The organism is Bifidobacterium sp. LH_426 (genome assembly GCF_056356875.1).
The window spans coordinates 1-115343 of record NZ_JBKEVB010000005.1 but is presented as its reverse complement, the minus strand read 5'-3'; the positions used below and the strand labels follow the sequence as shown (position 1 = coordinate 115343).

Here is a 115343-nt window from a genome sequence, read left to right as displayed (position 1 = left end):
GCTTCTTGGCGCGTTCGCGGGCGATGGTCTCGATCTGGTCGACGAACTCGCAGCCGCCGTAGTAGCGGCGTCCCGGGTAGCCCTCGGCGTACTTGTTGGTGAGCACGGAGCCCTGGCACTGCAGCACGGCGCGCGGCACGAAGTTCTCGGAAGCGATCATCTCGAGGCCGCCCTGCTGGCGGCGGAGTTCGGAGTCAAGCAGCTCGGCGATCTCCGGATCGGCGGCGCTGATGGGCGCGTTGAATGCGTCGGTGGCCTTCTGTGCGAGGGGTGAAGCGGTCATGTGTGCTCCTTAAACGGTGTGGGTAACGACTGGTTTGCCGTTCGGGCGACGAGTGTACGGTCCGTTTGTGGCGAACCTGTTTCCGCCGTATGACGAATCTCACACCGTGGAACGCCTCCCCGCGACCCCCACCCCCGCCCGTCATGCCCATGGTGCGGCAAACCCCTCATGGTGCGGTCGCCCGAAACGGCGTGATTCCGCCGTTGTGTGGATTATGTGTGACCGCACCATGGGAGATTCGCCGCACCATGGGAGGGTCGCCGGTAGACTTGTGGATGGTTTATCGTCCCCGTTTCGCGTATGAAGGATCCGCCGTGGCCACCACATTCCATTCCACCCGTTCCACCACCGATTCGCTGACCGCCAAGCAGGCGATCCGCAAGGGCATCGCCGACGACGGCGGCCTGTTCGTCTCCGACCAGCTGGGTTCCGTGAAGGTCGAGATCGGCGATCTGGCCGGCAAGTCCTATCAGGAGATCGCGCGCCGCGTGCTGGGCGCGCTGCTGCCCGACTTCACGGCCGAGGAGCTGGGCGCGTGCATCGACGCCGCCTACGGCGACCAGTGGTCGGACGACCGCATCACGCCGTTGAAGCCGCTCGGCGACGACTTCATCCTCGAACTGTTCAACGGCCCGACCTCCGCGTTCAAGGACGTGGCCCTGCAGATCCTGCCCCGCTTCATGGCGCGCACCACGCCGGCCGGCGGCGACGCGGACGAGAGGATCATGATCCTCACCGCCACCTCCGGCGACACGGGCAAGGCGGCGCTGGCCGGCTTCGCCGACGCCCCGGGCACCGCAATCACCGTCTTCTATCCGGAGGGCAAGGTGAGCCAGGTGCAGGAGCTGCAGATGACCACGCAGACCGGCTCGAACGTGAACGTGGCCGCCGTGGAGGGCAACTTCGACGACGCGCAGTCCGCGGTCAAGCGCATCTTCGGCGACAAGGAGCTCGCCGCGAGGCTCGCCGGCGACTCGCACGTGGTGCTCTCCTCCGCGAACTCAATCAACGTGGGCCGTCTCGTGCCGCAGGTCGTCTACTACTTCTCCGCGTACGCGCAACTGCTCGAACAGCAGGTCATCAACGTGGGCGACGAGGTCGAGTTCGTCGTGCCGACCGGCAACTTCGGCGACATCCTCGCCGGCTACTACGCGAAGCTGCTCGGCCTGCCCGTCAAGCATCTCGTGGTCGCCTCCGACAAGAACAACGTGCTGTTCGACTTCCTCACCACCGGCACGTACAACCGTCAGCGCCCGTTCTTCCAGACGATCAGCCCGTCGATGGACATCCTCATCTCCTCGAACCTGGAGCGCATGCTCTACTACCTGTCCGACGGCGACACGCGCCTCATCGCCATGCTGATGAACGACCTCAAGAACTGGGGCACGTACGAGATCCCGGAGCCGCTGCTCGCCAAGATCCGCCAGCTGTTCGGCTGCGGCTGGGCGGACGAGGACCAGGTGCGCGAGATGATCGCCGACTGCTGGGAGAAGAACCGCTACGTCATCGACCCGCACACCGCGTGCGCGTACTTCGTCGCGCAGCAGATGCCGCGCGATCCGCTGACCCCGCGCGTGATCCTCGCGACCGCGAGCCCGTACAAGTTCCCGCGCGTCGTGAACGAGTCCCTCGGTTTCGACGCGACCGGCACCGATTTCGAGTGCATGGACGTGCTCGCGCATGAGACCGGCACGACCGCCCCGGCCGCGCTGCGTGGCCTTGAGACCGCCGATGTCCGCTTCGATACGGTCGTCCCGATCGACGGCATGGAGTCCTTCGTCGAGCAGGCCGCCAAGGCGCTGTGATCGCGTTTCGCAATCCCCCTCGGTAAGGAAATCCCCTTCAGCCCGTACCGGCGGCTGAGGGGGATTCTCTTACAGCAGGGCGAACACGACCGGCATGCCGATGATGACGACAAGCAGCGCGGCGATTCCCGCCCACGCTCCCGGACGCGCGAAGTTGCAGGTCCAGCCGATGCCGAAGCGTTTCGGCACGATCACGGCCGGATCGTCGCGGTTCCAGTAGATCACGCCGCCGATCCAGTATCGGTCGTCATCGCGGGGCATCGTCCCGCCGCCATCGCCGTCCCCGGCCGCATCACCGTCGTCCTCATCGAACACGCGCGCGCCGTTCTGTCCGTAGCGCACGCCCATGCCGATGGCGCCGACGACCGCGGCCACGGCGACGAGCGCCAGCAGCACGCCGACCGTTCCCGCGCCGACCACTCCGATGAGCGAGAGCTGGAAGCCAAGTCCCATCGCCGCGGCGACGAGCAGGCCGACGACGACCAGATACACGCTCCACGCCCGCGCGTACACACCGTAGGCATAGGCGCTGGATGCGGGCCGTTCCGGGTCCACCGGCCGCCGGGAACGCAACAGCACCGCATGGCAGACGACCATCACCGTGGCCATGACCAATTGCACAAGCACCGGATACCAGATCACGGCCGGCGACTTCACCGCCCATGAATCCACATGTCCGGCGAAATCCATGTGCATGGGCACGCGATCGGGCATGCGGTCGTAGCCGAGCACACCGACGAGGGTCGTGACGGCGAGCGCCACGGCCTGCAACGACTCCCAGCCGAATCCGAGAGGTTCGGGCGCGGCGGTTTCGGCAACGGCTGCCGCACGCCGGTCGCCGTCCGCCACCCATCCGCGTTCCCGTTTGACCGTCATGACCTTGCGGCGGCACGCCTGCTGCGCGACGACGGCGAGGACGGCGACGAGTACGGTCGCCATGCCGGCGGCCCACAATGCACCGGTCGCGCCGGCGAGAAGCCAGACCGCGAGCGAGACAGCGACGCATGCCGCGCCGGCCCCGACGACGGCACGCAGATATCCGGTCTTCAGCGTGCGGATGCGCGGGTCGCGGTGCGCGACGGGAGGCACGGTCACGCCGAAGACCTCACGCCGATCGGTCAGCCACGGCGTGAGCGCCATGGGGACGGCGACGAGCGACGGGAGGATGAGGACCGTCAGCAGCAGGGCAACGGTCGCGATGGTCGCGTTCATGGTGATTCTCCTTCATCCCGTCATTCGCCGTATACGCGGGCGAGTTGCGTGTGCACGAGGCCAAGGAACGACGCCGCGTCTCCCCCGCCCGCCTTGTGTTCGAGTATGAGCCGGTGGAGTTCGCCTTCGATGCGCGCGTCGCCGGGCGCGTCCGCGGCTCCGGCGCCTCGTTCGGCGACGACGGCGCCGGAGCCGCGTCGCATCGTGATATAGCCGTCGTCGCGCAGGAGCGCGTACGCCTTGTTGACCGTGTGCAGGTTGATGCCGAGGTCGACGGCGAGCGCGCGCACGGACGGCAGACGGTCGCCGGGCGCGAGTTCGTCGTTCGCGATGCCGGCGATGACGCCGCGTCGCAGCTGTTCGTAGATCGGCACGTCGCTGCGGGCGTCGATGTCGATGATCATCGGCATGCCCCCTTCCCTAAATCGTTCTGCCTGTTCCATATCAACTATAACACTTTTTGTGATCGCGGCGTTGCGCGTATGAACCACGGCGAAACGTCGACCGTCGGCACGGACCGCGACGCAACATAGCAAACATAGCAATCGACATGTTATGATGGTTGTTATGTAGAAACGTCAAAGGAGGCATGATGTGGTCGGAGGAAGAGATCGACGCGCTGCTCGAACCGCTGCGTCATGCCGACAGCGACGATCAGAGCGTCGAGGTCAAGGAGGCCGTCGGAGGATTGCCGACTTCGTTGCCCGAAACCGTCTCGGCGTTCTCCAATGGAAACGGCGGCACCATCATCCTCGGCGTTTCCGAACGCCATGGGTTCTCCTCCATCGATGGATTCGACGCCAGATCGATCGCGGACGCGATGGCGCAGATGTGCCGAGAGAAGCTGATGCCACCGGTCCGCCCGGTCATAGAAATCGCGGCATATCGCGGCTCGAAGGTGGTCGTCGCCGCCATCGACGAAATCGACCCACTGGACAAGCCTTGCTATGTACGTAACAGGGGCCGCTACAGCGGCTCGTTCATTCGTATATGGGATGGAGACAGGAAGCTCAGCCAATACGAGATCGACCGTCTGCTGGAGAACCGTGCACAGCCCACATACGACAAGGAGGTCGTCGACGAGGCCGCCGTCGACGACCTGATTCCGGATGCGCTTCAGGGCATTCTGGATTTATGCCGCAGGCAACGGCCGCGCATTTTCGGGAGAATCTCGGACGATGAGGCCTTGTGCATGCTGGGCGTCACGGGAACCGGCGCCGACGGCGGCATCCATCCCACGCTTGCGGGACTGCTCGTCGCGGGCGGCTACCCGCAGCAGTTCTTTCCGCGTCTGAACATCACGTTCACCCGGTATCAGGGGTACAGCAAGGTGTTCGCCGGTGGGGTGAAGTACATCGACAACCGGACCTTCGACGGCCCGATTCCCGAAATCCTCGAGGAGACGTTGCTCGCCGCGCGCAGGAACATGCGCATCGGCGGCGTGTTGGACGGTCCCCTGCGCAAGGACACCTTCGAGTATCCCGAAGAGGCCATACGCGAAGCGGTGGTCAACGCCGTCATGCACCGCGATTATTCGCCGATGGCCCGTGGCGGCCAGATCCAGGTCAACATGTATGCGGACCGGTTGGAGATACTCAGCCCCGGCGGACTGTACGGCGCCGTGACCACGGACACCATCGGCATGCCCGGCGCCACGTCCACCAGAAACCAGACGTTGGCCAAGCTGCTGGAGCTCACGCCGTTCCGCGGCGGGACCGTCGCGGAGAACCGGGGCACGGGATTCGAACTCATCACGGCCACCCTCACGGAGAACGGCAACGGCGCGCCCGAGATCGCCGACACCTTGACGGCGTTCCGCATGACCTTCCGATCGGCCGACACCGCCAGGCTGCCGGACAGCCGCAGGGATCGACGCTACGCCGCGCAGGGCGAACAGGCAGACGTCGACTACAGCGCCTCCGTGGGATTGGACCATGGCAAGGTGCCGAAACCCACGCATCCGAAGATCGTGCCGTTCCCCCATGGCGGCATCGACGTGCAGGACATCACCGACCGGGAGCTGTACGACCAGACCATCAAGGGCACGCCATGGCTGGAGGAACCATATGCCCGATACATGGGCATCGAACGGGATTCCCGGTCGGATGAAGGGACCGTGCCGGCCGAAGACACCGTGCCTGCGGCATCTTCAGCTATCAGCGCCGTCACGCCCATCGGCGACGACTCCGCGGCTCCACCTCACGAGGATGCCGGATACTCGCCGTTGGAGGAGGCGCTGCTGACGCTCATCGGCGAACACGGCACCATGGCGACACCGCAACTGGTGGAGGCGACCGGCGCCCCGCGTTCGACCGTCACATACCAACTGCGCAAACTGCTGCGCTCGGGGGCCATCGAACGCACCCAACCGGCCCGCAGCCCCAAACAGGAGTACCGTCTCAAGGCCGCCTAGGCAAGCGGCACGACGACCCATGTGAATTACCGGTTAACTCCGTCGCGCCGCCGCACGCATCATGCCTACAATGGCGAGACGAAGGGAGCAATCATGCCTGACAACAACGCTGTTACGCTGCGCAAGACCGAACCGTCCGATTATCCGCTGTTCGCACGGTGGTGGAACAACCCGTCCGTCGCCGACGGCTGCCGGAAGACCCTGGACGAGACAACCGACGACGAGGCGGAACGCCTGTTTCACGAATGGAGCGACGTCGATGACGACACCCGTTTCGGGCGGACGGTGCTCGACCCGTTCGGCAACCCCATCGGATTCGTCTCCGCCTGGGACGGCGGGGAACCGGACCGTGATCCCACGATGTCGGTGCTCATCGGCCCGTACTATCAGGATCGCGGCTTCGGCAACCAGGCCATGAAGCTCGGCATCACGCTGGCCTCCGAACAGCTCAAGGCGAAGAAGATCACCGTCAAGGTGTGGTCGTTCAACCTGCGCGCCCGCCACATGGTCGAATCCCTCGGGTTCGTCGAGGTCGACCGTCACGAAGGCGTCGTGGAGCGCGGCGGGCGCACGTTCGGCGAAGTGGTCTACCAGGCGCCGATCGCGCGCCTCACCGGCCGCATCACCGCCGAGGCCGCCGAGCGTGAGGAGGGCGAGAAGCTCGAGGCGCAGCGTTTCGCCGCCGAACGCCCCTCCGACCTCATGCCGGTGCGCTGAAGCCGAACCGGAACGAGTCCTTTAGCGGCGACGGGATTTGACCGGCGTCAGTCGCCGGCGTGAGTGGGAGTCACGGCCACCACGCACCGACTCCCGCTCACGCCGCGCTTGGGCGGCGGCACGAGACTTGGCGGCGCTCTCCTCCTCGAGGGAGGGCAGACCGGCGGCGGCACGACGGCCGTTCTCGCGTCGGTGGCCCCGCTCGTCCTTGCGTTCCGCGGCGATGGAGCCGGGAGCGGGGAACCAATGCAGCTGGACCAGCGTCTGGGCGAGGTTCCACAGATTGTTCGTCATCCAATAGAGCAGCACGCCGAACGGCAACGCCACGCCCGAGACCACGTAGATGGCCGGGAAGACGAACACCGTCATCCTCTGCATGCGGAACTGCGGAGAATTCATCGTATCCTTCGGCGTATTGCGGTGGATGAGCATCCATTGCATCGCGAACAACGACACACACATGACCGCGACGACCATGCCGATGACGGCGCGAGGCCCCACGGATTCGGCCGTACCGAATGTTTCGGACAGACGCACGCCGAACACCGATGACGATTCGACGCTGCCGGCAAGCACACGATCCATGGCACCGAGTGGCTCGGCCTTGCCCGACGCGATGGAGGGCAGCGACTGCAGCACGTAGTACAGGGAGCATAGGATCGGCGCCTGGATCATCGCGGGCATGCATGAGCCGAGCGGTTCGGCGCCATGCTCACGCTGCAACGCCATGAGCTCGCGTTGCAATGCCTCACGGGAACGTTGATCCCTACGTGCCGCGTATCTGCGCCTGATGCGCTGCATTTGCGGCTGGATGGCCTGCATCGCCCGCATGCCGCGCAGCTGACGGACGAACAGCGGGATCAGACATACGCGGATGACGACGACCAGGCACATGACGGACAGGCACCATGCGGGATCGGGACCGTCCGGCAGTCCGGCGGCGACGAACACGGCATGGATGAGGGTGAGTAGTTGGGCGATGACCCATTCGATGGGTCGGAACAGGGGCATGAGGGCATTCATGATGCTAAACGCTTTCCGGATAACGGTCCGGGTCCTGCATGGACCGGGACCGGCACGATGACGAATCTGAATATGAGAGGAACCGGCCGTGACCATGTCACGGCGTACATGAGCAAACAGAAGAGGAAAATTCAGATTCGCGGTTCGGGAAGCGTGTAACGGGCCCAACGCGGCACCCATTGCGGGCGCGCCCACGAGCGCACCTTGTCGCACAACACCGCATCGAAGCGGAAATCACGCGGCAACGGCTTGCGGCCGGCGCAGGACGCGCAGAGGGCGAGCGCATGTACGGCGACGCCTACGACCGTCGCAATCACGATGACGGCGCAGGATGCGGCCAACGCGACGACGGCGAGCGCCGTACCGGACGTGTCGGACGCGAACCCGCCGGCCATGCCGATGGACAGCGTCACGACGGTCAATGTAAGCAGGACGGCGAACGACGCCGGTCGGACGACGAGACCTCCACGTGAGAACAATGCAAGCCGTGTCGCGGCGACATGCCGCGTGACCTCCTGCACCAGCACGGCGGGAATGACGACGGGCGCGAGCATCACGAGGAGCATGGCATATCCCAGCCATGTGCCCAATCTGATGCCATCCATGCCGTCGCCAACCCCCGACCGTATATCACGTATATCGTTCGTCGTATGTTGCGGCCAGTATACGCCCTACAGGTCGCGGGGCGCGTCGTGGAAGTCGAAGAGGACGCCATCGGCCTCGTCGCAGATCGTGGCCCAGTCCGCGTCGGACGAGTCGTCGTGCATGGCCCAGACGCGCATGCCCGCGGATCTCGCGGAACGCACGGCGACGAGCAGGTCCTCGAACACCGTGCAGTCGCACGGTTCCACGCCGAGACGGGCGGCGGCGAGCAGGTAGACGTCCGGACGGTCCTTGCCCACGTCGTTCGCGTCGTCGACGGAGACGATGGCGTCGAACAGGTCGAACATGCCCACGTGCCGCAACGCCGGTTCCCTGAGGTGCGGCGGCAGGGATGTGGCGACGGCGAGCCGCACGCCGCGCGCCTTCAGGTCACGCAGATAGTCGAGCGCGCCCGGTTTCGCCTCGACGGTGGTCGCGTAGGCGACGCGCGCCATCTCGTCCCATTCGTCCATCAGCGCCTCGGGCGTGTCCTTGAGACCGAACCGCGCGATCGTGTATTCGGCGATCTGTCTGAACTGCATCGGCGCGACCTTGGCCATGTAGTCGTCGGGCACGGCGATGCCCCGCTTGGCGAGGAAGTCGATGTCGACCTGGTCCCACACGCCCATCGAGTCGAGGAGCGTGCCGTCGAGGTCGAAGATGGCGGCCTTGCGTGATGTCATGTCTGTCTCTCCCTCAGTCAGCTTACGGTTGCCGACTCCCCCGTCTCAGGGAGCCGGCACGGCTTCCACCCTCAGTCGGTTTCACCGACAGCTCCCGCCAGCGGGAGCCTGGATGAGGCGAGCAGTTCGCGGGCGTGGTCGAGGGAGGCCTCCGACTCGCTGCCGGAGAGCATGCGCGCGACCTCGTGGACGCGCGCCGCGTCCTTCACCTCGGCCACGGTGGTGACGACGCCGAGATCGTCGTCGTCCGCGTCCGGCGGCTCCTTGGTGACGACGAACTGCGAGTCGGCCCAGCTGGCCACCTGCGCCAGGTGCGTGACGACGATGACCTGCGAGCTGCGGGCGAGACGCGCGAGACGCCTGCCGAGTTCGACCGCCGCCTTGCCGCCGACGCCCGCGTCGACCTCGTCGAAGATGAACGTCATGTCGGACGGCGCGGCACCATGCTCCCCCACTGCCGCTTCCCCCGCGTGCATGTCCGCGGCGGACAGTTCGAGGGCGAGCATGAGGCGGCTCAGTTCGCCGCCGGACGCGCTTTTGCCCATCGGCAGCTGCGGCGAGCCCTCATAGGGGGTGAACAGGAACGCGATGTCGTCGCCGCCGTTCGCGTCGAGCGCGTCGGCTCCTTCACGCGGCGCGACGCGGATCTCCAGCGAGGCGCCGTCCATGGCGAGCGAGGAGAGCTCCTCGGTGACGCGCGCGGCGAGCCGGCCGGCCGCCGCAGCGCGCGCCTCGTGCAGACGCGCGGCGGCCTTCGCGGCGGTCTCGTGCAGCCGGTCGCGTTCGGCCTCCAGCTCGGCGAGCTTCTCGGGTGATGCGTCCAGATCCTCGATGTCGAACGCGGCCTTGTCGCGCCATGCGATCACGTCCTCGATGCCCGGCCCCCAGCGGCGCGTCAATTCGTCCAAGTCGTGGATGCGCGCGTTCAGCGTGTCGAGGTCGGCCTCGCCGACGTCCTCGCCGAGATGCCCGGACAGGGTGAAGACGATGTCCGCGAGGTCGGCGTTCACCGATTCGAGCCGGTCGGCGAGCTCGTCGAACCCGCCGTCCGACACGTGGATGGCGCGCAGCGCCTGCGCCGCCTCGAGAATCCGGTCGGAGGCGCCGGCCGCCTCGGCCGGCGAGTCGGCGAGTTCCAGCTGCGACGGGTCGAGCGCGGCGAGCGCGTGGGACACGCCTTCGGCGATGTCCGCCGCGTTTTCGATGCGGTCGCGTTTCGCCTTCAGCTCCTCCAGTTCGCCCGGATGCGGGTCGACCGCGTTGATGCGGTCCACCGATTCGCGCAGGTAGTCGGCTTGCGCGCGTGCGGAGGACTCCTGCGAGCGCAGGCGTTCGAGACGGGCGTCCATGTCGGCCAGTTCGCGCCATGCCGCATGGTAGGCGGCGAGTTCGCGCCCGTCGTCGGCGGCGTGGTCGAGGAAGTCGCGTTGGCGGGCGGCGGATGCGATCCGCAGCTGTTCGGCCTGCCCGTGGATGGTGACGAGTTCGCCGGCCACGGCGGCGAGCACGGAACGCGGCACGGTCTTGCCTCCGAGCACGGCGCGCGAGCGTCCGGTGGCGCGCACGGTGCGTGCGAGGAACAGTTCGCCGTCCTCGGGTTCGACGCCGGCGCGGCGTGCGATGGCGAGCACGCCGCCGGCGAGCGCCTCGTCGTCGTCCGCGTCGTCGCCGACCGTCTCGTCCGCCGCGTCGGCGGCGTGGGTCTCGTCATCCGTCCCGTCGACGGCAAAGATGCCCTGCGCCCAGGCTTCGGACGCGCCGACGGAGATGCGTTTCGCGTTGGCGGGTCCGCCGGAGATGAGCGACAGGGCGCTCAGCAGCATCGATTTGCCGGCACCGGTCTCGCCGGTGATGGCGGTCATGCCGCAGGCGGGGGTGATGACGGCGGACCTGATCGGGCCTAGGTCGCGCAGGGAAAGTTCCTCGAGCATCAGCGGCGCGCCTCCCCGTCGCCGTCATGGCGGTAGTCGGAGTGGTCCGCATACGTGGAACGGAAGTCGGCGGCGACGCCGTGCTGTCCGTGGTTCGCGCCGCCGGCGCCGCCGTGCGCGGCCTGTTCGCGCCATCCGACGACGGGCAGGTCGAATTTGGTGACGAGACGCTCGGTGAACGGCGCGCCGGAGAGGCGCGCGAGACGCAGCGTGCCGTGCGAGGCGCGCACGTCGACGCGCGTGCCCTTCGGTAGGGCGCGCTGGCGGCGGCCGTCGCAGCAGATCCATCCGCCGGACATCGAATCGTCGAGTATGGTGATCGTGAACGTGGAGTCGGCGCCGATGACGAGCGGACGCGCGAACAGGGCGTGCGCGGCGAGCGGCACCAGCTGGAGCGCCTTCACGTTCGGCCACATGATCGGGCCGCCCGCGGAGAACGCGTAGGCGGTGGACCCGGTGGGCGTGGACACGATGACGCCGTCCGCGCCGAACGAGCTCATCTCCACATCGTCGACGCTGATGGACAGTTCGACCATCTTGCCACGGTCGGCGCGTTCCAGCGTGATGTCGTTCAACGCCCAGTTCTCGATGGGCGTCGACGCGCCCGGCAGCCACACGTCCACGTGGGCGATCATGCGCTCGTCGATCGAATAGTCGCGGGTGGCGATGCGTCGGATCGCCTCGTCCATCTGGAAGCTTTCGAATTCGGCGAGAAACCCGACGTGCCCCATGTTCACGCCGAGGATCGGCGTGCTCGTGCAGCGGACGAGTTCGGCGGCGCGCAGGATCGTGCCGTCGCCGCCGAGCACGACGACGATCTCCGTGTCGTCGCCGACGACGGGCGGCTGCACGTCGAATGCGGGAGGTTCGAGATTGTCGATGATGGAGACGTCGAATCCGGCGTCGTGCAGCCTGCCCACCACGTCGGACACGACGGTGCCGCTCTGCCTGAGCCGCGTGTGGGTCACCACCACCGCATGACGAACACCGGTCATCGACTCCCCCTTGGATGGACGGAACAGTACAACTGCCACCCATCCTAACCGAATCGAACGGATGTTGGAAACCCCGTTCCCGAACCCCGGCGCGTGCGGTTTCTCGACATGCACGCCTACAATGGCCTCACATACGCCGGCGCACGCCGGGAGCACCATGAGAAAGACAGCACGGACGGACAAGGAGGGGCGAGGGTACATGGCGGATCCCGTCTTCGACCAATCCTCCTCCAACCGGGAGGCCTCCCGCGGCTACGCGTGGTGGTTCTCCGGCAACACGTTCGCGCAGGCGGCGGACGGGGACGGGCGCCCGCCGCGTCAGCGCACAATCATCCAGCACTTGGTCTCGCACCCCGGACGCCTGACCATCATGTACTTCATCGTGCTGGTCATCGCGGCGACGACCATGCTGCTCATCCCGCCGTCCACGCCGAAGGGCGAGAAGACCACGTTCTCGACGGCGATGTTCACCGCCGTCTCCGCGCTGTCCACATGCGGCATCTCGATCGTCAACTCGACCACGCATTGGACGACGTTCGGACAGGCCGTGCTGCTCGTCTCCGTGCAGTTGGGCGGCATCGGCGTGATGACGTTCGCCTCGCTGATCACGCTCGCCATCAACCATCACATGAAGTCGACGCAGCGCCTGCTCACGGCGAGCGAGCTGGGCACGTCGAAGCTCAGCGAGATCCGCGGCGTCCTCACCGTCGTCATCGGCACGACGATGTTCATCGAGACCGTGACGTTCATCGCCCTGTTCCCCGGCCTGCTCAAGGTCAACGAGGGCGACTGGCGCAAATCCCTGTGGGAGTCGCTGTTCTTCGCGGTCATGTCGTACAACAACGCGGGCTTCACGCCGGACACGGCCGGCCTGCACGTCAACAGCTGGGGCGTGGGCCTGCCGATCATGCTCTCCGCTTTCCTCGGCACGCTCGGCTTCCCCGTGATCCTCAACCTGCTCAAATGCGCGCGCGGGCACGTGCCGCCGAAACGCTGGAGCCTGCACACGAAGATCACGCTCTCCGTCACGTTCATCATCGTCGTCATGTCGCTCACCTGGTTCCTGCTCGTCGAATGGGGCAACCCGTTCCTGTTCAGGGACGCGGACTTCAACACGCGCATGCGCTACGCGATGGTCGCCGCCGTCATGCCGCGCAGCTCCGGTTTCGACCTGTCGTGGGTGCCACAGGTGAGCGAACCGACGAAGGTGTTCATGAGCGTGATCATGTTCATCGGCGGCGGCAGCACCTCGACGGCCGGCGGCATCCGCGTGACCACGTTCGCGGTGATCCTGCTCATCTGCAAGGCCTCGTTCACCGGCCACAAGGACATCAACACGTTCCACCACCGCATCCACACGAACGTGGCGATGACGGCGGTGAGCATCACCAGCACCTGCCTGCTGCTCGTGCTCGTCTCCTCCCTGTCGCTCATGCTCGTCTCCGGCGCGTCGCTGACGAACGCGCTGTTCGACTCCTGCTCGGCGTTCGGCCTCGGCGGCTACACGGTGGGCGTGGCGCGCGAGGACAATCCGGCCGCGCTGGCGATTCTCGCGGCGACGATGGTCGTGGGCCGTCTCGGACCAATGACCATCGCGTATTCGATCAGCCGCCCCCGTTCGCTGGAGGCGGTGCGCTACCCGACCGAGCCGATCGTGGTCGGCTGAACCCCGCAACGTTTCACGACATTTCACGACATACGGAAAGGACTGCAAGGCAATGGCGAAATCAGGCAAGAGCGTGCTGGTCGTGGGATTGGGCCGTTTCGGCAGCGCCGTGGCCATGACCCTCGACGCGATGGGCCAGGACGTGCTCGCCGTCGACAGGGATCCGGATCTGGTGGCCCGCTGGTCCGCGCACGTGCCGGTCGTCCAGGCGGACATGACCGACGTGCTCGCCATCGAGCAGATCGACGCCTCCCAGTTCGATACGGCGGTCGTCGCCATCGGCGACAGCGTCGAGGCGTCGGTCATCACGACCGGCAACCTGCTGGACGCGGGCGTGACCGACCTGTGGGCGAAGTCGGTGTCCGTGCAGCATGCGCGCATCCTGCAGCGCATCGGCGCGCGTCACATCATCAACGCGGAGACGGACGCGGGCAAGCGCGTAGGACATCTGGTGAGCGGCAACTATCTGGACTACATCGAGATCGAGGGCGCGCACACGGTCGTGAAGATCCACACGCCCTCGCACGCGGTGGGCCATTCCATCGAGGACGCGCAGGTGCATGAGCGTTACGGCATCACCGTGGTCGGCATCAAATCGCCGGGCAAGGAGTTCCAGTATGGTTCGAAGGAGCTCATCATGCACCGCAACGACGAGCTGGTCATCATGGGCAAGGAGGACCAGATCGACCGCTTCATCCACGCCGGCAACCGCTGATCGTTCTCTTTGCGCCCTTCCTCAGGCGCGCGCGTAGAGGAGGTATTCGGCGTTGCCGTGGGTGCCTTCGATGGGGCTCGGGGCGGTGGCGACGACCTTCAGGCCGTGTTCGCGCGCGCATGCGGTCACGTCGTCCAACGCCTTGACGCGTAATGATTCGTCGATGACGACGCCGTGGCGGTCGAGTCCCGCCCGCCCCACTTCGAACTGGGGTTTGACGAGCAGCACGATGTGCGCTCCGGGCGCGGCGATGCGCGCGATCACGGGGATCACGTAGGTCAGGGAGATGAAGGAGACGTCGGAGACGATCATCGCCGGAGCGTACGGCAAGCTGTCGGCCGTGACGTCGCGGACGTTGACGCCGCTCATCTCGATGACGTGTTCGTCTCCGGCGACGCGCGGGTCGAGCTGGCCGTGGCCGACGTCGAGCGCGATGACCCGGCGTGCGCCGCGGCGCAGCAGCACCTGCGTGAACCCGCCGGTGGACGCGCCGATGTCGAGGCAGTCGAAGCCCACCGGTTCGGGCAGTCCGTGCGCGGCGAACGCGTCGAACGCACCGACGAGCTTGTAGGCGCCGCGCGAGACGTAGTCGTCGCCCTTGTCGACGACGATGCGCGTGTGCGCGGCATCGCCGATCGCATACGCGGGTTTGGTCACGACCTTCCCGTTGACGGTGACATGCCCGCCTTTGATGAGCCGCTGCGCCTTGGAACGCGAGTCGACCCCTCCCCCGGCGACGAGCCACAGGTCGAGACGGTCGGGCATGTCGATCGGCTCGTCATCGGCCTCGTATGAGGCGATGCCGTCGTTCGTCATTCTCGTTCCCTCCTTCTCATGACTGGTGCGCCGGTATCGTGGATCAGTCGCCGATCGCGTCGAGTTCGCGCTTCAGCTCGTCGAGCAGGCCGCGCAGCGCGGCGATGCGCCCGTCGTCGTCCATCTGGTCGAAGCCGGGCAGCACGTCGGCGATGTCGCCGGTGGGCGGCGTGGCCGTGGCGTCGTGCGTGATGCCGTTCATAGTGCCGTTCACGGTGCGGTCGTCGCTCACAGCGTGAACTCCGGCAGCGTGATCGCGGTCATGTCGACGCCGGCATCGGCGGCCTGCCATGCGGCGCAGATCGCGGCGCGCAGCGCGTCCACGCTCGTCGCGTCGGAGACGACGAACGTGCCGGCGGCCGCGTCCAGCACGGCCTCGGCGCCGCCGCACGTCCAGCGTCCGTCGCCGTGGTCGCGCGGTTCGGGCATGGTCTCGCCGAGCGCGCGCAGGTCCGGCGCCACATAGGTGGGACGCAGGTGCGCGGGCGCGAGCATCAGCTCATGCGGGTTCGTGACGCCGGTCAGTACGGCGAGTGAGTCGTAGCCGCCCCGGTTGCCCGCCTCGATGTCAGTGTCGAGTCGGTCGCCGATGGCGATGGACTCGTCCTTCGGGACGAGCGACTGGCCGCCGGACGCGTTGAGTTCGCGCGCCTCGTCGTACATGTACGATTCGGGCTTGCCCGCGGAGGCGACCGGTTCGACGCCGGTGGCGGCGATGACCGCGCGGATCATCGAGCCGCAGCCGGGCGCGATGCCGAGTTCGCGCGGGATGGTCAGGTCGCGGTTGGTCACGAAGTACGTGGCGCCGGCCTCGACGGCGAACGCGGCGTTCGCCATCATCTGCCAGGTCATCTCCGGGAACCAGCCCTGGATGACGGCCGCGGGTTTGACGGTCGGATCGTCGGTGACGACGAGTCCGGCGCGCGTGACCTCCTCGCGCAGATGCTCCGCGCCGACGACGAGCACGGTGGAACCGGCGGGCACGGCCTTGGCGACCATGCGGGCGGCCACCACCGAGGAGGTGATGACCTGCCAGGGTTCGACGTCGAGGTCGAAGCCCTTCAGCTGGTCGGCGACGACGTGCTGGAAACGCGACGAGTTGTTCGTCGTGTATTCGATGGTCATGCCGGCGGCCTCGGCGGCGCGGATGGACGCCGCGGCGTGCTCCACCGGGTTCTTGCCCCGGTAGACCACGCCGTCGAGGTCGAGCAGCGCGAGCTTGTAGGCTTCGGCGATCGGGGCCGTGGTGCCTTTGAGGAATCGCGTCATGCGTCCGCTCACGCCTCGGTCGTCTCGGATTCGTCGGAGGCGGATTCATCGGAAACCTGTTCCGGCTCGTCGTCGGATTCGGCGCCTTCGACGGCCTCTTCGGCCGGGGCCTGCGTCTCGTCGGTGTCGGCGGTTTCGCCGTCGACGGACTCCTCGGAATCCTCCTGGGTCTCCTCCTCGGCGTGGGCTTCGGACTCGGACTCGCCTTCGGCGGTCTCGGCCCCGTCCTCGGATTCGGCTTCGGACTCCTCGTCGCTCTCCTCGGTCTCGTCCTCGGGCGCGTACTGGGCGTCGTCCTCGGAGATGCCGAGCTCGGCGAGCACGTCCGGATCGTCGAGGTGCTCGAGATCGTGGTCGATGATCACGTCATCGCTCTCCTCGTCCTCGTCGAAGTCGGCGTACTGGTTCTCCAGCTTCTCGATGACCTGGTCGAGCGCGATGGCTTCGTCGGAACGGCCGGCCTCCTCGAGGAACAGCTGCTCGGCCTGCAGGGCGCGCATGCGGTAGCTGCCGGCCAGACCCTTGGAACGGCCGAGCGTGTGCACGATCTCGATGGCCTTGTCCCAATGCTCCAAATCACCGAGCGCGCCGGCGTACACGAGGAACATCTCGGCCTTGGACTCGCCCTTCAGGTACTTGGCGTCGTCGGAGACGGCCATCTCGATGGCCTTCTTCGGGTTGCCGAGACCACGCTCGCAGTCGGCCATGAACGGCAGGTAGTCGAGGTAGCCGTTCATGCGGTACGCGGTGCGGAACTCCTTGAGCGCGAGCTTGTAGTCGCCCTTGCGGTAGGCGACGAACGCGAGCGTCTCACGCGCGAAGTCGATGCGGGAGGCCTGCTTGGCGACCCACTGGGCGTGCTCGAGCGCGGCCTGCGGATCGTCGTCGAGCAGCGTGTACGCGGCGAGGATGTGCAGGCCGATGTTCTCGGCGTGCTCCTTGGACAGGCCGCGCAGACGCTCCTTCTCGTCCTTGGAGAGCATGCCCCACACCATGCCCTTCGGCATGCGGGGCTCGTTCGGACGACGATCGGTGTACGGGTTCTGCGAGGGGAAGCTCACCGCGCCTTCGCCGTTGCGGCGAGGGCCGTTCTCACGACGATCGTCGAAGCGACGGGAGTCGTCGCGCTGGTAGCGCGGGTTGCCGCCGCGATCGCCGCGATCGTCACGACGCTCGTCACGACGGAAATCGCGATCGCCGTCACGACGGAAACCGCGGCGGTCATCGCGGCGATCGTCACGATGGAAGTCGCGACGGTCGTCCCTGTGGAAGTCCTTGCGGAAGCCCTGACGCTCGCCGTCACGACGGTCGTCACGACGGAAGTCGCGATCGCCGTCACGACGGAAATCACGATCGCCGTCACGATGGAAGTCCTTGCGGAAACCACCCTTGCCGCCGCGACGGTCGTCACGGTGGAAGTCACGGCGGTCATCGCGACGGAAGCCGCCGTTGCCGCGACGCTCGCCGTCACGGCGGAAGTCGCGGTCACCGCCCTGACGCGGGCCCTTGTGGAAATCACGACGCTCGCCGTCGCCGTCACGACGGAAATCACGATCGCCGTCACGATGGAAGTCCTTGCGGAAACCACCGCGACGGTCGTCGTCACGGCGGAACCCGCCGCGCTCGCCGTCCTTGCGGAAACCGCCCTTATGGAAACCGCCGGACTTGCCGTAGCCGCGACGCTCGCCGTCACGACGGAAATCACGGTCGCCGCCCTGACGCGGACCCTTGCGGAAGCCGCCGCGCTCGCCGTCACCGTCACGGCGGAAATCGCGATCGCCGTCACGATGGAAGTCCTTACGGAAACCGTCCTTGTGGAAGTCCTTGCGGTAGCCGCCGCGGCGCTCGCCGTCACGGCCCTCGCCGTCGCGGCGGAACCCGCCGCGCTCGCCGTCCTTGCGGAAACCGCCCTTATGGAAACCGCCCTTGCCGCGCGGCTTGAAGCCGTTGCCGCCGCGGGAGCCGGGACGACCGGAACCGTGGCCGTAGCCGCCCTTGCGGCCGCCGAACGACTTGCCGGAACGCTCGTTGCCTTCTGCCATGTTGTGTATGCCTTTCTCTACTACGAAAGTCTTGTCTTATGCGCGTATGCGCGACCGGATGCGCCGGTTCAGCGCTTCTCGACGGCGCCGAGCGCCTTCTTGCCGCGGCGGATCAGCGCGAAACGACCCTGGAGGAAGTCGTCTTCGCCGAGCGTCGCCTCGTCGCTCTCCACGCGCGCGTTGTTGAGGTACACGCCACCGGACTTGATGGCGCGACGTGCCTCGGAAACGGTCTTGAACAGGCCGGCGGCCTGTGCGGCGTCGATCACGCGCACGCCCGCTTCGACGGACGGGAACACGTGCTCGCCGTTCTCGTCGACGACCTTGAAACCGTCGAGCACCGATTCGAGCGTCGCCTCGTCGATGTCGGCCAGATCGCCGCCGCGACCGAACAGGGCGGCGGAGGCGTCGATCGCGGCCTGCGTGGCGGCCTCGCCGTGCACGAAGCTGGTGACCTCCCAGGCGAGCGCCTTCTGCGCCTCGCGACGGCCCGGATTGGTCTTCGACTCCTCGACGAGGCGTTCGATCTCCGCCTTCGGCAGGAACGTGAACGCCTTCAGGAGGCTCTCCATCTCCACGTCCGGACGGTTGATCCAGAACTGGTAGAACTTGTACGGCGAGAGCATCGTCGGGTCGAGCCAGACGGCGTTGCCCTCGGACTTGCCGAACTTCTTGCCGTTGGCGTCGGTGATGATCGGGCTGGTGAACACGTTGACGTCCACGCCGCGCACCTTGTGGATGAGGTCGAGGCCGGAGGTGAGGTTGCCCCACTGGTCGGAGCCGCCGAGCTCGAGCGTGCAGTGGTATTCGTCGTACAGATGGAGGAAGTCGTTGCCCTGCAGCACCTGGTAGCTGAACTCGGTGAAGGAGATGCCCTCCTCCGAGTTGAGGCGGCGGGCGACCGTGTCCTTGGCGAGCATCGTGCCGAGACGGAAGTTCTTGCCGACGTCGCGCAGGAAGTCGATGACGCTCATCTGCGCGGTCCAGTCGTAGTTGGAGACGAAGCGCACCGGATTGTCGCCGTCGGTGACGAGGATGCCGCCAATCTGCTTCTTCAGACGCTCGGCCCAGCCGGCCACTACATCCTTCGGGTTGAGCGTGCGCTCGCCCGACTGGCGCGGATCGCCGATCAGGCCCGTGGCGCCGCCGACGAGGGCGATCGGGTGATGGCCCGCCGCCTGGAGGTGGCGCATGTTGATGAGCTGGACGAGGTTGCCGATGTGCAGGGAGGCGGCGGTCGGGTCGAAGCCGCAATAATAGGCGATCGGCTCCCCGTTCAACGCTTCTGCGAGTCGATCGCGGTCCGTGGACTGCGAGATCAACCCGCGCCATTCCAGCTCATCGAGCAGGGTGTCGAACCCCGCTTCTTTGAAGTCGATGACGTGAGCCATAACTGGTCGCTCTCCCTATCGAATTGTGGGTATTGTCTTGGATGCGCCCGGATTCCGAGCGCCTACCAGTCTCGCATGCCGCGGCGACAGTGCCGCGCGGCACGCGTGCGCTTCCGTCACCGGCCGCTGCGGCGCAGCTTCTCGAACGCCTCGCGCAGCTGCTGGAGGGATTCGTCGTTGCGCGTCGCCTTGAGGCGCGGGAAGGAGACGATCATACGGCGCTGCTGACGGTTGAACGCGCTCGCGGCGGCTTCACGGATGCGCAACATCAGCTCGGTGGACATCTCCCTGCCGGAATGCCAGGTTCCGCCGACCTTCTCGCCGATCGTCTCGCCCACCTTGCCGGGCACGCCGCCAAGACGCTCGTTCGCGCCGGCCGCGACGCCCGCGGCAAGTTCGGCGGCGCGGCCGGTCGCCTCGCCCATCGCGTCGCCGACCTTCTCGCGCATCTCGCCGAACGCGTCGCCGTACTTGGCGACGGCCGTCTGGAACTGTTCGAGGCTCTTCTCGAAGTCGACGATGCCGACCACGGTGACCACCGCGTCGACGGTGATGGCAACGAGGAACACGGCGCACATCACGTGAATCAGGACCAGCGGGATCATCGCCGTGACGCGCGCCACCTGCGGCTGAATGACGTCGACGATGGCGACGCCGCCGATGCCGAACACGATCGCGCCGAGCAGGCAGATGCGGCCGTTCAGGTTGAAGCGGAAATGCGAATAATCCCACCAACGGGCGTGGAACAGCTCCTCCATCGCCCAGGAGGTGAAGTATTCGAGGATGCACGCGCCCACCGAGGAGACGAGGAACACGACCGCCGGATTGCGTTCCCCGCCGAACACGACGACGGCGAGGACCGCGCCGGTGCCGTAGATCGGGCATAGCGGGCCGTTGAGGAAGCCGCGGTTGACAAAACGCCGCTGCTGCACGGAGACGAGGACGGACTCGTACACCCAGCCGCAGAAGCTGTAGAACAGGTACCACAGGAACAGGTATTCGAGGAAGAGCATCGTCATCGCGCGCGCTCCTCGTCCTTGACGTTCCTGTCGCCTTTACCGCCCTTGCCTTTGTTGAACCGGTCGAGCGAGAACGTCTCGCGTGTGGCGGACAGTTTGTCGGCGGCGGTGACGAGCCATCCTTCCACGTAGCTGGGCGCGGTGGGCGTCATCGGGAACATGTGGCAGGAGATCGAATCGCGTTCGATCGCGTTGAGGCGGAAGTCGCGCATCGCGTTGAGCAGCGCGGCGTTGCCGTGCGTGAACCCGTGCAGCCGGTGCGTGCCGCCGTCCCAGTCATGCCAGTCGTAGAGGAAGTAATCGTGCAGGAGCGCGGCGCGCACGAGCGACTTCAGGTCGACGCGGTTCCACAGGTGCGCGCGGTCGGCGAGCCAGACGGCGAGGCACGCCACGCGGATGGAGTGCGCGAACGTCGACACGTTGCCGTGCTGGTAGTTCGCGCGTTCGCGCTGCATGTTCGGGTGCGCGAGCACTTCGCGCCCGTTTTCGGCGACGATCCGCCGTATCTGCGTTCGGGTGAGCAGACGTCCCACGATGTCGATCCCCTATCGGTCGGTTTCCATTCGGTGCCGATTGTACGAAGGGGATGTGTCGGGCACGCTCGTCCGCGGGGATGATTCACAAGGCGATTGCAGACGGGCGGGTCCGGCGTTCCGGCGGACCGCCGGTTTTGGTCATTACTCGGTCATTCCCCCCTGCGTCTGTCGGTCCAGATATTCGCGGTAGGCGCGGAACCCGCCTTCGAGGCTCGCCACGTCGTAGCCGCGGTCGGCGAGGATCTCGGCGACCTCCTCGCTCCACCAGCCTTCCGCGCAGAAGACGACGACGGTGCGTCCCACCGGTACGGTCTTCAGAACCTGCGCGAGCGGGTCGAGCGGCGCGTTGATTGCGCCTTCGATCGGATGCGCGGCCACGTCGGCCGGCTCGCGCAGGTCGAGCAGCGTGACGTTCCGCTTGTCGAGTGCGGCGAATTCGGCCGGCGTGATGCGGCGGATCGCGGATTCAGCGGTGTCGGACGCGGTCATGACCGCGTCGGCGGCGTCGCTATCGGCATGCCATGCGATGGGCATTGGTTCCCTTCTCTCTGTCAGATGGCGCAGGCGGGCTGGATGTAGCGGTCCAGGTCGAGCGCGGTGATGGTCGGGTTCTCGCCGCACACCGGGCAGTCGGGCACGCGTTTGGGCAGCGGCACGCGGCGGATGTTCATCGTGAGCGCGTCGACGGTGAGCATGCGCGCGACGAGAGGCTCGCCCACGCCGGCGATCAGTTTGACCGCCTCCGTCGCCTCGAGGCTGCCGATCACGCCGACGACCGCGCCGAGCACGCCCGCCTCTCGGCAGGTGGGGATCTCGCCGGCCGCGGGCATGTCGCGGAAGATGCAGCGGTAGCAGGGGCCCGCGCCCGGCACGACGTCCATCACCTGTCCGGCGAATCCGACGACGCCGGCGTGGACGAACGGTTTGCCGGCGAGCACGCACGCGTCGTTGACGAGGAACTTCGCGGAGAAGTTGTCGGTCGCGTCGATGACCAGATCGTATGGGGCGATGAGGTCCGCGACGTTGCCGGCGTCGACGAGCGTGTGGTGCGTCTCGACGGTGACGTCCGGGTTGAGCGCGCGGATCGCCCTGGCCGCGGATTCGACCTTCGGCTCGCCGACGGACGCGGTGGTGTGGATGATCTGGCGTTGCAGGTTGCTCAGGTCGACCACGTCGCCGTCGACGAGGCCGATGCGGCCCACGCCGGCGGCGGCGAGGTAGAGGGCGGCCGGCGAGCCGAGCCCGCCCGCGCCGACGATGAGCACGCTGGACTCCAGCAGCCGCTTCTGCCCCTTGACACCCAACCCCTTGAGGATCAGATGCCGCGAATACCGTTCAAGCTGTTCATCCGAAAACGCCATTACTCTCCTTCATTCTCGGCTCCCCTTGTCTGCGAGCCACCCGTCCGATGGGCCCTCACTCCGGCTCCCCTTGTCAGGGAAGCTGTCCGCGTAGCGGACTGAGGGGTAGTCTCAGTGCAGGTACCCCGTGGTCGGGCTGGACGGCACGGCCTGTCCCTCCGTCACCTTGCCGAGTCCGGCGAGGTAGGCGGCGCGGCCGGCGTCGATGGCGTGCTTGAACGCCTCGGCCATGAGCGGGATGTTGCCGGCGGAGGCGACGGCCGTGTACGCCATGACCGCGTCCGCGCCCATCTCCATCGTGTCGGCGGCCTGGCTGGGCCGGCCGATGCCCGCGTCGATGATGACCGGCACGTTCGCGTTGGCGATGATGATCTTGATGAAGTCGCGCATCCTCAGGCCCATGTTGGAGCCGATGAGCGAGCCGAGCGGCATGACGGCCGCGGCGCCCGCCTCCTCGAGCTGGCGTGCGGCGATCGGGTCGGGGAACATGTACGGCATGACGACGAAGCCCTCCTTGGCCAGCATCTCGGTGGCGCGGATGGTCTCGGCGTTGTCCGGCAGGAGGTACTTGGTCTCGTGCTCGATCTCCACCTTGACGAAGTCGGTGTGGCACACCTCACGCGCGAGGCGGGCGATGCGCACCGCCTCCTCGGCGTTGCGCGCGCCGGACGTGTTCGGCAGCAGCGTGATGCCTTCGGGGATGTAGTCGAGCACGCTGTTCTCGGTGGTGGTGGCGCGGCGCAGCGCCATCGTGACGATCTCGGTGCCCGCATGTTCGACGGTCGCCTTGATGAGGTTGAGGTCGTAGCGGCCGGAGCCGAGGATGAAGCGCGAGTGGAACTCGTGCCCACCGAGGTTGAGCGGCTTGTCTTCGACGGGCAGGATCGGCGCGGCGGTGCCGACCGGGTTGACGACCGAAGGCTGCGGCGGCAGCGGCGTCGCCTCGACGGACGCTTCGGTGACCGGATTGATGTTGCTCATGATATTCCCCTTCCTTGGGTTGATGTCTATTGCGCTCCCGCTGCCGGGAACAGGATCGAAGCTCTTCCCCGCTCCCGCTGGCGGGGAACAGGACCGAGGTTCCTTCTCCGCTCCCGCTGGCGGGAGCTGTCCGCAAAGCGGACTGAGGGTGGTCAGGCGGACCAGCCCCCTCAAGCCTCAGCCGCCCTGGACGAACTGGACGATCTCCATGACGCTCTGGTCGTCGAGCATCGCCTCGCCGCGCTTGTCGCGCGGGATGATCTCGCCGTTGAGCTCGATGGCGACGCGTTCGGCCCTGAAGCCGTGCGCTTCGAGATAATCGGCGACGCTGACGGGCGCGTCGAGCGTGACCTGCTCTCCGTTGACCTGCATAAGTCCTCGTTCTCCCTTCCGGATTCTCGGTCCGGATATCAAAAAAGGGTGCACGAAAGGAACCGTACCCTAAGTGGTGCGCCCATTCATGAACCCGGTCATGCGACCATGCGGCGCGGATGCCCGGCCACACGGCTTGGTTATCTGGTGCGAACGAGGGCGTTGGGACGTTCGAGGCTCCCGAGGCCTTGGCGAAAGAAGACGATTCCTTACGGCGGCATGACCCGCGTCAAGTTCCCCGGTCGAAGCTGGCGCTTCCTCTCAGCCTTGCGGCTCCCGTTCGTGCTGCCCCCAGTGTAGATGTCGACGATGACATCCCTACCCCGCTCCCACTGACAGCAATCGGCCGAAGCACTTCCTACCCCGCTCCCGCTGGCGGGAATCGACGGAAACACTTCCTTCCCCGCTCCCGCTGGCGGGAGCTGTCGTCGAAGACGACTGAGGGTGGTCAGGAGCCCAGCCCCAAACCACCCTCAGTCCCGCTACGCGGTCCAGCTCCCGCCAGCGGGAGCGAAAAACACACCCCCGTATAGCACGGCGGACCTCACGCCGCGCTATCGGCTCCCGCCGGCGGGAGCGACGACGTACTTTAGAACGTGCCGGGGGCCTTGTACGACGGGCCGTCGGACGTGGAGTCGGCGAAGACCTTGAGCTCCTCGACCTCGCGCTTGGCGTCGACGATCTGCTCGCGCACGCGGCCGTAGGCGGTGCCGCCCTTGCCGTTGCGGGAGTCGACGGAGCCGTGGCTGGAAAGCACCTCACGCACGCCCGGGGCCTTCTCGGCCGGCAGGAACGCGGCGAACGTGGAGATGAAGTCCTCGTCCGTGAGGTCCCACAGCTCCTGGCCGCGGCCTTCGGCGATCTTCACGCACGCGCCGGAAAGCTCGTGGGCGTGGCGGAACGGTACGCCGTTCTTGACGAGCCATTCGGCGATGTCGGTGGCGAGCGCGAAGCCGGTGGGGGCTTCGGCTTCGAGGCGTTCCGCGTCGAAGCGCATGGTCCGGATCATGCCGGTGAACGCGGGCAGCAGCACTTCGAGCGTGTCGACCTGGTCGAACACGGCTTCCTTGTCCTCCTGCAGGTCGCGCGCGTAGGCGGTGGGCAGGCCCTTGAGCGTGGCGAGCAGGCCGGTCAGGTCGCCGATGAGGCGGCCGGACTTGCCGCGCGCCAGCTCGGCGATATCCGGGTTCTTCTTCTGCGGCATGATCGAGGAACCGGTGGAGTAGGCGTCGTCGAGCTTGACGAACGCGAACTCCTGCGTGTTCCAGATGATGATCTCCTCGGAAAGGCGCGAGATGTCGACGCCGGTCATGGCCGCGACGAACGCGAATTCGGCGACGAGGTCACGCGCGGCGGTGCCGTCGATCGAATTGTCGGTCACGCGGGAGAAGCCGAGTTCGCGGGCGACGGCCTCCGGGTCGAGTCCGAGCGTGTTGCCGGCGAGCGCGCCGGAGCCGTACGGGGAGGCGTTGATGCGCTTGTCCCAGTCGATGAGGCGTTCGATGTCGCGCAGCAGCGGCCAGGCGTGGGCCATGAGCTGGTGGGCGAGCAGCACGGGCTGGGCGTGCTGCATGTGGGTGCGGCCGGGCATGACGGTGCGGCCGGCCTTCTCGCTCTGGGCGATGAGCGCGTTCACGAGTTCGATGAGGAGCTTGGCGATGACGCGTGCGTGGCGGCGCAGCCACATGCGGATGAGGCAGGCGATCTGGTCGTTGCGGGAGCGGCCGGCCCTGAGCTTGCCGCCGAGCTCGTCGCCGGCGATGTCGATGAGGCCGCGTTCCAACGCGGTGGCCTCGTCCTCGTCGTCTTCGATGGGCGCGAAGGTGCCGTCGTCCACGTGGCGCTGGAGCGTGTCGAGCGCGTCCTCCATGCGCTTCAACTCGTCGTCGGTGAGGAGTCCGGCGCGGCCGAGGGCGCGCGCGTGGGCGCGGGAGCCGGCGATGTCGTCGTCGGCGAGTCGCCAGTCGAACTGGGTGGACTTGGACAGGCGGGCGAGCGCGGCGGACGGTCCGGAGGTGAAGCGGCCGCCCCACAGGGCGAGGTGTTCGGTGTTTTCGGCCATGCAGGTCTCCTTCAAGGGGTTCATGGATGCTGCTCGGATGATTGCGGATCCACGCACACGCGCGTTCCGCGGCTGTCCGCCAGCCTATCAGCGTCGGACTACATCGCCGGAGCCGGCGGACGACACCACCACGCCCGGCGGCATTCTCGTGTTCAATATCTTCGCCGCACTGGCCCAGTCCGAACGTAATCTTATACGGGAGCGTACCAATGCCGGGCTCAAGGCCGCACGTACGCGGGGACGAATCATCTATTCAATGGATATAGCTTGATGTCCCTAGAAGCCATTCCGGTATTTCGTATTTCGAAGTCCTCGGAAAACCGAGACAACCGGAATGAAAACTACATCATATTTTTTCAACTTGTCCGCCAACGTTGTGCTTGCGCCCACTACTGCGTGGACTACGACAGCAATGGGCGCAAGCACTGAATGATCAGGAAGCTGCTGCGAACCGTTCTCCGATCAATGACCTGAACTCAGCGATTTTTTCGGCGATCCGCTGCTGCTCGGCAAGCGGCGGAATAGGAATTAGTAGATTACGGATGGCTGATACGTTGATGTGTTTCACACCGGTACCTTGATTCATAGCACGATACAGGTCCCACGCATATGGGGATGTCAATAGCAGTTGCAGATATACAGAGCAAAGCCTATTCCCACCTCGGATGAGCATGACTCGCTGCCCGAGACAATGGTTTGCATCCTGTAGAATTACAGCCCTTCCTATGGATGCCTCACGAGAGAGGACCAAATCACCGGGTTCAGGAATCAGCGCCGACGTTCTTGTTTCGTATGAAGCTCTATCTAGGTTGCGGGAGGCTGTCTGGTTCCAGCTATAGTCCATGCAATTCGTGTCGATTGCGTAATAGCCGGTGTCTTCTGTGAGGTATTTCGGTGTGGAATGGGGACAATCCACGACAGCTTGACAAGCGTGAGCCAGTCGCGCCCATGTCCAGCTGTCGGGAATATCGAAGGGGATTTCGTCGTCGATGCAAACAGCCGCGTTCTTGCCGCGTGTCTCGAACCAGTGTCCGGCAGAATCACGATGGATGACGCTTTCGCCGCCTTTAATCGGTTTGATCTTCTTCTCGGCGACGAGTCGGCGACGCTTCTCGCGGATACGTTCCACGAGTTCGGAGCCGGTTCCTTCAGCAGAGTCTTGGGGCACGAGCTTGCCTTGGACGGCCTGCTGAAGGACGGCACGGGGCAGATCCCGCCAAAACGCGGAATCTACAGCATCGCTCTCTCTCTCTAGAATTTCGAGCTTGTCCAACATAGGCATCAGAGAGTTAATGCGCTCTGATATTCGACGTTGTTCTTCAAGCGGTGGAATTGGGGCAAATGCCTCCAAAATATCAGCCCGCTCAATACCGGGAATTACGCCTTTCGCATTATTCTGAATCTGTCCAACCTTAGCTCGTAATACGAGTTCAATATAAGGCAACATACTTGTACCCGATGCACGCACCGCCATGATTTGACGCGCAATATGCGCCTCTGGGAACGGGTTGTATGCCATTGCACCAACCGTACCTTTGCACGTGAATAGCAAATCGTTTTGCAACGAGATACGCTTCGCGTTCTCCGTCCAGCGGTTCTCTATTATTGCCCCAGATTCAAAGTTAGATGCTCCGGTTATATACGGTATGCCTTTATGCGAATCGTTGTACTGCTCTTTGCTGAGATCAATGCCGGAGATAAGGTCTATGACGCTGCTTAAACGTGTCCATACCCAGTTTGCCGGGATATCGAATGGGATCTCGTCGTCGATGCAGACCGCCTCGCTTTTGCCGCGGCGTTCCCACCATGAGCCGTTGCCGTCCTTCCAGATGACGCTTTCGCCGCCCTTGGGGGCCTTGGCCCTCTTCTGCTTGATAAGCTCAGCTCGTTCCCCACGGATGCGTTCGACTAGCTTGCTGGCAGGCTCGTCGTTTGGATCTTGCGGCACGAGTTTGCCTTCGATGGCTTGCTGGAGGATGGATGCACGCAGTTTCGCCGCGATGGGCGCGGTCTTCAGGTCCCTCATATGTTTTCCTCCGTATCGTTGCCGATAAGGTCCATGATCTGCATGAGCAGCGCGTCGATCTCGGTCTCGATGCGCTGCTTGTCGGACTTGTATTTGCCGATGAGCTGGTCGGGCGACGGAACTTCCTCGTCCTCGTGCGGATAGCCACACTTGTCGAGACGGTAGTTGCCCTCGACGAGCTCGTCCACCGTGTACTTCTTCGCTTTCCAAGCGCCTTCCACGTCCGGGTCCGGGATCTCTACGCGGGCGTCCCACCACTCATCGACCGGCTTGAAATGCTGCGGCAGGAGCGGCTTGGTCTTGGAGAAATGCTTGTAGCCATCAGGCTTGTCGAACCGGTAGAACCATGTCTCCTGCGTAGAACCGGTTTTATTGAAGAACAAAAGATTTGTGTCAATAGGCGTGTACGGGGCGAACACGCTTTCCGGCAGACGAATCACGGTATGCAGGTTGCATTGCTTGAACAGGAGTTTCTTGATGGCAATGCGCGTGTTGTCCTCGCCTTCAAGGAACCCGTTGGGAAGGACCACGGCCGCACGGCCGTTGATACGCAGTCGGGTGATGATGTACGACATGAACAGGTCGGCGGTCTCCGAGCTGCGCAGGTCGGCGGGGAACGCGGCCTTGTCGGCTTCGGTGGCGATGCCGCCGTAGGGCGGGTTCATGACGATGCAGTCCACGCAGTCCTCATCCTCGTAGTCGAGCAGACGCTTGCGGTCGAGCGAGTCGCCGTAGGTGATGTTGGGCAGGGCGATGTCGTGGAGCATGAGGTTGGTGATGCCCAGCATGTACGGCAGCGGCTTGAACTCCTGGCCAACCAAGCTGTTCTGCAACGACTCCATCGCCTTCGTATCACCCGGCTGCACCTGCCGTTCCAAATGGCGCAATGCATCGACGAGAAAGCCCGCAGTGCCGCACGCGAAATCGCCCACGGTCTCGCCGATGCGGGGATCCACGTGCTTGACGGCGAACGAGGTCACGGCGCGCGGCGTGTAGAACTCGCCCGCCTTGCCGGCCGACTGGAGGGACTTCAGCAGGGTCTCGTACACATCGTTGAACTCGTGGGTCTCATCGGCGTCGGAGAAGTCCACCTCGTTGAACAGGTTGAGCACCATGCGCAGCTGGATGCCGTTGGCCGCGTAGTTATGGCTGCGGTTCATGAACTCCTTGACCAGCAGGGCGCGCGGCGTGGAGCTGGGAAACGGGATGATGCGCGCACCGTTCCCGTTCTCCACGGCCTCGCCGCGCAGCGCGGGGAACAACTGGTTGTTCACGAAGTCGATGAGTTCGTCGCCGGTGCGCTGGTCCTTCAGCGATTCGCCGGTCGCCCAATCGCGCCACCGGTAGCCTTCCGGAATGACCGGCCGGTAGTCGTCATCGAGTTCGGCTTCCTCCTCCTTGTAGTCGAAGACCTTGAGGAACAGGATCCATACGATCTGGGAGAGGCGCTGCGCGGTGCCGTCGATGCCGGGGTCAGAACGCATGATGTCCTCAAGGCGTTTGATCAGGGGTGCAAGACTCACGTATTATTCCTCCTCGTACAGGGCGTTCTCCAGTTCGCCCAACAGCTCGTAGTACTTGTTCTTCCCGCCCAACGTCTTGACGGCCTTGAGCTTGGTGTAGCCGGCCTCCTTGAACTGTGGCAGCGTGAAGATGTCCAGATCGCGCAGCGACTCGAACCCGGAAGCCGCGTAGGCGTCCACGAGCAGACGCAGCAACTCGCGTTGACCGTCGTTGAACCGGTCCCGGTCGATGAACCGCTGCACGCAGGCCAGACGGGCACGGTGCTCGCGGCTCATGGGCGGATCGACCTCGTAGGCGATGCACAGGATGATGTCAAACGGGTCAACCTCATAGCCGTAACGGATACGGAAGCTCTCCGCCCAATCCGTCTCCAGCAGGAGGTTCTGCGCGAACGTGGCCTTCGCGTGATTATCGAGCCACGCCCGGCGGAACACGTCCACGGTCGGATACTGTCCGAGGATGTTGTTGCGCACGCACGAGTTCAGATTCTGCTCGACGAGATTGCCGTCGGCGTCCAAGTATTTGACCATCTCGCCGACGATCTCCACGTCCACGCCCGAGACGCGCGCCACCCTGCGGTTCTCCGGCGGTGTGGGCGGCATGTCTGGCGCGGTGGGCTTGATCGGCGGCTTCGGGATCGGCGCGTTCGGCGGGACGGTGAGCACGTCCACCGGGTCGCCGTCGAACGCCGGATCCTTGAACTTCAGGTAGTTGCTGCGGAAGTCGAGGATCGTGAAGTACATCTTGCTGCGGTCCTCGCCGTCCATCGTGTAGTAATCGACCACGCGGGTGCCACGTCCGATGATCTGCTTGAACTCGGTCATCGACCCGACAGTGCGGTCCAAGACGATCAGCTCGCAGGTCTTCGAGTTCACGCCGGTGGACATGAGCTGGCTGGTCACGGCGATGACCGGATAGCGGCATTTGTTCGTCGTGAACTCGTCCAACCGGGCCTCGTTGTCCGGCTCGCCGGAGACGATGCACGTCACGTACCGGGAATCCTCGGCCACGAGATCCGTGTTCTCGTTCTCCAACAGCCGCTGCATGGCGTGCGCGTGCTCGATGGTCTCGCAGAACACGATCGTCTTCGAGTAGCGCATGTCGTTGGTCTTCAGATATTCGCTGATACGTTTGGCGACCAGCTCACGACGTTCCTGAACGATGATATTGCGATCGAACTCCCGCTGCTCGTAGCGGCGTATCTCAATCGGGTTGCCGTCCACGTCCGTGGTACCCGCCGGCGGCTGGTATCCGTCCCGGTCGATGTCCAGCTCGGGGACGACGACCTTGTATGGGGCCAGGAACCCGTCCTCGATACCCTGCTTGAGCGAATACGTGTAGATGGGCTTGCCGAAATAGGCGATATTGCTCTTATTCGGGTCCGAATCATCCTTCGGCGTGGCGGTCAAACCGATCTGCGTGGCCGAATCGAAGTAATCAAGAATGTCATGCCAGTTCGAGGTCCGGTCCGCCGAACTGCGATGGCACTCGTCCACGACAATCAGGTCGAAGAAATCACGCGGGAACTTCCGGTAATGCCGGTTGATCTGGCCATCTTTCGCGGTGATGAACTGCTGATATATACCGAGGTAGATCGAGTGCGCGTAATCCGGCTTCGAGTTCTCGAACTTGACCATGTTGTCCTCGAACGGGGCGAAATCGCCATGCATGGTCTGATTGACGAGGTTGTTGCGATCCGCGAGGAACAGGACGCGTTTCTTCAACCCGCTCTTCCAGAACCTCCAGATCAGCTGGAACGCCATATAGGTCTTGCCCGTGCCGGTCGCACAGACGATCAGGACCTTCCTCTGCCCCTTAAGCACCGCCTGCGTGGTCTTATTGATGATGATGCGCTGATAATAGCGGGGCGTGATATTGCTGCTCGGCGACGTGTAGTAGGGGTACGTGTACTCGTCCACCATCTCCTGCGTCATGCCGCTTTCCGACACGAACCGCTGCCACAGCTCATCCGGGCCGGGGAAGTCCCTCATCTTCAGCTCGCGGTTCAGGCCGGAGACCATATCGCGTTCGATCAGATCGTCGCCGTTAGTCGCGTACGCGAACGGCACCGACAGTAGATTCGCGTAATCCACCGCCTGCTGATACCCCTCATCGGCCATATGGTCACGTCCCTTGGCCTCCACGAGCGCCAGCGGAATGTTCTGATGGAACAGCAGAAGATAGTCAAGCTTCTTCGGCTTACCTCGATGCGCGATGCCGTACTCGTCCACGGTGATACGCCCGTCGTTGACGTAATACTCCATTACGATACGGTCCTGACCGGGCCACCGCTGTTCGAGGACCGGCGTGATGAACGCCTTCTTCGTATTCTCCTCGTTGCGGAGCTGTTCGGCGATGTCGTCCGCGCTCAACGGCTTGATACCCGTGGTCTTGTGGAAGATGTCCTCCAGCGGCGAGTCAGTCATCTTCGCCTCCGCAGAATCGTTCGATCCACTCGTGAACCACGCCGGCGACCGTGGTCTCCCTATCCGCGGCGTACTTCTTCAACAGCTTCTTGTCCTCGACCGTCAACGACAGGCTCAACGTCGTTCTGACCTCGCTGTCCGACATGGGCACCCCTATTCAAATAAGTATTTACGTATTTACGTAAATATACAGCAGCGAGCAAGAACCTTCTACTACGCCGGCCAGTAGATGTGGGTCAGCGGCAGCAGGGTACGAGTCTGGGTGTCCGCGTTTTCGTAGTTATCCACGAGGACTCGGGTGAATTGGTCAAGGTCGAGCAGGGTCACCGGTATGCGCGCCCGTTCGGCCTCGTACAGGGCCTCCTTGGTGAAGCCGCCGGTGCTGACGTACAAGCCGCGGTCTGCGTCACGTAGTCCGGCGATGAACGAACGCAGCGCCGGAGCTCCCATGCTTTCCTTCCGGTGCTTCACCTCGACGACGATACGTGGGGATGACAATCCAAGACCGTCGGGCGAGGCGATGATGTCGCGCCCTTGATCGCCGCCGCTGCCGGTCATCATGGTTCGATAGCCCATCGCTCGTAGCATGCCCGCCACGAGGCGTTCCATGTCGTCCCAATCAAGGGCATGGATGCGATCTTTGATTTTCTCCAGCGCCTCCTCTTCGGTGACCATACGGATTTCCTCATCGTCGGTCATGTCGTCGGCGGAAGAAGCGGCATCGGATTCGATAATGACGTCGGGGGAACGCTCCTCCTTAAGGCTGTGGGCAAGATCGGCGTATGCATCCTCGTTGATGAGGCTGAGCGTGGCAATCGTGCCCAACGAGTTGCGGGACGTGTCGGACAATGCGTCCCGAGGGACGATGTGCTCCCACCTGACCTCGCGCGTATAGCAGGCATCGGCATCGGCCCGAACCGTCATGCAGTCGCCCGTCAGGATACCGATATGGTACTGGCGTCGTGCGGGATCATAGGTTACGACGGTATCGCCACATGACATGACCGAACCGAATCGGTATGTCTGCCCGACGATCATCGCACGCGCCTGAGGGGACTTGTCCGCGTAGAGACGGTCCACGCATTCCTTGACCTGTTCCCTCGATGCGTGGCCGAGGTCGAGGCCATCCAAGAGCCAGTAGATTGCCACGTATCCATGAGCGAACCAATCAGCCGCATACCGCGCTCCTCGTCCAGCGCGAATCAGCCATGCAGACAATCGATCGCCTCCCTGTCGCTCATGATTTCCGATGCCAGTCACGCCGGAATCGTTTGCCGGTATGTCCCGTCGTTCCGCGGGGACATACCGGCAAAGAGTTGTCGTGCCTGTAGTCAATCAATCATACGTCGGCAAGCGCTTTGTCAAGCAGGGCCCTCACGGCCGCGCTGCGGCTCATGTGATGGTCGCGCATGTAGCGTTCCAGTTTGGCGTCACGTTCGTCATCCAGACGTACGCGAATCACGTTGGTCGCGGGTGTCGTGCCGACTTCGAGCGGACGACCGGGAGCCCGTCGCATGGCCTCCTCGAGCTGCTCATCCGTGTACCCGCGTTCGGCTTCCTCGGCATCTGCTTTGAGCATTGCCGCTTCGTCGGCCGGCAGATCATCGTATGAGAGCATGGTGTAGTCATAGGTCATATCCATCGCCTGCCTCCTTCCATCAGTTTCACGTACTTGGTTCGCATGCGCATCGCGTGGATCAGTGCAGGACCCCTTGACGTTTCCACCACGACGACTTCCAAAGGAATACCATCCGGCGATATGCCGAGGTACAGCACCTTGAGCGGATCCTCGCGCAGCGTCAGCTCCCGTATCGCATGGGTCGCGACATACATGGCATCGTCAGGCTCGATGCCATGCTTGAGAGCTGAAGGGAATATGTTCATACCGAATATTGTACCACAAAACCTCCGCTACGGCAATGCCGCACCTGCTCATATCCACGATTCCAGTAGTCCGCCTAGCAAATATCTCCCAAAATCCTCGGAAACCGTCGTCCATCATGAAGCCGAGGAATCGTATTCTTACCGAGAACGCCCATTCGGGTTGTTCGGAATATGTAGGTGCGTACATATCCGGCACGGAACCGTTCACGTGCAGTTCCTCGTAGGCGATGCGCAGGGCTTCCGCAACATGGTCCCACCGGTATCGTGCCAGTCTTTTCCGTTCGGGCTTGACCAAATGAAGTGGGCGACATCAGGCATTACCTAGCACCTTATGTTCAGACTCATCGGAGTCCGCATCCGCGAAACAACCGACAAGACCGTTGTATGTGCGACTCCTCCCATCCTGGATTCTTCCCCAACATGCAACTTCATAAATGGTTTATGAAGTTCCGCCCCTAACTTCATAAATGGTTTATGAAGTTCCCGGACCGTATCGCACGGCGGATTGCGTGACGAGACCAACCAAGATATCATTTGTATAGATTTTCGATATACAAATGGAGGCTATGATGACATCGTCCATGGTGAACGTCCGGCTTGACGAAAGCACGAAGAAGGGCATGGCCGAGGTCTGCGGCGAACTCGGCATCAGCATGAGCGCCGCCTTCAACATCTTCGCCAAGACGGTCGTGCGCGAACGCCGCATCCCGTTCGAAGTGACCGCGGACCCGTTCTACTCGGCCGAGAACATGGCTCGTGTCCGCAGAGCGGCCGCGAAACTCGACGCGGGCCAAGGCACCGTCCACGGACTGATCGAGGAATGACGTGCTGCTTATCTGGACGGACGAGGCCTGGGACGACTACCTCTATTGGCAGTCGCAGGACAAGAAGACGCTTAAACGCATCAATAAAATCATCAAAGACATCCAACGCAACGGCGCGGCGAACGGCATCGGCACGCCGGAACCGTTACGCGGAAACCTATCCGGCTACTGGTCTCGTCGCATAGACGACAAGAACCGCATCGTCTACCGCGTCGCCGGCGGAGAATCAGGCAATCTCGAAATCGCCGTCTGCCTCACCCATTACGGCGACCACTGATACGACGATTCTCAGATCAGCCCCAGCTTCCGGAACGCGTTGGCGATGCCGTCGTCGTGGATGTCGGTGGTCTGGAGGTTGCAGCATTGCTCGATGCCGTGAATGGCGTTGCCCATCGCAACGGACGTGCCGGCGGCCTTGAGCATCACCATGGCGCAGGCCCCCGTTTCCGCAAAACGCCAGCCGAAAACCAATCAACCCTGCAAACGACCGCATATGACGCGACTCGTTTGCCGGAAGACACGATTATTTATAGAATCATAATTTAGTAAATTACGATTCTATAAATTGCATCTCACGTGCGGAAAGGCCGGCATCATGTTCGTGGGAAGGACCAGGGAACTCGCCACGTTGGAACGACGATGGAACTCGTCGCGATTCGAGTGCGTCATCGTGTACGGACGGCGACGCGTGGGCAAGACCACACTCATCAACCGATTCCTCGACGGACGTCCGGCCATCTTCTTCCCGGCCATCGAATCCAATGCCGCCCGGAACCTCGAAAACCTCAGCCGCGGCATCGCCCTGTACCGCGCCGCCTCCGGAGACGACGACTTCACCGGCACGGAGGATGCCGCACCGGTCTACCGGGACTTCGCCACGGCGCTGGAAGCGGTGTTCTCGATCGCCCGCCGCAAACGCCTCGCACTCGTCATCGACGAATATCCCTATCTCGCGAAAGCCGACCGGTCCATCAGCTCCGTCCTGCAACACGCCATCGACCGGCACAAGGACGACAGCCGGCTCATGATCATCCTCTGCGGCTCATCGATGTCGTTCATGGAACGACAGGTGCTCGGATATTCCAGCCCGTTGTACGGACGCCGCACCGCGCAGATCAAGGTGGAACCCTTCGGATACACCGACACACGAACGTTCCTGCCCCGATACGGAGCCGAGGACGCAGCCATCGCATACGGCCTGACGGGCGGCATCCCGCAGTATCTCAGACAAATCGACGATACGGCGAGCATCCCGGACAACATCCTTTGGAACATCATCGACCCGGACTGCTATCTGTTCGAGGAGCCCGGCAACCTGCTCAAACAGGAACTGCGCTCGCCGTCCGAATACAACGCCGTCATTCAAGCCATCGCCTCCGGCTCCTCCCGAGCGAACGCCATCGCCACGGCATGCCACATGGAGACCGCGTCATGCTCCACATACCTGCGCAATCTCATCGATCTGGGCATCCTCTACAAGGAGACCCCGTTCGGCGAACATTCGCCCCGCAAGACGATCTACCGCATCAAGGACTCGTTCTTCCGGTTTTGGTACCGCTATGTGCCGACGAATCTGCCGTTGATCCAGTCCGGCAACGCCGCCATCGCCGCCGAACGCATCATGCGGTCGATCAACGACTTCATGGGCCCGGTATTCGAGGACATCTGCACGCAATGGCTTTGGGCGCACGACACGACAGGAGATCTGCCGTTCCTCGTGCTCGACTCCGGACGCTGGTGGGGAGCCGATCCCAGGAGCCGCAGCCAGGAGGAGATCGACATCGTCGCCACCGGCAGAGCAAAACGGCGTGACCGAGCAACTGAAAGCTGAAAACCAAATGGAATGGGTGCGGCAGATGAACGCTTGCAAGGCACAGGCAGAGGAAGTTGTGAAAGCGGAATTGATTTATGATTGAGTGAGAAAGTCCGGGCAGAAAACTGTTCAGACTTTTCTTATATATTCCAAAATGACGGTAGAATTGTTCACGAGTTTTATGGTATAATTTGAATACGAAAATTAAGCAACAAATCGGAATTGACAGAGGTAATGAAATGTTTGAAGAATTAGGAATTAGTTTTGGCACAGCACTATAATCGTCTTACTTGCATTATATTTTATAATTAAGTGGGCGGTCAAAAATGGAATAAAAGAAGCCTATAGGGATATTACAGGGAAAGTCACTACCGAGGATATTGAGGCAGAACAAATATGTAACGAAGAGGAAAAATAGTTAATAAAGAGAGGTGCATATGCTATGCCAGGTATACTTGTGGTTGAAGATGATGAAAATTTAAATCGTGGAATTACATTTTCACTGAAAAAATCCGGATATGAGGTTTTTTCAGCAGAATCAGTGAAAAAAGCGAAAAGAATTGCAAGTGATAATAATGTGGATGTTGCCATTTGTGATGTGAATCTTCCGGATGGAAACGGATTAGAGCTTGTCGGATGGATGCGGAATTGTCAAAATGTATATATTATCTGTCTTACCGCGTTGGATCAGGAGACAGATCAGGTCATGGGATATGAAGCCGGTGCGGACGATTATATGACGAAACCGTTCAGCCTTTCCGTACTTCTTCTGAAAATCGGGGCTCATTTCCGCCGCAGAAAGAATGAACCTGGAACTCCAAAAATTCATTCAAAGGATATCGTGTTTATCCCCGGAGAGATGAGGGCGTTCGTAAAGGAAAGAGAAATAAGCCTTACGAAGAATGAACTGAAAATGCTGTCCTTTTTTCTTCAAAACCCGAAACAGATTCTTTCAAAAACACAGCTGTTAGAAAACGTGTTTGATCTGGATGGTGATTTTATGGATGAAAACACGGTAGCTGTGAACATCAGAAGGCTTCGGAAGAAAATCGAAGAGGATCCGGCGGCTCCGGTCTATATTAAAAACATCCGCGGGCTTGGGTATATATGGAATCAGGAGGTAAGTCAGTGACGAAACGACATCGTAAAAAGTGGGTTGATGCCTTGTCACTGGTGCTGCCGGTTCTACTCTTTTTTGCAGTATTGAACTGCTTTACCACCTATTTATATTATCAGGATTATCAATGTAAAATGGATATCCTGACAGAAGTTGCGGCGGGCGCAGAGACCACCGGCATGGATGTTGCCGCAGGATGGCTGAAAGGAAACGACCATCAAGCCAATGAACAAGGTAAGCAATTATTAGAGCAATACGGGTACTGGGAAAACAAAGGGACTTCGTTTTATGTGCGCTTCCGGCAGAATATCATGATAACCGGCTGTACAAGCGCAGTGCTATGTCTGTCTTTGCTAACGTTCCTGTTTTACCGGAAGAAAGCTGAGGCGAAAGAAAGTCGGAAACGATTGGAGCAGCTAGAGCAAATCCTGATTGCATTTCGGGAAAATCACTTTGAGGTAGTGCCGGACACAGAAGATCATGTCTGGCAGGAAAGACTGAAATTTCAGCTTGAAGCAATCGGACATCATATCCAGCTGCTGCAAGAGGAAGCCAGAGCGGAGAAGGAAAGCACAAAGGAAATGGTATCCGACATTTCCCATCAGCTGAAAACCCCGGTTGCAGCCTTGGATACCTGCTTTAGCATATTGCTGCGGAACAATCTGAGTGAGACGGAGCAACAGGAATTTCGCATCCGCTGCCGGAGTGCATTGGACGGATTGGAAACATTGTTGCAGTCTCTGCTGGAAATATCCAAACTGGAGACAGGTTTGATTCAGCTTGATCAGAAAACACTTCCCATTATGGATACGATCATCTCCGCAGTAAACCGAACGTATCCAAAGGCAGCGGAGAAAGGGATAGAACTTATTTTCGACTGCAACGAATCACTGGAGCATTGTGCACTCATGCAGGATAAACGTTGGCTTGGAGAAGCAATCATTAACGTTTTGGACAATGCCATCAAATACAGCCCAGAACATTCAAAAATCACGATCCGTCTACAAAAAAGAACCGGCTTTGTGAGAATTGAGATCGAGGATCAGGGAATCGGAATCCCGCAGAGTGAATACCATAAAATATTCCAGCGGTTTTACAGAGGGACTGCGCCGGAAGTCCGCGAAAAGAGCGGAACTGGCATCGGTCTGTATCTGTCCAGACAGATTATTGAGCAGCATGGTGGGACAATCACGGTAGCCTCCGGCAAAGTCAGAAAAGGAAGTACCTTTTTGATTCAGCTGCCGGAGAATGGACTTTCGTAGAGATGATGAGCAGAAGTCTTTCAAATCTGTAAGACTTCTGCTCTCTTTTTGAAAGTGAAATGAAAGGTTCCTTTGATACAATGCTGGTAAATAAGAAAAGGAGGCCATTGGAGTGGGCGTGATATTAGAAACCAAGCAGCTTTGCAAATTTTATGGGACGGGGGAAAATCAGGTCAAAGCCGTCAATCATGTGAATATCCAGATTCAACAGGGAGAATTTGTCGCCATTGTCGGAAAATCCGGCTCCGGAAAAAGTACCCTGCTGCATATGCTGGGCGGGCTGGATACACCAACCAGCGGCAGCGTGATCTTGTCTGACAAGGACCTGTATTCCATGAAGGAGGATCAGCTTGCCGTTTTCCGGAGAAGAAAGATCGGATTTGTATTTCAGGCATTCAATCTGGTATCCTCCATCAATGTGTGGGAAAATATCGTTCTTCCGTTGGGGCTTGACGGAAAAAAAGTGGATAAAGCTTATGTCAATGATATTATCACCACACTGGGTCTTGAACACCGGATTCATAATCTTCCGAATACCCTCTCCGGAGGACAGCAGCAGCGCGTTGCGATTGCAAGAGCCTTGGTAAACAGACCGGAGATTTTGTTTGCGGACGAGCCAACCGGAAATCTTGATTCCAAGACAAGTGACGAGGTGATCGCGCTGCTGAAAATGAGCGCAAAAAAATATGGACAGACGATTGTAATGATTACCCATGATGATGAGATCGCGCAGGTTGCTGACCGTATTTTAGTCATCGAGGATGGACAGGTGGTGGATTTCAATTGAGGACGATCAGCAAAATTGCATTCAGCAACGACAAAAGAAATCGGACAAGAAGTGTCCTCATTATGACGGCGATTTGCCTGACTACCATGCTTCTGGTCATTATCAGTACAATTGGAAATGGACTGATCCTCTTACAGAAGGATCAGGCTGCAAGCTCATACGGAAGCAACTACGGCCTGTTTATCGCCGCAGATGGTACGCAATTAAAAGAAGTGGAACGCAGAGCTGAGATATCTGATATCGGCATCATGTGTACGGAGGGCATCCTGAAAGGAAATGAGAATGGCGGCTTTGTCAGTGCGGATGAAACGGTCAGGAAAATGCTTCCCTATAATCAGGAATATGTGTTGAAGGAAGGTACCTATCCGGAAAAGGCGCAGGAAATTGCCGCAGGACGCGCTTTCTTTGATGCAGTGGGATACCATGATGTAAAGGTCGGAGACACCGTAACATTGGAGTACCGTTCCGGCATGCAGTCGGAATACGCACCGATGGAATTTACTGTCAGCGGGCTTTTATATGACCGGGATGAATATACCATCGAGGCTTCCTATGTTGTATTCGGTTCGCAGGATTTTTATAATGAGCGTGTTGCGGAGGGTGACAGGCAATATAATATCTATTTTACCTTGAGCGATTCTGCAAATGTATCTATGAATAATGTTGCGCCTGTTATAAAAGAAATCGCGGATTCCTGCGGCATTGACCAGAAAAACGTGATCATCAATGACCTCTACCTGCAGTGGGTATTGCAGCCGAGCTATGAAATGATTGTGGTTTGTGGAACCCTGATCCTCGGAATCGTGCTGTTTTCCGTTGTGGTCATTTATAATATCTTCCAGGTCGGGATCGCCCAGAAGGTTCAGGAGTACGGAAAAATCAAGGCGCTGGGTGCAACCAGAAAGCAGATGAAGCAGTTGATCTTTCGTGAGGGCATTCTTCTGGCGGTTCCTTCGATACCGCTGGGGCTGCTGTTTGGTTTCCTGATTGCAAACGTCAGCTTCAACTGGCTGGTGGAGCAGGGAAATCTGGTATCGTCCGGAATCAAGAACCATCAGGTGCCTCTGTTTTCACTGACAATTATGCTCATCTGCATTTTTGTATCGTTTCTTACGGTCGTTTTGGCTCTGCGCAAACCCATGAAAATTGTTTCCCGGATTTCACCCATCGAAGCGACACGGTATCTTGACGGCTCCAAAACGCAAAAACAGGGCAGACGAAAAGGCAGAAAAGATGTCACCGTTTTCTCCATGGCAATGGCAAATGTGACAGGCAATCCGAAAAGAACCATTGCTACGATTCTTACCATGGGGCTTTCCTGTGTATTGTTTGTAATTATCTCTAATTATGTTGGGAATATTGACACGGAGCACGAGGCGCGGATTGCAATCAACCATGGACAATTTGAGTTGCAGCTGGATTATTCCCAGAATTATGATGAAGCCTATTCGGAGAATAATCTGGACACAATCCTACAGAACAACCCACTGAATGATTCTTTGATTAAAGAAATCAAATCCATCCCCGATGTAACGGATGTACTGACGAGAGAAATCGTCTCTGCAGATCTGAACGGAACAAAATTTCCGGTTGCAATCGTAAATCAAGAGGATTTTGAAATGATGCGCGGGGATGGCGATATCGGTTCCATGGACTATGCACAGGCTGTCAAAAACGGGGATGTTTTCTTTGGCTGGTCCAAGTGGATGGAAGCTGACGGGTATTCTGCGGGTGCACCGATTACATTCAACTTTGACAACGGAAGTGAAACCTATACCTATCAGGGAAAGATTGCAGGATCCTTTGTAAGCGCGGACACTTATCTTGTCATTCCGGAAGGTGTATACCGTTCCATGAATCCGAGGGGAACAGCCTATGGATATCTGTGGGTGGACTGTGATAAAAAAGATGTGGCATCTGTAGAGCAAAGCCTGAATGACCTGCTCTCCGATACTTCTCATATCAAGCTGAACACCTATCACGCAGAATTGCAAACCGCAGAATACGCAAGCCGTATGATGAAGCTTGGCTGCTATCTGTTCATGGCAATTGTCGGTCTCATTGGGTTTATGAATCTGGCAAACACCATGATCATCAATATCATCACGAAGAAGCAGGAATACGGTGTGCTGCAAGCGGTAGGCATGACCAATAAGCAGTTGAATCTGAGCTTACAAATACAGGGCTTGATTTTTACGGTTGGCACCATCTGCGTCGCACTTGCTGCCGGTCTGCCCCTTGGCTATGCACTGTTTTCCTATGCGAAGCATAATGGGATTTTTGGAATGAACGTTTATCACGTTCCTCTTATCCCGATTCTTGTTATGATTCTTCTGGTTGGTATTCTACAAATTGTGCTTTCCTGTGTTTTAAGCAGTAATCTGAAAAAGGAAACGCTGGTAGAAAGAATAAGGTATCAGGGATAGCAAGTAATATGTAATGAACTAGGTCTTAACGAAGAGGAGAAATAGATAACTTCCGATTTGTCGAACTGATAAAATCCCTTTAGGAACTAAAGGGCGCACTTCTATACTCCCCTGTCGGAAGTATCGTGCGTCCTGCGGAGCTTCATTCCCGGTCGGCAGAAGAAAACTGCATGACCGAGAATGTTGCGTCACTTCGTTCCGTCAAGGTGGCTACACCCCCTTGCGCCGCTAATGCGGCTATCCCCTGTGGACTTGCCGTCCGCAAACAGCATAAAATGCTGTTCGCCGCCAGCAAGTTTGGAAAAACAAATACCGAAAATCAGACCGTTGACTGGTCGCACTATGCGAAAAGTCGGCGGTCTTTTTTTATCCCCAAAATCAAAAAAGGAGGTCAAGCACAATGACAAAACCGAAAACCCTTGAACAGCTCCGAGCCGAAAAGGAACGAGCCGAGACGCAGCTTGCGCAGGAACAGCACAAGCTGGAGCGTCTGGAGAATCGAAAGAAGTATCTGGAGAAAGGCGAACGCACCAAGCGCACCCACCGCCTTTGCAATCTGGGCGGCACGATTGAGAGCCTTGCCCCGGAGGTCAAAGATCTCACACGCACCGAAATGACAGAGCTGATGGAGTACATCTTTTCTCTGGCAGAAGTCCAGCGAGCCGTCCACCATATGGCGATTACCCACATCAGCCAAGCAAACAGAGAAAAGGAGTTGAAAGTCGATGGCACTATTTCATCTGAGCGTCACGCAGACTAAACGAAGCGCAGGACAGTCCGCTATTGCTTCTGCCGCCTACCGAGCCGGGGAGCGATTGTATAGCGAGTATTACGGCGAATACAGCGACTACACACGCAAGGGCGGCGTGATCTGCTCTGACATTCTCCTGCCGTCCCATGCACCGCCCGAATACGCAGACCGCCAGACGCTATGGAACGCCGTGGAAAAAGCCGAGCGTGGAAAGAACGCCCAGCTTGCATACAGCTTTGACATTGCCTTGCAGAATGAATTTTCCCTTGAGGAAAACATCGCTCTTGCAAGGCAATTTTTGTTGGAGAACTTTGTGAGCCGGGGCATGGTGGTTGACTTCGCCGTACACCAGCCAGACCGGGAGGACGGCGGCATACCAAATCCGCATTTTCATGTGCTTTGCCCCATCCGCCCCATCGAGCAGAACGGCAAATGGGGGCTAAAGCAACGCCGGGTGTACGAGCTGGACGAGGACGGCAACCGTATCCGGGACGCAGACGGAAAGTTTGTGTTCAACGCCGTTCCCACTACCGACTGGGGCAGTCCCGAAACGCTGGAATACTGGCGGCAGACATGGGCGGAGCTATGCAACGCCAAGTTTGCGGAAAAGGGGCTTGACGTTCGTATCGACCACCGAAGCTATGAGCGTCAGGGCGTGGAGCTTCTTCCCACCGTCCATGATGGCGCAACCGTCCGGGCAATGGAGAAGAAAGGCATACGCACCGAGAAAGGCGAGTTCAACCGCTGGATCAGAGCCACCAACGCCGTTATCCGGGACATCAAGAAGAAAATCGCTCTCCTGTTTGATTGGATTGCCGAAGCAAAAGCGGAGCTTGCCAAGCCGCAGGCACCCGACCTTGTTTCTCTGCTGAACGCCTATTACACCCAGCGCAGAGCCGGGGCGTATTCGCAGAAAGGCAAGGTCAGCAATCTAAAGGAGATGAACGAGACTTTCAATTATCTCCGGGCAAACGACATTTACTCCCTTGAAGATTTGGAACACCGTGTCAGCGAACACAGTGCTGCCACAGAGAGCTTGAAGAAAACGCTGGACGAACAGACCGCCCGAATGAAAGCAATTAAGCAGCTCTATGACAGCTCCGCTGCTTTCCAGAGCTTGAAGCCTATCTATGACGGCTTGCAGAAAATCAAGTTTGAGAAGCCCAGAGCCAAGTACAAGGCAGAGCATGAAGCGGAACTGAAACAGTTCTACGCCGCCAGACGAAAGCTGACCGGAGAGTTCCCGGACGGTAAGGTGGATATGAAAAAGCTGTCCGCAGAGTATGACGCTCTGGAACAGGCGCATGAAACCACCTACGGCGAGTTTAAGACCGTCAGAGACGATTTACACCGCCTTTGGAAGGTCAAGTCATGCGTAGATACTGCCGCCCGATTTAACGAGCGTACAGAGGAACAAAAGCTCCAAAATCGACCCCAAACACGACACAAAAAGGAGGATATATCCCGATGAAAAAATACGACTGGAAGAACGAATACAACCCCATCCGCAGAACGGCAAAACGCCTTTTGAGCGGAGAGCCTTTGACCGATGGCAGACCGCTTTCCAATCTAATTGAGCTGGACGAACACACCCGGAAATGCCTTGCCTTTGAAGCCACCCTCACCGACCGTCAGATTGATATGTTGCAGGATTTGGGCTATCTGCCCGTTACCACAAGACAGTACGGTGAGGAATGTGCAAACTGCCCCTATACGCTGGACGAGCGTGAGCATGGCGTTTGCAGACGATGCGCTGTTTTCAAGAAGTAAGGAGGACGCTCATGCAGTACACCCAAGCACAGATTGACCGGGCAAACGCCGTCAGTCTGGAAGATTTTCTCCGCACACAGGGAGAAACGCTTATCAAAAGCGGACGGGAATACCGCTGGAAAGAGCATGACAGTCTGACCGTCCGAGGAAACAAATGGTTTCGCCACAGCCAGAGTAAGGGCGGCTATCCCATTGATTTTGTCATGGAGTTTTACGGAAAGTCCTTTCCCGAAGCCGTCCAGCTCCTGATCGGCGAAAGCGGCGAGGGACAGAGCGAAGCCAGCACAGCACCGCCCACAGCGTTTCACTTGCCCTTGCACAACAGAACAGCCGACAGAGCAATTCAATATCTTTGCGAAAGCCGAGGTCTCAACAAAATGCTTGTTGAGGCTTTTCTTCTTTCCGGGGATATTTACGAAGACGCAAAGCGGCAAAATGAAGCGTTGGTACACCACTACCTGCTTGAAAGCGACTCAAATCCAATTTTTCATATAGATAGAAGATGAACCGGGGATTGTTGCCGTAGAAGTGAGTAACCCACAAAGCCGTGTTATGTGGCCAAAATGCTGACTCGATATAATGCAGGTTCCCGATAGTTCCAGAGCGTCCAGTTACAACTCCGGGACCTCCGACTTTGTATGCATCGTGATATGCGCCAATACCATTGGACATTACAACAGGATACTTACCGGGAACAATTTCTCCAGAAGGCAGGTCAAACCCCCTTTGAAGCGGGGCAATCTGAAGAACCTTACGCTGTTCCCAAGCGGATGAACTGCCATCTGCATGCTGCCTCGGGATAAGACCGATGGATCGGCGGAACTTTCCGCAACCCCATAGACCATGTGTGAATTTCCCAGACCATGACTCATGGCAGATTGCACGACGAAATCAACTAAGATAGTATTTGTATAGATTTCTGATATACAAATGGAGGCTATGATGACATCGTCCATGGTGAACATCCGGCTTGACGAAAACACGAAGAAGGGGATGGCCGAGATTTGCGGCGAACTCGGCATCAGCATGAGCGCCGCCTTCAACATCTTCGCCAAGACGGTCGTGCGCGAACGCCGCATCCCGTTCGAAGTGACCGCGGACCCGTTCTACTCGGCCGAGAACATGGCTCGTGTCCGCAGAGCGGCCGCGAAACTCGACGCGGGCCAAGGCACCGTCCACGGACTGATCGAGGAATGACGTGCTGCTTATCTGGACTGACGAAGCATGGGATGACTACCTCTACTGGCAGTCGCAGGACAAGAAGACACTCAAACGCATCAACAAGATCATCCAGGACATCCAACGCAACGGCGCGGCGAACGGCATCGGCATGCCGGAACCGTTACGCGGAAACCTATCTGGCTATTGGTCTCGTCGCATAGACGACAAGAACCGCATCGTGTACCGCGTCACCGGCGGAGAATCGGACAATCTCGAAATCGCCGTCTGCCGCACCCATTACGGCGACCACTGATACGACGATTCTCAGATCAGCCCCAGCTTCCGGAACGCGTTGGCGATGCCGTCGGCGTGGATGTCGGTGGTCTGGATGTCGCACCATTGCTCGATGCCGTGGATGGCGTTGCCCATGGCGACGGACGTGCCGGCGGCCTTGAGCATGGCCGTGTCGTTGTCGGAGTCGCCCACGGCGATCGTGTCGGCGACATCGATGCCGAGCCGGGCGGCGACCTCGCGCACCGCGGTGCCCTTGTCGACGCCGTTGATGAGCAGTTCGCCATTGTTCGGCGAGATTTTGTCGTACGAGCCGTGCACGAGCGTGAACCACGGCGAGAGGTCGCGTTTCGTCTCCTCGAACGTCACGTCCGGGTCGGGGGCGGTGAAGTACGAGCCCTTGGACACGTGGATCGTCCGTCCCAGCGTGGAGCCTTCCGGCACGTCGACCTCGTCGATCCGATGCCAGAACCGCGCGAACTCGCCGCGGTCGAACGCCTTGCCCTTGGACTTCAAGTGCTTCGCATAGCCTTCCGAAATGTACATGCCGTCCGCACCCTGCCACTGGTAGGCCTCGATGCCGTGCGCCTTGAAATACGCGTCGGCCGCGTCCACCGCCTCGGGGTCGACGAACCGCTGGAACAGGATCTCATCGCCCATGTTCGCCTGCGCGCCGGCCACGGAGACCACGCCGTCGAACCCCAGGTCGAGGATGCTTTTCTCGATCTTCGGCAGGGAGCGTCCGGTGCAGATGAACAGCAGATGCCCGTTCTCCTGAGCCTTGCGGCACGCCTCCTTCGCGGAGTCGGGCACCACGTGCCTTTCGTCCGCCAACGTGCCGTCGATGTCGAGGAACACCAGTTTCTTCGCGCCCATACCGTCTCTCCTTATCCGCGAGTCGTCATAATCCGCCACCATCATACGTTGCGCGCATGGCGGTGCCGGGCCGGTTCCGCGCCCGGCCCGGCACACGCTTCCCCGTCACGCTTCGGCGAGCTGCGTCGTCGCGGCGGCGACCGGCGCGGGGCGGGAGCGGCGGACGCGGCCGACGGCGAGTCCGAGCGCGACGAACGCGACGGCGAACAGCGCGACGATGCCGGTGCCCGTCGCCCAGCCGCCCGCGTCAACGCCGCTGGTGGACGCCGTGCCGATGCCGAGCGCGTCGTCGATCGCCGTGCAATACCACCAGCCGGGCAGCATCCGTCCGACCGCGCGCATCGACTCGGGAATCATGTCCACGGGCAGGGACACGCCCGAGGTGAACAGGAGCAGCAGACCGAACACGTTGGCGAAGCCGTTGGCCATCGTGTCGCTGAACCCCGCCTCGCCGAACAGGAAACCACAGGCGACGGTCATCAGCGCGTACACGCAGGCCGACAGGATCGTCATCGCCGCGCCGGCGGGTGCGAGAGTCGCAGGGTCGAGTCCGGCGGCGAGCATCAGCGCGACCGTGGCAAGCAGGTAGGCGGCGACCACGACGAGCGCGAATCCACACAGGGTGGCCATGCGCTGCATGCCCATCGTCGAGGAGCGTTGCGGTGAGGCGAACAGCCGCCGCCGCGTCTCCCCCGCGTTGAACACGCCGGATACGAGCGCCGTGCACACGGTCATCGCGAGGAACAGCGGGTAGAGGGCGACCTTGATCGTGGAGCCGAAGCCCGCCGCCGTGCGTTCCGCCGCGGACGCGGCATCCGCATCGGCGGCCGCGTCGGTGTGGTCGACCGCAATTGCGTGGTTCGCGTTCTTGTCGCGGGCGAGCGCACGCACCCGTTTCGTCGCGGCGGTGAGATCGTCGAGAGTGGGACGCGCGACGGCACCAGCCGCGCCGGACGCGTCACCCGTACCGCCCACGTTCGCGCCGATCAGTTCGGTGCGCGTGAGCGAGAGGAATCCACCGGTGGCCATCGATGCCATCGACCCGACGCCGGACGTGTAGCTGGTGACGGTCTCGACGGCCGGCACCTTCCCGGATTCCGTGGCGGAGTCGAGCAGCTTGTCCGCGTAGCCGTCCGGGACGATGACGATGAGGTCCACCCAGTTCGAGGCGACCGCCTGCTGCATCGCATGGGAGTCGTCGGCGAGGTCGATCACGTCGTTGTCCGCGGCGAGGTAGGTGCGCAGCGAGGAGGCGACGCCGCCTCGGTCGGAATCCCGGTCGATGACGGCGACGGTGGCGCGACCGGGCTCGTACGCGTCGGCCGTGTCGTCCTTGCCGCCCAGCAGTGCGGATCCGCTGATGGCGAGCATCATCACGCCGATCAACACCAGATAGATGATGATGTACAGCTTGTGCGCGGCGAGCACGCGCAGTGTGGCCTTACAGGTGTTCATAGCGTTGCTCCTTGAGCATGACGACGCCGGCGGCCAGGAACACGGCGCTCATCGCGATGAGCACGCTGCAGGTCGTGGCGAACGGACGGTAGTCGTCGTAGTAGAGGATGTCGTAGAACAGGTTCGTCACCTGTTGGGCGGGATTGATGAGCGCGAGGACGGGCGCATGGCGGGTGATCCAGTCGCTCAGTTCCATCGCGAAGCCGCCGTACAGGCCGGAGAACAGGGACAGCGTGCACGGGATCGCGCTCGTCAGACCGACCTTCACGCTGTTCCGGAGTCCCGGAATCGCGCCGATCATCGTGCCGAACGCGCACGCCATGAACGAGGCGACCGCGACGGCGGCCACGGCGGCCGGCTCACGTCCGCCCAACGGCACGTCGCACACGTAGCGGATATAGGCGAGCGCGATGGTGAGGCTCACGTCGGAGCACAGCCAGCTGGCGAGGAATCCGGCCATGAGCTGCCGGCCGCGGCCGAGCGGCGACACCGTGCGCCGGATGCCCAATGCGGACAGGTTCGCCTGCGCGCTGGTGACCGCGGTGATCGAATACCCCATGGCCATGAGGCAGGCCATACCGAGCAGCGCGTAGAAGTAGCGTGCGGTCACGTTCGGCGTGGAGTTCGTGAGCGTGGTCTCGCGCGTCGTATCCGCGATATTGCCGATGGACGACCAGAACGCGCGTGCCTGCATCGCCTCCGGGTGGCGTTCCAGCAGGTCGCGGGTCGCCGCATCGGTCCGGTTGTACAGGTCGATCACGCTGGAGAGCGCGGCCACGGTGACGGCGCCGTTCGAATCGGTGGCGGACGCGCCCTTCATCGCCTCGGCCGCCCGTGACGACAGGGTCAGTCGGATGCGTCCGTCGCCGTCGACGCGCAGATAGCCCTTCACCGTGCCGTCGGCGAGCTTGTCGCGCGCGTCGCCGACCGTGCCGACCGTTGTGGCGTCGAGCAGTTTGGTGACGGTCGTGCCGGTTACGCTCTTGCCTGTGACGTCGCTCTTGCCGGACAGTCCGTTGATGAACGTCGTCGCGCCGGGCGACTTCGTCCAGTTCGCGTCCTCGACGACCGCCATCGGCATGGCTTCGAGCTCATAGCCTTCCGCCAGATTGCCGAGCAGTCCGTTGAACAGGGTGGCGAGCGCGATCGGGAACACGATGAGCCAGAACAGCGACTGCCTGTTGCGCAGGTTCGTCTTCAACGTCATGACGAATGTGGTCCACATGGGTGCCTCCTTTCCGTGGGGCGTGCGGCGTGTACCGGTCAGTCTCGCAGCGCCTTGCCGGTGAGTTCGAGGAACACGTCGTTCAGGGTGGGCGGCCGGCTGGTGAGGTGGCCGACGTTCACGTTCGCGGCGCGCAGCACGCCGAGCAGGTCGACGAGGTTGTGGTCGCCGCGGCGGCAGCGCACGTCGAGTTCGCGGCCGTTCCAGTTCGCTTCGATGACGAAGCCGAGGGCGCGCACGTGGGCGAGCGTCGTCTCGTCGAGGTCGAGCGTTTCGACGGTGATGCGTTCGCCCGTGTCGATCATGGATTTGAGTTCGTCGGCGGTGCCGAGCGCCAGATGACGGCCGTGGTCCATGATGAGGATGCGGTCGCAGATCTGTTCGACCTCCTCCATGTAGTGGCTCGTGTAGACGACGGTCGCGCCGGCCGCGTTGAGCCGTTCGATGCCTTCGAGGATCGCGTTGCGGCTTTGCGGGTCGACGGCCACGGTCGGCTCGTCGAAGAAGATGAGGTCGGGTTTGTGCGCGACGCCGCACGCGATGTTGAGGCGCCGCAGCAGGCCGCCGGAGAGTTTGCCGGGGCGGAACCGGCGGAATTCGCCGAGTCCGGCGAAGTCGATCGCCTCTTCGACGAGCGGCGCGCGGTCGGCTTTCTTCGGCACGTACAGCGAGCAGAAGTAATCGATGTTCTCTTCGACGGTCAGCTCGTTGAACACGGCGACGTTCTGCGGGACGAGGCCGATGCGCCGTTTGAGCGCGTAGCTGGTCGGGGTCATCGGCTCGCCGAACACGCGGATCGTGCCCGCGTCGTAGGAGAGCAGCGCGAGGATGCAGCTGATGGCCGTGGTCTTGCCGGAGCCGTTGGGGCCGAGCAGGCCGAAGATTTCGCCCTGCCGGATGTCGAGGTCGAAGTGGTCGAGCGCCACCATGTCGCCGTAGCGTTTGACGAGCTTCGACACGCTGATGGCCGGCGTCGCGGCGGTGTCCGGCGTGTCGGCGGTCCGTGTCGCGGTCGTCGTCGGCGTCACGGCGGTCGGCGTCACGGTTGTCGGCGTCGAATTCGCGGTGGTCGTGTGGTCGTACGTCATGTCCGCTCCCTTCCGTGGGTGGTTGTCTCCATCGTCCCACCCGCGCGTGCGCCCCGCCACCTGCAAACGTCACCGATCCGCATGGAGCGGGTGACATTCGTCACCACATGTCCGGAAGGGAGCGGGATGCGGAACGGATCGCAGGGATGTGTCGCGGGAACGGACGGGCGGACGCGGGGCGGTCCGGGATGCGACCGCGGCGAAGCGGGTAGGCTGGATGGTGACGGTTCGGTGCGGACGACGGAGGATCTCATGCGGGCGATGATCGGGAAGGGGCTGTTGCTCGCGCTATGCCTCACGTTCGCGCCGGTCGTGCGCGCGTCCGTGGACGCGGCGCTGGTCACGGCGATGCTTATGGCCGTAATCGTCTCCGGCCTGTCCGAATGGTTGTCCGGAAGACGCAGGGCATTCCTGCCGGCGATGATGTTCTGCCTGATCGCCGTGGTCGTCTCGGATTGTCGTTTGTTCCTGCCGCTCGTCGCCTTCGACATGGCGCGGCTTCCGATGGTCCCGAATCATACGGTCACGAATCATACGAACCATCCGAATCGTCTCGTCACGCTGATGCCGGCCATCGTGCGTTGGCTGTGGGTGGTTCCGCTGGTTCCGGCGGCGGCCGAAGCACGTTTCGGCGGCGGCATCGCCCCGGCGGCGGCGCTGGTCACGGCGACGTGCGTGGGTTTCCTGATGGGCGCGGATTCGCGCGACGTCCCGGTGCTGCGCAAGGCGTTGCGCCGCACCGAGGACCGATTGCGGGAATCGTCGCGTTCGTCCCGGCTCAGAATCGCCGATCTGGACGAGGAACGCGCGCAGTCGGTGCGCATGGCGACGCTCGGCGAGCGCACGCGCATCGCCCGCGACATCCACGACAACGTCGGTCATCTGCTGACGCGCGCGATTATGCAGGCGCAGGCGGGGCGCGCGGTGGCCGACGCCACCGGCGACGCCGTCGCCGCGCGGGGGTTCGGCGCGTTGGGCACGACGTTGGACGATGCGATGACGATGGTGCGCCGATCCGTGCACGATCTGGAGGACGACGGTACCGATGTCGCCGCGCAGATCGAGGATGCGGCCCGGTCGTTCGCCGCATCCGCCGGCACGGGAGCGGGTACCGGCGCGGGAGTCTCCACCAGCACGGGACGGGGTCTGGAAGTGCGTCTAGAGAACGACGTCGATGCGGCTCCCGCGCCGGTCTCGCGGTGTCTTGCGACGGTGATCCGCGAATCGTTGGCGAACGTGGCGCATCACAGCATGGCACGCGAGGCGCGGGTGACGCTGCGCGATTTCCCCGCGTTCTGGCAGCTGGTCGTGTCCGACCCCGGTCCAGCGGTCCCGTCGGGCGACGACGTGGATCCCGTCGGCGCTCCCCCGCACGGCATGGGAATCGCCGACATCGAATCGCGGGTGCGCGCGTTGGGCGGCACCGCGTACTGCGGCCCCTACGATGGGGGTTGGCGCGTGTTCGTCTCGATTCCGAAGGCCCGTTGGGTTCCGGACGGCGATGCGCGGAAAGCCACTGAGACGGGGACACATGGGACTCTCATGACTCATGGGAGCCCCGGAAAGGCGGGTGCATGATGCGTATCGCGATCGTGGATGACGATCCGATCGTCTGCCAGTCGTTGGAGACGATTCTGACCGCCACGGGAGCGGCCGACGTGCTGTGGACGGCGAACGACGGCGACGACGCGGTCGGACGGTATTTCGCCACACCAGACATGCGGCCGGACATCCTGCTCATCGACATCCAGATGCCGGGGCGCGACGGACTCGACGCGGCGCGGGAGATATTGAAGCGCGACCCGGCGGCGCGCATCCTGTTCCTGACCACGTTCGCGGACCGCGCATACATCACGCAGGCGATGGCGTTGGGCGCAAAGGGCTATCTCATCAAACAGGACGTCACGGCCGTGGGTCCGGCGCTTCAGGCGGTGATGGCCGGCCAGGTGGTGCTGGGTTCCGACGTGCTCGGCAAGCTCACCGGCGCGAACACCCCATCCTCCGACGCGGCCGCGCTGGAGTCGATGCTCAACGAGCGTGAGCGCGAGGTGGCGGCGCTCGTGGCCGAGGGATTCGATAACCGCGACATCGCGAAGAGGCTGTGCCTGAGCGAAGGCACGGTGCGCAACCGGGTGAGCGGCGCGCTCGACAAGCTGGGACTGACCAACCGCACCCAGCTTGCCATCCTGTGGATCAACGCCCACCGCTGACACGAATCGAGACCAAAAAGGGACCGGCAGGAACCGGTCCCTTCAAGGAAATCAGACGCAGGTATCCCTCAGGCGGCCCGCGTCAGGCCATCCGTCTTACTCGACGGTGTTGTTCGGCACTTCGATGCCGTTGCCGAACTTGACGTCGCGGGCGGCGGCGACACGGCTCGGCAGGCCGTAGATGTCGATGAAGCCGTTGGAGGACTTCGAGTCGAAGCTGTCGCCGGAATCGTAGGTGGCGAGGTTGTAGTCGTACAGCGAGGTGTCGGAGCGACGGCCGGTGACGACGGCGCGACCGCCGTGCAGCACCATGCGAATCTCGCCGGACACGTACTTCTGGGTGTCCTCGATGAACGCGTTCAGGGACTGGGTGGCCGGGCTGAACCACTGCGCATCGTAGACCAGCTCGCCCCAGCGCTTGTCGATGTCGCGCTTGATGCGGTGCTGCTCGCGCTCGAGGCAGCAGTTCTCGAGCTCCTGATGCGCGGTGATGAGCGCCACGGCGCCCGGGGCCTCGTACAGCTCGCGGGACTTGATGCCGACGAGACGATCCTCGATGAGATCGATGCGGCCGATGCCCTGGGCGCCGGCGCGGCGGTTCATCTCCTCGATGGCCTGCAGCGGGGTGACGTCGCGACCGTCGATCTTGACCGGCACGCCCTGCTTGAACTCGATGACGACCTCGTCCTCGACCGGCGGGAACGCCGGATCGTCGGTGTAGGAGTAGCAGTCCTTGGTCGGACCGTTCCACGGATCCTCGAGGAAGCCGGTCTCGATGGCGCGGCCCCACACGTTCTGGTCGATGGAGTACGGGCTCTTCTCGGTCTGGGTGATCGGCAGCTTGTGCTCCTTGGCGAACGCGATCTCCACGTCGCGGGTGAGCGCGAGGTCACGGATCGGGCTGATGGCCTTCAACGTCGGGTCGATGGAGGCGATGGACACCTCGAAGCGGACCTGATCGTTGCCCTTGCCGGTGCAGCCGTGGGAGATGGTGTCGGCGCCGAACTGGTGGGCGGCGCGCACGAGGTGCTTGGAGATGAGCGGGCGGGAGATGGCGGAGACCAGCGGGTACACGCCCTCGTACATGGCGTTGGCCTTGAGGGCCTTCATGCAGTATTCGTTGGCGAACTCGTCGCGGGCGTCGACCACGTAGGCCTCGACGGCGCCGCAGGCAAGGGCGCGCTGCTTGATGGTCTCGAGGCTCTCGCCGCCCTGACCGACATCGAGGGACACGGCGACGACGTCCTTGCCGGTGCGCTCCTTGAGGTAGGAGATGGCGACGGAGGTGTCGAGGCCGCCGGAGTAGGCGAGCACGAGTCGATTGTTATCTGCCATGGGATGCCTTTCTTCAAAACAAACTGATGCAAGTATATACAGAAGTCTGTATATTTATGCACGGCGTGTCCAGCATGCGTACGCGGGGGTTGTGGGTGGGCCACCGAAGACCACCCTCCGTCGCTGCGCGACACCTCCCGCCAGCGGGAGGACTCTCCGACTCCGTCCAAGGCCGCGCCACCACTGATCCGACACCTCCCGCCAGCGGGAGGACCAGTAGGTCACTTGGAGGCGAGGGCGAGGAGCCAGTCGGCGCGGGCGACGGCGGTGTCGTCGTCCTTGCAGATCGCCATCACCGTGTCGTCGCCGGCGATCGTGCCGAGCAGGCCGTCGATCGGCTGCTTGTCGATCACCGACGCGACGTACTGGGCGGCGCCGGACGGCGTGTGGATGACGATGAGATTGCGGGCCGCCGCGACCGAGGTCACCAGACCGGACAGCACGCGCGACATCTGCGCCTCCGCCTTCGCGGAGTCCTGCTGTTCGTCGCCCGACGCGTCATGGCCGACCGCGTAGGCCATCGTGCCGTCCGGAAGCCGCTTCTTGAACGCGTTCATCTCGTCGAGGTCGCGGCTCAGCGTCGCCTGCGTCACCGCGATGCCCTCGTCGGCGAGAATCGACGACAGCTGGGACTGCGAGGTGATGATGTGCGTGAGCAGCACCTCTTCGATGGCGCTCAGACGCGCGGCGCGCGTGGCCGGACGGTGGAGGGACGGACGCGTTTGGCTCATGCGAGCAGGCTTTCGTCGCCGCGCTGCTTGCCGACCAGCCAGGTGAGCAGCGCCTTCTGCGCGTGCAGACGGTTCTCGGCCTCGTCCCACACGACGGACTGCGGGCCGTCGATCACCGAAGCGGTGACCTCCTTGCCGCGGTAGGCGGGCAGGCAGTGCTGGAACAGCGCGTCGGGCTTGGCGAGCGCCATAAGCTCGTCGTTCACCTGGTAGTTCCAGAACGGCTTGGAGCGGATCGCGTATTCGGCCTCCTCGCCCATCGAGACCCACGTGTCGGTGAACACGCAGTCGGCGTCCTTGACGGCCTCCTTCGCGTCGGTGGTCACGAGGATGGAGCCGCCGTTCTCGGCCGCGATGCGTTCGGCGTCGGCGACGATGTCCGGGCGGGGCAGATAGCCCTGCGGGCCGGCGACGCGCACGTGCATGCCGGCGACGGCACCGCCGAGCAGGTACGAGTTGGACATGTTGTTGGCCGCGTCGCCCACGTAGGCGATGGTCTTGCCCTTGAGCGCGTCCACGCCGCCGCGGAACTGCGCGATGGTGAGGAAGTCGGCGAGGATCTGGCAGGGGTGGAAGTCGTCGGTCAGCGCGTTGACGACCGGGCAGGTGGCGTGCGCGGCCATCTCCTCGACGCGGTCCTGGCCGAACGTGCGCCACACGAGGCCGTAGGCCATGCGGGTGAGCACCTCGGTGGTGTCGCCGACCGGCTCGCCGCGGCCCAGCTGGGAGCCGGACTTGTCGATGACGAGCGGGTAGCCGCCGAGTTCGGCCACGCCGATGGAGAAGCTGGAGCGGGTGCGGGTGGAGGGCTTGTCGAACAGCACGGCGACGGCCTGCGGGCCGGCGAACGGCTGGCGGTAGAAGCGGTTCTCGCGGAACTTCATGCCGAGTTCGAGGACCTGCTTCTGCTCCTCGTGGTTGAGGTCGTCGTCGCGCAGCATGTGGCGCAGTTCGGGGGTCATGGTGGTTGTCCTTTCGGGTGTGCGGGTGGCGGGCGGTTGCGGTCAGTCGTCGGGAAGGTCGCCGGGAACGGCCTTGAGGATGGCGAGCGCCTCGTCGATGTCCTTCTCGGAGACGATGAGCGGCGGGGCGAAACGCAGGGCGTCGGCGCGCACCGCGTTGACGATGAGGCCGCGTTCGAGGCACCAGTTCATCACGGCGTGGGCGCACGGGTGGGCGAGTTCGACGGCGTCGAGCAGGCCGCGGCCGCGCGTGGAGACGTACAGCGGGTTGCCGCCGGCCATGATGCCGTCGCGCAGCTGCCTGCCGCGCGCTTCGGCGTTGGCGACGAGGCCGTCCTCCTCGATCACGTCGAGCGTGGCGAGCGCCGCGGCAGCGCCGAGCGGGTTGCCGGCGAAGGTGGAGCCGTGGGAGCCAGGCGTGAACAGGGCGGAGAGCTTCTCGCCGAAGGCGATCATGCCGCCCATCGGGAAGCCTCCGGCCACGCCCTTGGCGAACGTGACCATGTCGGGCGTGATGCCGCCGGACAGGTCCTCGCGCTGGAACGCGAACCATGCGCCGGTGCGGCCGATGCCGGTCTGTACCTCGTCGATGATGAGCAGCGCGTGGTTGATGTCGCACATCTCGCGCACCTTCTTGACGTAGTCGGCGCCAAGAGGTTTGACGCCGGCTTCGCCCTGGATGAGCTCCATGATGACGGCGGCGACCGGGCCCTTGCCGTAGTGGCCGACGCCGGTCTCGCTGAACGCCTCGTAGAGGGAGAGCGGGTCGCCGGCGCGCACGAATTCGATGTTGGGCACGAGCGGGCCGAACGGCTTGCGGATGGCGGGCTTCCATGTGGCGGACAGCGCGCCGAGCGTGCGGCCGTGGAAGCCGTTGGTCAGGGCGATGATGCGCGCCGGCTTGCCGCCCATCGCGGGCGCGGCACCAGGCAGCGTGCGGCCGTACAGTTTGGCGAGCTTCAGTGCAGCCTCGTTGCCTTCCGCGCCGGAGTTGCCGAAGTACACGTGGGAGCCTTCGGGCGCGCCGGCCAGTTTGACGAGGCGCGCGGCGAGTTCGATCTGCGGCTCGGTGGCGAAGTAGTTGCTCACGTGCGCGACCTTCGCGGCCTGTTCGGCGACGGCCTTCACCCACTTGGGGTGCGCGTAGCCGATCGAGTTGACGGCGATGCCGCCGAGGAAGTCGAGGTATTCGTTGCCGTCGACGTCCCACACGCGGGCGCCCTGACCGTGGTCCATGACGCGCAGCGGCGTACCGAACACGTTCATGTGGACCTGGGAGTACTCCCCCAGCCACTGGGAATCCTTGGGGCCGAGCGGTTCCGGGACCGCGGCGGAAGTGGTGTTGTTCACGTCAGAAGACATAGGAGCTCCTCATTTCGATGCCGTCCTCGGGCACGACCATGGTGCCGATGCCGGCGGAGGTGAAAATCTCGTTCAGGATGGAGTGCGGCTTGCGGCCGTCGATGATGTGCGCCTGGGGCACGCCGCCGTCGATGGCGCGCACGCACGCCTCCATCTTCGGGCGCATGCCGGATTCGAGATCGGGCAGCATGTCACGCAGGTTCTCCACGCCGATGCGGCCGATCAGCGAGTTGCGGTCCGGCCAGTCGGCGTACAGGCCGTCCACGTCGGTGAGGATGACGAGCTTGTGCGCGCCGACGGCGGAGGCGAGCGCGGCGGCCGCGGAGTCGGCGTTCACGTTGAGCACTTCGGTGGCGTCGTCCTCGTTCGGCGCGACCGAGGAGACGACGGGGATGCGGCCCGCGTTGACGAGGTCCTCGACGGCGGAGGCGTCGACGGAGACGACGTCGCCGACGAGGCCGATGTCGGTGGGTTTGCCGTCGATGACGGGCCGGCGCTGCATGGCGGAGAACAGGCCACCGTCCTCACCGGAAAGCCCGACGGCGAGCGGGCCGTGCGCGTTGATGAGGCCGACGAGCTCACGCGACACCTTGCCGGTGAGCACCATGCGCACCACGTCCATCGCCTCGGGCGTGGTGACCCTCAGACCGCCCTTGAACTCGGACTTGATGCCGAGCGCCTTGAGCATCTGGGAAATCTGCGGCCCGCCGCCGTGCACGACGATCGGGTGCAGGCCCACCTGGCGCAGGAACACCATGTCCTCGGCGAAGCACTGCTTCAGGTGTTCGTCGATCATCGCGTTGCCGCCGTACTTGACGACGATGCGCTGGCCGGCGAACTCCTCGAGCCACGGCAGCGCCTCGATGAGCACTTCGGCCTTCTGGTCGGCGCGCAGGTCGGTGTGCACGTCGAAATGGAATCCGGGTCCCTTCAGTTCAGTAGACATGTTCTTCTTTCGTTTATCGCCGCCTCTTCAACGGAAAACGAGGGGCGGCTGCCGATATTCGTCGTCAGACCGTAAAGACTTGGCCTGAGCGGCCCGGAGCGTGTCGGATGATGAATATCGGCAGCCGCCCCGGGCACCGCCGGAACTAGCTTTCGTAGTCCGCGTTGATGTGGACGTATTCGTGGGTGAGGTCGTCGGTCCAGACGGTCGCCTCGGCGTCCCCGGCGTTCAGGTCGATGTCGATGTGGACCTCGCGCGGGGTCATGTCGACTTCGGAGCGGTCGCGTCCGGCGCCGCCGTTCTCGCAGATGCGCACGCCGTTGACGTCGACGGTCACCTTGTCGGACTCGTAGGGCGCGACTTCCGGCGGCACGGTGCCGAGCGAGGAGACGATGCGCCCCCAGTTCGGGTCGTTGCCGCTGATCGCGCACTTGAGCAGGTTGGAGGCGGCGACGGCGCGGCCGCAGGCGAGCGCCGCGTCCTCGGTGGTGGCGCCGGTGACGGTGATGCGGATGTCGTGGCTGGCGCCTTCGCCGTCGCCGATGATCTGGCGGGCGAGGGAGGCGCAGGCGTCTTTGACGAGCTTGTTGAACTCGTCCTTGTCGGGTTCGACGCCCGAGGCGCCGGAGGCGAGCAGGAGCACCGTGTCGTTGGTGGACATGCAGCCGTCCACGTCGATGCGGTTGAACGAGTGTTCGGTGGCGACGGCGAGCGCGGCCTGGAGCTGCCCGGCGGAGACGACGGCGTCGGTGGTGATGACGCACAGCATGGTGGCCAGCTGCGGGGCGATCATGCCGGAGCCCTTGACCATGCCGCCGATCCTCCAGCCATTGGAACCTTCGAGTTCGACGGTCTTGGGCTTGGTGTCGGTGGTCATGATGGCGTGGGAGGCGTCCGCGCCGGCTTCCGGCGTGGCGGCGAGCGCCGCGTGGGCGGCCTTCGCGCCGTCGAGCACGTGGTCGAGCGGCAGCAGTTCGCCGATGAGGCCGGTGGAGCACACGGCCACGTCGTCCGGTTCCGTGCCGACGAGCGCGGCGACGGTCTCGGCGGTGGCCTTGGACTGCGCGTAGCCTTCCGCTCCGGTGCACGCGTTGGCGCCGCCGGAGTTGAGGATCACGGCCTTGACGTGGCCGTCGGCGACGACCTTGCGCGACCACTGGACGGGCGCGGCGCAGAAACGGTTGGAGGTGAACACGCCGGCGGCCGCGTCGAGCGGGCCGTTGTTGACGACGAGTGCGAGATCCTTCTTGCCGGCGACGGCGGAGATGCCCGCCTCGACGCCGGATGCGGCGAATCCTTGTGCGAATGTGACGCTCACGGGGCGACTCCGATCTTGGTCAGGCCCTGGTCTTCGGGAAGGCCGAGGGCGATGTTCAGGGACTGCACCGCCTGGCCGGCGGTGCCGCGGTTGAGGTTGTCGATGGCGGCGAAGGCGATGATGCGGCCGGCCTTGCGGTCGGTGACGACCTGGATGTGGGCGGCGTTCGAGCCGATGATGTTCGCCGTGGCGGGCAGGGTGCCTTCCGGCAGCAGCACCATGAAGTCCTGGTCTTCGTAGGCGTGGGCCCACACGTCGCGGATCGCCGCGTCGCTCAGGTGCTTCGCCTTGTCGGTCATCTTCGCGCTCACGCAGGCGAGGATGCCGCGCGACATGGGCGCGAGCACCGGCGTGAAGCCGAGCGTGAACCCGCTGGCGGCAGCGGCGTCGAGGCCGGCGGCGTGCGCGAGGTTCTGCAGGATCTCGGGGATGTGGCGGTGCGTGCCGCCCACGCCGTACGGCAGGGCGGAGCCGAACGCCTCGGCGGCGAGCAAGTTGGTGCGCTTGAGGTTCTTGCCGGCGCCGGAGTAGCCGACGACGAGATCGGCGACGATGTCCGTGTGCTCGACGAGGCCTTCGGCGACGCCGGGCTGCAGGGCCAGCGTGGTGGCGGTCACGTTGCAGCCGGGGCCGGCGATGCGCTTGGTTCCAGGCAATGCGGCGCGCTGGCGCGTGTACGAGCCGTCGGCGGCCTTGCCGGTGATGAGCTCGGGCATGCCGTAGGTCCAATGCTCGTAGAAGTCGCCGCCGTAGAACTCGTCCCACGCGCTTTGCTCTTCGAGACGGTGGTCGGCGCCGAGGTCGACGACGACCGCGTCCGGGTCGAGCTGGGACGCCAGCTTGCCGGAGGCTCCGTGCGGCAGCGCGAGGATGATCACGTCATGGCCGTTCAGGACTTCGGGGGTGGTGTCTTCGACGGTCAGATCCGCCAGCTGCGGGATGTGCGGCATGTGCTTGCCGAGCTTGTCCCCCACCGAGGAGTGGCCCGCCACGCAGGTCACCTCGAACGCGGGATGGGCGGCCAGAATGCGCAGCGCCTCGCCTCCCGCATAACCCGTGGCACCCGCCACGGCCACCGTGTATTTCGCCATATCACGTCCTTCACTTCATGGGCAATACCCACGAGCATACATACCTATGCAGACTATTGCATAATTATGTAATCACGTGTCGAGACGGCACATGGACGGCGAGGCGCACCTCACCGTCATCGTTCACGCGATTGGCGTGGTCACGTGGTCATCGTGTCGCCGGAACCGGAACCTCCGCCGACCATATTGAGCATCTGGTTGGTGAGGTCGGTCACGTCGACGCCGTTGACCCACATCCAGATCTGCACCGCGGTGGTGATGAGGTTGATGACGATCGCGGCGATGGCGAGCCCGCGGCCCTTCATATGGAAGGTGCCGGTGCGCCACACGGAGATGACGCCCATGATGGTCGGCAGCAGGGGCACGCTGAAGACGAGCGCGAACACGAAGGCGATGATCGCGTAGGAGTCCCAGCGCCCGTACAGCGGGTTCTGATTGGGGTCGTTCACGTCGATGCCGTAGAAGTAGCGCGGCGTATGACCGTCGTTCGCACCGTTGCCCGGGGCCGTTGGATTCCCGTTCGACGCGTACGGACCGTTCGACGCGTAGGGGCCGTTCTGCGGATACGGGCCGTTCGGCCCCTGCTGTCCGTACGGTCCTTGCTGTCCGTACTGTCCCTGCGGCCCGCCGTACGGGCCGTTCTGCCCGTATCCGCCGGGATACGCCGCGCCCGGCGTACGCTGGGGCATCCGCTGTTGCGACGTCTGCGCGGACTCCCCCGCATCGTCCTTCTGCGGCTCGGGGTCGGGCGCACCATAGAGATACGGATTGTAGTTCGGACCGAACTGGCTCAGCATCGCGCCGTAGTCGGGCTGCGCGTATTGGCCGTACTGCGGCTGGGACTGGGGGCGCGGGGATTGCCCCGGCGCCGTCTGAACCCCCGATGGCGGCTGCGACGGTGTCTCCCCGGATACGACGGGACCCGGTGAGCCCGCGCCCGGTGCGACGCCGTTCCCTCCCGTCTGCTGTGCGGGATCGTTCGGCTGCTGTCCGGGTGCGCTCATCGGGTCCTCCTCGTGTTGCACCTTATGTTAACTTATGTCGTTTCGCTTTCGGCCCAGCGGTTCAGGCGCGCAGCTGCGCGCCGAGCTCCGCGGCCTTGTCGACGATGGCCTTGCGGATCGCCTCGCTGTCTTCGGCGGACAGGGTCTTGTCGGGCGAACGGAACACCACCGCGAAGGCGAGGGACTTCTTGCCCTCACCGACCTGCTCGCCGGTGAACACGTCGAACAGTTCGATGGATTCGAGGTTCGCGCCGGCGGCCTCACGCACCACGTCTTCGAGCTGGGCGGCGGTCACCGTGTCGTCCACGGTGAAGGCGAGATCCTGCTTGACGGGTGGGAACGTGGAGATCGGCTTGGCCTGCACCGGCTTGCCGTCGAGCGTGGCGAACAGCGCGGTGAGGTTCAGCTCGAACGCGGCGGAGTGCTCGGGGAAGCCGAGCGCCTCGTTGACGTGCGGGTGAAGCTCGCCGACGAAGCCGACGAACGTGCCGGCGGCGTTCACGCGGGCGAAGCGGCCCGGATGCCACTGGGCGGGCACGTCGGCGGCGGCCGGCTGCTCCAGCTCGATGGCGGCGCCGAGACGGTCGGCGATGCGATGCACGGCCTCGACCGCGTCGGACCAGTCGACCGGGCGCTTGCCGCCCAGCCAGCCGGTGTTCTCGGCGAGACCGGTCAGGATGCCGGCCACATGGTCGGGCTGGTCGGGCAGGCCGGCGTCGAGCGCGGCGAGCTGCTCCGGCGTGGGCTTCACGCCGCCGGGCAGGGCCGGGATGGCGGGCGCGTCCGGGTTCCACAGGTACACGTGGCCGAGCTCGTAGAGCGACACGTTCTCGATGCCGCGGCGGATGTTGCGCTGCACGGTCGCGGCGAGCGTGGGCAGGATGTGGCGACGCAGGTACGGGCGGTCGCCGTACAGCGGGTTCGCGATCTCGACGCTGACCTTCTTGGTGGCCTCAGCGTCGTAGCCGAACGCCTTGTAGTCGTTGTCGCCCACGAACGGGTAGCTCAGGGCCTCCACCATGCCGTATTCGGCGAGCTCGTCGGCGACGCGGCGACGGCGCAGCTGGTCGGCGGTCAGGCCGACCTCGCCCTTGACCGGCGCCGGCGGCACGGTAACGGGAATCTCGTCGTAGCCGACGAGGCGCGCGACCTCCTCGACCAGATCGCACGGCTCGTTCAGATCCGGACGCCAGGTGGGCGGGGTGACGGAGAACTCGCCGTTGCCGCCGCCGGCCACAGTGCAGCCGATGTCAGTGAGGATGTCGGAAATGGCGTTCACGCCGGTGTCGAGACCGGCGACGCGCTTGACCTCCGTGGCCTTGAAGTGGATGGCCTTGCGGCGGTGCGTGTTGTTCACGTCGGTCGGCTTCTCGCTGGCCTCGCCGTCGCCGTACTTGATGAGCAGGTCGGCGGCCATCTGCGCGGCGGCCGGCTGCAGCTGGTAGTCGACGCCGCGTTCGAAGCGGCGAGACGCCTCGGACGGGATCTTGTGGCGGCGGGCGGAACGCGCGATGGACACCTGATCGAAGTGCGCGGCTTCGAGCAGGATGTTCTTCGTCTCCGCGGTCACCTCGCCGTACAGGCCGCCCATCACGCCGGCGAGACCGATGATGCGCGAGGCTCGCTGGCCGTTCGGCGAATCGGTGATGAGCAGGTCCTCGGGGCTGAGCTCATGCTCCTTGCCGTCGAGGGTGACGAGCTTCTCGCCCTCGTTCGCGCGGCGCACGACGATCGGGCCTTCGAGCTTGTCCAGATCGTAGGCGTGCATCGGCTGGCCGAGGTCGAGCATCACGTAGTTGGTGACGTCCACGGCGAGCGAGATGGAGCGCACGCCGGCGCGGATGAGACGACGACGCATCCAGTTCGGCGTGCGCGCGGACGGGTCGAAGCCGCGGATGGCGCGCGCATAGTAGCGGTCGCAGCCGGGCACGCCGTGGATCGGGTTGTCGTCCTCGATCTCGACCTGCACGTCCGGCACGGTGCCGGAGGCCTCGCCGGCGGCGACAGGCACCTTCGCGTTGAGCTCCTTGACCGGGTCCGTGTACGCGGCGCCGGTGGAGTGGTGGTATTCGCGGGCCACGCCGCGGTAGGACAGCGTGTAGCCGCGGTCCGGGGTGATGTTGATCTCCAGCAGCGGCTGGTCGAGGTGCAGCAGGTGCATCGCGTCGTCGCCGGGCTTGAGGGCCTCGTACTCCTCCTCGGTGAACCCGTAGTGGCGCAGCAGGATGATGCCGTTGTGGTCGTCGCCGAGGCCGAGCTCGCGCTCGGAGGCGCACATGCCGTTGGAGATGTGGCCATACGTCTTGCGCGGCTCGATGCGGAAGTCACCGGGCAGCACGGCGCCCGGAAGCGTGACGACGACCTTCTCGCCGGCGGCCATGTTCGGCGCGCCGCAGATGATGCCGCGCGGCACCTTGTTGCCGTTCTCGTCGGTCTCGTTGTATTCGTCGCCGACGTCGACATGGCACCAGTTGATGATCTTGCCGTTCTTCTGCGGTTCCGGCGTCGCGTCGACCACGTAGCCGACGACGATCGGACCGGTCACCTGGGAGGCGTGGATCTCCTCCTCCTCGAGACCGACCTTGACCAGGTCCTTGGCCAGCTGCTCGTAGGTGAGGTCGGACGGAACCTCGACGTGCTCCTTGAGCCAATCGATATCAACCATAGGCATGGGTAATCACTCCCCCATCACAAACTGTTCGGCGAAACGCACGTCGCCCTCGACGAGGTCGTGCATGTCGTTGATGTCGCTGCGCAGCAGCAGCGTGCGCTCCATGCCCACGCCGAATGCGAAGCCGGTGTACTCGTTCGGATCGATGCCCGCGGACTTGAGCACGTTCGGGTTGACCATGCCGCAGCCACCCCATTCGAGCCAGCCCGGGCCGCCCTTCTTGTCAGGGAACCACAGGTCAAGCTCGGCGCTCGGCTCGGTGAACGGGAAGTAGCTCGGACGCAGGCGCGTCTTGGCCTCCGGACCGAACATGGCGACGGCGAGCTTGTCGAGCACGCCCTTCAAGTCGGCCATGGTCAGGTGCTTGTCGACGGCGAGCGCCTCGCACTGGTGGAACACCGGGGTGTGGGTGGCGTCGAGCTCGTCGGTGCGGAACACGCGGCCCGGGGAGGCGATGTACAGCGGCACGCCGCGCGACAGCAGGGCGCGCACCTGGTCGGACGAGGTCTGCGTGCGCACGACCATGTTGGAGCCGACGAAGCCGGCGGCGTCCTTCGCCTGGTTGCCTTTCACGTAGAAGGTGTCCTGCATCTGGCGGGCCGGATGGTCCGGGCCGAAGTTGAGGGCGTCGAAGTTGTACCATTCGGCCTCCACTTCGGGGCCGGCGGAGATCTGCCATCCCATGGAGATGAAGAAGTCCTCGACGTCCTCCATGAGCTTGGCGAGCGGGTGGCGCGCGCCGAGCGGCTTGCGCGCGACCGGCAGCGTCATGTCGACGGTCTCGGCGGCGAGCGCGGCGGCCTCGGCGGCCTCCTTGAGCTCCTTCTCCTTGGGGCCGTAGGCGCGGCCGAAGTCGGCGCGCAGCTTGCCCATGAGCTTGCCGGCGTCCTTCTTCTGGTCCTTGGGCAGTGCCCCGATGGCCTTGCTGGCCTGTGTCATCGCCGAGTCGGCTCCGGCGTATTCGCTCTTGATGGCCTTCAATTCCTCCAGCGTGGAGGCGTTCTGGATTTTCGCGATGCCTTCGGCGACCGCATCGGTCACCGTTTGCGCATCGAATAGCGCTTCTGCCACGAGCACCCTTTCCTTTATATCTGCTTCACTGACGTGCATTGCACGTGGGGAAACACGCGAAAACGCACGTTTCCCAAGCGTTGTCCAACATCACATTGTCACGGTATGACTCGACATGGCCGCCCGGTTCCATCACGTGGTCGCGGAACCGCCGGCACGCGGCCGGCGTATGGCCGGCATGCGACCGGCAGGCGGCTGTGCGGCTCAGCGCCCGCTCATGGCGAGGCTCATGAGCATGACCGCGGCGGACGTGCCGAGGTTCAGCGATTCGGCCTTGCCGTACAGCGGAATCGACACGATGCGGTCCATGCGTTCGAGGATGGCGGAGGGCAGTCCCCTCGCCTCGTTGCCGAACAGCACGGCGTCGCCGCGCGCGCCGTTCGCGCCACGCGTCTCGCGCGTCCTGGCCGCGTCCGACGCGCGTTCGGCGAGCATGTCGGGCAACGGTTCGGGCTTGCGTTCCGACGTGCCGTACACGTCGGCGGCGACGGTGGCGAGATCGTCGCGTTCCATCCACTTGAGGAACGTGCCGGTGTCCATGCGCAGCACGGGGATGTGGAACAGGGAGCCGGCGGTCGAACGGATGACCTTCGGGTTCAGCGGGTCCACGCACTCGTCGACGAACACGACCGCGTCGCATCCGGCGGCGTCGGCGGCGCGGATCACGGTGCCCGCGTTGCCCGGGTCGCGCACCTGCCAGAACGCGGCGATGAGCGGGCGTTCGGAGAGGCGGACGGCGGAGATCTCCGTGTGGAGCGTCTCGATGTCTCCCACGGCGACGATGCCCTGCGCGTCCTTGCTGATCTTGGCCATCACCTCGCGCGTGACGTGATGCACGTAGATCGGCGTCTTTCGGGATTCCTGCGACTTGTCGACGATCGCGGCGAGCGTGTCGGACAGATACGGTTCGCCGTCGGGATCGACGTCGATCGCGACGTACAGGTCGCTCACCACGTCGGGACGCCATGTGACGGCCTCGCGCACGGACTGCGGGCCTTCGATGAGGAAGCGGCCGGAGCGTTCGCGGCCGGCCGGGCGCGCGAGTCCGGCGACGCGCTTGATTCGGTCGGATTTCGGATTGTCGATCACTGCATGGTTGATGGGCATGCCCTCCACCCTACCGTCACGCCTACCGCGCCACGGCACACGCGCATACACGCGTCTCGACTGCAGTGGACGTCACGCGCCTTGGAAGGAGAAGTGCCAGTTGCCGGTGGCGACGGCGACGCCGAGCGCGATGAACGGGATCACGAAGCAGATCGCGCAGAACACCGCGTCGATCGGATGCAGGCGCGAGACGCGCGCCGCCGAGCGCGGCCCTTCGCCGCCGAAACCGCGCGCCTCCATCGCGGTGGCGAGTTTCGTGGCGCGACGGATCGACAGGACCAGCAGACCGAACGCCTGCGAGAACGCACGCTGGATCGCGTTGCCGTCGCCGAGACCGCGCGAACGGCGCGACAATCCCAACGCACGCCAATCATCCTGCAGCAGCGTGAACATGCGCATGCCGGCGAGACCGCCGTACACGAACCGGGGCGAGAGGTGCAGGATCTGCACGAGGCCGTCGGCCAGATCGGTCGGGTCAAGGCCGAGCGCGAGCACCACGCCGGGCACGGCGATGGCGAGCACGCGCAGGAACGTGGCGCAGGCGAGATACACGGAGCCTTCGGACACGACGATCCAGCCGGCGGTCCACAGGATCTCGCCGGACGTGCGGCCGTAGAGCAGCACGGAGATGAAGCCGCCGACCGCGGCGATCCATACCGGCCATGTGCTGCGGCAGATGCGGATCGGGTCGACGCCGCCGATCCACAGCAGCGCGACCTCGAGTCCCAACGCCACGGACGCGGAGACCACGTCGAGGCTCACAAACATCGGGATGCACAGCAGCAGCGCGCCGATGATGCGCGTCACCGGGTTCACCTTCGCGATGAACCACGAGGGCGACGCGGGCCGGGCCGGTTCCTTGCGCGCGCCCGGCGGCGAGACGATGACCGAATCGTTCATACCCACTCACTCCCCTGCGAATCCGAACATGATGCGGCGCGCGTCGAGCGCCCTGACGAGCGCCTCGTCGTGCGTGACGACGATGACCGCGGAACCTTGGTCGCGCACTTTGGCGATGAGGTCGACCATCTCGGTCCACGTGGTGAAGTCCTGGCCGAAGGTCGGCTCGTCCATGACGAGGATCTTCGGCGCGCCGGCCAGCATGGAGGCGACGGACAGTCGCCGCTTCTCGCCGCCGGACAGCGTGTACGGGTTGGCTTTGGCGAACCGCGAGAGGTTCATGCGTTCCAGCATTTCGTCGGCGATCGCGTACGCGCGCGCCTCGTCGGCGCCCATCGATTTCGGCCCGATGGCGACCTCGTCGCGTACGAGCGCCGCAGCGAACTGGTGTTCCGGCTCCTGGAAGACCATGCCGATGCGGCCGAGCAGTTCGCGGCTCCTCCACTTGTCCGGCTCGTCGCCGCGCGCGCCTTCGGCGATGTCGGCGCGCACGCGCACATGCCCGGCGAGCGGCTTCAGGAGTCCGGCGAGCGTCAGCGCGAGCGTGGATTTTCCGGCGCCGTTCGGCCCCATCAGGGCCGTCACCTCGCCGGCGAAGAATTCGAGATCGATATGCTCGCCGAGCGGGAATCCGCGGCCGAAGCTCAGGTCCTCGGCGACGAGCGCGGGTTCGCGGACGTCCGCGCGTGCGCGCGTCGGCGCACGGTCCGGAATCGCGCGTCCCGGCACCCATGCGCCGCCCTGCGCGAGCAGGTCGCCGAATCGTCCGAACACCTCGTCCGGTCTTCCGTCGGCGATGACGCCGCCCACGTGCGAATCCGGGTCGGGATGGCCGATGACGATGACGCGGTCGATCAGGTCCATCCACACGTCGATATGATGCTCGACGACGACCATGGTCTGCCCGGTGCGGGCAAGCACGTCGCGCACCGCGTCGTGGACTTCGCGCACGCCTTCCGGGTCGAGGTTGGCGGTCGGCTCGTCGAGCAGCAGGAGTCCCGGCTGCATGGCGAGCACGCCGGCGAGCGCGAGGCGCTGCCGCTGCCCGCCGGACAGGTGGCGCGTGGACCGGTCGAGGTCGATGTCCTTCAATCCGACCAGGTCGAGCGATTCGCGCACGCGCCGCCACGTCTCGTCGCGTGGGACGGCGAGGTTCTCACAGCCGAAGGCCGCGTCGTCGCCCACGCGTTCGAGGATGATCTGCGAATCCGGGTCCTGCAGCACGAGGCCGGCCTTGCCGCGGGCGATGCCGGCTTCGACGCCGTCGATGGTGAGCGAGCCTTCCTGCTCGCCTTCGTCGGATCCGCCGAGCACGCCGGCCAGTCCGGCCATGAGCGTGCTTTTGCCCGCCCCGGAGGCGCCGAGGAGCAGCACGTGCTCCCCGGGGCGGATGTCGAAGTCGAGCCCGCGCAGGGCGAAGTCCTTGCGCGTGGCGTGACGCCATCCCCAATCCTTCGCCTCGACGCGGGCGGGCGTGATGCGCATCAGACGCGCGCCTCGGCGCGGCCGGAGGCGAAGCGGTCGAGCACGCCGGTGGCGGCGATCGCCTTGTGCAGCGCCCACATGAGCGCGCCGGCGATGATGACGCCGGAGATGATGGAGCCGACGAGGTACCAGCTGACGCGCATCGCGTTCCAGCCGGGGTTGGTCATCCAGTAGTAGGCCCAGCAGGCGACGCCGGCGAGAGCGCCGGACAGGATGGTGGTGCCGATGTTCCACTGCTTCCACGCGAAGATCGCGAAGGCGATCTCGGCGGCGAGGCCCTGCATGATGCCGACGATGAGCGAGCCGCCGACGCCCCACTGGTTGCCGAGCGTGAGCTCGAGGAACGCGGCGAGGGTCTCGGCGAAGAGGGCGGCGCCCGGCTTGCGCACGATGATGGCGGCGAGCGGGCCGGCGAACAGCCAGAATCCGTTGAGCAGGCCTTCGAAGCCGGGGGTGACGGCCTCGAACAGGGCGAGCGGGGCGGCGCAGACGACGTCCCAGCCCCAGAAGATGACGCCGGATGCGACGGCGATGATGGCGGCGACGACGATGTCGACGACGCGCCACTTGTAGTTGGTCTTGGCGACGGTTTCGGCCATGGTGATGTGCCTTTCTCTGTGCTTCCTTCTCAAGGCACGGGTGGAGGACAGTTCCGTGGTCGGCATTGCCCGTCCACGTTCCATCGGTCGGGACCCGTTGCGGCCCCCTCTCAGCCGCCTTCAAGCGGCTCCCGTGTCAGCCCATGACTATATGACAAACCGCTGTCGAACGCAATACGAAGATTGTATTGTGCGCGACAGCGGTTTGCAGGCTTACGTTGGTTCTATGCCCGTAGAAATTCTTCAGGAATGATTCAACCATGGCTCCGTCGTCGGAAGAACGGCATGTGCATTATTCATTGCTCTTCCTTTCAACCATGATCTCATGTATGACGACAATGAAACTGGTTTCATCATTAGCGTTAAAAACAACTTCGGTCGCTTTGGGAAATCTCTCGACGGGAACCGAAATCGCAAACACTCCTTCACCGGGGCATTCACCTATATCCGCCACCCAATATGAAGCACCACCACGCCGTAGTCGTATCGAAAATGATGCTGCCGTTTGGGGATTACACATATACGTGATGTCATATCGATGAGTACGATCGGCCACCATATCAATGGGGATGATTCCGGTACCGGAAAATTCTCCGGAACCTAAAGGACGGATATCCTCCAGACCTTGCGATCGAGAAGCAACATAACGCTCTCGCGCATATGTTTCCAAACCTTCTACTGTGAATTCTTTATATGTTTTCTGCTCCTTCGATGAAGACGGAGATCTTATATCGTTACCGGATTGCAAAGAGGCGGATTGATACGACAACCCACAGAGCAGCAGCACTGCTAAAAAAACCAAAAGACAGCTACGAGTTGCTTTTCTCATCCCACACACTCTCTGCAACCAGTCGGATGCTATAACCAAGCGATGAATCTCCAATGATTCATCACCCTAAGAGCCTTTACTCTTATATTTGTTAGGCATAACATATGCTACATATGATACACAAGTCGAGCAATACTTCATTTGTGAATAATTCATTCCAAGCATACTCGATGTGTGTATATATAATTCTTATGGCACACCCAAGTGCAAATAGTGGCACTGCAAGCCCACACACAAGAGATAGAACCTATGACAAGCACAAAGGATTCATGTTTGACATCATCGACTCCCATGACGGAAATAGCCATCGTCGACAACGACGCACGTTCCTTGGATTCCTTATACCGGCTTTTGACCGAACGTCTACCGACAGCCCGTGTCATATGGATGGCCCAGTCAGCCAAGGAAGCGATGCTTCTGACCAAGACACATGTTCCGTCCTTATTGCTGCTGGACATGTCGCTGGAAGGAGTTCAGGGGACCAGTGCGTGCAGGCGCATACGGAAACGGTCCCTTGACTTCCCTATTCTCGCGATGACGAGTTTCTCGCTGAACCTGTATGAGGTGAAAGCGAAGGCCGCCGGTGCACAGGGACTGGTCAGCAAGAATACCGAAGACGACCTCGTCACCGCCATCGACTCGGTGATCCGCAACGGTTCGATGACGGGCTTCGAATCACGGCAGCTCGCGCACATCCGTCTGATGAATGAGACGGATCACGATCAACGGCTCACGTTGCGGGAGGAGGAGATCATCAACCTGTGTGCGGATGAGGGACTGCTCGATACCGAAATCGCCGGCAGACTCGGCATTTCGGAGGCGACCGTGCGCAAACATATGCAGCACATCATGCAGAAACTCGGAGCGCGGACGGCGCGTCAGGCGGTGGCGATATGGCTTTCACCACGTGGCTGAACCTCGGGAAGGCGCCAACGCCTTTGATTCCCCCGCTAAAGGCACGTGTCGCCCTCTCATCGGCCTTCTCGTCGTTGCTTATCATCCAATGGGCGTACAATCCCCCGTCCGGCGGAATCGCATTGGCTCTCTCGCTCATGCAGGAGGCCTTGCTCATCGGCACCAGCATCCTGCCTCTGCCATCCTCCGTAGCACTCATCGTCATCGACGGTCTGACGACGGTCTGTTCCAACGGCACGGGTCCCACGTCCACGTTCAGCGTGCTGTACGCGTTGGGATTGTTGGCGTATATGACCTCCGACCGCATGGCGGCGGCGCTGACCATCGCGATGATCCTGTTGCAGGTGGTCTACACCGGACTCCCGAACGGCTGGAACGTCGACTGGTACGTATTCATATCCCTCATACCGTTCAGCGTCATGGCGTCACTCGTCGGGCGATCGCTGCGTTGGCGAGAGGACGGATTCAGACGACAGGTGAAACTCGCCCAAGCGGAGGACGATCTACGCCAAGTAGCGTTCACCGCGCGTGCCGCCCAGCGTATGCATGACGCCGTCACCGGGGAATTGTCGCTCATCGCACGCATGGCCCAACGTCATATCAGAGCAGGCGGCAACGATATCGACGATTGGCGTCAGATCAATGAGTCGGCGCTCAATGCGCTGGACAATACGCACAAGGTCGTCGATTCCCTCAACGAATGGGACCACGGCATCCATGGCACGACGTCCTCGGAGACGGAAGCGTTTGCCGATCGCCTTCATCGGGTTTTGGACGACAACGACAGACGCATAAACCGTCTCGGTTTCGAAGGCGGGAGCGTCCTCGGCATCGACGACGACCCCGCCCCGATGAGCGAAGAGCGGATGGCCCTCTGCACCGGATTCATCGGCGAACTCTACGCCAATATCATCAGGCATGCGAAACGGGAGTCATATGAGGTTTCCGTCGTATGGAACGGCAACGGCATCGAAGTCACCACCTCCAACGCATTGTCCGACGAGGAGCTGCCACGGCATGGGCAGGGCATGACGTACTACCGACGTGAAATCGAACGCATCGGCGGTGCCTTCGTCACGGGGCGACTGGATGACGGTACATGGTATTCGTTCGCGGCCATTCCCCCACAATCCCATGGTCGGGACCAGCAAAGCTGATCCCGACCGATTCCAAGGAAATGGAGAACATCACCTGCCGAGCTTGTCGAGCAGGAGGGCTTCGGTGATGACGTTGTTCTTCAGGCCGGACAGCGAGATGGATTCGTTGGGGCTGTGCGCGTTGGCCTTCGGATCCTCCGGGCCGGTGACGAGCACCTGCGCCTCGGGGAAGATGCGCTGCAGTTCGGGGATGAACGGGATGGACCCGCCTTCGCCCTTGTTGATCGGGGCGACGCCGAACGCCTCCTCCATCGCCTCGAGCGCGTCCTTGGTGGCGACCGCGTCCGGATCCATGCCCCAGCCCATCCCGTTCTCCAGCTTGGTCACCTCGACCTCGGCGCCGAACGGCGCGTGGGTTTCGAGGTACGCGGCGAGCGCGGCCTGCGCCTCTTCGGGGCGCTGGTTCGGCGCGGTGCGCAGGGAGAGGCGGAAGCGGGTCTCGGGACTGATCACGTTGAACGAGCCGTCGACCGGGTGCGCGTCGAAGCCGATGACGGTCAGGCTCGGCTTGGTCCACAGGCGCGAGGCGAGCGAGCCGGTGCCGGCGAGCGCGTAGGAGTCGACGACGCCGGCATCGGCGCGCACGGATGCCTCGTCGAGGTCGCGCTGGAGGCCGCCGATCGGCTCCTCGGCGGCGACGCCGGGCACGGCGAGGTCGCCGTTCGCGTCGTACAGGGAGGCGATGAGCATCGCGGCGAGCGTGTTCGAGTCGAGAATCGGCCCGCCGTACTGTCCGGAGTGGACCGGGTGCTTCAGTCCGCGCACGGTCACGTCCACGCAGGTGTTGCCGCGAAGCGAGGTGGTCAGGGACGGGATGTCCGCCGACCAGTTGCCGGAGTCGGCGACGATGATGACGTCGGATTCGAACTCGGCCTTGTGCGCCTCGATGAACGGGATGAAGCTCGGGGAGCCCATCTCCTCCTCGCCTTCGATGAACACCTTGACGTTGACCTTGAGGTCCTGGCCAAGCGCCTTCAACGCGCCGGAGTGGATGGCGATGCCGCCGCCGTCGTCGGCGGAGCCGCGGCCGTAGAGGCGGCCGTCGATCTCGGTGCCGACGAACGGGTCGGTGTCCCATGCGGACGCGTCCGGCACGGGCTGCACGTCGTGATGCGCGTAGAGGAGCACGGTGGGCGCGGACTCGTCGACGATGCGCGAGCCGATGACCTCCCACGCGCCAGGCGTGCCGTCCGGGTTCGAGGACTGGACGACCTTCGCGTCGACGCCGACCTCGCGCAGCTGGTCGGCGACGAATTCGGCGGACCGCTTCATATGCTCGCCGGTGATGCCCTCCGCGGACACGGACTTCAAAGCGATCTTGCGGTTGAGGACGTCGACGATGCGCGTCCAGTCGGATTCCACGCGGGCGCGGACCTCGTCGGGGGTGAGCCTGGCCATGTGCCTCTCCTTATATATAGGTGTCGTACAGTCGCGCACGGTCGGCGCATCCGGCCGCGACCGGCCTCCCGGCCTTGTTTTGGTGCCGTTTCGCCGCCCTGCGCGCGTCTAGACGTCACCGTAACCTGCAAGCATGACATGGAACCCGTTGAAGAAGAAGGAATCCGCGCAGGAGCCGGTCGGGGAAGCGACCGAGCAGCCTGCGAAGCCGGTGAAGAAGGACCGTACGAAGAACGCGCCCACCCCGAAGATGAAGCAGGCGCAGGCCGCTGGCGTGCGTCCGCTGGTGCCGACCGACCGCAAGGCGAGCGCGAAGGCCGCGAAGGCGAAGCTGCGCGAGCGTGAGAACGCCGAATACGAGGCGATGCAGAAGGGCGACATCAACCACATGCCGAAGGCGGAGCGTCTGCCGTGGCGCATCTACATCCGCGACTACGTGGATGCCCGCTTCAACATCGGCGAGTTCTTCATCCCGGTGGCATTCGTCATCCTCATCGGTTCGATGATCGTCACCTCCGTCTCCCAGAACCAGACCGCCTCGATGATCATGATGCTGCTCATGTACGTGTACCTGGCGGCCGTGGTGCTCGACGTGTGGCTCATGTGGCGCAAGCTCAAGAAGAAGCTCGTCGCCAAGTATGGCGAGCGCGCGGTGGCGAAGGGCTCGCGTTCCGCGTCCTACGCGTGGAGCCGCGCCATCCAGGTGCGCCGCTGGAGGCTTCCGAAGCCGCGCGAGAAGAAGCGCGGCCACTTCCCGGAGTGATATGCACCCGACGGACTGATGAGGGGTGGATGGGCTGATGCCCGTCCACCCCTCATTGTTGTTGTCTACCCCTCAGTCAGCTTCGCTGACAGCTCCCCTGCAAGGGGAGCCGAAGACGATATCCGTTTGTCAGCTCCTCGGTCGGCTTCGCTGCAAGGGGAGCCGAGGGCCGTGCGTCTATCATGGGCACCATGACTGAACAATTTGACATCGCGATCATCGGCGCGGGACCCGGCGGATACTCGGCGGCGTTGCGGGCCGCGGAACTCGGCAAGTCCGTCGCCCTCATCGAACGTGACGCGACGCTCGGCGGCACGTGCCTCAACCGCGGGTGCATCCCGTCGAAGGCGCTCATCACCGCCACGCACACCATCGACACGGTGCGTCGTGCCGCCGAACTCGGCGTGCAGGCGCACGTGGACGGCATCGACTACGGCACGCTGCGCGACTACCGCGTGCACGTGGTCGAAACGATGACCGGGGGCCTGGCCGCCCTGCTCGCGCACCGCGGCGTCACCGTGTTCCACGGTGCGGCCACCGACCTGCGCGAGATCGCCGGAACCGCCGACGCCGCGGCCGGTGCGAACCTCGCCGTGACCGTCACCGGCGACCCGGTCGAACGGTTCCGCAAGGCGGAGGCGGCCGAGCCGATGGACCCGACGGTCGTCATCGAGGCCGGCGACGTGATCCTCGCGACCGGCGCCTCGCCCCGCCCACTGCCGGGCATCCCGTTCTCCGGCGCGCTCATCGACTCCACGCAGGCGCTGGAACTCGACGAGTTCCCCGCTTCCGCCGTGATCGTCGGCGCGGGCGCGGTCGCCATCGAATTCGCGTCCATGTGGAACGCGGCCGGCGTGGACGTGACGCTCCTCATCCGCAAGGACCGCGTGCTGTCGGGCTGGAACCGGCGCACCGCGACGACGCTGACGCGCGAACTGACGCGACAAGGCGTGAAGGTCGTCAAGGGCACCGCCGTGACTCGGGTGGACGTCGGCGCGAACCTCGGCGCGACCGTTCACTACACGCAGAACGGCGGCGAAGAACAGCAGGCGTGGGGCGAGATCGCACTGGCCGCGATTGGCCGCGACCCGAACACCCGGTTCGACTGGCTCGCCCGCGCCGGAGTCACGCTCGACGACCATGATTACGTGACGTGCGACGCGCTGGGACGCACGCACGCGCCACACGTGTGGGCGGTGGGCGACATCGTCGCCGGCCACGCGCTCGCACACCGCGCGTTCGAGCAGGGCGTGACGGTCGCCGAGGCGATCGCCGGGCTCGACCCGAAGCCGGTGGACGAGACCACCGTGCCGCAGGTCGTGTTCTCCCACCCGGAGGCGGCGTGCGTGGGCCTGACCGGCCAGGAGGCGACCGCCGACCCGGACCTCAACGACGTCAAGGAGACCACGTACCCGATGCTCGGCAACGCGCGCATGCTGATGAGCGGCGTCGGCGGCGCGATGACGGTCGTCAGCGGCGAACGCGCGGACAGGCCGGACGTGCCGGTCGTGCTCGGCGTGCACATCGTCGCGCCCGTCGCCTCGGACCTGATCGCCGAGGCGGAGCAGCTCGTCGGCAACCGGGTGCCGCTCGCCGAGGCGGCGCGGCTCATCCACCCGCATCCCACGTTCAGCGAGACGCTGGGCGAGGCGCTGCTCAAGGCGGACGGCCGCCCGCTGCACACGCGCTGACCGCGTGCATGCGTGCCCCGCGGCGCACGCCACGCCCCGGGGCACGCATGCTGGTAGAATCAACGGCCAGTATGCGCAAATCCGACTCCAAGCGAGGGAAGAATGGCTGACAAGGACGAGAAGAAGCCCAAGAAGAACAGCACGATCAAGCAGATCATCCAAATCTTCAAGTTCACCTACAAGGACGACAAGCAGCTGCCGTGGCTGTGCGGCGGCGCGTTCGTCGCCCCGATCGTGCTGGCCGTCATCCTCGGCGTCGTGATGCAGTGGATGTGGCTCACCTGGATCCTCACCATCATCGCCGCCGTCATGCTCGGCGTCCTGCTCGCCACGATGACGCTCACCAACCGCGCCGACAAGGTCGGATACAAGCAGCTGGAAGGCCGTCCGGGCGCTGCGGTCAGCGTGCTGAGCAACATGACGAAGGCCGGATTCACCTTCCCGGAGCAGCCCGTGTGGGTGGACGCCCGCACCAAGGACGCGATCTGGCGCGGCACCGGCTACAACGGCATCTACCTGCTCGGCGAAGGCTCCCACGACCGCATCAAGCGCCAGATGGACCGTCAGGAGCATGAAATCAAGGGCGTGACCGCCGGCTCCTCCATCCCCGTCTACCGCATCATCATGGGCGACGGCTCCAACGGCACCACGCGCCTGCGCGACCTGCGCAAGACCATCACGCACAAGAAGAGCTACGTGCCGTCCAACCACTCCAACAAGTTCATGGCCGCCATCCACCCGCGCCGCCGCTTCATCCTCACCAAGGAGGAGCTGGCCATCCTCAACGACCGTCTGCGCACGCTGCAGGCGAAGCGCGGCTACGGCATCCCGAAGGGCGTCGACCCGAACCGCATGCAGAAGGTCAGCCGCCGCGCCATGCGCGGACGCTGACGCCACGCGGCGCTTCCCGAGCCACAGGCCCCGGTCGTCACCGACGACCGGGGCCTTCGCATATCCGGACGCGTCCGCGTTCTGGACGCTCGCGCGGCGGCCACTCCCGTCGCGAGACTGCGGCGAACCGCGCCAACGCAACGATTGACGGTTCCCGTTACCAGTCACGAAACATTCTCGTAACCGAAGTTTCGAGCGCGCGAAACGCGCGTTCCTATGCTTTTACCCTGTAAATCATTTCGATAAAAGGAGCGATCGTGGCTGAGAACAAGATCTTCGCCCATACGCCGGAAGAGGCCGAAGCCCTCATCAACAAGGAAGGCGTCGAGTACGTCTCCGTCCGTTTCACCGATCTGATCGGCGTGCAGCAGCACTTCACCGTTCCGGTCAGCGAGTTCCTGGACAACGCGTTCACCGACGGCATGCCGTTCGACGGCTCGTCCGTGCAGGGCTTCCAGGCCATCAACGAATCCGACATGAAGCTGGTCCCGGACGTGACCACCGCCTTCATCGATCCGTTCCGCAAGCACAAGACCCTGGACGTCTCCTTCTCCATCGTCGACCCGCTGACCGATGAGCCGTACTCCCGCGACCCGCGTCAGGTCGCCGGCAAGGCCGAGGCCTACCTGAAGTCCACCGGCATCGCCGACACCGCGTCCTTCGCGCCGGAGGCCGAGTTCTTCATCTTCGACAAGGTCCGTTACGAGAACTCCGCCCAGCGCTCCTTCTACGAGGTGGACTCCATCGAGGCCCCGTGGAACACCGGCGTCGACACCGAAGAGGACGGCACCCCGAACATCGGCTTCAAGAACCGCGTCAAGCGCGGCTACTTCCCGGTCCCGCCGATCGACCACAACCAGGATCTGCGCGACGACATGGTCGCCAACCTGCAGAAGGTCGGCCTGCAGCTCGAGCGTTCCCACCACGAGGTGGCGGGCGCCGGCCAGCAGGAGATCAACTACCGCTTCAACACGCTGCAGCACGCCGGCGACGACCTGATGAAGTACAAGTACGTCGTCCACGAGACCGCCGCCCTCGCCGGCAAGTCCGTGACCTTCATGCCGAAGCCGATCGCCGGCGACAACGGCACCGGCATGCACTGCCACCAGTCCCTGTGGAAGGACGGCAAGCCGCTGTTCTACGATGAGCAGGGCTACGGCGGCCTGTCCGACATCGCCCGCTGGTACATCGGCGGCCTCATCAAGCACTCCTCCGCGGTCGTCGCGTTCACGAACCCGTCGCTGAACTCGTTCCATCGTCTGGTCCCGGGCTTCGAGGCCCCGGTCTCGCTGGTCTACTCGGCCCGCAATCGTTCCGCCGCCATCCGCATCCCGCTGGCCGGCACCTCCCCCGCCTCCAAGCGCATCGAGTTCCGCGCCCCGGATCCGTCCTGCAACCCGTTCCTGGCCTTCTCCGCCCAGATGATGGCCGGCCTCGACGGCATCCTGAACCACATCGAGCCGCCGGCTCCGGTCGACAAGGACCTCTACGAGCTGCCGCCGGAAGAGCACGCGAACATCAAGCAGGTGCCGAGCTCCCTCGGCGAGGCGCTGAACGCCCTCGAGGAGGACAACGACTTCCTCACCGCCGGCGACGTGTTCACCCCGGATCTCATCGAGACCTGGATCGAGCTGAAGCGCGACGAGATCGACCAGGCCCGCCTGGCCCCGACCCCGCTCGAGTACGAGCTCTACTACCACATCTGATTCTTGCCGAATCGCATGTGCAAGACCCCGCGGTCCACACGGATCGCGGGGTCTTCCCGTTTCCGGGAATCTCGGGAATCTTCGGGCGGCGGATTCCCCAGGTTCCGACCGAAGCCCGCCGCAAGCGGCTATGATGGGAACTGCACAGACCCCGACGGCGCATGGATGCGTTCGGCGGGGCACGAATCGGAGTCCCGGCTCGGGAATCCGACCGACGAGAAGGGAACATACGATGACCGACAACAACCAGGCACCCCAGCCGCAGAATCCCTACGGTCAGCCGGAATACGGCGCGGCCGCCCCGCAGACGCAGCCGACGCAGCCCGCGCAGCCGTCCCAGCCCCAATATGGCGCTCCGGCCCCGGCCACGCCGCAGTACGGCGCTCCCGCCCCCGCATACGGCGCGCCGCAGCAGAACCCGTACGCCCAGCCGGCTCCCGGCTACGGCGCGCAGCAGCCCGCCTACGGCCAGCCCGCCGCCGGCTACGGTTATGGCGCCCCGCAGCAGGCGCCGTACGGCGCTCCGGCCCCCGGATACCCCGCCCCGCAGCCCGTCGAGGAGAAGGGCTCGTTCGGCTGGGCCGTCCTCGGCTTCCTCATCCCGCTCATCGGCCTCATCCTGTTCCTCGTGTGGAAGGATTCCAAGCCCGGCGACGCGAAGATGGCCGGCATGGGCGCGCTCGTCTCCGTGATCGTCAGCGTGGTCCTGTGGCTGCTGCTCGTGATCATCGGCGTCATCGCCGGAGTGTCGTCGAACTTCGCCGTACTGCTGTGACGTGACGCGCTGACGCGATCCATCCGCATCGTGGGCGTGGGATGCCTCCCGAATCGGGGATTCATCCCGCGCCCACGTTTCGTATCACGCCATGTCCGCAACGCCGCGGGGAACGCGCCGTCACGGGCGTCACGCGTCTACAATCGCATCCTGAGGAGAGGATAACCGTGGCAGACAACGACAAGACCATTGAGAACGGGAAGACCAAGGCAGGAGCGGCGGTGAAGGCCGCTTTGGCGGCGAACATCGGCGTGGCGCTCGCGAAGTTCGCGGCGGCCGCGTTCACCGGATCGTCGTCCATGTTCTCCGAATCCGTGCATTCGGTGGCGGACTGCGCGAACGAGATCGTGCTGATGATCGGCGACCGGACCTCCGACCACAAGTCGGACGGCGACCATCCGTTCGGGTTGCACCGCATCAAATATCTGGCGAGCTTCATCGTGGCGACGCTCCTGTTCTTCGTCGGCGGCGTGTTCGCCGTCTCCCAGGCGGCGTCCAAGCTCACCGGGCTCATCGACGGCTCCCTGCCGCGCGAGGCGGAGCCCATCGAGCTCGTCGCCGCACTCGTCGTCGTGGGCGTCTCCGCCTGCCTGGAAGGCTACGGCCTGCACACGTCCATCCACGAGGCGCGTGAACGCATGAAGCGCGTCAAGGTGGAGAGCGATTCGCTGGTCAAGTTCTGGCGTCGCACCAAGTCCGCCGAACTCGCCTCCGTGATGATGGAGGATACGCTCGCGCTGATCGGCCTCGCGTTCGCAGGTCTCGGCATCGGACTGTCCATCGCGACCGGCGACGAACTCTATGATGCGATCGGCGGCCTCATGGTCGGCCTCGTGCTGGTGTGCGGCTCGGCGGCGCTCGCGTTCAAATCCGGTTCGCTGCTCATCGGCGAGGACATCGACCCGCGTACCCGCGAGATGCTGGTCGAGGCGGTCGAGGGCACGCAAGGCGTGAACCGGCTCATCAACATGCAGGCCATCCACATGGACGAGGACGCGGTGCTGCTGTGCATCAAGGTCGAGACCGACAAGTTCGACCGCGACTACGACGTACAGACCGTCGACAAGATCGAGACGAGCATCCGCACCGCCCTGCCGTGGTATGAATGGGAGATCTACGTCGAACCGGATATCTGGCGCGCCCAGCACTGAACCGCGACCGATCATCCGTCGACACCCTCGAAAGGACCATATGATGACCAACGACGACCAGCAGCCGCAGACGCCCTACGGCCAGGAGACGCCATCACAACCGGAGTACGGCGCGCAACAGCCGTACCAGCCAAACCCCGGATATGAGGCCCGGCAGCAGACACCGAACTATGGGTACGCCTCCACCTACGGGCAGCCCCAATACGGCCAATCCCCGTACGCCCAGCCCCAGTACGGCCAGCCCGCCTACGGATACGGATACGGCTACGGCTATGGCTATGGCTATGCGATGACCGATTCCGACCGGACCATGCGTCTGGTCGCCTTCGTGCTCAACCTCGTCACCACCATCCTCACGGGCTGGCTGATCATCCCGCTCGCCTGGGAGATTCCCATGACCGTCCACAGCTGGGGCGTCTACAAGGGCACCAAGGCCAACACCACCGCCTTCGCCGTCTGCGACCTGATCTTCCTCAATATGGTCGCCGGCATCCTGCTGCTCCTCAGCACGAAGGAGGCCTGACCCGTCCGGCACATCCCCACCGGTCCCTTCCGCGTCCGGGTAGAATCGATGCGGAAACCATCGGACACGGCCAAGGCGGGGATATGACGGACGAGCAGCTTTCATGGGATTTCGACGCGATGACGGCCGGCGACGGCGCATCCGGCGACACGACGCCGACCATCGTCGCCGACGAGGGCATTACGCATCTCACGCCCGGAAGCGAGGCGTGGATCGCCGCCCTGACCCCCACTGACGCGGACGCGACCCGTCTCGACCATCTCGACGTCAACACGCTGAACGCGGAGAACGCGGCGCGCCTGTGGGCGCGCGTCGCCGCGTGGGTGGAATCCGACCAGATCGCCTACTACATCGACGACGCGCCGGTTTCCTCCGATGCCGCCTATGACGCGCGACTGCGCTGCCTGCAACGATTGGAGGCCGCGTTCCCCGCGCTCGACAACCCGCAGAGCCCCACGCACCGGGTGGGCGGCACGTTCTCGAACGATTTCACGTCCGTACGCCATCCGAGCCGCATGATGAGCCTCGACGACGTGTTCTCCATCGAGGAGCTCAGGGACTGGTACGACTCGGTCATCCGCGACCTCGACTGGCCGGAGGGCAAAAAGCTGCCGATGAGCTGCGAGGTGAAGATCGACGGCCTCGCATTGAACCTCATCTACCGCAACGGCGTGCTGGAACAGGGGCTCACGCGAGGCGACGGCGTGACCGGCGAGGACATCACCCTGAACGTGCGCACCATCGGCTCCATCCCCGCGAACCTAGGCGGCGAGAAGGACGACATCCCCGAATTCGTGGAGATCCGCGGCGAGGTGTTCATGCGCTGGGACGACTTCCACGAGCTCAACCGCGAGCAGGAGGACGCGGGCCGCGCACCGTTCGCGAACCCGCGCAACGCGGCCGCCGGCTCGCTGCGCCAGAAGGACCCGCGCATCACCGCCACCCGTCGTCTGAGCTTCTATGCGCACGGCCTCGGCACGCTGCGCTGGGGCGCGAACGCCGCCGGGAAGCACGACCAGGTCGACGACCAGTCGGAGGCGTACGCCCTCTACGAGAAGTGGGGCGTGCCGGTCTCGCCGCACAACCGCACCGTCACGTCGTTCAGCGAGATCCTCGCGATGATCGACTACTACGGCGAACACCGCGGCGACATCGAACACGCGCTCGACGGCATCGTCGTCAAGGTCGACGACCTCGCATTGCAGCGCACGCTGGGCGCGACCTCGCGCGCGCCGCGCTGGGCCATCGCGTACAAGTACCCGCCGGAGGAGGTCAACACCGAACTGCTCGACATCACCGTGCAGGTGGGCCGCACCGGCCGCGTCACCCCGGTCGCGATCCTCAAGCCCGTGTACGTGGCCGGTTCGACGGTCGCCCGCACCACGCTGCACAACCCGTCCGAGGTGAAGCGCAAGAACGTGCTCATCGGCGACACGGTCGTCGTGCGCAAGGCGGGCGACGTGATTCCGGAACTCGTCGGGCCCGTGCTGGAACGCCGCAAGGGGCGTGAAGGCGAACTGCGCGAGTTCGTCATGCCGGAGCATTGCCCCTCGTGCGGCGCGAAGCTCGCGCCCGCCAAGGAGGGCGACAAGGATATCCGCTGCCCGAACGTGGAAAGCTGCCCGGCGCAGCTGACCGAACGCGTGATCTCGCTCGCCTCGCGCAAGGCGTTCGACATCGAGCATCTGGGCGACCAGTCGGCGATCGCGCTCACGAACCCGGAGGAGAACCGCCCCGATTCGGTCGCGACCTACGCGCCGAACATCACCGAAATCCTCGTCAAGCCCGGCGAGGAGCCGGAACCGTACGAGCCGGTCGAGGGACTGGAACTGCCCCAACGCCAGACACCGGTGCTGTCTAGCGAGGCCGGACTGTTCGCGCTGACCGCCGCCGACCTGCGCGACGTGCGCGTGTGGCGTGAGGCGCCAATCATCGAGATCCACGAGACCGTCGGCGCGAACGGGCGCAAGAAGAGGACCCGCAAGCGCGTGGGCGGTTCCGGACTGTGGCATCAGGTGCCCGCGTTCTGGACGGCCCCCGCGCCGGCGAAAAAGCTCACCGCCAAGCAGCTGGCGGCGCGCGCCGGCGCGACGACGACCGCCGACGACGTGACCGTGACCGCCTACCCGGACTACGACGTGCCGGCCGACGCGGTCGTCGTGCGTGTCGAGCATAAAAAGACGCGTGCCGGCGAGACCGACGTGCCGGTAGTCGTCCGCCCGGCGGAGAACACGCGCAAGATGTTCGACGAGATGGACAAGGCGCGTCACGCCGACCTGTGGCGTGTGCTGGTGGCATTGTCGATCCGCCGGCTCGGTCCGCCGACCGCGCGGCTCATCGCCTCGTCGCTCGGCTCGCTCGACGCGATCGAAGAGGCGAGCGTCGACGAGCTCACGCAGATCGACGGCGTGGGCCCGGAGATTGCCGAATCGGTGGTGCACTGGTTCACTGCCGCGAAGGAGCCCGGTGACTGGCGCGGCGAGACGCTGCGCGCGTGGCGTGCCGCCGGCGTGGGCGTCGCGGCCGCCGAGAAGAGCACGCTGCCGCAGACGCTCGCAGGCAAGACGGTGGTCGTCACCGGTTCGTTGGAAGGCTATTCGCGTGACTCCGCGAAGGAGGCGATTCTCGAACGCGGCGGCAAGGCGGCCGGGTCCGTCAGCAAGAAGACCGATTACGTGGTCGTCGGCGCGAACGCTGGCTCCAAGGCCACGAAGGCCGAGGAGCTCGGCATCCCCATGCTCGACGAGGCCCAGTTCCACATCCTGCTGGAGACCGGCGAGGTCCGAGCCACGGAAATCGAGGAACCCGCAGATATCGAGTAGGCCGGAAGCTCACGCCACGGCGAGCATGAGGAACGGCAGGACGATGGCGATCACCAGTAGCGCCACACCGGACAGCCGGATCCACGCCAAGGCGAAATCGGTGGGCTCGCCACCTTTGACGTCCAGCAGATGCTCCAGACGCCACAGCAGTTCCGGCTTCCACAGAAGGAACACGCCGGCGGCGACGAACACCAGTTCGAGTGCAGCCACTTGCAGGATAATCATCGCCGGCTTCCTTTCTCCCGTGTGTACATTCCATGATATATCTGGCATGCCGTGGGGCCGCACGCTACGCTGGTGTGCGGCATAACGACGATACGGCGACAAGAGGAGGACGCGTTGACGGACAGCAGGCACATCGAGGCGGCGATCTACGAGAGGCTGAGCAAGGTCATCGATCCGGAGCTGGGGCGTTCGGTCACGGACCTGGGCATGATCGCGGCGATCGACGCGACGCCCGCCGCCGCACGGAACGACGACGGCACCGCGGCCGACGCACGAGACGCCTACGACGTGACCGTGCACGTCGAACTCACCGTGCCTGGCTGCCCGCTGAGCGAGACCATCACGAACCAGATCAACGGCGCGGTCGCCTCCTATCCGGACGCGGACCTCACCCCGCATATCGAGGTTGGTTCGATGAGCCGCGACAAGCTCGACGACCTCGTCGCCGGACTCAAGGCGGAACGCAAGCAGAACCCGTTCAACAAGCCGGGCGTCAAGACCCGCATCTTCGCGATCGCCTCCGGCAAGGGGGGTGTCGGCAAATCGTCGGTCACCGCGAACCTGGCCGCCACGTTCGCCGCGCTCGGCTACGACACGGCCGCCATCGACGCGGACATCTACGGCTTCTCCCTGCCGCGCCTGTTCGGCGTGCATACGCAGCCCACGAACCTGAACGGCATGCTGATGCCCGTCACCGCGTGGGGCGTCAAGCTCATCTCGATCGGCATGTTCGCCGGCGCGGACCGCGCGATCCTGTGGCGCGGGCCGCGCCTGCAGCGTTCGCTCGAACAGTTCCTGTCCGACGTGTGGTGGGGCGAACCGGACGTGCTGCTGCTCGACCTCGCCCCCGGCACCGGCGACATGGCGATCTCGGTGGCGCAGGCGCTGCCCAACGCGGAGCTCGTGGTCGTGACCACGCCGCAGCCGAGCGCGTCCGACGTGGCCGTGCGCTCGGGTCTCGTCGCGCTGCAGGTGCCGATGAAGGTGCGCGGCGTCGTGGAGAACATGAGCTTCTACGAGCACAAGGGCGAGAAGCTGGAGATCTTCGGCCATGGCGGCGGCGAGCGCGTGAGCGAGCAGCTGACCGAGGCGCTCGGCTACGACGTGCCGCTGATGGCGCAGCTGCCGCTCGAACCGGAGCTGCGCGAGACCGGCGAGGCGGGCCGCCCGGCCGTACTGGACGCGGACGGCGCGTTGAGGACGGACGGCGTCGGCCCCGAGTTCAAGGCGCTGGCCGAGCGGCTGATGGCCGCGTGATTCGTTCGCTCAGCCGCGTGACCCGTTCGCTCAGTTGTTGAGCGAACGGATGAACTGGGCCTGCACCACGTCGATGCCGTTGTTCTCGTCGTCGTTCATGCGGGCGGCGGCGACGGACAACGTGCGCGCGGGCACGAACAGGCCCTCGTCCACGGTGATGCGCGCCGCGTCGCGCACGATGCCGGCCACCTCGGTGTGCGGCCAGACGGGCAGATCGTGGTCGGCGAGCACGCGCGCCGCGTCCTCCACGCTTTCCGGCACGCGGATGCACTGCGAGTCGGCGCGGGCGACGAGCTCCTGCAGTTCGCTTTCCAGAGAGCCGATCTGACCGGGTGCGATGTGGTCGCTCATCAGGTAGGCGGCCACGGCCGTGTCGAAGCGGTCTTGCATCCATTCCGCGTAGGCGAGACGGTAGTAGGCGAACGCGGCGTCGTCGCGGTCGAGCGCCACGTTGAGCGCGTTGAGGCATGCGGCGCGCGCCGAATCCCAATCCTCGCTGCGCGCCAGCTGCACGGCGAGCTTCAGATGCGTGAGCGGGTAGGCGGGCGCGTAGGAGACCATCATGTTGAGGTGTTTGAGCGACGCCTTCGCACCCTTGATCTGGGCGAGCACGTCGGCAAGCTCCATGTGCGCGTAGAACAGGTTGTCGGGGATGAGCACGGTGCGCTCCCCCGGCGTGGCGAACAGCCGGTTGTAGATCACGCGCTCCGCATACGAGTTGAAGTAGCGGGGCACGCCGTCGCCCTTCGCGTAGAGCGCGTCGAGCCGGCCGATCGCCGATTCCGCGGTTTCGAACGCCTGGTCCACCTGTCCGCCGAACAGCAGGTCGCGCGCCTTGAGCCGCTCCCGGTCGAGCTCGTCGGCCATGGCCATCGTGACGGGAGGCGTGTCGCGCCCGTCGATGAGCGCGCTGGTGATGTTCGGCGCCTGTTCGGAAAGCTCCGGGTCGCCGATCATGTCGACGATGCGCATCGCCTCCTTCGCCTTCGCGACGGAGGGCGTCGTCTCGTCGGAGGCGAGACGGTGGAAGTCGGATTCGGCGCGCTGCAGGAGGTCGACGCGTTGGATCGACAGTCCGACCGCGTCCGGCGTGCCGAGCACGCGCGCCGCGGCGGGTGTGAACCGGTGTTCGGAGGATTCGGGCTGCTCCTGCGCGCCGGCGGGCGCGAACCGCTGGTCGCGCAGGTCGAAGCCGGCGTCGACGGGTTTGAGCGCGCCGTCGCCGTCCACGTCCATCACCGCGTCGAACATGCGGTACGTGTCCATCGGATGGTCGAGCGCGTCCTCGCCGATGCGGGCAAGGAACGCGTCGCGCGTGAACGTGACGGTGGCGAGGTTGCGCACGGTCGGATTGCGCTTGAGCACGCTCATCGGATCGTCGTCATCATCCGGATCCGCATCGTCGCCCGCGACGCCCGCGGCAGCCGCGTCGCCGGCGTCACCGTCCGTCGCGGCGATGCCGAACGCGTCGCCGTTCCGACCGTCGTCCCTGCCGTCGCCGGGCATCGCGAACGCGGTCTCGTCGATGTCGACGCCCTGCATGAGGTCCTCGAACCGGCGTTCGATGCTGTCGTCGCCGTCCGTCTCCTCCCCCGCGTCGCCGGACGGCGCCTGGACGTCCGCGCCCGGCTGCGCCGCGTCGGAGACCGGATGCACCGGCGTGTGCGTCGGATCGCCGTGGAAGTCGCCGTCCTTCGGCTCGGCCTTGCCGCGCACCGCGCCCATGCCGCCGGTGTGCATGCGTTCGAACGCCCCCAGCGCCTCGCTCATCATCGCCTCGATGGCGGAATCCTGTTCGGAGACGGCCTCCTCCAGTCCGAGCGAGTCGACGTGCAGCGACACCTCGCGCACCTTGTCGCTCGCGGCGAAGCTCATCGCCGCCATGATCAGGCCGACGCGCAGGTTGTAGGCGGCGCTCATCTCGGCGCGTTCGCTCTCGCTCAGCGACACCCAGCGGTGGTCGGCCTCGTCGTAGCGGGTGGCGGGCATCATCGACACGCCCGCCGTGGTGAATCCGACCGCCACCTGTCCGGCCGCGAGGTTCGAGCGGATCTCCACGTCGAAGCGGTAGGGCAGGCGCAGGCGGCGCACGAGCAGCGCCATGCTCTGCCGGTACACCCATTCCGATCCGGTGTCGCCGTGTTCGCCCGCCTGCTCGCCGATGTGGCGGGCGATGCGGTGCGCCTCGCGCACCAGCGAGGTCATCGCGTTGTGGTCGGCTTCGCGGTCCATCCGCGCGTCGCGTCCCGCGGCCGCGCCGTCGACCGCGTTGCGCGCGCCGGCCGCCGTGTCGTCGTCGCCGTCGGCGTCGTCGGTGCCGAGCGCGATCAGCGCCGGATCGTCGAGCAGTTTCAGGTCGATGGTGGCCGCCTGGGCGCGCGTCACCGTCTCCTCGGTGGGTTCCAGGCCGAGGCGCGCGTTGCGTTCCAGCCACGCGCTCACCGAGGCGAACCGGTTGAGATTGCCTTCGATGGCGAGCGCGCGCAGCGCCGGCGCGAGTGACAGGGACGAATCCCAGGTGAAGAAGTAGGAGCCGGAGTAGCTGGACGTGTACAGGTGCAGCGGTTCCGCGCCGTGCACGGCCTCGAGTCCGGGCGCCTCGTCGAGCGCGCCGGCCTCGTGCATGAGTTCGGCGAAATGGTCCTCGAGACCGGAGACGCGCATGCCGTGCGCGCGCACTTCGAGCATGTCGCGCACGGACCGGCGGATCGCGCCCATCGGCGCCTCGCGGTTGAGCCGGCGGAAGATGTTGCCCGCGCCGAAGCCGACGAGCATGCCGCGCATCTGGGGCAGCATGTAGGCGGCGAAGAACGCGATGGCGACGGCGTCGCGGAATTCAAGGCCTTCGCGCATGTCGCGGCGCAGCGGGTAGCGCATCTGCTCGAGCGTGTAGGTGCCGTCCCGGCCGTCGCGCCGCCATGAGGCGAGCCAGGTCAGACGTCCCGTGTCGTCGCGGCCGACGATGCCGCCGCCGACCCGGTCGCGCCGCGGTTCGCGGGTGAGCATGAACCGCGGCTCCATGCCCTGGACGTCCATGCCGATCTCGGTGCCGACATACACGCGTCCCTTGCCGTCCGCGTAGGCGATCTGCGAGAAGTGGTCGCGGTCGGCGAACACGCCGAGCGAGAAGCCCGCGCCCGCGCCGTTGCCGCCGAGGCCGGCCTTCGACGGCAGCTGCGCCCAGCCGAGCGTGAGCCGGCCGGGCACGTCGTCGAAGTCGAGTTGGCGACGTTTGACGAGCGGGCCGAGACGGCGCGAATGGCTGGCGAGCTCCTGCGCCACGTCCATTTCGGTGCGGGTCCCGGACGATTCACGCAGGAATCCCGCGGCGGCCGCCTCCTGCGCCGCCTTGTCGATGGTCGCGCCGAACGGGTCCGCGGATTCGAGCATCCCCCGGCCCGAACGCGTCAGGCGCCTGGCAAGCCCACGTACCCGCCCCATCGCGGCCTTCCATGGTTCCGAGGGGCTTTCGTGGTGGTGTGACTTGCGTACTGACATGCCTCACATTGTTCCAACGCAACCCGACATGGAGCCGGTCGTGAAGCCCTGAGAATAACTGCCTATAGAATGGTCGCGTGCCTCATCTTCCCCATCCGTTCGCCAAGGGTTCGCGCCGCCGCGCGGCCGTCGCCGTGATCGCCGCCGTACTCGTCGTGCTCGCCGTCGAATGCGTGGGGTTCAATCTGCCGTTCTGGCGCACGCTCGGGGCGAGCACCGATTCCGCCTCCTACGAGAACACGATGGGACCGGGGCTCGAACGCACGGACACGGGGCTCCTGCGCGTCACCGATCCGACGGCGGCCTGGCTCGAGGTGAAGGCGGACGGCTCGTCGGACTATGCGCGCGTGGACGCGTTGGAGCCGAAGCAGGACGCGCTTCGCGTCATCCATCTGCGCGCCTCGTTCGTCTCGGGTTCGTCCGCGGGCGACGACGCCGAAAACGGCGACGCGACGGCGACGCGGTCGGTGTCGGTGTCGCCCGCCTCGCCGCGTTCGCTGTTCCTCAAGGCGCCCGGCTCCGGCGTGATGCGCGTATGGGTCCAGGAGGCGAAGGGCTCGGTCATCCCGATCGAGGCGATCCGCGCGAACGTGCGCATCCCGTTCTCGTTCAGCCCCGCGCGTGTGGCGCTCATGCTGGCCGCGCTGCTGGCGGTCGCGCTGTGGCGTCCCGGCTCACGGCTGTGGCGGATCGCGCTCGACCCGTCGAGCCGCGCGCAGCGTCTCGCGTTCGCCGGTCTGGTCGCCCCGTTCGCCGTATGCACCGCCGTGAACGTGATCTGGCAGATGCGTTACGCGACGCCGTTGTCGTTCCACCAGCCCGGCGGCTACACGTACGACATCGACCAGTACGGCCATCTCGCCGACGCGCTCCTTAACGGCCATGTCTCGCTCGATCTCATCGTGCCGGAGGCGCTCGCCGCCGCCCCGGACCCGTACGACGTGGCGACGCGTTCGCGTCTGCTCGCCGGGGGCGTCAGTCCGATCTATTGGGATTACGCGTATTACGACGGCCACTGGTATTCGTATTTCGGCGTGGTTCCGGCGGCGGTCCTGTTCGCCCCCTACCGTGCGCTGACCGGCCGCATGCTGTCAAGCGCGGCGGCCGTCCACCTGCTCATGTTCGTCGCGCTGGTGTTCGTCTGGCTGCTCACGATCCGTCTGATCGCCCGTCTCGCGCCGCGCACGTCGCTCGCGGCCACGTCGATGATGCTGCTGTTCGTGCCGTTGGCCGCCGACTTCCCGTATCTCGCCTACCGTACGAACTTCTATTCGGTGCCGTTCGCGGCCTCACTCGCGTTCACCGCCGCGGGATTGTGGCTATGGGTGGGCGCTTCGACCGTGAAACGTCCGTTGAATCCCGCCGACCGGTGGCGCATGGACGGCGCGCCGGAGCTGTCGCTGCCCCGGCTGGGGCTCGGCGCGTGTCTCATCGCCGTGAACTTCGGCTGCCGCCCCACGTTCTGTCTGGCCGCGATGCTCGGCTTCCCCCTGTTCTGGCCGCAGATCCGCGCGATGGCCGCGAATCTCAAAGCGCGCCGCGTGCGCGTGAGGCACGCGCTGCGCGCCCCGCTCGTGGTGCTCGCCGCGGCGGCGGTCCCGTTGCTGCCGCTCGCCGCCTACAACCACGCCCGTTTCGGTTCGTTCCTCGAATTCGGCAACGACTACCAGTTCACGGTGACGGACATGACGACGTTCCGGCAGCCGATCGCCGACATCCCCGCGATGGTCGGCTACTATCTGGCCCTGCCGCTCAGGATCGTGCGTGATTTCCCGTTCGTGGCGCTCTCCCCCGCGCCGCTCGGCGAATGGGCGTTCGCGGAGCCGATGGTCGGCGGCCTGTTCGTGCTGTGCCCGCTGCTGCTCGCCGTGTTCGCGCTGCCGTTCCTCATGCGGTGCCCCCACCTCTCCCCCCTCATGCCGGTGATGGCGACCGCGGCGGTGCTCGCCCTGTTCATCACCGTGTTCGACGCGTCGAGCGCCGGCCTGGGATGGCGCTATATGGGCGATTTCGGATGGCTGTTCGCGTTGGCGGCGTTGCCCGGCCTGCTGCGGGCGGTGAACGGCGCCGGCGACGGCTCCGCGCCGGCCTCCACCGGGACGAGGATCGTGCGGGTCGTCGTGCTCGCTGTGCTCGCCGCCACGGTGCTGGTCAACGTGCTGTGCCTGTTCACGCCCGGCAGGCAGGATCAGATGATCGGCACGAGCCCGGGTCTCTTCCACGACGTGATGACCTGGTTCACGCTCTGACGCGGTCCTCCCTCCCCTCCCATCGGAGGCGGCGCCGGACCTTCGACTTTCAGGCAAATCCCAGTGGAACCCCAAGAATTCCAAGGGCGCGGGCATAATACTGAGTGGGTCAGTGTGCAATAGCGTCCGCAGCCAGAAAGCCGGAATCATCACAATGAAGCGAACAGCAAACAGCAATCTCGTATTGAAGATCGTGGCGGCAGCCGTCACACTCGCCGTCGCATGCGGCCTGTGCCTCGTCACGCAGGACAACGTCGACGCGGCGATCAAGGAGCATCGCGTCGAACGACTCAACGCGCGCATCGAGAACATCTACACCGCCGACTACCAGAAGATGGCCGACGAGAACCTCGCCGTGGCGCGCGACAAGTCGGCCGCCACGCTCGACGACCCGTTCGTCGAGGAGAACCCGTACGGCACGAACACCACGTCCCTGTACGTCTACTTCACGACGGACCAGAAGACCAGCGTCTCCTACACGGTGAGCGCGGCCGGATACCCGGACTTCTCCGCCACCGCCGAACAGGGCGACGACTACGCGACGACGCACGAGTTCCTCGTGCTCGGCCTCATCCCGAACGTGAAGAACACGATCACGCTCACGTTGAAGGACTCGTCCGGCGCGACCGTCGCCACCAAGCAGATCACGCACAAGGGCGCGAAGATCCTCGGCGAGGAGGAGGTGCGGCTCGAACAGCCGGTCGAGCCGACGAGCGAGGCCACGCAGGCGCTCGGCAACGGCCTGTACGCGATTCTCGGCAACGACTCCAACGACCAGGACTTCATGTACTACTACGACGTGAACGGCGTGCTGCGCGGCGAGGTGCCGGTGCTCTACTACCGTTCGCACCGTCTCCTGTTCGACGACAATGGCCTCATGTGGTTCTCCGCCTCGACGAAGCACTTCGTCGGCATGAACCGTCTCGGCAAGCTGGAGAAGATCATCGACTTGGGCGACCGGTTCATCCTCCACCACGACTACGCGCTCGATTCGGACGGCAACATCGTGTCCCTCGCCACCGATCTGACCCGTTCCGACCACGCGGTCCAGGACCAGGTCATCAAGGTGGACACGACGACCGGCAAGGTGACCCAGCTCATCGACTTCGGCGACATGTTCCCCGACTACAAGGCGTCCACCGACCATTCCGGCATCGACGAATCCGACCCGACCGCCACGAACCGCTGGGACTGGATCCATTTCAACACAATCCAGCTGCTGCCCGACGGCTCCGCGCTGTTCTCCGCGCGCGAGACCCCACCATCATCAAGGTGGACGACGTGGAGGGCACGCCGAAGCTCGACTGGATGATCGGCGAGCCGACCGTGTGGGACGGCACCTCCTACAAGAAGTCGTTCCTCACCAAGATGGGCGACTTCGGCGACACGGGCGGCCAGCACTCGATCACCTACGAGGAGGACCCGTCGCTGCCCGACGGCCAGTACTACATCTACATGTTCGACAACAACTTCGGCTACGCGATGACCCGCCCCGACTTCGACTGGACGACGATCAAGGGCATCTCCACCGCGCAGAGCTCGAAGGACCCGGACTCCCGCTCCCAGTTCCGCAAGTACCTAGTGGACGAGAAGGCCGGCACGTACACCGAGGTACAGTCGTTCGACGTGCCGTACTCCCCGTACGTGAGCTCCTCGCAGGAGATCACCGATTCCATCAACCTGGTGGACACGGGCATGCAGGGCGTGCTCGGCGTGTACGACGACGCCGGCAACCTGCAGGCGCAGTACAAGATGGCCCTGTCCACCGGCTACATCTACCGCGTCTACCACTACGATTTCAAGGGCTTCTACTTCGCCTGACGGCCCGATCCACCCCAGCTCCGGCCCCCTCAGTCGGCCTCCGGCCGCCAGCTCCCCCTAAAAGGGGGCGCAACAGTGGGATGCTCCCCCTTTTAGGGGGAGCTGTCCGCGCAGCGGACTGAGGGGGTGCACCACGCGACCCCTCAAGGCGCATCGGCCCATGCCACTTACTACAGTAGGCGGCATGGGCTTTTTCTTTTCCCGCAGACCCGCCGCGAAGCCGGCGTCGCTCACCTTCACGCTCTCCGGCGCCGGTCACGTCTACGATGACGGCCACGTGGGCCTGAACCCCACGGACCTGACGATCGGCGAGAAGCGCGTCGCGATCATCGGCCTCAACGGCTCCGGCAAATCCACGCTGCTCGGCCTGCTTGACGGCTCGCTCAAGCCGTCCGCCGGCACGGTCACGATCACCGGCGGCGACCGGACCGATCCGGCCGCCGCCACGCTCGACACCTCGTCGAAGAAGGATCTCAGGACGGTCGACGAATGGGTGGGCAAGGTGCGCCGCGAGGAGATTCCGAACGTGTTCTACCGTGCGCAGGACATCACGCAGGCGGTGGACGAATCGTTGAAGAAGCACAAGATCGCGGACGCGGAGCGCGCGGCGCGCATCGGCAACCTGTTCGCGCATTTCGGCCTGCAGCGCCTGCGCAAGGCGAAGGCGGCGGAGCTCGATTCGGAGAAGCGCCATCTGCTCGCCATCGCGGCGGCGCTCGCGTTCGACCCGGCGGCGATCGTCGCGGACGAGCCGTCGAAGGGATTGGACGAGATCGGCACGCGCCATGTGGCCGAGGCGTTGTTCACCTACGACAAGCAGGTGATCGTCGCCACGCATGACACGGACATGATCGTCCGCCCCGAATACGCGATCGACCGCACGCTCGTGCTCGACGCGCAGCACGTGGTCTTCGACGGCTCCCCGGCCGACGCCGTCGCCTTCTACATGGATCTGATTCGCAAACGCTACGAGGCGGCGAAGTCGGCGGCGTGAGACCGGTCCGCCGTCATCGGGATAGCCGTCGCCGCCGTCACGTTCGCCGTCAGCCGAGGTCGAGCATCGCGGCGACCGTGTCGAGCACGGCCGTCACGTTCGCGCGGAACTCGTCCGCCTCGGGCAGCAGCGACAGCGCGAGATAGCCGTTCGTCGTCATGTCGAAGAAGTAGCCGGGTTGTCCGGTGAGACGCCTGGTCCCGATGAGTCTGAGTACGAGCTCGTTCTCGTCGATGACGGCCGGTACGCGCAGCAGCACGTTCCAGCCGCCCTCCGCGCGCAGCACGTCGACGAGTCCGTGCTCGTCGCGTGCGAGCAGCGCGTGCAGGGTGGCGAGGTTGGCGCGCACACGGTCGCGCACGCGCGCCGTCTGGTGCGGCGCGACCGACAGCAGTTCGGGCAGCCGGTCGGCGATGATGTCGCTCATCGGCAGATAGTCGTCGGCGATGACGTCGAGTCGGCGCTGCGCCTCGCGCACGTCGTCCTCCGGCCCGGAGACGCGGATCCAGCCGACTTTGGCGTGCGGCGCGGCGAGCATCTTGGAGAAGCCGTCGAGCGCGAACGTGAGCGCGCCGGGCTCCCCCGCGAGCCGCGCGTTGCCGTCGAACGGCTCCAGCGCGTAGTCGTAGAACACCTCGTCGGCGATGATGGCGATGCCGCGTTCCCGGCACAGGCGCACGAGCGTGGCGCGCTCTTCCGGTTTCACGTAGGAGCCGGTCGGATTGTTCGGGTTGATGAGGACGAGCGCGCGGATGCGGTCGCCCTCCTGCGAGTAGAGCAGCTCCTCGATGGCGGCGGTGTCGATGTACCAGGAGCCGTCGAACTGGAGTTGGTATTCGATCGTGTCGACGCATTCGAGGCGCGCGATCGATTCGATGAGCGGATAGCCGGGCTTCGGGGCGAGCACCGCGTCACCGGCGTCGCACAGCAGTTTGATGAGCCACGAATACGCCTGCGACGTGGAGCTCAGCAGGTACAGCGAATCCGGGTCGATGTCCCCTTCTTCTTGGCCCCCGCCGGCGGGGGCTGTCCGCGAAGCGGACTGGGGGTGGTTCCCGCTTCCGAGGAAGCGGGCCAGCGACTCCCTCGCCGCACGCGGCCCGCGCGGCTCCGCCGTATACTCCCCCGGTACCTCGGCCGGGGCGAGCCCGTGCCTGGTCGGGTTGGAATCGTTGAGCTTGCCGAGCGTCACGCCCTGCGCGCGTGCCTCGGCTTCGGCGGCGGCAATCGGGTTGGGCGCGGAGATGTCCACGCGGGAGGAGAATCGAACGGTCATGCCTCCACTGTAGCGCGGGCGACGAAAAGGGCCGTCCGGAACGGATCCGGGCGGCCCCATGCCGTCTTCGGAAGACGGCGATCGGACTCAGTGCTGCTTGGTGCTCGCGTAGTAAGCGGCGCCGACGATGCCGGCCTCGTTGCGCAGCGCGGCGGGCACGATCGGGGTCTTGATCTCGATGAACGGCAGGAACTTGTCCGCCTTGCGGCTCACGCCGCCGCCGACGACGAACAGATCCGGGTTGAAGTACTTCTCCAGCAGACCGTAGTACTTGGTGAGGCGCTTCGCCCACTTCTTGTAGCCGAGGTCCTCCTGCTCGCGGATGGAGCTGGCCGCGTACTTCTCCGCGTCCGGGTGCTTGTCGGAGAGAATGAGGTGGCCGAGCTCGGTGTTGGGCACGAGCACGCCGTCGATGATGAGCGCGGTGCCGATGCCGGTGCCGAGCGTCGTGGCGATGACGAGGCCGTCCTTGCCCTTGGCGGCGCCGAACTGCTGTTCGGCGAGGCCCGCGGCGTCCGCATCGTTGACGACGGTGACGGGGCGGCCGGCGGCCTCGGAGAACACTGCGGTCACGTCGACGCCGACCCACGACTGGTCGAGGTTGGCCATGAAGTCGAGCGGCTTGCCCGGCTTGATCGGTGCCGGGAACGCGATGCCGACCGGAGCGGATTCGGGCACTTCGAAGTGGTCGAGCTGCTGGCGCACGATCTTGGCGACCGCGTCCGGAGTGGACACCTCGGGGGTGAGGATCTTGAGTCGGGGTTCGGCGAATTCGCCCTTCTCCAGGTTGACGGGTGCGGCCTTGATGCCGGAGCCGCCGATATCGATGCCGAACGCCTGCGCGGTTTCAATCATCGTCGATTCTCCTCCTTGTATTGGATTTCCTAACCGTTACCTGCATCGTACCGCCCTCGCATCCCAAACAGCGGACGAACGCCCGCATGTCGCGCACACGTTTGCACCGTCGCCGCATCGTGCGGTGCCATAATGCGGTGCCATAATGGGAGGCATGGCAGAACACACGCAACTGATCGATGCGGTGAACATCCGCACCGCCATCCGCTCCTACGACGACGAACCGATCGACGACGACACGGCCCGTCAGCTCGACATGACCCTCGCGCCGTTGAATCTCCTCGGAGACCTGCATCTCCAGCTGGTGCGCAACCACCCGGAGGTGTTCGCGGAGGCGAACGCCTCCGGACATCTCAGGAACGCGGCGAACTATCTGGCCATCGTCGGCCCGAAGAACGACGCCGAGGCCAAGGAGCGCGCCGGCTTCTACGCGGAGCGCGCCGTGCTCGCCGCGACCTTGAGGGGCCTGGGCACCCTGTGGGTGGCGGGCAGCTGGGACCGCGCGGAGGCGGCGAGGCATTGCCATATCCGCAACGGCGAGGAGCTGTACCTCGCCGTGGTGATCGGCCACCCGGAGCATCATGTGGAGCGCCTGGCGAAGTCGTATGAGGAGCTCGTCGAGTTCCAGCGCACGCATCGTCCCACGAAGTCGTATGAGGAGTTCACCGCCGGCATGTCCGACGAGGCGCGCGAGGCGGCGCCGGCATGGTTCAAGGCGGGCGTCGAGGCGGCGATGAAGGCGCCGAGCGCGATGAACCGCCAGCCGGTCACGTTCACCTACGATGCCGACGACGATACGGCGGCCGCGCACATCGATCCGGCCGCGGGCGACGGGCATTGGGCGCTCAACGATCTGGGCATCGCGAAGCTGCACTTCCAGATCGGTGCCGGCCAGGGCCGGTGGGCGTGGGGCGACGGCGGCCTGTTCCTGCACAAGTAGGCTCCCGCCCGGAATCACCGCCAAACGACCGTATCAACGGCCCTCCGCATCGACACGCGCGTCATGCGGAGGGCCGCTTCGCATGCGACGGGTTTTCCGCACAGTGAAACGGGATTTGCGCGAAATCCACGGTCACGCGTATACAGTGTCTTGTCAGTTTCAGGGAAGGTGCGATTCCTTACTGGCGGTAACCCGGCCCCCGGGATTCACAACGGGAGGCGTCGGGAAGCCCGCGAACCGCGAAAGCGGCCGATCCGGTGCGAATCCGGAGCCAACGGTCATAGTCCGGATGGGAGAAACGGAGAGCTCGGCATGAGCGTATCTTCTGATAATCATTTCCAGTCCAAGACGGTCGACCACGCCACCGGCACGCACGCCACGGGCGTCGCGGATTCCGGCCGCTGGTCCACCCGCCGCATCGCCGTCTACGCGCTGTTCGTCGCGTTGGCGATCGTCACCAGCTTCATCGAACTGCCGATCTTCCCGGCGGCCCCGTATCTGAAGTACGATCCGTCCGGCATCGTGAGCCTCATCGCCGGTTTCGCGTTCGGTCCGGCCGCCGCGGCCATCGTCTCCGTGCTCGGCTTCCTGCCGCACGCGTTCACCGATCCGTGGGGTGCGCTCATGGCGATTCTCGTCGCGCTCGCGCTGTCGCTGCCCGCGTCCGTCATCTACCGTCGCGACCGCACGCGCAAGGGCGCGATCATCGGCATCGTCGTGGGCGCGGTCGTCGCGCTCGCCGCGGCCATCCTCGGCAACCTCGTCATCACGCCGATCTACGCGCACATGACCGTCGCGCAGGTCGCCGCCATGATCGTGCCGATCCTGCTGCCGTTCAACGTGCTCAAGTTCGCAATCCATGCGGTCGTCACGTTCCTCATCTACAAGCCGATCACCAAGCTGCTCGACAAGTAACCGACGACCGTGAACCTCGCCGAACTCGACCACATCCGCTTCAGCTACGACGGCGGCGCCACCTGGGCGCTCGACGACGCCTCCCTGACCGTACGGGAAGGCGACTACATGGCGCTCACCGGCGCGAACGGATCGGGCAAATCGACGCTCGCCCGTCTCGTCGCCGGTCTCGCCGCGCCTGACGCAGGCACCGTGATCCTGCTCGGACATACCGTCTTCTCCGACGCCGGTCCCGACGCGGACGCCTATCGTGCGGCCCGTCGGGGCATCGGCGCCGTGTTCCAGAATCCGGAGGACCAGCTCGTCACCACCGTGCTCGAGGACGATGTGGCGTTCGGACCGGAGAATCTCGGCATACCGCGCGACGGCGACGACGGCAACGGGCGTGGCGGCATCGGCGAGCGCATCGCCGAATCATTGCACGCCGTGCGGCTGGACGACATGCGCCGCGCGAACCCGATCCGCATGAGCGGCGGCCAGCAGCAGCGCGCCGCCATCGCCGGCATGCTCGCCATGCGCCCACGCCTGCTCGTGCTCGACGAGCCGACCGCCATGCTCGACCCGCTGGCACGACGCGAGGTGATGGACGTGCTCGACGAGCTGCACGCCGCCGGCACGACCATCGTCCACGTGACGCACCATCCGGACGAGATCGCGCGGGCGGGTCGCGTCGTGCGGCTCGAACATGGTCGGATGGCGGACGACGACGCGCATCCTTCGTTCCCGCCGGCGGGGGATCCCGCGAAACGGGCGGGGGTGGTCCCGCGACAGGCGACGCACTCCCACGCCACCGACATCATGCTGTCCGTCTCCCACGTCTCCTACGCCTACGCCGGCGGCGGGCCAATCCTCGACGACGTGTCGCTTAGGATCCGCCGTGGCGAGACGGTGGCGCTGATGGGCGCGAACGGTTCCGGCAAGTCGACGCTGCTGCGGCTCGTGTGCGCGCTCGCCAAGCCGGATTCCGGTTCGATCATCGTGGACGGCATCCGCGTCGAGGAGGCGAAACGGCGCGACCTCGCCGCGCTGCGCCGCACGGTGGGGCTCGTCATGCAGCATCCGGAACGCCAGCTGTTCGCCGATACGGTGCGTGACGACGTGGCGTACGGCCCCACGAATCAGCGGCTGCCGCGGACCGAAATCGACGAGCGCGTGGATTGGGCGCTGCGGGTCGCACGTCTGGACGGTCTCGCCGACCGTTCCCCGTTCGATCTGTCGGGTGGACAGCAGCGGCTCGCCGCCATCGCCGGCGTCATCGCGTGCAGGCCGAAGCTGCTGGTCATGGACGAGCCGACCGCGGGTCTTGACGCGGACGCGCGCGAACGCATCTACCGGCTCGTCGACGAGCTCAAGACGCAGGGCGTGACCATCCTCGTCGTCACCCACAGCCATCAGGAGGCCCGTCGCATGGCCGACCGCATCGTCGATATGGCGGCGTTGTCGGCGTCCGATGCCGGTACAACGCACGACGCGCTCGGCATCCCCGCGGGCGCGGATGCGCCACAGGACGTTTCACAAGGCGTTTCACAATACGTTTCACGGGATGTTCCACGCGCCGGCGCCCGGACCGCCGCCAAGTCCTCCCCCATGGCCCGTCTCGACCCGCGCGTCAAGATGGTGGCGTTCCTCGTCGCCATGTTCTCCGCGTTCGCGATCGGGAACGCATGGCAGCTGCTGCTCGGCGCGGCGTTCACCGCCGGCGTGGCCACGGCCGCACGCATCAGACCAGCACGGCTACTCGGCTCGGTGAGGATGTTCCTCGGCCTGTTCACGGTGATGGGGCTGCTCAACATGTTCTTCGTGCGCACCGGCGACACGCTGTTCACGTTGGGTCCCATCCCCGTGACGGACGACGGCGTGGCCACGGCCGTGCTGTACACGTGCCGTTTCGCGCTCGTCATCATCCTGGGCGCGGTGTTCCTCGCGACGACCACCCCCACCGCGATCACCGACGCGTTCGCCTCGCTTCTCTCACCGTTGCACCGGCTCGGCGTGCACACGCAGGAGATCGCACTCGTGCTGAGCCTCGCCCTGCGGTTCATCCCCACGCTGGCCGTGGAGGCGCAGGCCGTGGCGGACGCGCAGGCGGCGCGCGGCGGTTCGATCGAGACGGGGACGCTCCCGCAGCGGGTGAGGGCGATGACGGCGATCATCGTTCCGATCTTCGCCGGCGCGCTGCGTCACGCGGACAACCTCTCGCTTGCGTTGGATGCCCGCTGCTATGAGGAGGGCGCCCGCCGCACGCACTGGCGCGTGATGCGGGTCGCCGCACGCGACGTGGCGTTCGCCGCCGTGCTCGTCCTCTATCTGGCCGCGCTCGCCGCGCTGTCCGTGCTGGCCTGACGGTTCCGTCTGACGGAACCGGCCCGACGGGAACCGGCCTGACGGGAACCGGCCGACGGGAACCGATGCCCGGCCTCAATCGCAATCACATCGCGAACGGCTCGTAGTAGATGTCGTCGGCGTTGACGCCCCGCTTGAGCAGGAACGCACGCCACGCCCTGAGCATCCCGTAGGGGCCGGCGATGAGGTAGAGCGCGCCCGGACGCATGGCGTCGGCGACGTCCTTCTCCTCGAAACGGCCGCCGGCGCGCAGGGTGACGTGCACGTTGGCGTGGTCGTGGTCCATCGCGCGCAGGTCGTCCGCATGCACGAGGTCCTGTTCGCCGCGCGCGCCGTAGAGCAGGGTCACGCTTCTGCCGGTCGGCGCATACGCCTCGATGAGCGACAGCAGCGGCGTCACGCCGATGCCGCCACCGAGCATGACCAACGGCGCGCCGTCCGCATGTTCGTCGATGAAGCGACGGTAGCGGCCGTAGCTCGGCTGCACGAGCGCCGGCGTGCCCACGGGCAACGTGGCGATGCGGCGCGTGAAATCGCCGTCGGCGCGGATGTCGAAGCGCATGGGCACCAGTCCGGAACCCGTCTGCGCGCCGACGGCCGTGTTGATCATCGAGAACGGATGGTATTCACGCATGCCCTTCGTCTCGGGGAAGCGGATGAACGTGAAATCGCCGGGCTCCCATCGGGCGTCCTTGGCGGGCACGTCGAGGGTGAGCTCGGTGACGCCCGGCGCGACCTGACGCACGTCGGCCACACGGGCGGCGACGGCACCGGCGCGCTGGCGGATTTTGGAGACCACGTACCAGACGAACACGGCCACGGTGGCGGCATCGAACAGGATGATGAACGGCAGATCGTCGCGCACGAACGCGATGGACTGCACGTGCAGGAAGATGAGCGCCACGGCCACGAGGTTGAGACGGTGGATCCACACGCTCGACTCATGACGGAACACCCGTTCCAAGGCGCGCTTGAGCGAGGCCACCCACCGCACGCGGGCCGACAGCCATCCGGCCATGAACACCAACGAGTAGACGGCGAGGAAGATGAACAGGTAGAGGCCGGCGCCTCCGAACAGTTTGGTCAGGCCTTCTGCGGGCAGCAGGTTGGCGTGCAGGAACGCGAGCGCGATGGCCAACAGGCTCAGCACGCCGTGGATCATATACATGTGGGGAAGACCCACCGTGCGGTCCACCCAACGCGGCCGTCCGGCCAGGTAGACGGCGGTGAGCATCCACACGTACGCGACGACGCCGATGCCGATGCCGGCGGACATGTCCGCGAAGAACGCGGGCATTCCGGCTCTCAGCGCGGCGAGGAACGGCAGCGGGATGACGAACAGCGCCACCACCCAGGCGAGGGCGGTGGATGTGGTGATGCGTCGCAGCATGGTTGCGATGTCCTTTCGATATGCGGGTTCGCTAGGTAGCGGTGATTGTGGTTGGGATGAAGCGGCGTCGCGGTCGCCGTCACGCCGCCGATGCGGGATGCGGCGTGACGGTGTGCTTGGCCCCGTCCCGGTCGATGAGCAATGCGGAGAACAGCGAATCGGATTCCCCGGCGACGAGATCGGCGAACCGCTCGCGTCCGGCGGCGATGGCGGTGGTGGCCCACATGTCCGCGTCGGTCAGATGCGTGCCGATGACGGTGGCCTGGATGAGGTCGTCGGCCGTCCGGTCGATGTGTTCGCCGCGTTTCGACGTGCCGCTGGTCGCGACCGCCCCGTCGGCGAGACGCACGGTGCCGGCGAGCATGCCGGCGTCGCGCGGATCCTCGATGCCGACGCCCCAGACGTAATCGCTGTCGGAGGCGACGCCCAGCTGCATGTCGCCTCCGCCGCCGAGCGCGGCCGCCTCGGCGCGCCCGGAGTCGAGCAGCGGGCGCAGGAAGCGCGTGAACGCGCGTTCGATGGCCCACCCCTTGACCAGGCCGACCGGATCGTAGCGTCCGTCGCGCATCGCACGGAAATGGCCGTGCGTGACGTCGGCGGCCATGGCGGCACGCGCATAGACCTCGTGGAAGTCGTGGTCGTCGAGCAGGCCGCTCCAGTCGCCGCGGTTGGCGCGCGAGGTGAGCGAATCGTCGCGGAACGGCGAGAACGTGCGGTCCACGTGCGACAGGAATTCACGGCATGATTCGGCGGCCCCGCGCAGGATGGATTCGTCGGCGCGCCTCAGACGCAGCGTGAACGGCATGGTCATGAGGTGGAAGACCGCGGTGCGCAGCATGCCGTCGTCCGTGGCGTGGTAGGCGATGGCGGTGGACGTCATGTCACTTCGCCTGGTCGAGCGCGTCCTGCAGCGAGCCGATGAATCCTGTGGAGGTCTCGGTCGCGCCGGAGACCATCTGGATGTCGGCGCTTTGGGCCTTGACGGCCTCGTCGGACAGCTGCGGGATCGCCTGCTGGGCGATTCCGAGCGAACGCGGGTTGTCGCTCGGGTATTTGACGGCGGCGACCTGCGTGACCTTGCCGTCGGCCACGGTCACCTGCACCTGCACGTCGCCTTTGGATGTGGCGACGACCGCGCCCGTGTAGACGCCGTCCTTGAACGCGCCCGAATCGGACGAGGTGCCATCGGAGCCATCGGCAGAGTCGGTGCCGGAATCGGAATCGGCGCCGGCGCCCCCGTCCGATGCCGCCGAGCCAGAGCTTCCCTTGCCGGAGGCGGACGAGGAGCCGGACGTGCCCGACCCCAGCGGCGTGCCCGAGGCCACCGACGGGGAGGCGGCGCTCCCCCTGCCGGCGAACAGCAGCATCATGTCGGCGGCCGCGGCGAGGATGCCGATGACGGCGATGACGGTCGAGATCGCTTTGCGACGCATATGGTTTCCCTTTGCAATCGATGAATAGGCTGAAATATCAAATACCACGATTCGTGGTATTCCCCTGCCTTGCCATCATAGGGAAGCCACCGACCCCAAAGCCTAGAAAAACCTGAAAAACCGGTGGAAAAAGGCTTGCGCTGTGGGCAAGCTCACATTGCGGCGGTTTCGGCCGGTTCCTCCGCCGTCACATAACGGCGCAGCAGCGTGGTGATGACGACGGCGAGCGCGGCGAAGACGGCACCGAACGGGCCGAGCCAGGTGAGTCCCAGATGGTCGTTGACGAGTCCGCCGACCGCGGATCCGATGGCGATGCCGATGTTGAAGCTCATCGAGTTGAGCGAGGCGGCGAGGTTCATCGATCCCGGGTGCGACTGGGCGGCGACGTCCATGTACAGCACCTGCGACGACGAGTTGAACAGGTACATCATCATGCCGAGGGCGACGAGCAGGATCGCGCCGTACACGGGGACGACGGGCGCGAGCGCGAGCGTGGCGAGCAGTACGGTGTGCAGGCAGAAGACGGGGCGCGTGCGCACGAGCGGTTCGACGCCGCGGCCGCGCTCGGCGAGCTTGCCGCCGTACAGGTTGCTCCACAGGCAGGCGACGCCGTAGAGGACGAGTCCGATGCTCACATAGCGTTCGGGCACGCCGATCTCGTCGCGCATGATCGGCGTCAGATACGTGTAGAACACGTAGCTGGAGGCCGCGCCGCACACGACGGTGAGCACGCCGCCCCAGATGCGGTGGTCGAAGAAGAGACGGAACTGGCGCAGGAAGCCGATGGTCACCGGGTGCGAGTTGCGCGGCAGGACGAGGAACATCATCGCCATGAGCGCGGCGGTGGCGGCGGTGATGATGAGGAACGTGATGCGCCAGCTGAACGTGTTCGCCACCCACGTGCCGAACGGCACGCCGACGACGGAGGCGATGGAGAACCCGGAGAACACCCATGCGATGAACTTGGTGCGGTATTTGTCCGTGGTGACGTCGGGCGCGTAGGTCATGGCGATGGCGACGAGCGTGCCGGAGACGAGCGCAATCATGATGCGGGCGACCAGCAGGACGGCGTAGTTGGGCGCGAGCGCGCACAGGAGGTTGCCGACGAGGAAGACGCCCATGAGCGTCAGGTAGGTCGCGAAGCGCGGGAACCGGGCGGAGATGGCGGAGCCGAGCGGCGTGACCGGCGCGTAGACGAACGCGAACAGGGCGACGAGGTTGCCGACGGTCACCTCGGACACCTTGAGTCCCTGCGCGATGTCGGGCAGGATGCCGACGACCACGAACTCGCTCATGCCGAGCATGAAGCTCGCGAGGACGAGAATCGTCACCGGCAGGTTGAAGAAGCGGTCGGATCGGGTCGAAACAGGTTTCTCGCCGGGTTCCGTCACGGGTGCGGGATTATTCGTCATCTTCCTGGTTCTTCCTCGTCATGTCGTTCCATGTGCATGCTATTGGCCCAGCCCTACAATGGAGATGAAGCGACACGCGGGTGGAAGGGGCGCGGCATGTTCGGCGATTCCGATAGCGGACAGATCAGGTGGGACGGCGACGGCGCCGGGACCGATGGCGGGACCGGCAAGCCGGATACGAACGACACGATCAATGGGAACAGCGGGGCCGACGGTCCACGCGAAGGCGGCGGACCCGATAAACCCGATAACCCCGATAAACCCGGCAAACCTAACGACTCCGGCGAGACCGACCGATTCGAGAAAGCGACGATGCACCGGGTGCGCACACTGCTCATCGTCGCCGCCGTGGCCGTGCTGGTCGTCCCCCAGCTCGTGGGCTTCTGGCGGGTCACACGCGCCATGAAGTCCATATCATCATCGTCATCATCATCGTCCTGGAGCACGACGCCGGCACCGCAGGACCCGGAGATATCGGTCAAGGAGGGCAACGGCCCGTTGACCGGAAGCGACACGGACGACACGGCCGTCCTCACCGTCGACAAAGCCGTGTCGGGAGGCGTGGACCGCATCGACGGCCGACCACTCATCGTCGTCTACTTCACGCTGGAGAACACCTCGGAGCATGCGATACAGCTCAACCTGATTTCCGACCCGCAGGCCTCGCAGCATGGGCTGGAGCTTCCACGCTCCTCCGTGCAGGACGTCTACGAGAACGGCGAGCACCATACGCCGCTCGAAGGCTACGACGCGGACTCGCGGCAGCGGACCGTCATGCCGAAGGAGAAGACCTCGATCCAGTCCACCTACCGGATCATGGACGCGTCCGCGCCGGTGACGTTCACGGCGCTCGGATTCCACGGGACCGACGCGGTGTCCGCCGCGTTCTCCGTCGCCGCGGGCAGGCCGATGGGCGAGGAGTTCGGACGCATCGCACTGGATTCCGCCCCCAAGGCCACGGCACCCGACGAATCCGATCTCAAGAGCTACATCCCGTTGCGAGACTGGCGCGGCACGACGGTCCTCGGCTACGTGAAGCCGCTGAAGGCGGAGCGCGGACCGGACACGAGCAGGGGCGAGCACACGATCGTCGTCACCTATGCGTGGGTGAACAAGCGCAACAAACCCCAAGGCCTGACCGACATGGCCAGCCTCGAGGTATGGAAGGACGGGTCGAAGCTCGATATGACGTACCTACCCGAGCATGACGGCGACGACTACACGGCCAACGAACAGCTGCTGGACCTCGACGCCGGCGCGTCGGCCCGGATCCAGGTCGCCTACCTCGCCGACGAGCCCGGGAAGGTCGAGGTGCGCATCCGGTCCTCCGCGCAGCCGTCGGACACGAAGCCCGTCACGAGGACGTTCACCGTCTCCTGACCGCCGCGGCCGCGACCCGTGGCGAAGCAACGGCACATGGCAACATGGCAATCACACGGAAAAGGCGGGGCTTCCAGCAACAGGAAGCCCCGCCTTCACGCATGCGCGCCGACCGCACCTTACCCTTACAGCTTCGGCAGGTACGTCTTGAGCTCGTACGCGGTGACCTGGCGGTTGTACTCCTCCCACTCCTGACGCTTGTTGCGCAGGAAGTAGTTGAACGCATGCTCGCCGAGCACGTCCGCTACGAAATCGGACTTCTCCATGATCTTCAACGCGGCGCCGAGCGAGCGCGGCAACGGCTCGATGCCCATGGACTGGCGCTCCTCGTCGGTGAGCTCCCACACGTCGTCGCTCGTCGGCTCGGCCAGCGTCATCTGCTTCTCGATGCCGTCGAGGCCGGCGGCCAGCAGCACCGAGTACGCGAGATACGGGTTGGCGACCGGGTCGAGGCCGCGGAACTCCATACGCGCGGAATTGCCCTTGCCGGGCTTGTACTGCGGGATGCGCAGCAGCGCGGAACGGTTGTTGTGGCCCCAGCAGATGTAGCTCGGCGCCTCGTTGCCGCCCCACAGGCGCTTGTACGAGTTCACGTACTGGTCGGTGACCGCGCAGATCTCCGCCGCATGGTGGAGGATGCCGGCCGCGAACTGGCGGGCGGTCAGGGACATGTTGAACTCCTGGCCGGCCTCGTAGAACGCGTTCGCATCACCCTCGAACAGGCTCAGATGCGTGTGCATGCCGGAGCCGGGCGCGTCGGCCAGGGGCTTGGGCATGAAGCTCGCGTGGATGCCGCGTTCCAGCGAAATCTCCTTGACCACGGTGCGGAACGTCATGATGTTGTCGGCCGTGGTGAGCGCGTCCGCGTACCGCAGGTCGATCTCGTTCTGACCGGGGCCCGCCTCATGATGCGAGTACTCCACCGAGATGCCCATCTGCTCGAGCATGTTCACGGTGGCGCGGCGGAAGTCCATGCCGGGGCTGCGCGGCACGTGGTCGAAATAGCCGCCCTCGTCGATCGGCGTCGGGGCCTTCGACCAATCGTCCTGCTGCTCGAACAGGTAGAACTCCATCTCGGGGTGCACGTAGAACGTGAAGCCCTTCTCCTTCGCCTTGGCGAGCGAACGCTTCAGCACGTGGCGCGGGTCGCCGAGGCTCGGCTCGCCGTCCGGGGTGAGCACGTCGCAGAACATGCGGGCCGTCCCCTGCGGTCCGCCGCGCCACGGCAGGATCTGGAAGGTGGAGGGATCCGGCTTGACGATCATGTCATCCTCGGACACGCGCGTCATGCCCTCGATGGCCGAACCGTCGAATCCGAGCCCCTCCTCGAACGCAGCCTCCAGTTCCGCCGGCGCGATGGCCACGGACTTCAGCGTGCCGAGCACGTCCGTGAACCATAGACGAATGAAGCGCACGTCGCGTTCCTCGACGGTGCGCAGGGCGAACTCCTGTTGCTTATCCATAGTGCCCAATCCTCACACCCACGTGTTAGGGCTTTGTTACCTCGGCGCACGTCACGCTACAGTGGTGCCCATGAGCGAAGCCGCACAAGACCATCTCACCCCATCCGCCAATCCGCCCATCGACGTCACGTCATGGGAACGGGCCGACTCCCCCCGCGAGCGTTCGCGCGCCGGCATCGCCGCACGCGCGAAGGCGCCGCTCGAATCGCACGCCGTCTGGCAGGTGCGGTCCGGCCGCCGCGAGGCGATCGACCTGCTCGAGGAGCAGTCCGCGATCCGCGTGCCCGATCTGATCCCGCTGCGTTACAAGCGCATGAGCGCCAGCCCGTTCACGTTCTACCGCGGCACGGTGCTCATCATGACGAACGATCTGGCGACCACGCCGGTCACCGGCATCCCCGTGCAGTGCGTGGGCGACGCGCACATCGGCAATTTCGGCATCTTCCGCTCCCCCTCCGCCCGTCTCGTGTTCGACATCAACGACTTCGACGAGACGGCGACCGGACCGTGGGAGTGGGATCTCAAGCGTCTCGCCGTGTCCGTGGAGATCTGCGGACGCGCGAACAAGCTCAAGGAGAAGGCGATCCGCGAGGCCGTGCTCCAATGCACGCGCGAATACCGCGAGCGCATCAAATGGTTCTCCGAAATGGATTATCTCGACGCCTGGTACGAGCATCTCGACGTGGAGGAGACGCTCGACCGGTTCGAGACGACCGGCGGCGGCAAGCGCAACGGCACGCTGCGCCAGGCCGCGATGAAGGCGCTGCTCAAGGACAACGACGCGGCCGCCGCGAAACTGTGCCGGTTCAAGGACGGCAAGCTCAGGTTCAAGTCGAATCCGCCCGAACTCGTGCCGATCAACGAGCTCGACAGCTACGCGGATCTCGACGCGTTGCAGGCCCGTCTCGACACGCTGTTCGAGAACTACCGCCATTCCCTGTACGAGGATCGCCGCTGGGTGTTCGACCATTTCCGTTATCAGGATGCGGCGCGCAAGGTCGTGGGCGTCGGTTCGGTGGGCCAGCGCGCCTGGGCGAGCGTGTGGATCGCGCGCGACATCGACGATCCGATGATGATCCAGATGAAGGAGGCCACGTATTCGGTGCTCGAGCATTACTGCGGCGCCTCCCCGTACGCGACGCACGGCGAACGCGTGGTGCAGGGCCAGAAGCTCATCCAATCCACGGCGGACGTGCTGCTCGGCTGGACGAGCTTCCTCGCCGAGGACGGTAGGAAGCGCGACTACTACGTGCGTCAGTTGTGGAACGGCAAGGGGTCGATCGACATCGACAACCTCAACGCCACGGCATTGTCCGATCTGGCGCGCATGTGCGCCTGGTGCCTCGCCCACGCGCATGCGCGCACCGGCGATTCGATCGCGATCGCGAACTATCTGGGCGGCTCCGACGAGTTCGACCAGGCGATCGCCTCGTTCGCCGTCAGCTACGCCGAGCAGAACGACGAGGACTACGCCGTCTTCAAGAAGATGATCAAAAAGGGCCAACTGCCCTGCGCGTAGAGGATGTGAGGGACACGCTCCGCCCCTCCGGGAATCCTGGCGCCGACCTCTCTCGGCACGGCGCCGCCCTTTCTCGGCGCAAGGATTCCCGGAAATCATCCCCTTCTTCCGGGAATCCTTGCACTGAGACGACGTCAACACAAGAAATCCCGGAAGACTTGCGTATCTTCCGGGATTTCCCGCGCCGGCTCATCAATCGTCATCCTTCGGACGACATCCGGCACCTACTTGGTCTTTCGATGCCTACTTCGCGACCTCGAGCGCCTCTTCGAGCGTAAACGCGCGCGCGTAGAGCGATTTGCCGAGGATCGCGGAGTCGACGCCGAGGTCGGCGAGCTCGCGGATGTTCCTCAGATCGTCGAGCTTGGAGATGCCACCGGAAGCGGTCACCTTCGCGTCGGTGCGTTCGGCGACCTCACGCAGCAGGTCGAGGTTCGGCCCGCTCATCATGCCGTCGCGCGCGACGTCGGTGACGACGTAGCGCGAACATCCGGCATCGTCGAGCATCTTCATCGTCTCGAACAGGTCGCCGCCTTCGCGCGTCCAGCCGCGCGCGGCGAGCGTGTGCCCGCGCACGTCGAGACCGACGGCCACGCGGTCGCCGTATTTCGCGATCGCCTTGCGCGTCCATTCCGGGTTCTCGAGCGCGGCGGTGCCGATGTTGACGCGGGCGGCGCCGGCTTCGAGCGCGGCGTCGAGCGACGCGTCGTCGCGCACGCCGCCGGACATCTCGATGTTGACGCGGCTGCCGAGCTCGTGGACGATCTCGCGCAGCTGGGCGCGGTTGTCGCCGGTGCCGAACGCGGCGTCGAGGTCGACGAGGTGGATCCATTCCGCGCCGGATTCGACCCACGTGCGCGCCGCCTCGAGCGGGGAGCCGTAGTCGGTTTCGGAGCCGGACTCGCCTTGGCGCAGTCGCACGGCCTTGCCGTCGCGCACGTCGACGGCGGGAAGCAGGGTGAGGGACATGATGGGAGCCTTTCTCGGGGATTGGTGGTTGGCCGCGATGACGCGGTTGTGACGATGGCGGCCGGTGACGTCGGTCAGAACGTGGCGATCCAGTTCTTCAGGAGCTGGGCTCCCGCATCGCCGGACTTCTCCGGGTGGAACTGGGTGGCCGACAGGGGCCCGCGCTCGTAGGCGGCGACGAAGCGGCTGCGGCCGTACGTGCACCAGGTGACGTGCTGTTCGTCAGCGATCTCGATCTGGAGTCCGGACAGATCCTTCGCCGTCGCCTCATGCGCGGCGTAGGAGTGGACGAAGTAGAAGCGTTCGTCCTCCACGCCCTTGAGCAGCGTGGAGCCTTCCGCGCCTTCGACCGTATCCCAGCCCATGTGCGGCACGACGTCCGCGTCGAGCGGGTCGACGGAGCCGCCGATCAGGCCGACGCCGGCGGCGTTCTCGCCATGCTCATGACCGGTCTCGAACATCACCTGTTCGCCGACGCACACGCCGAGCACCGGGCGTCCGGCGCGCAGACGGTCGACGATCACGCGGTCGCCCTGCACGTGGCGCAGGCCCTCCATGCAGGCGGCGAACGCGCCGACGCCCGGCACGACGAGACCGTCGGCCTCGAGCGCCTGACGGTAGTCGGAGGTGAGCGAGGTGTCGATGCCGAGTCGTGCGAGCGCGCGCACCATGGAACGCACGTTGCCGAATCCATAGTCGAAGACGACTGCTGTGGTCACGGGATTCTCCTTATCGATATGACAGGTTATTCGATGCTGGAACCGCGGGTGGCTCCCCCACGGCCCATGCGCGTGTGGTCGGCGATCACCTTCATCGCCTGATCGTGGTCCATACTCCCCGAGTCGACCACTTCGAAGCCCTTCGACTTCAATTGGGCGACGGTGGTGATGCCGAGCATAAGGTCCTCCACGAACCGCGGCGTCGAGTTGAACAGGATGGGCGGGGCGAGCGTGGATCCGGCCTGTCCGCCCGCGTACAGGGTGACTTCGAGCTTGTCGGCGCGGTTGACGCCGAGCACGACGCTCATGCCGCCGACGACGGTGGTGATGTCGCGCGCCGCCGCCTCGGGCGCGTCGCCGTCGAGACTGCGCAGTACGGCGACGGCACCCTGGTTGGAGCCGATGCAGTCGGCGGAGATGTCGGACAGCTGGCAGAACGCGGCGAGCAGCTGCGCCGACGCGATGCGCGTGACGAGCGCCGCCATCTTCGCCTTGTTGCCGAGCAGTCCCTCAAGCGCGTCCTCGAATCCGGTGGCAGGATCGATCGAGGAGGCATCATCGGGGATGTCGATGCCGTCGATGTCCGGCAGGTCGCCGTCGGAGGCGGAGGCGCCGGATCCGTCGGCATCGCCGGTGCCGCTCTCCTGCGCGAACTCCTTTTCGAAGCCCTCCATCGCCTTGGCGATGTCGTCATCGGAAAGATGGCCCGCGTCCGGATCGAAATCGTCGGGGCCGTCGCTCTTGCCGTCGTCCCAGCCGGACATCACAGCGATCCCTTCGTGCTCGGGATCAGACCCTCGATGCGCGGATCGGGTTCGACGGCGAACCGCAGCGCACGCGCGAACGCCTTGAACTCGGCTTCGGCGATGTGGTGCGGATCGCGGCCGGCGAGCACCTGCAGGTGCAGGCAGATGCCGGCGTGCAGCGCGATCGACTCCATGACGTGGCGCACGAGGGAGCCGGTGAAGTGGCCGCCCATCATGCAGTATTCGTAGCCTTCCGGCTCGCCGGAGCACACCACGTACGGACGGCCGGAGATGTCGACGACGGCCTTGGCGAGCGCCTCGTCGAGCGGCACGGTGGCGTCGGCGAAGCGGCGGATGCCGCGCTTGTCGCCGAGCGCCTGCCTGAGCGCCTCGCCGAACACGATGGCCGTGTCCTCCACGGTGTGGTGCACGTCGATGTCGGTGTCGCCGTGCGCGTGAATCTTCAGGTCGATGAGCGAATGCTTGCCGAGCGCGTTCATCATGTGGTTGTAGAACGGCACGGAGGTGTCGATGTCGGTCTGGCCGGTGCCGTCGAGATTCAGTTCGAGGTCGATGTGCGACTCGCTGGTCTCACGGACGATGTGCGCGGTGCGCGCCATGATGTTGCTCCTTCAGGAAAGTTGCGGGAAAGTCTGCGTTGCGACGTGGTGATGCCGTTCGCGTGGCCTCATTCGGCTTCCACGATGCGCAGGGTCTCGGCGAGGGCGTCGCGGAATCGCGCCATCTCCTCGTCGGTGCCCATGCACACGCGCAGCCAGCCGTCCGGACCGACGACGCGGATGAGGACGCCGCGCTTCAACAGCTCGTCGAAGATCGCGTCGCGCTTGTCGAAGCGTCCGCCGAACAGCAGGAAGTTGGAGCCGGATTCGGCGACTTCGAGATGCACGCCCTTGTAGGTCTGCTCCTTCAGCCATGCGGCGGTCGCCTCGCGCGTCTCGCGCAGGTGGCCGACGCGGCTCAGCTGCTCGTCGGTGTGCTCGAACGCGGCGAGGGCGGCGGCCTGGGTGACGGCCGACAGATGGTACGGCATGCGCACGATGCGCACGCAGTCGATGATGCCCTTGGACGCGGCGAGATAGCCGACGCGCGCGCCGGCGAAGGCGAACGCCTTGCTCATCGTACGGCTGACGGCCAAGTTCGGATGATCCTTGATGAGGCTCACGGCGCTCGGGGTGCCGGGGTTGCGGAACTCCACATACGCCTCGTCGATGACGAGGATCGGGTGCACGCCTTCGCCGGCGCCCTCCACCTCGGCGGTCTCGCAGGCGGCGAGGATGCGCTCGATGTCCTCCATCGGCAGCGGCGTGCCGGTCGGATTGTTCGGGCTGGTGAGCAGCACCATGGACGGCTTGACCTCGTGGATCGCCTCGATGGTCTTCTCCACGTTGAGCGTGAAGTCCTCGTTGCGGTGGGCAAGCTTCCAGCCGGTGAACGTGTCGCGCGCGTACTCCGGGTACATCGAGTACGTGGGGTCGGCGCCGAGCGCGGTGCGGCCCGGGCCGCCGAACGCCTGGAACAGCTGGAGCATGATCTCGTTGGAGCCGTTCGCGCCCCACAGTTCGTCCACGTCGAGGCGCGTGCCCGACTCGCGGGCGAGATAGTCGCTGAATGCACGGCGCAGTTCGATGTGCTCGCGGTCCGGGTAGCGGTTGAGCGTTGGGGCGATCTCGCGCACGCGGCGGGCAATCGTGTCGCACACGGCCGGATCGGGCGCATACGGGTTCTCGTTGACATTGAGGCAGACGGGCACGTCGAGCTGCGGCGCGCCGTACGGCTCCTCGCCGATCAGATCGTTCCTCAGGGGCAGGTTCGAGGGGATGGCACTCACAGCAGACCAGCTTCCTTCTCCTGCTCGCGCAGGGTCGCCTTGTCGTACGGATCCTTGACGAAGCGGGACAGCACGCACTCGCCGTGGGCGGGCAGGTCCTCGGACACGGCGAACGCGTTGATGCGCGCGGCGAGGGCCTTCAGACCTTCCTCGTCGTATTCGATGACCTCGACGGGCTTCATGAAGGTGTGCACGCCGAGACCGGCGGCGAAGCGGGCGGTGCCGCCGGTGGGCAGCACGTGGTTGGAGCCGGACATGTAGTCGCCGAGCGGCACCGGCGAGTAGGGGCCGCGGAAGATGGCGCCCGCGTTCTTGATGCGCTTGACGACCTCGTCCGCGTTCGCGGTCTGGATCTCGAGGTGTTCGGCCGCGTAGGCGTTGGCCGCGTCGATGGACTGGTCGAGACCGTCGGTGAGGACGATGGCGGACTGCGTGCCGGAAAGGGACGTGTGGACGCGTTCGGCGTGCTCGGTGCGCGGCACGCGGTAGTTCAGGTTCTCCTGCACCTTCTCGGCGAGCTCCGGCGAATCGGTGAACAGCACGGAGCCGGCGAGCTCGTCGTGCTCGGCCTGGCCGATGAGGTCGGCGGCCACGAGGCTCGGGTTCGCGTCCTTGTCGGCGATGATGCCGATCTCGGTGGGGCCGGCGACCGCGTCGATGCCGACGAACGCGGAGACGAGGGACTTGGCGGTGGCGACGAAGATGTTGCCCGGGCCGGTGATCTTGTCGACCGGATCGCACAGCACGGCGCCATCCTGCGGCTCGGAGCCCTTCGCGCCGTAGGCGAACATGGCGATGGCCTGGGCGCCGCCCACCGCGTACACCTCCTTGACGCCGAGGATGGCGCAGGTGGCGAGGATGGTCTTGTTCGGCAGGCCCTTGTCGTTGTCGCGGGCCGGCGGGGTCGCGATGGCGAGGGATTCGACGCCGGCGGCCTGCGCGGGCACGGCGTTCATGATGACGGAGCTCGGGTACACGGCCTTGCCGCCGGGCACGTACAGGCCGACGCGCTGGATCGGAATCCAGCGTTCGGCAACGCGGGCGCCGGGCGCGAGATCGGTGTGGAAGTCCTTCGGCACCTGGTTGGTGGCGACGGCGCGGGCGCGGCGCACGGATTCCTCGATGGCGGCGCGCACTTCCGGGTCGAGCGTGGTGAGCGCATCCTGGATGGCCTCTTCGGGCACGCGCAGGTGCTCGGGGCGCACACGGTCGAACTTCTCCTCGAAGTCGCGCAGGGCGGCCGCGCCGCGCTCCTTGACGTCGTCGAGGATGGGGCGCACCAGATCGGTGGCTTCGGAGGTGCCCATGGCGGCGCGCGGCATCGCGGCCAGCAGTTCGGCACGGGACAGGACTTGACCGCGAAGGTCGATGATTCGCATGATGTTCTCGCTCATAACAGCCCATCGTAACAACGGCGATGGTTGGAATGACGGGGAATGTCCACTTTTCACCCGCATGGTGAGACATGTCCGGGTATGCGTGGACCCCCGGGAGCGTGTGCTCGACCGGGGGTCCTTATCGTTATAATGCGGCGGCGTGCTACTCTCCCACACTCTCTCGGGTGCAGTACCATCGCCGTGCCAGGTCTTAGCTTCCGGGTTCGGAATGGGACCGGGCGTCTCTCCTGGGCTATGACCGCCGCAAATCTTCTCTTATCAGGGATGTTCCTCCCCGGATGCTGGTGGTTCGGGGACCGGATGGTGGACGCTGTTGATCGCTTGGGTTGTGACGTCACGGTTGCTCCGTGTCGCGTGCATTCGCAGAAAGAGGTTGATGCCGTCCCGACCATGGGTCGGGATTGAGTGTGTCGCGCTTCCCCGTTAGTACCGGTCGGCTCCACCCCTCGCGGGGCTTCCACGTCCGGCCTATCGACCACGTGTTCTGCATGGGGGGTCTCAGGAACCGTAGTTCCCTGGGAATACTTATCTTGGAGCGGGCTTCCCGCTTAGATGCTTTCAGCGGTTATCCCTTCCGAACGCAGCCAACCGGCGGTGCCACTGGCGTGACAACCGGCGTACCGGAGGTTCGTCCACCCAG

At 64.5% G+C, this 115343-nt stretch carries 104 protein-coding genes, 2 rRNA genes, 2 pseudogenes and 1 riboswitch (1 of these 109 running past the window's edge); of the genes and pseudogenes, 42 read left to right on the top strand and 66 right to left on the bottom strand.

What is annotated here, in order from left to right:
• Window positions 1-283 carry the 5' end (the start) of a serine hydroxymethyltransferase gene (gene glyA, locus AC1AYD_RS06680; protein WP_476502122.1) on the bottom strand. 1025 nt of this gene lie to the left of the window's left edge, so the window shows 283 of its 1308 coding nt (coding positions 1-283); the start codon lies at window positions 281-283; its stop codon lies beyond the left edge, outside the window.
• A gap of 314 nt (window positions 284-597) precedes the next feature.
• Between glyA and thrC the strand changes: the two genes are divergently transcribed.
• Window positions 598-2088 (top strand): threonine synthase, encoded by a 1491-nt coding sequence (gene thrC / locus AC1AYD_RS06675; RefSeq protein WP_476502121.1) that lies wholly within the window; start codon window positions 598-600, stop codon window positions 2086-2088.
• A gap of 69 nt (window positions 2089-2157) precedes the next feature.
• Here thrC and AC1AYD_RS06670 read toward each other — a convergent pair whose 3' ends face one another.
• The gene (locus AC1AYD_RS06670) at window positions 2158-3300 is read right to left on the bottom strand and encodes a DUF1648 domain-containing protein (RefSeq protein WP_476502120.1); all 1143 of its coding nucleotides are present in this window, start codon (window positions 3298-3300) and stop codon (window positions 2158-2160) included.
• 20 nt (window positions 3301-3320) lie between these two features.
• On the bottom strand, window positions 3321-3710 hold the full coding sequence (locus AC1AYD_RS06665; protein ID WP_476502119.1) for a GntR family transcriptional regulator: 390 nt from the start codon (window positions 3708-3710) through the stop codon (window positions 3321-3323).
• Between the two features lie 179 nt (window positions 3711-3889).
• Here AC1AYD_RS06665 and AC1AYD_RS06660 point away from each other — a divergent pair, with 179 nt between their 5' ends.
• Both AC1AYD_RS06660 and AC1AYD_RS06655 read left to right on the top strand, forming a co-directional pair.
• Entirely contained in the window at window positions 3890-5713 is a 1824-nt protein-coding gene (locus AC1AYD_RS06660; RefSeq protein WP_476544866.1) for an ATP-binding protein, read from the top strand.
• A gap of 93 nt (window positions 5714-5806) precedes the next feature.
• A complete protein-coding gene (locus tag AC1AYD_RS06655; RefSeq protein ID WP_476544865.1) occupies window positions 5807-6430 on the top strand; it encodes a GNAT family N-acetyltransferase in 624 nt (207 codons plus the stop codon).
• A 21-nt stretch (window positions 6431-6451) separates the two neighbouring features.
• On the opposite strand, the gene yidC is transcribed toward AC1AYD_RS06655, so the two are convergent.
• The 5 genes from yidC to AC1AYD_RS06630 all read right to left on the bottom strand — a co-directional run bounded on the left by yidC (window position 6452) and on the right by AC1AYD_RS06630 (window position 11704).
• On the bottom strand, window positions 6452-7441 hold the full coding sequence (yidC, locus tag AC1AYD_RS06650; protein ID WP_051922751.1) for a membrane protein insertase YidC: 990 nt from the start codon (window positions 7439-7441) through the stop codon (window positions 6452-6454).
• 143 nt (window positions 7442-7584) lie between these two features.
• Window positions 7585-8058: a hypothetical protein gene (locus AC1AYD_RS06645; protein ID WP_034526326.1), complete on the bottom strand. Its 474-nt coding sequence runs from the start codon at window positions 8056-8058 to the stop codon at window positions 7585-7587.
• A gap of 66 nt (window positions 8059-8124) precedes the next feature.
• Window positions 8125-8778 carry an HAD family hydrolase gene (locus AC1AYD_RS06640; RefSeq protein WP_034526324.1) on the bottom strand — a complete coding sequence of 218 codons (654 nt, stop codon included), beginning with the start codon at window positions 8776-8778 and terminating at the stop codon, window positions 8125-8127.
• 71 nt (window positions 8779-8849) lie between these two features.
• A complete protein-coding gene (locus AC1AYD_RS06635; RefSeq protein ID WP_034526323.1) occupies window positions 8850-10709 on the bottom strand; it encodes a DNA repair protein RecN in 1860 nt (619 codons plus the stop codon).
• Window positions 10709-11704, bottom strand: a complete 996-nt coding sequence (locus AC1AYD_RS06630; protein WP_034526321.1) for an NAD kinase — start codon at window positions 11702-11704, stop codon at window positions 10709-10711. Before AC1AYD_RS06630 ends, AC1AYD_RS06635 begins: the two co-directional genes overlap by 1 nt.
• Before the next feature lie 199 nt (window positions 11705-11903).
• On the opposite strand from AC1AYD_RS06630, the gene AC1AYD_RS06625 reads away from it, so the two are divergent.
• Both AC1AYD_RS06625 and AC1AYD_RS06620 read left to right on the top strand, forming a co-directional pair.
• The gene (locus tag AC1AYD_RS06625) at window positions 11904-13370 is read left to right on the top strand and encodes a potassium transporter TrkG (RefSeq protein ID WP_476544864.1); all 1467 of its coding nucleotides are present in this window, start codon (window positions 11904-11906) and stop codon (window positions 13368-13370) included.
• Window positions 13371-13422: 52 nt separating this feature from the next.
• Entirely contained in the window at window positions 13423-14085 is a 663-nt protein-coding gene (locus tag AC1AYD_RS06620; protein ID WP_034526317.1) for a potassium channel family protein, read from the top strand.
• Window positions 14086-14106: 21 nt separating this feature from the next.
• Here the strand turns inward: AC1AYD_RS06620 and AC1AYD_RS06615 are convergent, their stop codons facing one another.
• From AC1AYD_RS06615 to argH, 12 genes are all read right to left on the bottom strand, one after another.
• Window positions 14107-14901 (bottom strand): TlyA family RNA methyltransferase, encoded by a 795-nt coding sequence (locus AC1AYD_RS06615; RefSeq protein WP_238567598.1) that lies wholly within the window; start codon window positions 14899-14901, stop codon window positions 14107-14109.
• Between the two features lie 43 nt (window positions 14902-14944).
• Window positions 14945-15133 (bottom strand): hypothetical protein, encoded by a 189-nt coding sequence (locus AC1AYD_RS06610; RefSeq protein WP_034526313.1) that lies wholly within the window; start codon window positions 15131-15133, stop codon window positions 14945-14947.
• On the bottom strand, window positions 15130-16170 hold the full coding sequence (locus AC1AYD_RS06605) for an HAD-IIA family hydrolase (protein WP_034526312.1): 1041 nt from the start codon (window positions 16168-16170) through the stop codon (window positions 15130-15132). The genes AC1AYD_RS06610 and AC1AYD_RS06605 overlap by 4 nt, the downstream gene beginning before the upstream one ends.
• An 8-nt stretch (window positions 16171-16178) precedes the next feature.
• The gene (locus AC1AYD_RS06600; RefSeq protein WP_051922750.1) at window positions 16179-18212 is read right to left on the bottom strand and encodes a hypothetical protein; all 2034 of its coding nucleotides are present in this window, start codon (window positions 18210-18212) and stop codon (window positions 16179-16181) included.
• Window positions 18213-18280: 68 nt separating this feature from the next.
• Window positions 18281-19603, bottom strand: a complete 1323-nt coding sequence (gene tyrS / locus AC1AYD_RS06595; RefSeq protein ID WP_034526311.1) for a tyrosine--tRNA ligase — start codon at window positions 19601-19603, stop codon at window positions 18281-18283.
• 116 nt (window positions 19604-19719) lie between these two features.
• Window positions 19720-20616 carry a putative ABC transporter permease gene (locus AC1AYD_RS06590; protein ID WP_034526535.1) on the bottom strand — a complete coding sequence of 299 codons (897 nt, stop codon included), beginning with the start codon at window positions 20614-20616 and terminating at the stop codon, window positions 19720-19722.
• A gap of 2 nt (window positions 20617-20618) precedes the next feature.
• Window positions 20619-21155: an HD domain-containing protein gene (locus AC1AYD_RS06585; protein WP_193788483.1), complete on the bottom strand. Its 537-nt coding sequence runs from the start codon at window positions 21153-21155 to the stop codon at window positions 20619-20621.
• A gap of 144 nt (window positions 21156-21299) precedes the next feature.
• On the bottom strand, window positions 21300-21692 hold the full coding sequence (locus tag AC1AYD_RS06580) for a rhodanese-like domain-containing protein (RefSeq protein ID WP_034526310.1): 393 nt from the start codon (window positions 21690-21692) through the stop codon (window positions 21300-21302).
• Window positions 21693-21709: 17 nt separating this feature from the next.
• Window positions 21710-22519: a thiazole biosynthesis adenylyltransferase ThiF gene (thiF, locus tag AC1AYD_RS06575; protein WP_034526309.1), complete on the bottom strand. Its 810-nt coding sequence runs from the start codon at window positions 22517-22519 to the stop codon at window positions 21710-21712.
• Window positions 22520-22630: 111 nt separating this feature from the next.
• Complete coding sequence (locus tag AC1AYD_RS06570) at window positions 22631-23500, bottom strand: thiazole synthase (RefSeq protein ID WP_084686034.1); 870 nt, start codon at window positions 23498-23500, stop codon at window positions 22631-22633.
• 177 nt (window positions 23501-23677) lie between these two features.
• Window positions 23678-23872, bottom strand: coding sequence for a sulfur carrier protein ThiS (gene thiS / locus AC1AYD_RS06565; protein WP_034526307.1), 195 nt, complete (start codon window positions 23870-23872; stop codon window positions 23678-23680).
• A gap of 589 nt (window positions 23873-24461) precedes the next feature.
• Complete coding sequence (argH, locus tag AC1AYD_RS06560) at window positions 24462-25934, bottom strand: argininosuccinate lyase (RefSeq protein WP_476544863.1); 1473 nt, start codon at window positions 25932-25934, stop codon at window positions 24462-24464.
• Between argH and AC1AYD_RS06555 the strand changes: the two genes are divergently transcribed.
• A complete protein-coding gene (locus AC1AYD_RS06555) occupies window positions 25933-26205 on the top strand; it encodes a recombinase family protein (protein WP_476544862.1) in 273 nt (90 codons plus the stop codon). The two genes, argH and AC1AYD_RS06555, sit on opposite strands and share 2 nt — an antisense overlap.
• Before the next feature lie 162 nt (window positions 26206-26367).
• On the opposite strand, the gene AC1AYD_RS06550 is transcribed toward AC1AYD_RS06555, so the two are convergent.
• From AC1AYD_RS06550 to AC1AYD_RS06520, 7 genes are all read right to left on the bottom strand, one after another.
• Complete coding sequence (locus AC1AYD_RS06550; protein ID WP_476544861.1) at window positions 26368-27960, bottom strand: restriction endonuclease subunit S; 1593 nt, start codon at window positions 27958-27960, stop codon at window positions 26368-26370.
• Entirely contained in the window at window positions 27957-29483 is a 1527-nt protein-coding gene (locus AC1AYD_RS06545; RefSeq protein WP_476544860.1) for a class I SAM-dependent DNA methyltransferase, read from the bottom strand. Before AC1AYD_RS06545 ends, AC1AYD_RS06550 begins: the two co-directional genes overlap by 4 nt.
• Window positions 29484-29486: 3 nt before the next feature.
• Window positions 29487-31910: an EcoAI/FtnUII family type I restriction enzme subunit R gene (gene hsdR / locus AC1AYD_RS06540; protein ID WP_051922747.1), complete on the bottom strand. Its 2424-nt coding sequence runs from the start codon at window positions 31908-31910 to the stop codon at window positions 29487-29489.
• Window positions 31903-32055: a hypothetical protein gene (locus tag AC1AYD_RS06535; protein ID WP_156963114.1), complete on the bottom strand. Its 153-nt coding sequence runs from the start codon at window positions 32053-32055 to the stop codon at window positions 31903-31905. The genes hsdR and AC1AYD_RS06535 overlap by 8 nt, the downstream gene beginning before the upstream one ends.
• A 68-nt stretch (window positions 32056-32123) precedes the next feature.
• The gene (locus AC1AYD_RS06530) at window positions 32124-33059 is read right to left on the bottom strand and encodes a restriction endonuclease (protein ID WP_238567597.1); all 936 of its coding nucleotides are present in this window, start codon (window positions 33057-33059) and stop codon (window positions 32124-32126) included.
• A 190-nt stretch (window positions 33060-33249) separates the two neighbouring features.
• Window positions 33250-33546, bottom strand: coding sequence for a hypothetical protein (locus AC1AYD_RS06525; protein WP_476544859.1), 297 nt, complete (start codon window positions 33544-33546; stop codon window positions 33250-33252).
• A complete protein-coding gene (locus AC1AYD_RS06520; protein ID WP_034526300.1) occupies window positions 33543-33794 on the bottom strand; it encodes a hypothetical protein in 252 nt (83 codons plus the stop codon). Before AC1AYD_RS06520 ends, AC1AYD_RS06525 begins: the two co-directional genes overlap by 4 nt.
• 581 nt (window positions 33795-34375) lie before the next feature.
• Between AC1AYD_RS06520 and AC1AYD_RS06515 the strand changes: the two genes are divergently transcribed.
• Complete coding sequence (locus tag AC1AYD_RS06515; protein WP_476544858.1) at window positions 34376-34618, top strand: type II toxin-antitoxin system RelB/DinJ family antitoxin; 243 nt, start codon at window positions 34376-34378, stop codon at window positions 34616-34618.
• Window position 34619: 1 nt separating this feature from the next.
• The gene (locus tag AC1AYD_RS06510) at window positions 34620-34895 is read left to right on the top strand and encodes a Txe/YoeB family addiction module toxin (protein WP_476544857.1); all 276 of its coding nucleotides are present in this window, start codon (window positions 34620-34622) and stop codon (window positions 34893-34895) included.
• Window positions 34896-34906: 11 nt separating this feature from the next.
• Here the strand turns inward: AC1AYD_RS06510 and AC1AYD_RS06505 are convergent.
• Window positions 34907-35041 (bottom strand): annotated as a pseudogene (locus AC1AYD_RS06505) (HAD hydrolase family protein); the annotation flags it as partial.
• Between the two features lie 172 nt (window positions 35042-35213).
• Between AC1AYD_RS06505 and AC1AYD_RS06500 the strand changes: the two are divergent.
• From AC1AYD_RS06500 to AC1AYD_RS06450, 11 genes are all read left to right on the top strand, one after another.
• Window positions 35214-36449 carry an ATP-binding protein gene (locus AC1AYD_RS06500; RefSeq protein WP_084686052.1) on the top strand — a complete coding sequence of 412 codons (1236 nt, stop codon included), beginning with the start codon at window positions 35214-35216 and terminating at the stop codon, window positions 36447-36449.
• Window positions 36427-36534, top strand: a complete 108-nt coding sequence (locus tag AC1AYD_RS06495) for a TnpV protein (RefSeq protein WP_476544856.1) — start codon at window positions 36427-36429, stop codon at window positions 36532-36534. Before AC1AYD_RS06500 ends, AC1AYD_RS06495 begins: the two co-directional genes overlap by 23 nt.
• 174 nt (window positions 36535-36708) lie before the next feature.
• Entirely contained in the window at window positions 36709-36849 is a 141-nt protein-coding gene (locus AC1AYD_RS06490; RefSeq protein ID WP_420804979.1) for a DUF6019 family protein, read from the top strand.
• Between the two features lie 24 nt (window positions 36850-36873).
• On the top strand, window positions 36874-37563 hold the full coding sequence (locus AC1AYD_RS06485) for a response regulator transcription factor (protein WP_034526294.1): 690 nt from the start codon (window positions 36874-36876) through the stop codon (window positions 37561-37563).
• Window positions 37560-38810: a sensor histidine kinase gene (locus tag AC1AYD_RS06480; RefSeq protein WP_202962063.1), complete on the top strand. Its 1251-nt coding sequence runs from the start codon at window positions 37560-37562 to the stop codon at window positions 38808-38810. The genes AC1AYD_RS06485 and AC1AYD_RS06480 overlap by 4 nt, the downstream gene beginning before the upstream one ends.
• 112 nt (window positions 38811-38922) lie before the next feature.
• Window positions 38923-39597 (top strand): ABC transporter ATP-binding protein, encoded by a 675-nt coding sequence (locus AC1AYD_RS06475; protein ID WP_109056626.1) that lies wholly within the window; start codon window positions 38923-38925, stop codon window positions 39595-39597.
• Between the two features lie 86 nt (window positions 39598-39683).
• The gene (locus AC1AYD_RS06470) at window positions 39684-42023 is read left to right on the top strand and encodes an ABC transporter permease (protein WP_476544855.1); all 2340 of its coding nucleotides are present in this window, start codon (window positions 39684-39686) and stop codon (window positions 42021-42023) included.
• A gap of 170 nt (window positions 42024-42193) precedes the next feature.
• Window positions 42194-42427, top strand: a complete 234-nt coding sequence (locus AC1AYD_RS06465; protein WP_084686030.1) for a hypothetical protein — start codon at window positions 42194-42196, stop codon at window positions 42425-42427.
• Window positions 42424-42783: a DUF3847 domain-containing protein gene (locus tag AC1AYD_RS06460; protein ID WP_034526285.1), complete on the top strand. Its 360-nt coding sequence runs from the start codon at window positions 42424-42426 to the stop codon at window positions 42781-42783. Before AC1AYD_RS06465 ends, AC1AYD_RS06460 begins: the two co-directional genes overlap by 4 nt.
• Window positions 42749-44245 carry a MobQ family relaxase gene (gene mobQ, locus AC1AYD_RS06455; RefSeq protein ID WP_033495402.1) on the top strand — a complete coding sequence of 499 codons (1497 nt, stop codon included), beginning with the start codon at window positions 42749-42751 and terminating at the stop codon, window positions 44243-44245. The genes AC1AYD_RS06460 and mobQ overlap by 35 nt, the downstream gene beginning before the upstream one ends.
• A complete protein-coding gene (locus tag AC1AYD_RS06450) occupies window positions 44242-44544 on the top strand; it encodes a hypothetical protein (protein WP_033495400.1) in 303 nt (100 codons plus the stop codon). The genes mobQ and AC1AYD_RS06450 overlap by 4 nt, the downstream gene beginning before the upstream one ends.
• Window positions 44545-44913: 369 nt before the next feature.
• Here AC1AYD_RS06450 and AC1AYD_RS06445 read toward each other — a convergent pair whose 3' ends face one another.
• Window positions 44914-45258 carry a restriction endonuclease subunit S gene (locus tag AC1AYD_RS06445; RefSeq protein ID WP_476544881.1) on the bottom strand — a complete coding sequence of 115 codons (345 nt, stop codon included), beginning with the start codon at window positions 45256-45258 and terminating at the stop codon, window positions 44914-44916.
• Between the two features lie 240 nt (window positions 45259-45498).
• Between AC1AYD_RS06445 and AC1AYD_RS06440 the strand changes: the two genes are divergently transcribed.
• Both AC1AYD_RS06440 and AC1AYD_RS06435 read left to right on the top strand, forming a co-directional pair.
• Window positions 45499-45741, top strand: coding sequence for a type II toxin-antitoxin system RelB/DinJ family antitoxin (locus AC1AYD_RS06440; protein WP_476544854.1), 243 nt, complete (start codon window positions 45499-45501; stop codon window positions 45739-45741).
• A 1-nt stretch (window position 45742) separates the two neighbouring features.
• Window positions 45743-46018 (top strand): Txe/YoeB family addiction module toxin, encoded by a 276-nt coding sequence (locus tag AC1AYD_RS06435; protein WP_034526296.1) that lies wholly within the window; start codon window positions 45743-45745, stop codon window positions 46016-46018.
• 11 nt (window positions 46019-46029) lie between these two features.
• On the opposite strand, the gene AC1AYD_RS06430 is transcribed toward AC1AYD_RS06435, so the two are convergent.
• From AC1AYD_RS06430 to AC1AYD_RS06415, 4 genes are all read right to left on the bottom strand, one after another.
• On the bottom strand, window positions 46030-46872 hold the full coding sequence (locus tag AC1AYD_RS06430) for an HAD family hydrolase (RefSeq protein ID WP_476544853.1): 843 nt from the start codon (window positions 46870-46872) through the stop codon (window positions 46030-46032).
• A gap of 105 nt (window positions 46873-46977) precedes the next feature.
• Entirely contained in the window at window positions 46978-48327 is a 1350-nt protein-coding gene (locus AC1AYD_RS06425) for an ABC transporter permease (protein WP_476544852.1), read from the bottom strand.
• A complete protein-coding gene (locus tag AC1AYD_RS06420) occupies window positions 48314-49552 on the bottom strand; it encodes an ABC transporter permease (RefSeq protein WP_476544851.1) in 1239 nt (412 codons plus the stop codon). The genes AC1AYD_RS06425 and AC1AYD_RS06420 overlap by 14 nt, the downstream gene beginning before the upstream one ends.
• 38 nt (window positions 49553-49590) lie before the next feature.
• Entirely contained in the window at window positions 49591-50640 is a 1050-nt protein-coding gene (locus tag AC1AYD_RS06415) for an ABC transporter ATP-binding protein (RefSeq protein WP_476544850.1), read from the bottom strand.
• Window positions 50641-50892: 252 nt separating this feature from the next.
• Here AC1AYD_RS06415 and AC1AYD_RS06410 point away from each other — a divergent pair, with 252 nt between their 5' ends.
• Together AC1AYD_RS06410 and AC1AYD_RS06405 are read left to right on the top strand one after the other, a co-directional pair.
• Window positions 50893-52218: a sensor histidine kinase gene (locus AC1AYD_RS06410; RefSeq protein WP_476544849.1), complete on the top strand. Its 1326-nt coding sequence runs from the start codon at window positions 50893-50895 to the stop codon at window positions 52216-52218.
• Complete coding sequence (locus tag AC1AYD_RS06405; protein ID WP_476544880.1) at window positions 52218-52850, top strand: response regulator transcription factor; 633 nt, start codon at window positions 52218-52220, stop codon at window positions 52848-52850. The genes AC1AYD_RS06410 and AC1AYD_RS06405 overlap by 1 nt, the downstream gene beginning before the upstream one ends.
• Before the next feature lie 96 nt (window positions 52851-52946).
• On the opposite strand, the gene AC1AYD_RS06400 is transcribed toward AC1AYD_RS06405, so the two are convergent.
• The 15 genes from AC1AYD_RS06400 to AC1AYD_RS06330 form a co-directional block, all read right to left on the bottom strand.
• Window positions 52947-54185 (bottom strand): argininosuccinate synthase, encoded by a 1239-nt coding sequence (locus AC1AYD_RS06400; protein ID WP_476502090.1) that lies wholly within the window; start codon window positions 54183-54185, stop codon window positions 52947-52949.
• Window positions 54186-54406: 221 nt separating this feature from the next.
• Window positions 54407-54916, bottom strand: coding sequence for an arginine repressor (locus tag AC1AYD_RS06395; RefSeq protein ID WP_476544848.1), 510 nt, complete (start codon window positions 54914-54916; stop codon window positions 54407-54409).
• The gene (gene argF, locus AC1AYD_RS06390; RefSeq protein WP_476544847.1) at window positions 54913-55878 is read right to left on the bottom strand and encodes an ornithine carbamoyltransferase; all 966 of its coding nucleotides are present in this window, start codon (window positions 55876-55878) and stop codon (window positions 54913-54915) included. The genes AC1AYD_RS06395 and argF overlap by 4 nt, the downstream gene beginning before the upstream one ends.
• Before the next feature lie 42 nt (window positions 55879-55920).
• Window positions 55921-57240, bottom strand: a complete 1320-nt coding sequence (locus tag AC1AYD_RS06385) for an acetylornithine transaminase (protein ID WP_051922746.1) — start codon at window positions 57238-57240, stop codon at window positions 55921-55923.
• Window positions 57230-58186: an acetylglutamate kinase gene (argB, locus tag AC1AYD_RS06380; protein WP_034526273.1), complete on the bottom strand. Its 957-nt coding sequence runs from the start codon at window positions 58184-58186 to the stop codon at window positions 57230-57232. The genes AC1AYD_RS06385 and argB overlap by 11 nt, the downstream gene beginning before the upstream one ends.
• Before the next feature lie 145 nt (window positions 58187-58331).
• The gene (gene argJ, locus AC1AYD_RS06375; RefSeq protein ID WP_034526271.1) at window positions 58332-59504 is read right to left on the bottom strand and encodes a bifunctional glutamate N-acetyltransferase/amino-acid acetyltransferase ArgJ; all 1173 of its coding nucleotides are present in this window, start codon (window positions 59502-59504) and stop codon (window positions 58332-58334) included.
• Window positions 59501-60595 (bottom strand): N-acetyl-gamma-glutamyl-phosphate reductase, encoded by a 1095-nt coding sequence (gene argC / locus AC1AYD_RS06370; RefSeq protein ID WP_034526269.1) that lies wholly within the window; start codon window positions 60593-60595, stop codon window positions 59501-59503. The genes argJ and argC overlap by 4 nt, the downstream gene beginning before the upstream one ends.
• A gap of 140 nt (window positions 60596-60735) precedes the next feature.
• Complete coding sequence (locus tag AC1AYD_RS06365) at window positions 60736-61599, bottom strand: hypothetical protein (RefSeq protein WP_034526268.1); 864 nt, start codon at window positions 61597-61599, stop codon at window positions 60736-60738.
• Between the two features lie 61 nt (window positions 61600-61660).
• Entirely contained in the window at window positions 61661-64270 is a 2610-nt protein-coding gene (pheT, locus tag AC1AYD_RS06360) for a phenylalanine--tRNA ligase subunit beta (RefSeq protein ID WP_476544846.1), read from the bottom strand.
• Between the two features lie 6 nt (window positions 64271-64276).
• Window positions 64277-65380, bottom strand: coding sequence for a phenylalanine--tRNA ligase subunit alpha (gene pheS, locus AC1AYD_RS06355; RefSeq protein WP_051922744.1), 1104 nt, complete (start codon window positions 65378-65380; stop codon window positions 64277-64279).
• Window positions 65381-65545: 165 nt separating this feature from the next.
• Window positions 65546-66448, bottom strand: coding sequence for a TrmH family RNA methyltransferase (locus AC1AYD_RS06350; RefSeq protein WP_034526263.1), 903 nt, complete (start codon window positions 66446-66448; stop codon window positions 65546-65548).
• Window positions 66449-66520: 72 nt separating this feature from the next.
• Window positions 66521-67348 carry an energy-coupling factor transporter transmembrane component T family protein gene (locus AC1AYD_RS06345; RefSeq protein ID WP_476502080.1) on the bottom strand — a complete coding sequence of 276 codons (828 nt, stop codon included), beginning with the start codon at window positions 67346-67348 and terminating at the stop codon, window positions 66521-66523.
• A gap of 6 nt (window positions 67349-67354) precedes the next feature.
• Complete coding sequence (locus tag AC1AYD_RS06340; protein ID WP_476502079.1) at window positions 67355-68833, bottom strand: ABC transporter ATP-binding protein; 1479 nt, start codon at window positions 68831-68833, stop codon at window positions 67355-67357.
• Window positions 68833-69432, bottom strand: a complete 600-nt coding sequence (locus AC1AYD_RS06335; RefSeq protein WP_034526515.1) for an ECF transporter S component — start codon at window positions 69430-69432, stop codon at window positions 68833-68835. The genes AC1AYD_RS06340 and AC1AYD_RS06335 overlap by 1 nt, the downstream gene beginning before the upstream one ends.
• A gap of 292 nt (window positions 69433-69724) precedes the next feature.
• A complete protein-coding gene (locus tag AC1AYD_RS06330; protein WP_476502078.1) occupies window positions 69725-70261 on the bottom strand; it encodes a hypothetical protein in 537 nt (178 codons plus the stop codon).
• Between the two features lie 249 nt (window positions 70262-70510).
• Between AC1AYD_RS06330 and AC1AYD_RS06325 the strand changes: the two genes are divergently transcribed.
• Both AC1AYD_RS06325 and AC1AYD_RS06320 read left to right on the top strand, forming a co-directional pair.
• Window positions 70511-71176 carry a response regulator gene (locus tag AC1AYD_RS06325; protein WP_476502077.1) on the top strand — a complete coding sequence of 222 codons (666 nt, stop codon included), beginning with the start codon at window positions 70511-70513 and terminating at the stop codon, window positions 71174-71176.
• Window positions 71155-72333, top strand: a complete 1179-nt coding sequence (locus AC1AYD_RS06320; RefSeq protein ID WP_476502076.1) for a sensor histidine kinase — start codon at window positions 71155-71157, stop codon at window positions 72331-72333. Before AC1AYD_RS06325 ends, AC1AYD_RS06320 begins: the two co-directional genes overlap by 22 nt.
• A 30-nt stretch (window positions 72334-72363) precedes the next feature.
• On the opposite strand, the gene AC1AYD_RS06315 is transcribed toward AC1AYD_RS06320, so the two are convergent.
• The gene (locus tag AC1AYD_RS06315) at window positions 72364-73731 is read right to left on the bottom strand and encodes a M20/M25/M40 family metallo-hydrolase (protein ID WP_476502075.1); all 1368 of its coding nucleotides are present in this window, start codon (window positions 73729-73731) and stop codon (window positions 72364-72366) included.
• Window positions 73732-73864: 133 nt separating this feature from the next.
• Here AC1AYD_RS06315 and AC1AYD_RS06310 point away from each other — a divergent pair, with 133 nt between their 5' ends.
• The 8 genes from AC1AYD_RS06310 to ligA all read left to right on the top strand — a co-directional run bounded on the left by AC1AYD_RS06310 (window position 73865) and on the right by ligA (window position 84053).
• Complete coding sequence (locus tag AC1AYD_RS06310) at window positions 73865-74494, top strand: DUF3043 domain-containing protein (RefSeq protein WP_476502074.1); 630 nt, start codon at window positions 73865-73867, stop codon at window positions 74492-74494.
• A gap of 191 nt (window positions 74495-74685) precedes the next feature.
• Window positions 74686-76185 carry an FAD-dependent oxidoreductase gene (locus AC1AYD_RS06305; RefSeq protein ID WP_476502073.1) on the top strand — a complete coding sequence of 500 codons (1500 nt, stop codon included), beginning with the start codon at window positions 74686-74688 and terminating at the stop codon, window positions 76183-76185.
• A 102-nt stretch (window positions 76186-76287) separates the two neighbouring features.
• Window positions 76288-77076 (top strand): DUF4191 domain-containing protein, encoded by a 789-nt coding sequence (locus AC1AYD_RS06300; protein ID WP_476502072.1) that lies wholly within the window; start codon window positions 76288-76290, stop codon window positions 77074-77076.
• A 257-nt stretch (window positions 77077-77333) separates the two neighbouring features.
• Window positions 77334-78782: a type I glutamate--ammonia ligase gene (glnA, locus tag AC1AYD_RS06295; protein ID WP_051922743.1), complete on the top strand. Its 1449-nt coding sequence runs from the start codon at window positions 77334-77336 to the stop codon at window positions 78780-78782.
• Window positions 78783-79014: 232 nt separating this feature from the next.
• Window positions 79015-79557, top strand: coding sequence for a hypothetical protein (locus tag AC1AYD_RS06290; RefSeq protein ID WP_476502071.1), 543 nt, complete (start codon window positions 79015-79017; stop codon window positions 79555-79557).
• A gap of 167 nt (window positions 79558-79724) precedes the next feature.
• Complete coding sequence (locus AC1AYD_RS06285) at window positions 79725-80708, top strand: cation diffusion facilitator family transporter (protein ID WP_476502070.1); 984 nt, start codon at window positions 79725-79727, stop codon at window positions 80706-80708.
• 40 nt (window positions 80709-80748) lie between these two features.
• Window positions 80749-81231: a hypothetical protein gene (locus tag AC1AYD_RS06280; protein WP_476544845.1), complete on the top strand. Its 483-nt coding sequence runs from the start codon at window positions 80749-80751 to the stop codon at window positions 81229-81231.
• 83 nt (window positions 81232-81314) lie between these two features.
• On the top strand, window positions 81315-84053 hold the full coding sequence (ligA, locus tag AC1AYD_RS06275; protein WP_476502068.1) for an NAD-dependent DNA ligase LigA: 2739 nt from the start codon (window positions 81315-81317) through the stop codon (window positions 84051-84053).
• Between the two features lie 9 nt (window positions 84054-84062).
• Here the strand turns inward: ligA and AC1AYD_RS06270 are convergent, their stop codons facing one another.
• Window positions 84063-84278, bottom strand: a complete 216-nt coding sequence (locus AC1AYD_RS06270) for a DUF6199 family natural product biosynthesis protein (protein WP_476502067.1) — start codon at window positions 84276-84278, stop codon at window positions 84063-84065.
• 114 nt (window positions 84279-84392) lie between these two features.
• Between AC1AYD_RS06270 and AC1AYD_RS06265 the strand changes: the two genes are divergently transcribed.
• The gene (locus tag AC1AYD_RS06265) at window positions 84393-85535 is read left to right on the top strand and encodes an Mrp/NBP35 family ATP-binding protein (protein ID WP_476502066.1); all 1143 of its coding nucleotides are present in this window, start codon (window positions 84393-84395) and stop codon (window positions 85533-85535) included.
• A 30-nt stretch (window positions 85536-85565) separates the two neighbouring features.
• Here the strand turns inward: AC1AYD_RS06265 and AC1AYD_RS06260 are convergent, their stop codons facing one another.
• Window positions 85566-88925, bottom strand: a complete 3360-nt coding sequence (locus tag AC1AYD_RS06260) for a tetratricopeptide repeat protein (protein WP_476544844.1) — start codon at window positions 88923-88925, stop codon at window positions 85566-85568.
• 185 nt (window positions 88926-89110) lie between these two features.
• Here AC1AYD_RS06260 and AC1AYD_RS06255 point away from each other — a divergent pair, with 185 nt between their 5' ends.
• From AC1AYD_RS06255 to AC1AYD_RS06245, 3 genes and pseudogenes are all read left to right on the top strand, one after another.
• A complete protein-coding gene (locus AC1AYD_RS06255; protein WP_476502064.1) occupies window positions 89111-91282 on the top strand; it encodes a hypothetical protein in 2172 nt (723 codons plus the stop codon).
• 154 nt (window positions 91283-91436) lie between these two features.
• Window positions 91437-93103: pseudogene (locus AC1AYD_RS06250) on the top strand (aryl-sulfate sulfotransferase).
• A gap of 184 nt (window positions 93104-93287) precedes the next feature.
• Window positions 93288-94097, top strand: a complete 810-nt coding sequence (locus tag AC1AYD_RS06245; protein ID WP_476502063.1) for an ATP-binding cassette domain-containing protein — start codon at window positions 93288-93290, stop codon at window positions 94095-94097.
• A gap of 49 nt (window positions 94098-94146) precedes the next feature.
• Here AC1AYD_RS06245 and AC1AYD_RS06240 read toward each other — a convergent pair whose 3' ends face one another.
• Complete coding sequence (locus AC1AYD_RS06240; protein ID WP_476502062.1) at window positions 94147-95373, bottom strand: pyridoxal phosphate-dependent aminotransferase; 1227 nt, start codon at window positions 95371-95373, stop codon at window positions 94147-94149.
• 87 nt (window positions 95374-95460) lie between these two features.
• Window positions 95461-96228: a polyphosphate--glucose phosphotransferase gene (ppgK, locus tag AC1AYD_RS06235; RefSeq protein WP_476502061.1), complete on the bottom strand. Its 768-nt coding sequence runs from the start codon at window positions 96226-96228 to the stop codon at window positions 95461-95463.
• Window positions 96229-96382: 154 nt separating this feature from the next.
• Here ppgK and AC1AYD_RS06230 point away from each other — a divergent pair, with 154 nt between their 5' ends.
• From AC1AYD_RS06230 to AC1AYD_RS06220, 3 genes are all read left to right on the top strand, one after another.
• Entirely contained in the window at window positions 96383-97168 is a 786-nt protein-coding gene (locus AC1AYD_RS06230) for a nitroreductase family protein (protein ID WP_476502060.1), read from the top strand.
• 151 nt (window positions 97169-97319) lie between these two features.
• Window positions 97320-97473: riboswitch (FMN riboswitch) on the top strand.
• Window positions 97474-97480: 7 nt separating this feature from the next.
• Complete coding sequence (locus tag AC1AYD_RS06225) at window positions 97481-98083, top strand: ECF transporter S component (RefSeq protein WP_476502059.1); 603 nt, start codon at window positions 97481-97483, stop codon at window positions 98081-98083.
• A 9-nt stretch (window positions 98084-98092) separates the two neighbouring features.
• On the top strand, window positions 98093-100426 hold the full coding sequence (locus tag AC1AYD_RS06220; protein WP_476502058.1) for an energy-coupling factor transporter ATPase: 2334 nt from the start codon (window positions 98093-98095) through the stop codon (window positions 100424-100426).
• A gap of 85 nt (window positions 100427-100511) precedes the next feature.
• On the opposite strand, the gene AC1AYD_RS06215 is transcribed toward AC1AYD_RS06220, so the two are convergent.
• The 4 genes from AC1AYD_RS06215 to AC1AYD_RS06200 all read right to left on the bottom strand — a co-directional run bounded on the left by AC1AYD_RS06215 (window position 100512) and on the right by AC1AYD_RS06200 (window position 104661).
• On the bottom strand, window positions 100512-101816 hold the full coding sequence (locus tag AC1AYD_RS06215) for a ferric reductase-like transmembrane domain-containing protein (protein WP_476502057.1): 1305 nt from the start codon (window positions 101814-101816) through the stop codon (window positions 100512-100514).
• A gap of 79 nt (window positions 101817-101895) precedes the next feature.
• Complete coding sequence (locus AC1AYD_RS06210) at window positions 101896-102696, bottom strand: FAD:protein FMN transferase (protein ID WP_476544843.1); 801 nt, start codon at window positions 102694-102696, stop codon at window positions 101896-101898.
• A 1-nt stretch (window position 102697) separates the two neighbouring features.
• Complete coding sequence (locus AC1AYD_RS06205) at window positions 102698-103249, bottom strand: FMN-binding protein (protein ID WP_476502055.1); 552 nt, start codon at window positions 103247-103249, stop codon at window positions 102698-102700.
• Between the two features lie 152 nt (window positions 103250-103401).
• Complete coding sequence (locus tag AC1AYD_RS06200) at window positions 103402-104661, bottom strand: MFS transporter (protein ID WP_476502054.1); 1260 nt, start codon at window positions 104659-104661, stop codon at window positions 103402-103404.
• 96 nt (window positions 104662-104757) lie between these two features.
• Between AC1AYD_RS06200 and AC1AYD_RS06195 the strand changes: the two genes are divergently transcribed.
• Window positions 104758-106041, top strand: coding sequence for a DUF5067 domain-containing protein (locus tag AC1AYD_RS06195; RefSeq protein ID WP_476502053.1), 1284 nt, complete (start codon window positions 104758-104760; stop codon window positions 106039-106041).
• A 125-nt stretch (window positions 106042-106166) separates the two neighbouring features.
• Here the strand turns inward: AC1AYD_RS06195 and glnA (AC1AYD_RS06190) are convergent, their stop codons facing one another.
• Window positions 106167-107504, bottom strand: a complete 1338-nt coding sequence (gene glnA, locus AC1AYD_RS06190) for a type I glutamate--ammonia ligase (protein WP_476502052.1) — start codon at window positions 107502-107504, stop codon at window positions 106167-106169.
• 70 nt (window positions 107505-107574) lie between these two features.
• On the opposite strand from glnA (AC1AYD_RS06190), the gene AC1AYD_RS06185 reads away from it, so the two are divergent.
• A complete protein-coding gene (locus AC1AYD_RS06185; protein WP_476502051.1) occupies window positions 107575-109023 on the top strand; it encodes a DUF2252 domain-containing protein in 1449 nt (482 codons plus the stop codon).
• 243 nt (window positions 109024-109266) lie between these two features.
• Here the strand turns inward: AC1AYD_RS06185 and priA are convergent, their stop codons facing one another.
• The 8 genes from priA to AC1AYD_RS06145 form a co-directional block, all read right to left on the bottom strand.
• Complete coding sequence (gene priA, locus AC1AYD_RS06180) at window positions 109267-109992, bottom strand: bifunctional 1-(5-phosphoribosyl)-5-((5-phosphoribosylamino)methylideneamino)imidazole-4-carboxamide isomerase/phosphoribosylanthranilate isomerase PriA (protein ID WP_476502050.1); 726 nt, start codon at window positions 109990-109992, stop codon at window positions 109267-109269.
• Between the two features lie 74 nt (window positions 109993-110066).
• Window positions 110067-110711 carry an imidazole glycerol phosphate synthase subunit HisH gene (gene hisH, locus AC1AYD_RS06175; RefSeq protein ID WP_476502049.1) on the bottom strand — a complete coding sequence of 215 codons (645 nt, stop codon included), beginning with the start codon at window positions 110709-110711 and terminating at the stop codon, window positions 110067-110069.
• 26 nt (window positions 110712-110737) lie between these two features.
• A complete protein-coding gene (locus tag AC1AYD_RS06170; protein ID WP_476502048.1) occupies window positions 110738-111475 on the bottom strand; it encodes a hypothetical protein in 738 nt (245 codons plus the stop codon).
• Window positions 111475-112077, bottom strand: coding sequence for an imidazoleglycerol-phosphate dehydratase HisB (gene hisB / locus AC1AYD_RS06165; protein WP_476502047.1), 603 nt, complete (start codon window positions 112075-112077; stop codon window positions 111475-111477). Before hisB ends, AC1AYD_RS06170 begins: the two co-directional genes overlap by 1 nt.
• A gap of 68 nt (window positions 112078-112145) precedes the next feature.
• On the bottom strand, window positions 112146-113306 hold the full coding sequence (locus tag AC1AYD_RS06160) for a histidinol-phosphate transaminase (RefSeq protein ID WP_476502046.1): 1161 nt from the start codon (window positions 113304-113306) through the stop codon (window positions 112146-112148).
• The gene (hisD, locus tag AC1AYD_RS06155) at window positions 113303-114700 is read right to left on the bottom strand and encodes a histidinol dehydrogenase (protein WP_476502045.1); all 1398 of its coding nucleotides are present in this window, start codon (window positions 114698-114700) and stop codon (window positions 113303-113305) included. Before hisD ends, AC1AYD_RS06160 begins: the two co-directional genes overlap by 4 nt.
• 132 nt (window positions 114701-114832) lie before the next feature.
• Window positions 114833-114949, bottom strand: a 5S ribosomal RNA gene (gene rrf / locus AC1AYD_RS06150).
• A 157-nt stretch (window positions 114950-115106) separates the two neighbouring features.
• Window positions 115107-115343, bottom strand: a 23S ribosomal RNA gene (locus AC1AYD_RS06145); the annotation flags it as partial.

Excerpts from the sequence above, each read along its gene's own strand:
- AC1AYD_RS06670 (WP_476502120.1), bottom strand. The coding sequence starts at position 3,300 with ATGAACGCGACCATCGCGACCGTTGCCCTGCTGCTGACGGTCCTCATC.
- AC1AYD_RS06665 (WP_476502119.1), bottom strand. The coding sequence starts at position 3,710 with ATGCCGATGATCATCGACATCGACGCCCGCAGCGACGTGCCGATCTAC.
- AC1AYD_RS06660 (WP_476544866.1), top strand. The coding sequence starts at position 3,890 with ATGATGTGGTCGGAGGAAGAGATCGACGCGCTGCTCGAACCGCTGCGT.
- AC1AYD_RS06655 (WP_476544865.1), top strand. The coding sequence starts at position 5,807 with ATGCCTGACAACAACGCTGTTACGCTGCGCAAGACCGAACCGTCCGAT.
- yidC (WP_051922751.1), bottom strand. The coding sequence starts at position 7,441 with ATGCCCCTGTTCCGACCCATCGAATGGGTCATCGCCCAACTACTCACC.
- AC1AYD_RS06645 (WP_034526326.1), bottom strand. The coding sequence starts at position 8,058 with ATGGATGGCATCAGATTGGGCACATGGCTGGGATATGCCATGCTCCTC.
- AC1AYD_RS06640 (WP_034526324.1), bottom strand. The coding sequence starts at position 8,778 with ATGACATCACGCAAGGCCGCCATCTTCGACCTCGACGGCACGCTCCTC.
- AC1AYD_RS06635 (WP_034526323.1), bottom strand. The coding sequence starts at position 10,709 with ATGCTCGAGGAACTTTCCCTGCGCGACCTAGGCCCGATCAGGTCCGCC.
- AC1AYD_RS06630 (WP_034526321.1), bottom strand. The coding sequence starts at position 11,704 with ATGACCGGTGTTCGTCATGCGGTGGTGGTGACCCACACGCGGCTCAGG.
- AC1AYD_RS06625 (WP_476544864.1), top strand. The coding sequence starts at position 11,904 with ATGGCGGATCCCGTCTTCGACCAATCCTCCTCCAACCGGGAGGCCTCC.
- AC1AYD_RS06620 (WP_034526317.1), top strand. The coding sequence starts at position 13,423 with ATGGCGAAATCAGGCAAGAGCGTGCTGGTCGTGGGATTGGGCCGTTTC.
- AC1AYD_RS06615 (WP_238567598.1), bottom strand. The coding sequence starts at position 14,901 with ATGACGAACGACGGCATCGCCTCATACGAGGCCGATGACGAGCCGATC.
- AC1AYD_RS06605 (WP_034526312.1), bottom strand. The coding sequence starts at position 16,170 with ATGACGCGATTCCTCAAAGGCACCACGGCCCCGATCGCCGAAGCCTAC.
- AC1AYD_RS06600 (WP_051922750.1), bottom strand. The coding sequence starts at position 18,212 with ATGGCAGAAGGCAACGAGCGTTCCGGCAAGTCGTTCGGCGGCCGCAAG.
- tyrS (WP_034526311.1), bottom strand. The coding sequence starts at position 19,603 with ATGGCTCACGTCATCGACTTCAAAGAAGCGGGGTTCGACACCCTGCTC.
- AC1AYD_RS06590 (WP_034526535.1), bottom strand. The coding sequence starts at position 20,616 with ATGCTCTTCCTCGAATACCTGTTCCTGTGGTACCTGTTCTACAGCTTC.
- AC1AYD_RS06580 (WP_034526310.1), bottom strand. The coding sequence starts at position 21,692 with ATGCCCATCGCATGGCATGCCGATAGCGACGCCGCCGACGCGGTCATG.
- thiF (WP_034526309.1), bottom strand. The coding sequence starts at position 22,519 with ATGGCGTTTTCGGATGAACAGCTTGAACGGTATTCGCGGCATCTGATC.
- AC1AYD_RS06570 (WP_084686034.1), bottom strand. The coding sequence starts at position 23,500 with ATGAGCAACATCAATCCGGTCACCGAAGCGTCCGTCGAGGCGACGCCG.
- thiS (WP_034526307.1), bottom strand. The coding sequence starts at position 23,872 with ATGCAGGTCAACGGAGAGCAGGTCACGCTCGACGCGCCCGTCAGCGTC.
- AC1AYD_RS06555 (WP_476544862.1), top strand. The coding sequence starts at position 25,933 with ATGCAGGTCTCCTTCAAGGGGTTCATGGATGCTGCTCGGATGATTGCG.
- argH (WP_476544863.1), bottom strand. The coding sequence starts at position 25,934 with ATGGCCGAAAACACCGAACACCTCGCCCTGTGGGGCGGCCGCTTCACC.
- AC1AYD_RS06550 (WP_476544861.1), bottom strand. The coding sequence starts at position 27,960 with ATGAGGGACCTGAAGACCGCGCCCATCGCGGCGAAACTGCGTGCATCC.
- hsdR (WP_051922747.1), bottom strand. The coding sequence starts at position 31,910 with ATGACTGACTCGCCGCTGGAGGACATCTTCCACAAGACCACGGGTATC.
- AC1AYD_RS06535 (WP_156963114.1), bottom strand. The coding sequence starts at position 32,055 with ATGTCGGACAGCGAGGTCAGAACGACGTTGAGCCTGTCGTTGACGGTC.
- AC1AYD_RS06525 (WP_476544859.1), bottom strand. The coding sequence starts at position 33,546 with ATGACCTATGACTACACCATGCTCTCATACGATGATCTGCCGGCCGAC.
- AC1AYD_RS06520 (WP_034526300.1), bottom strand. The coding sequence starts at position 33,794 with ATGAACATATTCCCTTCAGCTCTCAAGCATGGCATCGAGCCTGACGAT.
- AC1AYD_RS06515 (WP_476544858.1), top strand. The coding sequence starts at position 34,376 with ATGGTGAACGTCCGGCTTGACGAAAGCACGAAGAAGGGCATGGCCGAG.
- AC1AYD_RS06500 (WP_084686052.1), top strand. The coding sequence starts at position 35,214 with ATGTTCGTGGGAAGGACCAGGGAACTCGCCACGTTGGAACGACGATGG.
- AC1AYD_RS06485 (WP_034526294.1), top strand. The coding sequence starts at position 36,874 with ATGCCAGGTATACTTGTGGTTGAAGATGATGAAAATTTAAATCGTGGA.
- AC1AYD_RS06470 (WP_476544855.1), top strand. The coding sequence starts at position 39,684 with ATGCTTCTGGTCATTATCAGTACAATTGGAAATGGACTGATCCTCTTA.
- AC1AYD_RS06465 (WP_084686030.1), top strand. The coding sequence starts at position 42,194 with ATGACCGAGAATGTTGCGTCACTTCGTTCCGTCAAGGTGGCTACACCC.
- AC1AYD_RS06460 (WP_034526285.1), top strand. The coding sequence starts at position 42,424 with ATGACAAAACCGAAAACCCTTGAACAGCTCCGAGCCGAAAAGGAACGA.
- mobQ (WP_033495402.1), top strand. The coding sequence starts at position 42,749 with ATGGCACTATTTCATCTGAGCGTCACGCAGACTAAACGAAGCGCAGGA.
- AC1AYD_RS06450 (WP_033495400.1), top strand. The coding sequence starts at position 44,242 with ATGAAAAAATACGACTGGAAGAACGAATACAACCCCATCCGCAGAACG.
- AC1AYD_RS06440 (WP_476544854.1), top strand. The coding sequence starts at position 45,499 with ATGGTGAACATCCGGCTTGACGAAAACACGAAGAAGGGGATGGCCGAG.
- AC1AYD_RS06430 (WP_476544853.1), bottom strand. The coding sequence starts at position 46,872 with ATGGGCGCGAAGAAACTGGTGTTCCTCGACATCGACGGCACGTTGGCG.
- AC1AYD_RS06425 (WP_476544852.1), bottom strand. The coding sequence starts at position 48,327 with ATGAACACCTGTAAGGCCACACTGCGCGTGCTCGCCGCGCACAAGCTG.
- AC1AYD_RS06420 (WP_476544851.1), bottom strand. The coding sequence starts at position 49,552 with ATGTGGACCACATTCGTCATGACGTTGAAGACGAACCTGCGCAACAGG.
- AC1AYD_RS06415 (WP_476544850.1), bottom strand. The coding sequence starts at position 50,640 with ATGACGTACGACCACACGACCACCGCGAATTCGACGCCGACAACCGTG.
- AC1AYD_RS06410 (WP_476544849.1), top strand. The coding sequence starts at position 50,893 with ATGCGGGCGATGATCGGGAAGGGGCTGTTGCTCGCGCTATGCCTCACG.
- AC1AYD_RS06405 (WP_476544880.1), top strand. The coding sequence starts at position 52,218 with ATGCGTATCGCGATCGTGGATGACGATCCGATCGTCTGCCAGTCGTTG.
- AC1AYD_RS06400 (WP_476502090.1), bottom strand. The coding sequence starts at position 54,185 with ATGGCAGATAACAATCGACTCGTGCTCGCCTACTCCGGCGGCCTCGAC.
- AC1AYD_RS06395 (WP_476544848.1), bottom strand. The coding sequence starts at position 54,916 with ATGAGCCAAACGCGTCCGTCCCTCCACCGTCCGGCCACGCGCGCCGCG.
- argF (WP_476544847.1), bottom strand. The coding sequence starts at position 55,878 with ATGACCCCCGAACTGCGCCACATGCTGCGCGACGACGACCTCAACCAC.
- AC1AYD_RS06385 (WP_051922746.1), bottom strand. The coding sequence starts at position 57,240 with ATGTCTTCTGACGTGAACAACACCACTTCCGCCGCGGTCCCGGAACCG.
- argB (WP_034526273.1), bottom strand. The coding sequence starts at position 58,186 with ATGTCTACTGAACTGAAGGGACCCGGATTCCATTTCGACGTGCACACC.
- argC (WP_034526269.1), bottom strand. The coding sequence starts at position 60,595 with ATGGCGAAATACACGGTGGCCGTGGCGGGTGCCACGGGTTATGCGGGA.
- AC1AYD_RS06365 (WP_034526268.1), bottom strand. The coding sequence starts at position 61,599 with ATGAGCGCACCCGGACAGCAGCCGAACGATCCCGCACAGCAGACGGGA.
- pheT (WP_476544846.1), bottom strand. The coding sequence starts at position 64,270 with ATGCCTATGGTTGATATCGATTGGCTCAAGGAGCACGTCGAGGTTCCG.
- pheS (WP_051922744.1), bottom strand. The coding sequence starts at position 65,380 with ATGCACGTCAGTGAAGCAGATATAAAGGAAAGGGTGCTCGTGGCAGAA.
- AC1AYD_RS06350 (WP_034526263.1), bottom strand. The coding sequence starts at position 66,448 with ATGCCCATCAACCATGCAGTGATCGACAATCCGAAATCCGACCGAATC.
- AC1AYD_RS06345 (WP_476502080.1), bottom strand. The coding sequence starts at position 67,348 with ATGAACGATTCGGTCATCGTCTCGCCGCCGGGCGCGCGCAAGGAACCG.
- AC1AYD_RS06340 (WP_476502079.1), bottom strand. The coding sequence starts at position 68,833 with ATGCGCATCACGCCCGCCCGCGTCGAGGCGAAGGATTGGGGATGGCGT.
- AC1AYD_RS06335 (WP_034526515.1), bottom strand. The coding sequence starts at position 69,432 with ATGGCCGAAACCGTCGCCAAGACCAACTACAAGTGGCGCGTCGTCGAC.
- AC1AYD_RS06330 (WP_476502078.1), bottom strand. The coding sequence starts at position 70,261 with ATGAGAAAAGCAACTCGTAGCTGTCTTTTGGTTTTTTTAGCAGTGCTG.
- AC1AYD_RS06325 (WP_476502077.1), top strand. The coding sequence starts at position 70,511 with ATGACAAGCACAAAGGATTCATGTTTGACATCATCGACTCCCATGACG.
- AC1AYD_RS06320 (WP_476502076.1), top strand. The coding sequence starts at position 71,155 with ATGGCTTTCACCACGTGGCTGAACCTCGGGAAGGCGCCAACGCCTTTG.
- AC1AYD_RS06315 (WP_476502075.1), bottom strand. The coding sequence starts at position 73,731 with ATGGCCAGGCTCACCCCCGACGAGGTCCGCGCCCGCGTGGAATCCGAC.
- AC1AYD_RS06310 (WP_476502074.1), top strand. The coding sequence starts at position 73,865 with ATGACATGGAACCCGTTGAAGAAGAAGGAATCCGCGCAGGAGCCGGTC.
- AC1AYD_RS06305 (WP_476502073.1), top strand. The coding sequence starts at position 74,686 with ATGACTGAACAATTTGACATCGCGATCATCGGCGCGGGACCCGGCGGA.
- AC1AYD_RS06300 (WP_476502072.1), top strand. The coding sequence starts at position 76,288 with ATGGCTGACAAGGACGAGAAGAAGCCCAAGAAGAACAGCACGATCAAG.
- AC1AYD_RS06290 (WP_476502071.1), top strand. The coding sequence starts at position 79,015 with ATGACCGACAACAACCAGGCACCCCAGCCGCAGAATCCCTACGGTCAG.
- AC1AYD_RS06280 (WP_476544845.1), top strand. The coding sequence starts at position 80,749 with ATGATGACCAACGACGACCAGCAGCCGCAGACGCCCTACGGCCAGGAG.
- ligA (WP_476502068.1), top strand. The coding sequence starts at position 81,315 with ATGACGGACGAGCAGCTTTCATGGGATTTCGACGCGATGACGGCCGGC.
- AC1AYD_RS06270 (WP_476502067.1), bottom strand. The coding sequence starts at position 84,278 with ATGATTATCCTGCAAGTGGCTGCACTCGAACTGGTGTTCGTCGCCGCC.
- AC1AYD_RS06260 (WP_476544844.1), bottom strand. The coding sequence starts at position 88,925 with ATGCTCGAATCCGCGGACCCGTTCGGCGCGACCATCGACAAGGCGGCG.
- AC1AYD_RS06245 (WP_476502063.1), top strand. The coding sequence starts at position 93,288 with ATGGGCTTTTTCTTTTCCCGCAGACCCGCCGCGAAGCCGGCGTCGCTC.
- AC1AYD_RS06240 (WP_476502062.1), bottom strand. The coding sequence starts at position 95,373 with ATGACCGTTCGATTCTCCTCCCGCGTGGACATCTCCGCGCCCAACCCG.
- ppgK (WP_476502061.1), bottom strand. The coding sequence starts at position 96,228 with ATGATTGAAACCGCGCAGGCGTTCGGCATCGATATCGGCGGCTCCGGC.
- AC1AYD_RS06230 (WP_476502060.1), top strand. The coding sequence starts at position 96,383 with ATGGCAGAACACACGCAACTGATCGATGCGGTGAACATCCGCACCGCC.
- AC1AYD_RS06225 (WP_476502059.1), top strand. The coding sequence starts at position 97,481 with ATGAGCGTATCTTCTGATAATCATTTCCAGTCCAAGACGGTCGACCAC.
- AC1AYD_RS06215 (WP_476502057.1), bottom strand. The coding sequence starts at position 101,816 with ATGCTGCGACGCATCACCACATCCACCGCCCTCGCCTGGGTGGTGGCG.
- AC1AYD_RS06210 (WP_476544843.1), bottom strand. The coding sequence starts at position 102,696 with ATGACGTCCACCGCCATCGCCTACCACGCCACGGACGACGGCATGCTG.
- AC1AYD_RS06205 (WP_476502055.1), bottom strand. The coding sequence starts at position 103,249 with ATGCGTCGCAAAGCGATCTCGACCGTCATCGCCGTCATCGGCATCCTC.
- AC1AYD_RS06200 (WP_476502054.1), bottom strand. The coding sequence starts at position 104,661 with ATGACGAATAATCCCGCACCCGTGACGGAACCCGGCGAGAAACCTGTT.
- AC1AYD_RS06195 (WP_476502053.1), top strand. The coding sequence starts at position 104,758 with ATGTTCGGCGATTCCGATAGCGGACAGATCAGGTGGGACGGCGACGGC.
- glnA (WP_476502052.1), bottom strand. The coding sequence starts at position 107,504 with ATGGATAAGCAACAGGAGTTCGCCCTGCGCACCGTCGAGGAACGCGAC.
- AC1AYD_RS06185 (WP_476502051.1), top strand. The coding sequence starts at position 107,575 with ATGAGCGAAGCCGCACAAGACCATCTCACCCCATCCGCCAATCCGCCC.
- priA (WP_476502050.1), bottom strand. The coding sequence starts at position 109,992 with ATGTCCCTCACCCTGCTTCCCGCCGTCGACGTGCGCGACGGCAAGGCC.
- AC1AYD_RS06170 (WP_476502048.1), bottom strand. The coding sequence starts at position 111,475 with ATGTCCGGCTGGGACGACGGCAAGAGCGACGGCCCCGACGATTTCGAT.
- hisB (WP_476502047.1), bottom strand. The coding sequence starts at position 112,077 with ATGGCGCGCACCGCGCACATCGTCCGTGAGACCAGCGAGTCGCACATC.
- hisD (WP_476502045.1), bottom strand. The coding sequence starts at position 114,700 with ATGAGCGAGAACATCATGCGAATCATCGACCTTCGCGGTCAAGTCCTG.